This is a genomic window from Borrelia turcica IST7 (assembly GCF_003606285.1).
GTDB lineage: Bacteria > Spirochaetota > Spirochaetia > Borreliales > Borreliaceae > Borrelia > Borrelia turcica.
The window spans coordinates 807,399-922,741 of record NZ_CP028884.1 but is presented as its reverse complement, the minus strand read 5'-3'; the positions used below and the strand labels follow the sequence as shown (position 1 = coordinate 922,741).

The following is a 115,343-nucleotide window of genomic DNA, read 5'->3' as shown; positions in this document are numbered from 1 at the left end:
TGGCACCGCTGGTATGAGAGGAATCATTGGAGCCGGTACTTGTTATATGAATACCTACAATGTTACAAAAGCAAGCCAAGGAATTGCTAATTACATTCTTAAAATAACTAAAAACCCAAAAGTTGCAATAAGCTATGATTCAAGATATTTCTCAAAAGAATTTGCTTACGATACTGCTGAAATTTTTGCATCAAATGGCTTTAAAGTTTATATATATAAACAACTAAGGTCAACTCCTCAATTGTCCTATACAGTGATAAAATTAGCATGCGACATTGGAATAATGATAACAGCAAGTCATAATCCAAAAGAATACAATGGATACAAAGTTTATTGGAAAGGAGGGGCTCAAATAATACCTCCTCATGACTCCCTTATAATATCCGAAATTCAAAAGGTATCCAACATTGCACACCTCATTACAAAAGAAGAAGGAATAAATAATCAATCAATCATAGAACTTAACAATGAGATTGATATTCCATACATAGAAAAAATAAATGAAAAATTTCCCAATTTTAATGAAAAAAGTAAGCAAGCAAAATTAAGAGTAGCGTATACTCCTTTGCATGGAGTAGGAGGAACAATAATAAAAGAACTATTCAAAGGCAGTAAAGTAGAACTATTAACTGAACCAACACAAACAAACCCTGATCCAGAATTTCCTACAGTAAAATACCCTAACCCTGAAGATCATATTGCTATGTCTAGAGTTATAGAATTTGCAAAGACAGAGAATTGTGATATTGCATTTGCAACCGACCCAGATGCCGATAGGATAGGTCTTGCCTTTAATGACGGCACAGAATGGAAAATTTTAAACGGAAATCAAATTGCATGCATTTTAATGCATTACCTATTGTCTAGAGAAAGCAATCCTCAAAATGCATTTACAATAGCTTCTTTTGTTACAACTCCAATGCTGGATAAAATAGCTCACAAATATAATTCAACACTATTTAGAACATATACAGGATTTAAATGGATAGGAAACTTAATCGATGAGATGAAAATCAAAGAACCGAACAAAAAATTTATTTTTGGTTGTGAAGAAAGTCATGGATACTTAATTGGAGATGGAACTAGAGACAAAGATGCATTTTCAGCCATCAAAGGTTTTTGCGATTTAATGCTTACTCTTAAAGAAAATAAAATGACAATAGAGCAATATCTTCAAGGAATGTACAAAGAATTCGGATATTATGAAGAATTTACAATCAATAAAACTCTTAAAGGTGCTGAGGGAGAATATTTAAGAGAAAAACTAATGTCAAAATTCAGAAATGAAAAGCAAAAAGAATTTGCAGGCATTAAGGTGATTAAAAAATTAGATTATCAAACATTGAAAGAAACAGATATTAACGGAAATGTCAATGAAATAGAAGATTACAAATACCCCACTAACGCAATAAAATTATTATTAGAAAATGAAATCGTAATAACCGTTAGACCTTCTGGTACAGAACCAAAAATTAAATTTTATGTATCTATATATTCGAGATACGAACAAAAAAACAATATTTTTGATATAATTAATAGCATAAACATGGAGATAGAAAAATATTAATATAGCAGAAAACCTAGTAAATTTAGTTGAAGTATCCGCAAAAGAAGTTGCTAGAAAAAACAAAAATAGAGAAGTTTCAATTTGGCATCTGTTAATGTCTATTCTTATTCGGCCCAAGAAATCCGAGATAAAAAGTATAGACACCAAAACCTTAAAAAATATTAAACAAGATACATTGTATGAAATCGAAAAATTAGAAAAAATTTTAGTAAGCCCTAATGAAATTATAATTCCAAAAATAAATAGAGAAGTTTTCCTTCTCATTGAAAAAGCAAAAAAAGAATTTAAGCCTAAAACTTCAATAGGGATAAAAGAAATTTTTTATCTAATATTAAAAACAAAAAAATTACTAAAAAAATATAAACTCAATAAATTAAGTTTTGGCTTTAATGAAGAAAATATAATAACAAACATAGATAAAATAAGACTAATTGAAACATATAAAGAATTTGAAGATGAAATAAGACTTGAGAACGACAACTTTGAAATTGGAAAATATGTTAAAAATTTAACAACACTTGCAAAGGAAAATAAGCTTGAACCTTTAATTGGGCGTGAGAAGGAAATCCAAGCACTAATCAACATACTTGAAAGAAGAAATAAAAACAGCACAATCTTAATAGGAGAACCTGGAATTGGAAAAACAGCAATAGTTGAAGGACTCGCAATAAAGATTGCAAATAAAGAAATAAAAAGTAAATTACAAAACAAAGTAATACTTAAAATTGATACTTCTGACTTAGTATCAGGAACAAAATATAGGGGTGAATTCGAAGAGAGACTAAATAATATAATTAAATCCATTAAAAATAATAAAGATACAATAATCTTCATTGACGAAATACATACGCTAATGGGAGCTGGAAATTCTGAAGGTGCTCTTGATGCATCAAATATTTTAAAACCCGCATTGTCTCGCTCTGAAATACAAATTATAGGAGCAACAACTTATGATGAATATAGGAAGCATATTGCTAAAGACAAAGCATTTATCCGAAGATTTCAAACAATATCAATAAAAGAACCCAATGAAAAAGAAACTCTAAATATTCTTAATAACATAATAAAAAATTTTGAAACTTATCATGGTGTCACTTACAAAAAGGAAGCCATTGAAAATGTCATCTACTTATCCTCAAAATATCTAATTAATAAAAGATTTCCTGACAAAGCAATTGATCTAATTGATATTGCTGGAGCTAACAAAAAACAAGAGACAACATGCAAGGTAATCAATGCCGAAGACATTAAAAGAGTAACGGATGCAATGTTAGATATTAAAACAAAATCTAACATTAAAGAAGAAATTGACACACTTAAAGAAGCAGAAATACGAATAAGAGAAAAAATAATTGGCCAAGACCGTGCTATAAATGAGATTCTTAGAGAAATAGTTAAAACAAAACTTGAAATAAATGATAACTGCAAACCTTTAACATCAACACTACTTATAGGCTCAAGCGGAAGTGGAAAGACAATGCTAGCAGACGAAGTATCAAATATCATTATGGAAGATAAAAATTCAATATTAAAGCTAGATATGTCAGAATATAGAGAAGAAAATTCTATTTCAAAATTAATAGGAACAAATCCGGGATATGTAGGATATGCTGATGGAGGATTATTAATTAATAGACTAAAACATTATCCTAAATCCTTTATTATATTTGAAAATATCGAAAATGCTCACAATTCAGTGCTTAATATAATTGAACGAATAATTGAACATGGTGAGCTTATTGACAGCCAAGAAAACAAAATATCTTTTAAAAATGCCATTTTTGTTCTTACTACATCTATTGGCTCTAAAATACTTCTCGGACAAGGAAGTATTGGATTTAGCAAAACAGATAATAATATAAATATTAAAAGCGAAATAAACAATGAACTTAAAAAACGATTTAAATCAACTCTATTAGATAAAATACAAAAAAAAATAATACTTAATACCTTACAAGAAGAAGATGTCAAAATAATCTACAATAATTATTGTAAAGAGCTTATTGAAAAATTTCATTCTAAAAATATTAAAATAGAAATGGATGAAACTCTTAAAAATCATATAATTAAAACTTTTTATGACAAAAACTCTGGCGCAAGAAGTATCTTAAATGCAATAAAAGAAGAAATAGAAGAAAAAATTATTAATAAAATTTTCAAAACCCCCACTATTAATCTAATAAAAATACACTTAGAGAAAAGTAATATAAAAATAGAATAAAAGGAAATTTTATGTTTAAGAATGTAGATAGCAAAGTAGATTTTCCTAAGATAGAAGAGAAAATATTAAAATTTTGGAATGATAATAAAATTTTTGAAAAATCTGTGCAACAGAGAATAGGTTGTGAAGAGTTTACATTTTATGATGGTCCTCCTTTTGCAACAGGACTTCCTCACTTTGGTCATTTTGTTCCAAATACAATTAAAGACATAATTCCAAGATACAAGACAATGAAAGGAAAATATGTTAAGAGAAACTTTGGATGGGATACTCATGGTTTGCCTGTAGAATATGAAGTTGAGAAATCTTTAGGAATTTCTGGAAGACATGAAATAGAACAATATGGAGTTGAAAGATTCAATGAAGAATGCAGAAATATAGTTCTTAAATATACAAAAGAATGGGAAAAGACTATTTCAAGATTAGGTAGATGGGTAGACTTTGAAAAAAATTATAAAACAATGGACACAAGCTTCATGGAATCTGTATGGTGGGTATTTAAGACTCTTTATGATAAAGGTTTAATTTATGAAAGTTATTATGTACTGCCATACTCCCCAAAACTTGCAACTCCGCTCTCAAATTTCGAGGTAAATCTTGGCGAATACAAGGAAGTTAACGATCCATCACTCACTATCAAGTTCAAAATAAAAGACAAGAATGAATACCTACTTGCATGGACAACAACTCCCTGGACATTACCTACAAATCTTGGAATTGCCGTTGGTAGTAATATAGAATATTCTAAAATATTTGATAAAGAAAGAGATGAAACTTTAATAATTGGAACAAACAGATTAAATCACTATTACAAGTGTGAAAAAACATATACAGTACTAGAACAATTTAAAGGCGAGCATATTGTTGGCATAGAATATGAGCCTGTATTTGACTATTTTATAAAACAACGAAACAAAGGAGCTTTTAGAGTTCACACAGCAGAATATGTTACAACTAATGATGGAACGGGTATAGTACACATTGCACCATTTGGAGAAGAAGATTATCAAATACTTAAACGCAACACAAAAGTTGATATAGTAACTCCTATAGATGCCGAATGCAGATTCACAGACGAAGTAAAAGATTTCGAAGGCTTATTTGTTAAAGATGCAGACAAAAAAATAATAGAACAACTAAAATCAATGAATCTCATTTTTAAAAGAGAAAATTTCCTGCACAGATACCCATTTTGCTATAGAACGAATTCACCCTTAATTTACAGACCTGTAAGTTCATGGTTTGTAAATATTGAAGCAATAAAAGAAAAACTTATAAAATCAAATGAAAAGATTAACTGGATGCCTTCTCATTTAAAAAAAGGAAGATTTGGGAAATGGCTGGAAAATGCAAGAGATTGGGCAATAAGCAGAAATAGATTTTGGGGAAATCCAATACCAGTTTGGGTTTGTTCAAAGTCAGGAAATAAAATATGTATAGGTTCTAAAGAAGAACTTGAAAGATATTCTGGACAAAAGATAAGTGACCTACATAAGGACAAAATTGATAAAATAACTTGGCCCAGTGAATATGGTGGCATATACATCCGTACAAGTGAAGTTTTAGACTGCTGGTTTGAATCTGGGTCAATGCCTTATGCAAGTAATCATTATCCATTTACAAATAAAGATAATTTAAATAATATTTTTCCTGCAGACTTTATTGCAGAAGGCCTAGACCAAACAAGAGGATGGTTTTATACACTAACAATATTAGGAACTGCACTTTTTGAAAACACGGCTTTTAAAAATGTAATAGTCAATGGACTTGTATTATCTAGTGATGGGAAAAAAATGTCAAAATCCCTTAGAAATTATACAGATCCAATGGAAGTAATAAACACATTTGGAGCTGACGCTTTAAGACTTTACCTAATAATGAGTCCCGTAGTAAGAGCTGATGATTTAAAGTACAGTGATGATGGGGTTAGAGATGTTCTTAAGAATATCATCATACCTATTTGGAATGCTTATTCTTTTTTTATAACTTATGCAATAATTGATAAATTTGAAGTTAATGGTAGCCTCAATTTATACAAAAATAATATCCTTGATCAATGGATAATTAGTGAAATTGAAAGTTTGAAGAAAATATTAAATGAAGAAATAGATAAATATAATTTAACAAAAGCAATAGACGAACTTCTTGAATTCATTGATAAACTAAACAATTGGTACATAAGAAGATCAAGAAGAAGATTTTGGAAATCTGAGAATGATACTGATAAACAAGATGCTTATGAAACTTTATATTATGCACTAAAAAATTTGATGTTAATGCTTGCACCATTTATTCCTTTTGTAACAGAAAACATTTATCAAAATTTAAAGACAACAGCTGAAAAAGAATCAATTCACCTAAACGAATACCCAAAAGAGATTAAAGAACTTATAAAGCAAGATCTTGAAGACAAAATGAACTTTACAAGAAAAGTAGTATCAATTGCAAGGGCACTTAGAGCCTCTCATGACATCAAAATACGAAAACCCATAAGCACAATCTATGTTGTTACTAAGAACCAAAAAGAACAAGAAATACTACATGAAATGCAAGAAATAATACTTGAAGAAATAAATGCAAAAGAAATAAAAATAAAATCAAATGAAGAAGAACTTGTTACTTATAGGGCAAAAGCCAATTTTAGAGAACTTGGAAGTAAACTTGGTAAAAACATGAAAGCTGTGTCATTAGAAATAATGAAGCTAGAAAACGAGACTATATTACAAATAATAAACGGCAATACACATATTATTCAAATAGAAGAAAATACATATGATATTACAATAAAAGACATAATATTAGAGAGAAAAGAAAAAGAAAATCTAAAAGTAATAAATGAAGACTCTATTACAATTGGATTAGATTCACTAATAACAGAAGAGTTGTATTTAGAAGGATTATCAAGAGAATTTATAAGAAAAGTTCAAAACTTAAGAAAAGAAAATAAATTTAATGTTAGTGACCGAATAATATTATATACAGATAACAATGAAACATTAAGAAAAATAATAAGTAAATTTGAAAGCTATATTAAATCTGAAACACTAACATTAAAAATAGAAGCAAATAAAGAAAAAGCAATAACAAAGGTAGAGCTTGATGATGACATAGAAATAATGATAGGCATTGAAAAATGCTCAAGTTAGTTACTCAAATTTTCACAATCATTTTTTTTGTAGGATGTTCAACCTTAACTTACTACTCACCTAAAAATAAAATATCCTCAATCATGTTGCTAGATCCCTCTTCAGATATATACGCTTACATAGACCTATCTAAGAACAGATTTATCTATGATGACTTAAGCTTTAAGCACAAAATCGGAGTTAATTCCTTTGGCAATCTATATTTAAGTTACACAAAAAATCCAGAAAGCTTTTCTTCAGTAATAACAGGCACTTTTCCCAAAAATATTTTCTGGGGAATGCAAAATAATTCAAACTTTGAACCTAAAGGTAACTTATTGACAAATCCAAAATGGAAGATTAAAAACTCAAATATATATATCACTCCCACTAAAGACAAAATCGGGCTTCTAATAAATCAAAAAGAAATAACACACAAAAACGAAAATATATTAACAACACAAATCGATATACTTGAAAAAAATGAAATGTTCCTTTGGATTAAAGACATTGCTTTATTAATACCAAATAATATAAACAAAAAAAATTTAATTCCCTTCTATAGTGCAACTCTTATTGCAAATAGTGTAAACGACATTGACTATAATTTAAAAGCTTATTTAAAAACTAACAATCCCACAATACTATCCATTTTATCAAAGAAACTAATACCAACTCTCCTAGAAAGTACAACAAAAATAATAATTTCAAGTCCTATAAACTCTAAGATACAAGACAAGCACACTGTAGAACTTGAATTTAAGGTTGAAAAGACAAGCGTTAAAGAATTTGTATCAACTCTACTTTCAAAAAAACAAGAAGAATAAAAAGACTACACTACTAATGCAGTCTTTTCAATTTCCATATATCTTTAACATAATCCTCAATAGTCCTATCTGATGAGAATATAGAACTTTTAGCTATATTAACTAAAGAAGAAGAGAACCAAGAATCTGAGTCTTTATATTTAGATTCAACTAATTTTTGGGCATTAACATAACTTCTAAAATCTTTTAACACAAAGTATCTATCTGGAGAACCTCCATAAGACTCATAAAGTAAACTATCATGTATTTCTTTATAAACTTCATAATGTCCCTTAAAAAGACTTCCATCAACCATACCATTAATAATCTCAGAAAGCTCAGGGTCACTCTGTAAAACAGAACTAGGTATATAAGAATGATTTTTATTATATTTCATAACCTCATCTTTTCTTAAGCCAAATATAAACATATGCTCATCCCCTACCTGCTCATAAATCTCAACATTAGCCCCATCCATAGTTCCTAGAGTCAAAGCTCCATTCATCATAAACTTCATATTACTTGTCCCTGAAGCTTCTTTTCCTGCCAAAGAAATCTGTTCAGAAACATCCGATGCTGAAATAATTTTCTCTGCCCAAGAAACATTATAATTTGGAATAAAAACAACCTTAATCTTGTTATTAACATCAGGATCATTGTTTACTTTATTTGCAATATCATTAATAAACTTAATAATATTTTTAGCCATCCTATAACCTGGTGCAGCCTTTGCTCCAAAAATAAAAGTTCGAGGATAAACATAAAAATTTTTATCTCTTTTTAACTGGTTGTAAAGATATAAAATATGTAAAGCATTTAAAACCTGTCTCTTATATTCATGAAGTCTTTTTATTTGAACATCAAAAATCGAATTAGGATCTATTTTAATTCCCAATTCACGATAAATAAGATTAGAAAAGTCTACCTTATTCTCCTGTTTTACCTTTCTTAAAGAAGAAATCACATCTTTATCGTCTTTAAAGACTAAAAACTTTTCAATATCGTCAAAATTCTTAACCCAAGAATGGCCTATTTTAGAACTTACTAACTTTGACAGTCTAGGATTTGCAAGCAATAGCCATCTTCTCTGCGTTACACCATTAGTTTTGTTATTAAATTTCTCAGGATAAAGAGCATACCAATGTTTAAGTTCATTTTCTGTCAATATTTCTGTGTGTAATTTAGCAACTCCATTAACAGAAAAACATGAATGAATTGCAAGCCATGCCATATTAATTACACCATTATTTATTATTAAATAATCATCATAAACAAAATTAGAGCCCATTCTATTTTTAGCTTCTATTTCTTCAACAAATCTTTTATTTATTTCCTGAATTATCTGATAAATTCGAGGTAAAAGTTCCGAGAACATACGCAAAGGCCACTTCTCAAGTGCCTCTGCTAAAACTGTATGATTAGTATAAGCAAAACATTGCCTTGTAATCTTCCATGCCAATTTCCAATCAAATTTTTCCTTGTCAATCAAAATTCTCATTAATTCAGGAATTGCAACAACAGGATGAGTATCATTAAGCTGAAAAACTACATATTCCGGTAGTCTCTTAAGATCACTACTATAATGCTTCTTAAAATCATGTATTACATCTTGAATTGAAGCACTACAAAAAAAGTACTGTTGTCTAAGCCTTAAAAATTTACCCGCAAGATCCTCATCATTTGGATAAAGTATTTTAGTAATATTTGATACTTCCATTTCCTTTCTAGAAGCATCAAGATATTGCATATCGTTAAACAAGCTTAAATCAAAACCATCCTTCGCATAAGCTTCCCATAATCTTAAAGTATTTATTGTTTTTGAATCATATCCAACTATAGGAGCATCATAAGCTATTGCATTAACAATATACGGATTTTTATGTGTAAAAATTTCATTGCCAGCCAAATCTCGCTCAATTTCAATATGACCTCCAAAACTAATATCATATACTCTACTTACATTTTTAATAATCCAAGGGTACTCATATTCACTCCACTTGTCAGGTTCTTCGACCTGATATCCATCAACAAAACTCTGTTTAAAAATTCCATACCTATACTTTATTCCATATCCCAAAGCAGGATAATCAAGTGTTGAAAGAGACTCTAAAAAACAAGCAGCAAGTCTTCCAAGTCCACCATTACCCAAACCTGCATCAATTTCTATGTTTTCAAGCTCATTAAAATCAATACCAAATTCATCTGCTAATGACTTTACAACATCAAAAGAGCCCATGTTAATTAAAGTATTACTTAAAAATCTACCTACTAAAAACTCAGCAGAAAGATAACACACTTTTTTTTCTCGTTTTTTATCAAAATCTAATTTAGTATCGGCCCACTTTTCCAAAAAGTAATCAATCACTGTTCTTGAAAAACAATTATAAAGCTCAATATCAGATAAATCTTTAACACTGTCAACTTGATAATAACATTTCAAATTTCTATTAAAACTTATTTTAAAATCTTCCTTACTAATATCCATAATTTACTTAACCTCCACCTTAACAATTACAAATTTAAATCACCAACAATCAATTTCCCATGATAAGCTCTAGCGCCTAAAATAGAATCAATGCTATCTATATTTTGCTTAGTCACCTTTCCAGCTACAACAATTTCTAATTTATTTTCCGTCATTAATATTAATTCTTTCAATAAGATAAGAGAATCCTCTGCCCTAAATGCTCCACCTGAAGTCAATATTCTATGCACACCAATGTCCATAAGTTTTGATACAGAAGCCCTAATATCACAAGTATTATCAATTGCCTTATGAAAAGTTACTTTTAAAGGCTTAGATAAACCTAATAGCTCTCTAGTTCTAGCTATATCAATCTCATTCTCATCATCTAAGATCCCAAAAACAACACCCTCTACTCCAAGACTCTTACAAACCTTAATATCTTCCTTCATAGCTTGAAATTCCAAATTAGAATACACAAAATCTCCACATCTCGGTCTAATCATTACAGCAATAGGAATCCTCAGATTTTCCTTTAAAATCTTTATGGTACCATAAGAAGGTGTAGTTCCCCCACAATTTGTATTTTCACAAAGCTCAATCCTATTAGCACCAAGTTTAAAAGAAGTCATAGCTTCATCTATATTAAAAACGCATGCCTCTCTGATCATCTAAATGCCTAAATTACATAACAATTTATTTTCAACAAAATAATGATATAATGCTCCTATTTTACCAGAATCATTATTAAACTTAGTTGTCTCAAGTCTCACAAGCTTCTTTATATCATTATCATAAATACTAGCCAATTCCAAAGACCATAAATTTTCTAATTTTTTATATATATTACTTATCAAATCAGGTCTTGAACTTATTCCGCCTCCAATTAAAATTTTCTCAGGATTTAAAACAAAAGTTAAATTAAAAATTCCAAATGATAAAGTTTCAAAAAATCTATCAACTTCATTCCTAGCATGAACATTACCGGCACTAGCAAGTTCAAAAATATATTCTCCAGAAACTTCATTCAAGTCCTTTTCTAAGCGCTCCGCTACTCTCTTTCTTAAAGCTGCAACAGAGGCTATAGACTCCCACCTGCAGTTAAAAGGAATATTATTTTCAAGTCCCCTAGTAATCATAAACCCGATCTCACCGGACATAAAAGAATATCCTCTTAAAAGTTTTCCATTCATAAATATTCCAGCACCAATGCCTGTTCCAAGAGTCAAAGCAATAAAATCATTAGAATAAATAGCATTACCTTTGTATTTCTCAGCTAAAGCAACACAATTAGCATCATTTTCAAGTTCAACATTAACACCTGTTAAAGCTTTAAGCTTTTCTTTTAAAGGATAATTAATAAATCCCTTAATGGCATTTACTCTAATTACAATTCCTTTAGGGTCAACAAATCCAGGCATGCAAATCGCAGCACCCTTAATATTTTCATCTTTTTTATAAGCGTTAATTATATTAACTAAAATACCAACTTGTTCATCAGGAGTAGTGCCCGACTCAACTTCATGCTTATCAAGAAAATTGCCTCCACTATCTGCTAAAGAATACTTAGTACTAGTACCTCCAACATCAATTGCCAAATAGCGTTCCATATAAACTCCATATTTTTAAAAATTTAAATTAATTATATAATAAAAAATTACAAACTTTCTATAGCAATATTAGATATTTTTGATATCTTACTTATGATTATTTTTGCTTTAATCTCTTCCTTCAAATAAGCAACATGAGAGATTATACCTATCTGACGCCCATCAACGCGTTGAAAATCAGAAATTTTTGGAATAACCATTTTTAAAGTATCCTCATCAAGACTTCCAAAGCCCTCATCAAGAAAAAATGCTTCTATTTTAAGTTCACTATCTCTTATCATATCTGAGAGTGCTAGAGAGAGTGACAAAGAGACAAGAAACTTCTCACCTCCAGAAAGAGTTTTTACACTGCGAGCCATACCTCCATCTCTTCTGCTTTTAACTAAAAAATCAAAATCTTTACTCTCTGTATTAATTTGAAGCTCAAAATCAGGAAGAATAACGTTCAAATATCTTTTATTTGACATGTTTAATATTTCTTCAATTAAAAAACTTTGAACATAATACTTTAAGCTAGGAGAAGTAGTCACAACTTTCTTTAAAATTTCCAGCTTTTCATTTCTTTCGTTTAAACTGCTTAATTCCCTCTGAATATTCTCTAAATTAATGTTTTGTTTATAGAGCTCTTCCTTTAAAGTCTGTAAATTCAAAAAGCTTGACTCATACTGACTAATATCCTTGGATATTATCTCAATTTTAGACATAAAATTAGATTTCAACTTTAAAAAATAATCCAAACTGTCCCTACTAGGTTTCAAAGACTCAAAAGAAAAAATATCCCCTTCATCAAAATTACTTTCCATTGATTCTTTGAAATCTAGCAAATTAGTAGTAAATTCATTTAATTCATCCTTAAGTTCCCCTCTCATTCTTACTATACTTTGATCCATAAGCTCAATTTGACTTTCAAGTCTAAGCTTTGAGTTGTTTATATTACTCAAAATTGAATCTACTTTTAAATACTCATACTCCTTTTTCATTTTATCACTTAAAAATTTTTCAAATTCTTTTTCCAATAAAATAGGATTTTCCATGCTCATACTTAAATTTAGATAAGATAATAAATTTTTTATCTTATCTAAATTTTCTTCCAGTTCTACTTCTTTTAAAGCAATTTTCGAATTTAAATCACTTAAGGTTGATTTTAAAAGTTCAACTTCTCTAAGCTTATCTTCAAAAATCAAAATCTTATTTTTATCATAATAATCTATATATCTATTAAATAGATTGATACCAATCCTTTTTAAAATTTCTGTATTCTTCTTATTAAATTCTGTAATTTGAGTTTCCCATTTGATTTTATTTTCCCTTTCGTGCAATATACCTGCATTAATAGTATCCAATTTAGATTGTAAAATCTGAAGTCTCGTGTTTAGCTCTAAAAGATAACCTAGGCTGCTAGTTCTTAATTGTTCCTTTCCTTGGTACATCTTATATGCATCTTCAAGAAACTTAAGATTCTCTATATCTTTTTCAATAGATTCTCTATTATTACCCAAATCTTTTAAGAATTTTCTATACAAATCTATTTTAATATTGATGTCAACATTTTGTAATGTATCATCATTTGACTCTATAAATAACTCTAACTCATACCTATATTTTAATATCAACTCTTCATTAAAACACCTAAATAATTTTAATGCCTCATAATAAATATACTTATCAAAATCAAATTTTACTTCTTCTAAAGTAATACTTTTAAGCTCTTCATTTTTTCTAGCCTGCTCCGCTAATAGCTCTTCTCTTTTCTCTTCCAATTGGCTTTTTTCTATATTCAATTTCTCATATGCACTCTCGTCAAAATTCACCTCAGAAAAAAGAATATTTTCATAATATAATTCTTTTATATAACTAAAATTAAGACTATCTAAGTTCAAATATTTTAATTCTTCTAAATCTCTTTGAACATCTGCAAGCTTCAATAAAAACCTATTCTTATCATTAAGAAGCTCACTTTGCCTTTTAATAAAATCTTCTAAATCTAAAAATTCACAAGAATTGTAAAATTTAAGACTTTCTTCTACCTTTACTCTGTTGTTTTCATGTAAAGAATATCCATAATTTAAACTCTCTTTACTCTTAATTTTAGAAGATAATTCTAACTCTAAATTATCTATTCTATTCTCTATATCTAAATACTTTTGATTGTTCTTTACTATTTTGTCGCAAATAAATATTAATTTATAAATCTTCTCAAGTCTTCTTTTTAACTTTTTGATATCAACCAAATCCAAAAAATTAGTTAATTCATTTAACTTACTGTTATTGTTCTCTATTCTACTTTTCTCTTCTGATTCTACAAATTCCAATTTCTCTCTATTCAAATTTGTCAATTCAAGTTCTCTCTTCAAAAAAACTTCTATATCATCATACTTTTTTAAATTAAAAATATTATCAATTATTCCTGTCTTACTTTTTGGTTTTGAAGTTAAAAACTCTTGGAAATTACCTTGCGGTAATATAACAGTCTGACAAAACTGCTCAAAATTTAATCTACAAAGATTCCTTATATAAGCTAAAACATCTTCTCTATTTTCAATATAACTACTATCACTAAGGCTCCTTAGTAACATATTTTTAGGAGTCTCTTTTTGCTTTATATTAAGTTCAATGAATGATTCATATATTTTTCCAGAAACAGTAAAAGTAAGTCTAACATAAGCATTATCAAACCCTTTAGAAATTGCATCTGAAATATTCTTATCAAGTCTATATACTCGTGCATAAAGCGCAAGAGTTATGCAGTCAAGAATGGTACTCTTACCAGATCCCGTATTTCCAGAAATCAAAAAAATTCCAGAATTTTTTAAAACAGGGACATCAAAATTTATCTCATATTCTCCTTTATAAGAAGCAATATTTTTAAATATAAGCTTATTTATTCTCATATTCCCCTGCTCTTCCCTTAAGTAATATTTCTTCAAAAAGAGCAATAAGTTCTTCTTCCTTAAATCTGCTCCCCCTTCTAAAACCATTAATAATATCTCTTTTTAATTTTTCTTGGAAAAAATACTTTTCATCCCTACTTAATACCTCGTCCTTACTAATTAATTTTTTACCTTGTTCCGCAGAGTTCTCTTCTAAGTTTAATAACTGATAATAAATATCAAATATTTTAATCAAACTTGATTTTGCTAAACTATAAATCTGTTCTTCAAATTCAGCTTCTATTCTCTCCTTAAGCTCAATTTTTAAGTAGCAAAGACATGAAAGCTTTCTTTTTATCTTATATAATCCACTCACAACCTCATTAAAAGAACCTTGTAAAAAATGCAACTCACCAAACACAGGAAGTAAAACCTTATCTTGCGAAACTAATTTACTGTCATTGAAAAGCAAAATATTAATATATTTTCTTTTATTCTCATCAAATGAATACTGAATAGGTGATCCTGAATAAACAACATTAGCCTTCAATTTCCTAAAATCATGTAGATGGCCAAGTGCAACATAAGAGAAACTATCTCCAAAAACACTAACAGGAAGAATAGAACTATTCCCAATGCTACTAACACTTCTTCTACTACAAAAAAAAGAATGTGCAATCAAAATCTTAGGAACACTATGGTACTTATCATCAAGAGAATTAACAATATTTGCTATTTTATCTCGATAAGCATATTCAAGTTTTCGCAGGAATACATCGCTATTAAGCTCCATGTCCCCATAATCTTGATTTAAAATAAGCCTCTCATTGATATGAGGGATACAGACAATAATAAATTGAACATCACCACCGTCTTTTAAAAAGATTACTTGATCAACAAGCTCATCTTCTGTTATTAAAAAAAAATTAAACCTTGAGAATATCTTTTTATTAATACTAAAATACTCTTTCTTATCATGGTTTCCCGCAATCAATACACACCATTTACAAGAGGTAAAAGATAATTCATAAAAAAAATCATTTATTAACTTTTGTTCTTCAAGTCCTGGCCTCTTTGAATCGTAAATATCACCAGCAATAAGCAAAAGATCAATCTTTTCATTCTTAACAAATTCCAATAAAAAATTTAAAAATTTTTGTTGTTCATCAATTCGAGAAAAATGCCCAATCTTCTTCCCAATATGCCAGTCAGATGTATGCAAAGCCCTATAACTATTCATCAATACACATTATTTTTCTTAAAGATTATAACAATTTATACATTATGTTATATTATAAAAATATAAGGGAATTATGCAACAAGAAAAATTGATAATAGTAGAATCACCTACAAAAGCAATAACAATAAAGAAATACCTTGATAACTCATTTTTAGTAGAAGCGTGTATAGGACACATAAGAGATTTACCAAATAGTGCTAAAGAAATACCTGAAGAGTATAAAAAATTTGAATGGGCTACCTTATCTATAGATTATAAACATGATTTTAAGCCTCTTTATATCATTCCATACAATAAAAGAATAATAATTGAAAAGCTTAAAAACCTCATAAAAGGAAAAAATGAAATATACCTTGCTACTGACCAAGATAGAGAGGGAGAAACAATTGCATTTCATCTAAAAGAAGTTTTAAAACTTAAAAATTACAAAAGAATGGTATTTCATGAAATTACAAAAAGCGCAATCATTGAGTCACTTAAAAATACAAGAAAAATTGATATGGATCTTGTTAATGCCGGAGAAACAAGAAGAATATTAGACAGACTTTATGGGTACACAATATCTCCTTTACTTTGGAAAAAAATTGCTTATGGACTCTCTGCGGGTAGAGTACAATCTGTTGGACTTAAGTTAATCATAGAAAAGGAAACGACAAGAATAAATTTTAAAAAAGCCAATTACTACTCAATTTCACTTGAATGTAGACATAGCAAAAATGATATTCAGATTGAAACAATCATAGACAAGATTGGAAATAAAAATGTAGCTGAAAGCAAAGATTTTATAAATGATACAGGATTTTTACAAGACCCTGATAAAACAATTTTAATAGACAAAACATTAATGGATACACTTGTAAAGGAATTAAAGAAGGCAAAGGAAATAGAAGTAATTTCAATTGAGACAAAAGAGATAAGACAAGCTCCTCCTAGACCATTCATTACATCCTCACTTCAACAAGAAGTAAATAGGCGACTCAAAATAAGCACCAAACAAATTATGAGTTACGCACAAAAGTTATATGAGAGTGGTTACATAACCTATATGAGAACAGACTCCTATAGTATTGCAAAAAGTGCAAGAGAAAAAATCAAAACTATTATAAAAGAAAAATATGGAGAAAAATACGTAGAAGTGAATGATCGAGTATATTCTAAAGCAAAAATGGCTCAAGATGCACATGAAGCCATAAGACCTTCTGAAATGTTTACTCCCCCTCAAAGCATAAAAACAGAAAGCGAAACTGCTAGAGAAATATACAAAATAATATGGGATAGAACTATTGAATCAATGATGACAGATGCCGTAAAAGAAGTTATTAAAATAACATTTAAATATAAAGATTTAACCTTTAAATCAAGTTTTACAAAAATAATTTTTGACGGGTTTCTTAAAAACAGTAGAGAACCTTACGAAAACAGTACTATAGATTTTTCTCTAATTAAAGAAGGCGATAAGTTTGTGATATTAGGCATAAAACCAGAAGAACATGAAACAAAACCTCCATTCAGATATACAGAGGCAACACTTGTACAAAAACTTGAAAAAGAAGGCATAGGACGTCCCTCCACTTATTCAACTATAATCTCAACACTTCTTGAAAGAGAATATGTTTTTAAGCAAAATAATACACTAATACCAACAATAAAAGGAGCTGCTGTTGTAAAGCTTTTAGAAAAATATTTTCCATTATTAATTGAATCAAAATTTACATCCTACATGGAAGAAAACCTAGATAAAATCGCAATAGGGAAATTAGATAAAATAAAATATTTAAGTCAATTCTACAACGGAGAAGAAGGTCTTAAGAATACAGTAGATAAAATAGATCCCATTATTAGTGCCGGAGAATTTAGAACAGTTTATGAATATAAAAATGATAAGGCATTTGGTTATGCAATAAACATTGGAAAATTTGGACCTTATCTAATTTCTAACGGCAATAATTATTCTATTAATATTACAACTCCCTTAGAAAGTTTATATAAAGAAGAAGAAATAAAAAAAATAATAGAAGAAAAAGAAACACAACCTAACATACTAGGAATTGATCCTGAAACAGGACTTAATGTAATATATAAAAACTCAAAATATGGAGGTCTTATCCAACTTGGAGAGGATATTCATGCTCCACAAGAGTTCACAAAGACTGGAAAACTCAAAAAACCTAAAATAATTAAAGCTAAAAAGGTATCAGCTAAACACATAGAATACGAAAATATAAACCTAGATATAGCACTTAAGCTACTTTCACTTCCAAAAGTAATTGGAGAGTATCCAAAAACCAATGAAAAAATAATTGCTACAACTGGAATTTTTGGAGATTACATTAAAACTGAAACTAACAGCATAATATGCCCACTCAAAAAAGATATAAAAGCTTATGAAATAACACTAGAAGAATCTATTAAACTTTTAGATGCAAAATTAGAAAAAAACGGAATTATTGTAAAATCAATACCCTTATCAAAAAATAAAGTTAGCAATAAAATTTACATTTACAAACAAAACGATAAATTCTATGCTAAAATTAAGAGAAAAAAGGTTGATTTACCCACTAACATTGATCTTAATCAAATAGATGCAACTTATGTTTTTGGGTTAATGTAGAGCATGAATGATTTCGAACTTCCTATTTACAAATATAAAGATGAACTCATTCTACTATTAAAATCAAATAATGTTTTAATAGTAGAAAGTCCAACAGGAAGCGGTAAAACCACTCAAATACCAAGAATAATATATGAAGCAGGGTTTGCAAAGCTTGGCAAAATTGGTGTAACACAACCTAGAAGAATAGCCACTGTATCAATAGCAGAATACATTGCAAAACATATTGGAGTAAATGTTGGAGAAGAAGTAGGCTACAAGATAAGATTTCAAGAAATTATAAGCTCTAAAACCAAAATTAAATTAATGACTGATGGTGTACTCTTACAAGAGCTAAAAAAAGACACATTGCTTTATGAATATGATGTAATTATAATAGATGAAGCACATGAGAGAAGTTTAAATATAGACTTCATACTAGGCCTTATTAAGGATATCTTAAAAAAAAGAGACGATTTTAAAGTTATAATTTCATCTGCCACGATAAATACACAAATATTTTCAAAATATTTTAACAACGCACCAATACTTAACATAGAAACAATTACTTATCCTGTACAAATAATATATAATCCTCCTTTACTTAATACATCAAAGGGAATGATACTCAAAATAAAAGAAATAATTAGTAGTATAATTAAAGGTAAACAAGAAGGTGACATCCTTATATTTTTATCTGGCGAGAAGGAAATAAAAGAAACAATAAAAGAAATTCATGAATTAAACTTAAAGAAAGACTTAATCATTTTACCTTTATATGGTCGAATGGCAAAAGAAGCACAAGAACAAATCTTTATGCCAACACCTAAGAATAAAAGGAAAATAATAGTATCAACAAACATTGCAGAAACTTCAATTACAATTGAAAATATTAAAATAGTAATTGATAGCGGAAAAGTAAAAACAAATAGATTCCAGATGAAAACGCATACTTACTCACTCCAAGAGGTCCCAATCTCAAAATCATCAGCAACGCAGAGAGCAGGAAGAGCAGGACGACTTTCAAAGGGAACATGCTACAGGCTATACAGAAGAGATGAATATCAACTAAGAGACGAATATCAAAAGGAAGAAATATATAGAACAGATTTATCTGAAGTAATATTAAGGATGGCAGATATTGGAATTAAAAATTTTACAAAGTTTGAATTTATCTCAAAGCCTTCCATTAAATCTATTCAAACAGCAAGTGAAATACTAAAATCCTTAGATGCAATAAATGACAAAAACGAGCTTACAGAAATTGGGAAGTACATGATCATATTCCCTCTAATACCAATACATTCAAGGGCTTTGGTTGAAGCAATGATTAACTATCAACAAGCAATATACCCAACTACAATTGGTTTGTCGTTCCTTTCTACAAGTGGAGTTTTTTTGCTACCTCAAAACGAAGAAATAGAAGCTAGGCAAGCTCATTTAAAATATAAAAATCCATTAGGAGACTTAATGGGATTTATTAAAATATTTGAAGACTACAAAAAAGCTTTAAACAAAGAAGACTTTGCTAAAGAAAATTATTTAGACTTGCAAGGCCTTGAAGAAATTATTAATGTACAAAAACAACTTGAAAATATTGTAAGTAGATTTAACATCCCAATAGCACACAAACCTGAAATTGACAACGAAGGTTATTTAAAATCTATAATGAGAGGCATGAAAGACTATATTTGCTTTAAAACTTCAAAAAATAAATACAAAACAATAAAAGCCCAAAATGTAGTAATACATCCTGGGTCACTTATTAATATAGACTCTGTAAAATACTTTGTTGCAGGTGAAATAATAGAAACAACTAAAAGATATGCTAGGTCAATTGGAGTACTTAAGAAAGAATGGATAAATGATATTGACTTTGAAGAAAATAAACAAAAAAAACATTCACAAGAAAATAAAAGTTTAAATAAAACTCACAAGAGTACATCAAAAAAAGAAAAAAAACTTTTATTAGAAAATGGAATCACTATTGGTCAAAAGAAATTCAATATTCAAAATGAAAACAACATTCAATTTATAACTCTTACCTTAAAGGAAGCTAAAGAATTATCTTTAAAGGGCTTAACAAATGCAGAAGAACAAGCAACTAAAAAAATTCATATAAAATTAATACATAAAGATTTAGTAATATTTAAAAGTAAAAAATTAATAGAAATTATAAGCATAGTAACTAATATGGGGTCAAATTGGACACTTATAGAAAAATATGAAAATACTAATATAAATATTAATGAAATTAATAAGGTCAAAAACATCTTAGAATGCACCATGCATTTTGTTCAACATCCAAATAAAAAGTCCGTACTCTTTTTATCACTTAGAAGTGATTACTCTGACAATTTTTGGTTAAAACCTCAAAAGAGCTTCATAATAGCAATTGAAGAATCAATGGATAGTATAAAAAGCCTAATTGACAACCAAGCACATATTAATAAACTTGCTGCAATAAAACCCACAATAAATAAAGTTTATAAAAAATTAAATGTTTTTTTCTAAAAGCATAAAAAACCCAGCTCACACAAAACCTTTAAAATCAATCAACATAAAATATTGATATTAAACTAGTATCATATTTAAGGTTAAGTTAAACTTTATCTAACAAAGAATATAAAATTAATGGAGGATATTTGTTATGAATAATGTAATGAAAAATTTACAAAACCTTGGAAAAGCAGTACAAACTCCCGCAGCTGTCTTACCAATTGCAGGGATTTTACTTGGATTTGGATACTTAATAATAGAAGCTACAGATCCCTCTGGAATTTTTAGACAAATTGGGAAATTAATGGAACAATCAGGTGGGGCTATCCTTGGGAATTTACCTATACTATTTGCAATTGGAACTGGAATGGGTTTATCTAAAAATAACAAGGCAGCTGCAGCTCTTGGAGGAGCCGTTGGGTATTTAATTCTAAATGCAGGTCTGGCTACATTTACAATAACAATTAACGGAAAATTAGAACCTGTAAACATGTCTGTATTGGGAGGTATTATTGCAGGTACAACCTCAGCTATGCTTAGCGATAAAGTGGTATACTGGGAAATACCACAATTTTTAGGATTTTTCTCAGGCCAAAGGTTAGTACCAATAATGAATGGATTACTGTCTGCTTTACTAGCAATAGTCTTTGGGTTTCTATGGGCACCCTTACAAATAGCTATTAACCAAGTCGGAAATTGGATGGTAGAAGCTGGTCATTTAGGGTTGTTTGTATTTGGATTCTTAAATAGATTACTAATAATAACAGGGCTACATCAACTCCTTAACACTTTAGTATATTTTGTATTTGGAGAATATACTGCATCCGATGGGAGTATAGTTCAAGGAGAAATTACAAGATATTTAAATGGAGATCCAAATGCTGGAACATTTACAGCAGGAATGTATCCTATGATGTTATTTGGACTACCTGGTGCTGCTCTTGCTATGTACTTAACATCCAAAAAAGAGCGCCGAGGGGAAGTGGGTGGACTTTTACTCTCAGCATCACTTACTGCATTTCTTACAGGAATTACAGAACCAATAGAATATACATTCATGTTAATAGCACCTTTCCTTTATCTAATACACGCTGTCCTAACCGGTTTATCATTAATCATTACTAACATCTTTGGAGTACACATAGCGTTCGCACTCTCAGCAGGTATAATAGACTACTTTTTAATGTTTCCAAAGTCAACAAAAGCTCTATTAATATTTCCAATAGGACTTGGAATTGGAACTGTTTACTTCATTATTTTCATAACACTAATAAAAATCTTTAAAATCAAAACACCTGGACGTGAAGATGATAATGAAGGAGAACTAATATCTCACATTCCCTCCAATATCTCTGACGATGAAATTTTTGATTCAATCATTAAAGCCTTTGGCGGGCTTAACAACATAAAAAATGTTGATTCATGCTTCACAAGACTCCGAGTAGATGTAGAGAATCCTAAATTAGTAAATAAAGATTTAATAAAAAATCTTGGAGCAAGTGGTACAATCATCTCATCCGGAAACCAAGCCCAAGCAATATTCGGAGCTAAATCTGAAAAAATTGCAACTTATATAAAGTCTAAAATTTAAATTTAAAAAAGAAAGAATAAGAAGGACATTTTTTACTCATTCCTTCTTATTCTTACAAAAAAAGTGTATATTATCTACAATAATCAGCATGAATAAAATCTCATTTAACATTTTCCTAGCCTTTTTTTTAATATCTTCTTTTGCTTTACTTTACAGTAAAGACAAAGAAAAACTTGAAAAGCTAAATAAACTATACATGCTGTATGACTTAAATAATAATTTACCAAAAGAACTTGAAACAATAAATGAAATCAAAAATCTTAACCTAGAACTACATTATTTACTCATGTCCAAATACTTACTTAAAATAAAGAAATATGAAGAGGCTAATCATTTTTTAAAAAAAATAAAAGAACCAAAAAATGAAAATACAAAAAATGAAATTCTACTACTAAAACTCAGAATCAATGAAGACAAAATAAATGAAGAAGAAATTAATGATATTTTAAAAAAATATAAAGAACTAAATATAAAAATAATTTACCAATTATATATCATTGCAAGAACAAAAAATAAAGCATTGTTTTTTAAAATTAAAGATATAATTTTAAAAAACTATCCTAAAAGCATTTATTCCTATAAAATAAAAAGAAATGAATAAAAAACTTTCATATTTAACACTATTAATTTTATTACTTGGTTTCTTATCTGCATCAAAATTTCTCAACTCAAAAGAAGATATCTCTAAATACAAAATAATTCAAGGCTCTTTTATGGAAAGCAATTATGTTATTGCCAAGATTAAAAACAAAAATTTAAAGTTCATAATTTCAAAGCCTATTTTCGACAAAAAAACAAATAATTATTACTTTGAAGGTCAGACAACAAGTCAATTTTTAATTTCAAATGAAGTAGACATTGCTATTAATACTAGTCCATATGAGATAAAAAATAGCATGTACTATCCCCGTGGCTTATATATATATGACAAAAAAATAATATCTAATGCAAGACAAAATTATGGAGCAATTGTAATTAAGAACAATCAAATAATATTAAACCCTAAAATAGATGAAATAAAAACTTCTGATTATGGTTTTAGTGGGTTCTTCCCCTTAATCAAAAATGGGAAGTATACTAAAAATTTTAAAGAAAACAAACATCCAAGAACAATAATAGGAACTGACAAAGGAAATAAACACTTATATCTCATAACAATCGAGGGAAGAGGAATTAATAAAAGTAAAGGGATTTCCTTAAATGATGCAATAGACTTATCTTTAAAGTATGGAATTATTAATTCTATTAACCTAGACGGAGGTGGTTCAAGCACACTGGTCGTAAAATCAAATAATTTGCCCCATAAACTTAATGCTACATCCAATCTCTTTGGACAAGAGAGAATAATCCCTTTTCACTTAGGAATAAAACTGCCTAATTAAGAAATTTCCAACCAATATTAATTCCAAGTGTAATTTCAGTTGTCAAAGAAGAAAAATTGCCAGAAGCAGAAGTCGGAGAAACAGAAAGCATCAATAAAGGCCTAACATAAAGTCCTTTAACTTCAGGAATAAAAAGGTCTGTAGCAAGTCCTAAAGACAAAAAAAACAGATTTCGTTTCTCAGAACTTAAATCAACTGCATATTTAATCCCAAGAAGAGGAAATAATACTCTAACATATTCTTTAAAAATAATTGGATAAATCCCACAAAGCCCAATTCCAAAATATCTACCGTTATGTTCAGATATAAAAGCATCTTTATAAGACACATCAAAAATAACATAATTAGCATCAAAAAATAAATTTAAATTTATTCCATTATCTACTCTATTAGAATTTTGTGCAAATTTATTTAAATCGTTTTTGCTAGTATAATTAGTAAATTGATAAGAAAATCCTCCCCCAAAAGATAACGGATATGCAAATAAATTACTCAAACATAAAAATAACAACAAACATACATACTTTTTCATCAATATTCCTTAAACTTTATAAAAAATATTATATTATATATAACTGTATATCAAGTAAGTTATACAAGAAATTATGAAAAGACCATTATTTTACTTAATCTACATATTACTTTTGTCATGTAGTAAAAGACTAGAAATTTCTTTAACAGAAAATTTCAATTTACCAAAAAGTAGTATTTTAGGCTTTTCAAAAAAAGTAGGAATAGTAATAAAAGATTATGCTCTTCTAAATAATGAAATTAAAAAAAACAATACCAATTACGATTACTTAACGATAATTAAAAAAGATGAAATAGTAAAGATTGAAAAAATAATGCAAACAACAGAAAAATACGGACTTAAAGGAAATTGGATACTAGTAAATTATAAAGGGAAAAGAGGCTACATCTTTAGTAAAGATATAAACATAATAGATAATATAATAATTGAATAAAACAAGCTAATTTAAAATGCTAGCTAGATAAACTCATTACTAACTAACATTTTAATATTATTTATTCTTTTTTTTGTGTCTATTCTTTCTTCTTTTTTTCTTTCTTTTATGAGTAGATATTTTCTTTAGTTTTCTTTTTCTTCCACAAGGCACGCCTCACATCTCCTTATTAATCAAAAATTAAACTCAAAATGCTCTCTAAATCATCTTCCGGATGAAACCATAAAACATTAGGAATCTTATTAAAAAAAGTCATTTGTCTTTTTACATATAAAAATGAATTCTTATTTATTAAATTTATTATATCATCTAACATGTAATAAGGTCTACTTTTCCATAATAAAAATTCACGATAACCTATTCCCTTGAAAGCCGGAGTTGTCTCATTATATCCCTTTCCCATTAATCTTTTAATTTCTTCAAGTAACCCACAATTAATCATATTTTTAACTCTATCTGTTATCCTAGACTTAATCTCCTCAATGGGCCTTTTCAATCCAATAAGCAAAACATTTTCAAGCCTCTGCCCCTTTTCCAAAAATTGACTAATTGGAATACCTGTTTGATAGTAAACTTCAAGAGATCTTTTAATTCTATAAATATCATTTTTACTTATTGTTTCATATCTTTCAAAATCCACACTTTTAAGTTTCTCTAATAAAAAATCTTTTCCATTAATCTTTAAAAGATTTTCTACATAAAGTCTTACTTCAGAAGAAATGATTGGGGTACTAGGTAGCCCATAGTATAAATGTTTAAAATAAAAAGCAGATCCACCTACAAATATAGGAAGTTTAAATTGCTCTTTTAAATTTTCTATTATTTTTAATGCCCTTTTATAAAAAATTCCAAGAGTATACTCATTAGTTGGTTCTAAAAAATCTACTAAATGATGCTTTATATGAGCTCTTAACTGCATGCTAGGCTTACAAGAAGCAATATCAAACTCCTTGTACACTTGAATAGAGTCAACATTAATCACTTCAGCTACATTCTGAGGAAAATTGAATAAAATGTCACTTTTACCTACAGCCGTAGGGCCAAATATAAAAACAATTCTATCTCTCTTCAATTGAATATGTAAATTTACCGGTTAAAATATCATTAAAAGCTTGTCCCACTACCTTTTCATCAGAAATAGCATGTTCTGCTAAAGAAATTTCATCAATAATTTGCTCTGTACGCATTATGACCGCCGTAACAAGCTCATAATAATTACCATCAAAATCTTGTATTTTTTTCAAAGGTATCCTCATCCCTTAAAACCTCCTATTCCATTCATTTAACTTAAATTAAATTTCTCTTCTCTATTTCATCTTTTATCAGCTCAAAAACTCTATTTGCTGTCCTATCCGTTGTATCAACTATCAAGTCAGCTACATCTACATAATTGTCAACATCTATATTATATGCAGACAAATATCTCTTTGAATCATTAGAATCCCTATTAAAAGTAGTACTTAAAATATCAGAATACATCCCACCTTCTCTATTGATGATTCTCTCTGCTCTAACTTCTATTTTAGCATAAAGATATATTTTTAAATCAGCATTCTTTGAAAGCCAAATTGCAAGCCTGGAGGCAAGAACTGTATTATCCTCTTTGGAAAATTCCAATAACTTATTATCAAGATATTCATCCCAATAATAATCATTTCTACCAATGATTTCATTCTTATAAAATAAATCAAAAGGTATTTGTTTTTCTCTAGCTATATCATGAAAAGTATAATTAATAAGTTTTAAACCATAATGCTTTGCCAGCATCCCACTAATAGTTGTATTCCCACAACCGCTCTTACTAGAAACAGCTATCCTCATTCAATATTCCTTACCTGCTCTTTTATTTTCTCCAAATTTAATTTCATATTTAAAACTAAATTTCTAATATCAAGATCAATTACTTTATTGCTCATTGTTGTAATTTCTCTATGCATTTCTTGAGCAATAAATTCCAAAACTTTGCCACATATCTCACTTTCAAGGTTTTTATAAAAATTATCTATGTGTGAATATAGCCTCACTATTTCCTCATTAATATCTAGTCGAATTGACATTTTAGCAGCTTCTTCTGCAATATTAACATCACTAAAATCATTCACTAACTTTAATAAATTTTCCTTTAAACTTAAGAAAAGTCTATCATTGATGTTACTCTGAGATTTTTTTAAAAAATCCAAATCATCCTGTATTAAAACAAGAGTTGAAATGATATCTTGTTTTGTATGCTCTCCTTCAAAGATTCTACTCTTGTCATAATTAAGTAAAACTTCTTCCAATACACTCTTAAAAGAACTATAAATCATTCCTTGATTTTCAACACCCTCATCAACAATTAAAGCTCCCTTTAAAGATAAAAAATCACCAAGACTTACTTCATCCTTAATCTTTAAATTACTATGTAACAAGCTATCCCTAAGACGAATCATAGCCTCAATATAGTTAGGGTTTAAAGTAAAATCAATAGTTGGAACTATTTCTTTGTATCCCACAGTTAAGAAAACATTACCCCTACTAACATAGCCTGCAATAAGATTCCTTATCTCATACTCATACGCATATAAAGTCTCAGGCAATCTAAATTTAAACTCTAAAAATTTACCATTATAAGATTTTAAATTAACACTAAACATATAATTTTCAACAATTTTTTCCAAATGAAAAAATCCAGTCATGCTTTTCATCAAAAACTACCTTTATAAAAAATCATGTAAAATAAAATTATTGCCAGCCCCCATCGTAATAAACAAATCATCTTTCTTTAACAAACCCTTTATGAATTCAACAGAATCAACTACCTCTTTAAAAAAATAAACATTTGAATTTAAATCCTGAAGATCCAAAAATAATTTCCTAGAAAGTTCATCGGGATCAAAATCTTCTCTAGCCGAGAGATATATATTATGTAAAATTAATACATCAACACCACTTAAAGCTTTAACAAAATCACTAAAAAGAATTTTTGTTCTTGTAAATGTATGTGGCATAAAATCCAAAATAATACGCCTACCCTTATAAAAACTCTTAATTCCTAAAAGTGTATTTTCAATCTCCTTTGGATGATGTGCATAATCATCAAGATATATCACTCCATTTTTTTCTCTAATAAATTCTATCCTTCTTTTTATTCCCTTATATTCCCTAGCTATTCTCTTTATTTTATCGCCAAAGCTAGAAATTAATTTACCCGTTTCCTCTAAAGTTAACTTTAAAGCCAAAAGGGCAGATGCAAAATTTAAAACATTATGAGACAAGGGAGTTCTTAACCTAATATCAGAAATTCCTAAAAAATCAAATCTTAAAAGATTATCTATTATCTCAACATTTTCAACCCTAAAATCAGATAAAGAATTAATACCAAAACTAAAAATTCTAATATCTTTTCTTGTAATCTTATCTTTAAGTTTAACCAAATTAACCTCATCAGAATTTATAATTAATATTCCATTATGCTTTAAATTATTAATATACCTTAAGAAAACAGTTTCAACTGCTTCATAATTTGCAAAAAAATCAACATGCTCGTAATCAATATTAGTTAAAACAATAATATCCGGATAAAAATGTAAAAAATGATTTCTATATTCACAAGTCTCTGCAATAAATATATTACTCTTACCAACAAGACTAGATTTATCTCCAAAATCTTTAACGCTTGCACCAAGTATTACATTAGGATTAAGACCTAATTCATTAAACAATATGCCTAAGAATGTCGCTGTAGTGGTCTTTCCATGAGATCCTGCAACTCCAATACTATAATACTTTTTTGATATCTCGCCAAGAAACTCAGGATAAGATAAAACAGGAATTTGAAGCTCACAAGCCTCCTGTAAAACACCCAATTGATCCTTATCGTAGGCTGGTGAATATATTAATATGTCATACAATTTATCATGTTTCTTTAATGAAAACTCATAAATATTTTCATAATAAGTTATATTATTATTATCAAGTAGCTCATCCGTATAAAATTTAAAAGGAATATCAACTCCTTCCACTAGACACCCTTTAGACTTTAAAAAGCAAGCAAGAGAACAAAGCCCAGATCCTTTAATTCCCACTAAAAAAAATCTACTTAAATTATCCAAATCAAGCTTCATGCTTTTTTTCTTCCAAATCACCTTTATTGTCATAAAATTTATGTATAATAATATCGATAGTAGACATATTAATTACAGTATATTTTAGTACATTAGCAATAATATAATTCCTAAGCATTTCTGCATTATCAAGTAAATTATTCCCAAGCGGAATATCTAAGAAAAGCTTAAAAGAATAACTCCCTTTGTTTTTCTTAATCTTCAAATCATAAACAATATAATCTTTATTATATTCAGATACACAATGCTCAATAATTTGCCGTACGGCACTCTTAGAAACAGACAAAACCCCTTCTCCATGAAAATGAGGTTTTACAACAGAACGAATATAATTTTTCTTCTTAGAAAAAAACCATTTACTTTTAAAAAAAACTCGAATTGAATCTAATAATAGATTTGGTTTCACAGATGTTATCTCAAAAGCTGCTGCTGGAACAACATGTTCCCCCATTTGCCTTGAAATTCTAGCCTTTTCCATTTCCTGACTAGTAGAAATATCTGTTATATAAATAATCTTAAAAGGATTAGGCAAAAAAAGTCTAGTTATTATTTTATCTATCATTCGAAGACTTGTTCCTAATATCAATATTTTGCTGAAATCTTCCTTACGAAGAGCCTCAACAATTTCATTCCTATGAATATCATTCTCAAAAACAGAACGTCTTATTGCATCAAACACATTATCCTCAAATTTAGCAGAACTACCCGCAATAATCTTCATATTCTTTATTAAAACACCATCATCAATTATTAAAGGAATAGCATATTTATCTGCTATTAAGTGAGATCTAAAACTTTTTCCAGTGCCAGCTGCACCCACTAAAGCATAAACCTTGATCTTCACAAATCTATGCTTAATAGCAACTGAGACATGTTTAATAGTATTTAAAATATTATTAAACATGTATTTATTAAATAAACTCTTTAAACTCATATACACCAAAAATATTATTTATCTGTTGTAAAAAATCTGAACTAGGTTCAACAAAAAATTCATTTTTAAAAAATAATGACTCTCTAAATTTTACCAAAAAAGAATGTAAAAAGTAATTAGCTTTTCTATACTTAGAATGATATTTCTTATCATTAACTAAAGCATGCCTATTAAAAGCGCACTGTGCCCTTATCTGATGTGTAAACCCAGTTTCTATTGAAATTTCAGCAAGAGTAGAAAATTTAGAAATTAAAATTGGCTTAACATGAGTTATAGCATTAACTTTATCCGAATTCTCAAGTACCAAAGTTTTCCTTGCAATTTTATCTCTATACAAAAAATTTCTATAAGTCACAGATGTTCTAATCTCGCCGTCTAGTAAAGCTATATACTTTTTAGTAACAACACCACTACTAAACGCCCTGCTTAAAATCCTTGCAGAATCTATATTTTTCGCAAAAATAACAAGTCCTGAAGTATTTCTATCAAGCCTATGCACAGCTGAGGGTTTAAAACTAAGAGATTTAAGATTTTCATTTAAAAGATAAAAATTAACCAAAGTATCAAGTGAATTATCCCCATGGACCAAAATTCCTCTCTGCTTATTAATTACAAGTAAATCCTCATCCTCATATACTATCCTTTCCCTCACCCCTCTTGTTATCGCATCTTCTTCGATTTCATTCATTCCTAAATTCATACTTATTTGCATCAAAGGTTTATATATATAAATTTCATCACCATGAACAACTCTATGAGAAAAAAGAACCTTTCCTTTATTTAAAAGAATATCTCCATTTCTAATATGTTTCATTATCTTAGATTTAGGAAATTTTAAAAACTTTATTAATACTGAATCTAATCTCTTTCCATCATCATTTTTAAGAACATTAATGATGTTATACTTCCCTACATTTAAAGATGCCATACTATTAAATTTTACTATATTGTCTAAAAGCACCATTAACTATCAAAAATGAAAATACAGAGATAAAAAGTGAAGGAACAACAGGATGACAAGAATAAATATCAATTTCGTAAAAAATTATGATTAAATAACTTAAAAGTCCTAAAAACTGAGAAACAAAAGCTGAGACTTTGCTTACAAATTTAAAATAGAGTCCAAAAATAATAATAGAAAAAAATGCAACTTCCAAAGCTCCAATTGCAAAAATATTTACAAAAAGCAAAAAATCAGGTGGATTTAAAGAAAATAACACTATTATTAAGATAAAACAAACATTAGAAATAATAGTAATTACATTAACCCCAACCTTATGCCCAATATTTTTGTTTAACGCCAATATTGCCTTTACCCAAATTGATGTCACTAAAAGAAATCCTGAATCTATTGTAGACATTATTGCCGATAAAATCCCTATAAAAAACAAAAGAAAGACTCCAGGGCTTAATACTTTTAAGGCTATGCTTACAACCACTTTATCATTTGGTTCAAAATTAGGAAAAATAACAAGAGAGAAAAATCCTATTAAATGCATAATAACAACTAAAAATCCTATTACAAAAGTAGCAATGGGAAGAGACAATCTAATATCTCTCTTATCTTTGAATGCTATAAAATTGTTAACAAATTGTGGAAGCCCTAATGTTCCAACTCCTATCAATATCCAAAAAGAAATTATATATTCAATTTTTAAATCTGAATTTGATGGTAAGAGTAAATTACTATCAAGATTCAAGTTTGCCTCCTTAAAGATATTATCAATCCCACCTCCCAAATCAACTAATCTTAAAAATAAAATCACGGATGCTACAATCATTAACATTCCTTGAACTAAGTCCATATACGCTACCATCTTAAATCCTCCTAGACAAATATATAAAAAAACAAATGAAGAGAAAAAAATAAGAGAATCAAGATAATCAACTTTTAAAAAAACCTCTAAAAGCTTAGCTCCTCCCATAAGTTGAGCTGAGATTAAGAATAAAGAGAAGAAAATTATTACAAAACTACTAACAAGTGCTAAAGAGTTACTAACATACCTATACTTAATATAGTCAATAATATTTATTGCATTAATTTTCTTAGCTTCTGCATTCAATCTCTCTCCAACAATAATAAATGCAATTATACTTGTAGGAATTTGAATAACTGCTAAAAAGATAAAAGACATTCCATACTTATAAACAGCTGAAGGCCCTGAAATAAAACTACTAGCACTAATATAGCTAGATGCAATAACTAGTGCCATTACAAAAAAATTTATACCTTGATTGGCAAGAAAATAATTACGTAGGAATAAAATTCCTTCTTTTTTTCTTTTAGAATAAATACCAAAAACACAATACAGAATTAAAAAGATAAAAAGTAAAAAAAAACCTTTAGTCATCCTTTAAAAAAATACACAAAAATACAAACAAATAACAAACTTAAAATAGGAAATAAGATACATGATAAAAAAAACCAAAGAGGGATATTAAATACCATAATAGAAAAGGCAGAAAAATAAGATGACAAAATCCACCAAAGAAATAGAAATAAATATATTAAATTTGAAAAAAATACTTTATTTCTCACATAAAAATCCTCTTTAAAATATTAGATACAATTATATAATATATGTATGAAGTCAGCATGAATAAAAATAAAAACATACTAATAGGAGTATGTGGTGGCATTGCAGCCTATAAATCAGCTTATATCATCTCAAGTCTAGTAAAGATGGGACATGATGTTAAAGTCATAATGACAGAAAATGCAACTAAATTCATTACTCCACTAACACTAGAAACTGTTTCGAAAAACAGCGTAGTTTGTAACTTATGGAATACAACTCATGATGAAGTAGAACATATCAATCTAGCAAGATGGGCAGATTTAATATTAATTATACCCGCTACTTACAATATTATTTCCAAAATTGCAGCAGGTATTGCCGATGATGCTTTAAGCACAATAATATCTGCAAGTACCGCTCCCACTTATTTTGCAGTAGCAATGAATAACATAATGTATGAAAACCCCATTTTAAAAGAAAATATTCAAAAATTAAAAAAATATAATTATAAATTCATTGAACCTGATGAAGGATATCTAGCTTGCTCTTTAAATGCCATTGGACGGCTTAAGAATGAAAATGACATTTTAAAAATAATATTAAACGAACTAGAAGCAAATTTACCATTAAAGCACAAAAAAATATTAATAACCGCTTCTAGAACCGAAGAAGCATTAGATCCAATTCGTTACTTTTCAAATAAATCAACAGGACAAATGGGATTTAAGCTGGGAATTGAAGCAAAAAATCTCGGTGCTGATGTAACAATAATTACAGGGCCTAGCAATGAAAGAACACCTGATGGAATAAATGTTATGAGAGTAAAGGCAGCAACAGAAATGTATGAACAAGCAACAAAAATATATAAAGATTTTAATGTAATTATTGGAGCTGCTGCTGTTGCCGATTTTAGACCTGAAAAAATTTATGAAAACAAAATTAAAAAAAACGAATTAGAAAACTTTAATATTAAGCTCATAAAAAATCCAGATATCATAAAATATATAGGCAAAAATAAAGTTAAAAACCAAATTATTATTGGCTTTTGTGCTCAAGAATCTGAAACTCTAGTAGATAAAGCTAAAGAAAAACTTAAAACAAAAAATTTAGACTATATTATTGCAAATGACTTAAAATATTTCGGCTCAAACTTAAACAAAATTTATATAATAGACAGCAAAAATAACATTCAAAACCTTCCTGAAATGTCAAAAAAAGAAATAGCAGTAGAGATTTTAAAAATCTTATATTAATAATTTTTTAAGAGCTTTTTTAAATACTCTGAAGTTGTTGTCCTCTTTATCTCTTTAAGCCTACTTGCGAGTGCAGAAGACCTATTATAAACAGCTCCCTTAATTGCAAGATTCCTTAAATCAACATTTTTGCTATTAATAATCTTAGAATAAAAATCATCAAAATTACCCTTTTTAGCTGCAAGAAGCACAGCAACATCTGTTAAAATCTTTGAAGGTTTATTAATGTTTTCCTTTTTCAAAAGTTCTAATGCAACCAAGAATGCAGATCCTACATTTTTATCTAAAAGGTAATTAAACATAGTAAGTTTAAAATTATTTTCAATAGTAGGATCTAGTATTATACTTCTTATCTCTTCATAACCAGACCCCATATCCACTAAAGCCTTACCAGACGCTTCTCTAACCTTAAAAGAAGGATCACTCTTAATCTTATAGACTAAAGCCTCTCTTGCAGAAATATCACCATGTCCCTTAATAGCATTAACGGCTCTAACTCTAAGTGTTTCATCAGAATCTCTCAAAAAATCTTGTAAAACTTCTTTTGATTTCAAAGATATATCTCTTGAAAGTGCCTCAATAATGGCAATCTTAATATTAGAATTATTATTATTATTTTGAAGATACAACTCGGCATTCTCTGTTATTTTTTCAGGTACAAGATATGATAATGCTTTTATTGCAGAAGCTTTAATTGTTGCATTTTCATAAGTATCCATAGAAATCTCATAAATCTTATTCTCATATTCAAAAGCATTAGATTTGCCAAGAGCAATAAGTATTGCAGCTCTAGCTCCATCATTACCAGAATATTTATCATAAATATCCATCATATTCTTTGCATATTCAATAGCAGAAATCTCACCAAGATAATAAGCAGCTGTAGCCACAATATTCCCTTCTTTATTCTCAAGAATATCAATAAGAACTTTCTTTAAATCATCCTTGTTCCCAAGTTCTTTAAGATATAAAATTGCTCCATTAATTAAATTATTAGGATATCTCTTACTCTCATAATTATCAAGAATATAATTAGCAGCATCAACGCCACCTCTGTATTTAAGAGATAAAAACAAATCAAGTATTGCTGCCTTAAGTTCAATATTAAAAGTCTTCTGCAATCTCTTCTCAAGTAAAGAATTATATTCACTATCTCCAGACCTCTTAAGACTCTTGACAATTTCAATCACTTGAGTATCAAGCCCATAAGAAATAGCATTACTTACTTGATTAACATCTAAGTTAATATCTTTAGTATTAGAAACTCTAGTAGAATTATTATCAAAATTATTTTCTGTATCTATAGCATCAAAATCAGGCGGATTAGGAGCTAAAGGCTCTGTTGGCAACACTGGAGCTTTAACAGCAAAAATATCAAACACAATGAAAAACAAAAGCATAAATACTAAATACTTCATACAATCTCCCTATTAACAAATTTAAAAAACTTATTAATCCCAAGCAAATAATAACACACCACTAAAATAACAATACTAATAGTGCCTGCTAAACTTAGTAGATAAAAATTATGAAAACTAAATCCCATATCCCACTTAAAATTTTTAAAAGCCATATAAACTAAATACAAAGGAATAAGAGATAAACACGCCTTCACAAAAGCTACAGAAGACCTAGCAATTTCAAGCTTCATGCCACTCTTTACCCCAACAAAATAAAAAACAAGCACACAAAGGATAAAAGAAATTGATTGTGCAATAGGCAAAATGTCTACCTTAAAAAGACTAATACCAAAAACTGATATAGCGATATCAATAACAGAAAAAAGAAGATTAAAATAAAGAGGTGTTTTTGAATCACGAATAGAAAAATAATATTTCTGAAAAAATCCAAAAATGGAAGAAAATGTTAATCCAACTAAAAAATATTGCAATACACTAACTGTCCTCTGTGTGTCATACATGGAAAATTTACCTCCTGTAAGCAACAAATTTAAAATAGGACCAGCCCATATATACATCAAAAATGATATTGGAACTAAAAGCAAAATCAAAATCTCTATTCCCTGATTTAAAATATCATTTAACTTCTTTCTATTTCCCAAAGAAGCATATTCTGTCATTTTAGGGAAAATAACTGTAGAAATAGAAACATAAAAAATACCAACAGGAAGTTGATAATAAACAATTGCATTACTCAAAACAGAAACACTCCCTACCTCTAGTGTTGATGCTAATGCAAATGAAATTTGCTGAGTAGCTATAGAAAGTAAGGCCGATAAAATCATATGCGACCATCTCTTTAAAAATCTTAAAAATGCAGAATCATTAAAGCTAAACACTGGTACATATGTAAATCCAATAAAAATACAATTTATTAATTGCACTAAAAATTGAAAGATACCACCAACAAGCACTCCAATAACAGCACTATATATTCCATATTGTTCATAAAACAAAAATATACTCAATATAATACTAAGGGAAAACATAACAGGCGAGATGGATGGAATAAAGAACACTTTATATGAATTTAGAACTGACGCAAATATTGACGCCAAACTTATAAGCAATATATAGAGTATTAAGTAATTAAACATATAACTAGATAGCTCTAAATCACCATTCCTATAGGAAGACACAAAATATATAATCTGCCTCGAAAAAATAATCATAATGAAAATAATAAAACTAATGCTTATGATATTAAAAGTAGCAACACTCCTAAAAAAAGAAATAGCATGTTTATTAGACTTATTTCTCTCATGAGTAAATTCGGGCATAAAAGCCGAAGTCATTGCACCTTCTGAAATAATCTTTCTCAAATTATTTGGAATATTGAAAACATAATTAAAAATATCTGCTTCAATATTTGCTCCAAAGTAGTAAGAAAATACTTTTATTTTAACAAAACCCATTATTCTTGATAAAAAAACCGAAATCATAACAACAATTGTTGAGGCAATATCTTTATTCATGAAAATTACCTTCATCATATTTTTTTAAATAAAGTTTCCTAAAATTTGTAAAATCATCATTCATAATTGCATCTCTAGCCTTTTCAATAAGCCTAAACATATAATGTATATTATGTTCACTGGCCAACATTATTCCCAGAGTTTCTTCCGATTTTATTAAATGCCTTAAATATCCTCTTGAATATCTTGTACATAAAGTACAGATACAATTTTTCTCAACAGGAGTGGCATCGTTACTAAATTCAGATCTCTTAATACGCAATATTCCATTATCAGTTAAAAGTGATCCATGTCTAGCAATTCTAGCAGGATTCACACAATCAAAAATATCAATACCATAATATATTGCATCCAATATATAGTGAGGTGTACCAATTCCCATTACATACCTTGGCTTATCTTTAGGTATTAAAGAAGAATTATATTCAAGAATTTCTAAATATTTATCCCTCGGTTCTCCAACAGAAATTCCACCTATTGCAATACCCGGACTATTTAATTCTAAAATTCCTTCTGTACTCCTTTTTCTTAAATCTTTAAAAAAATTACCCTGTGTTATTAAGAATAAAAGACCATCATATCCTTCTTTTCTATTCTCATAAGCACTACATATACGACGCGCCCATAAGGTAGTAATATTTGTATATAAATTTGCCTCATTGTAATCAATGCCATAAGAACTACAAATATCAAGCGCCATAATAATATCACTTTCAAAAGTTTCTTGCATTCTAAATACGCTCTCAGGTGTAAAATAATGCCTAGAGCCATCAATATGAGATTGAAAATGAACTCCCTCAGTCTCAATTTTTCGAAGCTTAGATAAAGAAAAAACTTGAAATCCGCCAGAATCTGTTAAAAAATTCTTATTCCAAGTTGTAAACTTATGTAAACTTCCATATTTTTTGATTGTCTCAATTCCGGGTCTTAAATAAAGATGATAAGTGTTTGCAAGCATTAAATTACATCCCAATTTCTCAAGCACATCATGCTTTAAAGCTTTCATTGCACCCAAAGTTCCAACAGGCATAAAACACGGGGTATTTACCCTCCCATGAGGAAGTTCAAGCACTCCAAGCCGTGCATTAGAACTATTATCATTTTTAATAATATTAAACATAAATTAATAAAACCTACTATTTACGAACAAACTTATAAATAACAAAATTAATAATAAGAAACAACACAGTAGTAAATGAACTTGCAACTGTTATGGGCAAATAACCAAGATCAGCTAAAAAGTTAAAAATCACAATTGAAATAACATATACAACTGCAAATGCAATACTATTTAATAAACTCAGTATAAAAATATTTTTTCTTAAAGCAAGACTTATGAAACCAACAGTAAAACTCAAAAGTATTAATCTAAATGAAAAAAATATCCTATTTAAAAAATCAAATAAAGCCTCAGAATAATCTAAATTTTCTACCTTAAGGGATCCAATCCAACTAATAAGTTTTGAGAAATTCAATGTCTTTGAAGACAACATCACTATTTTAACATATTCAGGTTCTAGATTAACAATCCCCTTTCCATCAAGACTCTCATAAAAATTTTCTACAACCTCTCTCCCAATCTTAGAAAATTCTCTCACACCATAAAGATTCCACTTATTATCAACCCACTCAGCCTTACTCACATCATACCTTTTATTAAAAACATCATTATTATCTCTTAAAATAATTATTAAATTAGAAATAGTATCATTATCGATATTGTAATATCTAATATTGTATATTTCCCTTGCAAAATCTCTAATTATTACAGTTCTATCACTAGAACCTTTTCCCATGCTATTTTTAAGAAAAGCATCTCTTTGAGTAACAGTATCTATGACCAAATAATTATCAAAAAAAAAGAGAATTATTGATATTACAATACTAATTACAATTATTGGCCTTAATATCCTAGAAAGAGAAATTCCACAACTAAAAAGTCCTATTATTTCATTTCTCATAGAAAGATTGCCAATAAGATTAGAAACAGCAAAAAGAAAAGATAAAGCTACTCCATCTGAGAAAGATTTTGGTAGATATAAATAATAAACATAAATAATATCATTAACACTAAGTTTATTCTCAAGATAACTTAAAAGATTTACAAATAAATCCCCAAGCACAATCAAGATCATGAAAAGAAAATTCATAAATAGAAAAGTCAATGTTATATTCTTTACAAAAAGTTTATCTACTCTCATTTCTTTAAAAGTCTCAAAAAAAGTATCACTCCCGCAAAGATTAATAACACATTTGGTAAAACAGCAACAAGAAAAGGATTTGGGGCATTCTGCACAGTATACACTTTACCACCAATAAACATTACCCAATAGACAACACAAATCAAAATTGAAATTACAAGCTCAAGAATAATAGAATATTTTTTATTTGAATACATGCCCATGCCAAAAGCCAAAAAAATAAAAAATAAAACAGATAATGGTAGGCTAATTTTTTGATAAAGCTCCAGGGAAAAAAGAGCATAATTTCTCTTAGCTGACATATCCTCATAAGGACTATAATTTAAATTTAAATTATACATGTAGTCCACATTTTCAAGAACAGACATCTCGTCTAATATCTTACTCTTATCATACAAATAACTTAAATAACTATTTGAAAAATTCAAATTCAAAAAATCTTCTTCTAAATCATTTTGTATATCTAAATCTTCAATTAATTTAGTTTGATTATCAACAAGTTTAATAACATCTCTTATGCTCATCTGAGAAGGAGTTACATAATTTAATAAAAACCCATCGCTAAATGTAACTTGATCAATTGAATATTTCATTCGATCCGCATAAAAATAGTCATAAAATCCACTCTCATCATCTGTTAAAGCAATTGACAATACATCATTTAAAATGAAATATACCTGATAATTTTCTTTTTGGATATTAAGATTTTTAGCCATAAATACCCTATCATAACCCTTAAGTCTAGTATTATCAAAAAAAGTAACATTCTTATATCCCGTCTCTGATTTTTCCCCGGATACAAATATTAAATCTCCATATTGTTTACTTGAATAAGGCTTTAATACCAAATGAGGGACTTCTTCTTTTATTTCATTAAAAATCTTTAACCTACCAATAGAACCAAGAGGAAGTAAAAAATCATTTGAAATAAACGAAATAAATGCAATAATTACCCCCAACTTAAAAAAAGGAACTAATAAATCTAAAATAGATATTCCAATTGATCTGAAAGCTAATATTTCATTATTAAGCTTAAACCTATGAACAGTAAGTACCACTGAGATTAAAGCTGCAAAAGGAGGAGAGAGCGCAATTACCATAGGAAGAGAATATATGACAAAAATAAAAGCCTTAAAGAAGGGGACATAATTTTGAAGAAGTATTCTCATAAAAAAAAGTATTTGATTTATAAAAAATACAAAGAAAAAAAATAAAAAAGTAATTAAAAAATACTTAAAAAATTCAGTAATTATATAAGATTCATAATTGTTTTTTAATACTTTCATCTACAAAAACCAAGCCATTATTGAGAGTACCAAGTATTATATAGTTATTAAAACTTAAAACTTTGACTAAATTTAAATCGAGAAGACCATCACGAGGCCCTAGATAATCCCAACTATTATTTATAGTATCGTAAATTACTAAACCATGCTCAAAAGTCGCAAACAATAATTTATCCCCTCTAACCTCCATGTCAAGGAAATATTCAATACTAAAATTATTGCCCACCTCATGCTTTACATATGTCTTATCTTCTAAATTTAATCTAAAAAGTCCACCTCCATAAGTCCCTACATAATAATATCCATTATAGCTCTTTATAAAATTGATATTTCTTTCACTTTCTTTATTACTAAAAAAGTTCAAATGTTTAATGTCCCTAAAGTCAACAAGGCTAATGGTATAAATGCTATTATCCATTGTTCCTACAAACAATATATTTTTACTCTTATCTAAGTAAATTGATGAGATTCTATTAGATTCAAGCTTTACCTGAGTCCATTCACCTAAATCAGAATAAAACCATAATCCAGATTCCAAAGTACCAACAAATATTCCATCTCTAACACTCATTAAAACCTGTATATTATTTAATTTAACTCCTAAAGGTACATTAACTTGCTTAACAGAACCTCCAAAATCGTCAATATAATAAAGAACATTATCCCCTCCAATGTATATGACACCCTTATGTTCCGCAAACCCTCTAAGTCCATTTAAAACAATACTCTTCTTGTCTTTAATATAAACCCTATAATCATTATTTTTAATATCATATCTTAAAAGACCGCCAAATATATTTGAAACAAAAACATTATTTTGCAAAATAAACATATCAAAAATACTATTGTCTATAAACCCTAAATTCTCTAAATTTAAATAATTTATTCCAAACTTATTATTTAAGAAATTATAAATTCCCTTATCATAATCCAACATAATAGAAGATTCATCAACATCTCTTAATGCAGAGATTGCTCCCATTCTATCTTTAGCAAAATATTTTAATTCAGAAACTCTAAGGCTAGCATGAGAATATTTATAATATTTCAAGAAATAATCAAAATTATGTTCAGAAAGACTGTATGCACCTTTATGATAATTTACATAGCCAAAAAACAAATTGGCTTTAGAAAGTAATTCCCTACTATAACTCTTCTCATCAGTTAATATTTTATTCAAAAAAAAACTAGTCATTCCAAAATCTTTTTGTGCATAACTTTCTCTAGCACTACTAAAATAAGAATTATCTTCTTTTAAAAAAGCATCACTTAAAAAAAAAGACTCATTATCCTGAAGTCCCAATAAATAGTCTCTTCTCTTAATCCCCAGCTCTTCCGCATCTCCCTTTTTCTCATCTTTATCAAAGACAAAAGATAAACTAACACTCTCTTCAGTAGTACGGCATGAGAACAATAGAAATAAACTTAAAAAAATAAGCTTATTTCTATTAACAATATTTGATATAAATCTCATAATGTCTATTAATCTCTAACGAATTCAAGCTCAATCTTGCCAAATTTATCTATATCGGTTATCTTAACCTTAACTCTTTGCCCTTCCTCTAATCTTGGAGGACGAACACCTATCCCTCGTTTGTTATCGCCATACCTAGAATTCCTACTATCGCCATACCTAGAACTTCTACTACTACCATATCTATCATCTCTAAGTCTTGTTCTGGTACTTAAAAACCCTTCCTTTGTAGGAGTAAGCTCAATGAAAGCTCCAAAGCTGTTAATCTTTTTAACAATTCCTTCATAGATTTCCCCAACCTTAGGTTCCCTAACAATGCTCTCTATTCTCTCTTTTGCTTTTTGCATCTTTAAACCATCAGCCCCAAAAAGAGTAATCCTTCCATCCTGTTCAATTTGCACTCTAACTTCAAATTCATCTGTAATGGCTTTAACTGTCTTACCAGTAGACCCAATAACAAGAGAAATTTTATCAATATCAATTTGTAATTGAAGAATCTTAGGGGCATTAACAGATATATCCACTCTTGATTTTGAAATTACAGAATCCATAATAGATAAAATATGCATTCTTCCTACCCTAGCCTGCTCAAGAGCATCCTTCATTAACTGCCTTGTAACATTTAAAATCTTAATGTCCATCTGAAACCCAGTAATCCCGTTTTTAGTTCCTGCCACCTTAAAGTCCATATCACCCAAGTGATCCTCTTCCCCCAAAATATCACTCAAAACAACATATTTATCACCATCGCTAATAAGTCCCATAGCAATTCCTGCAACCTGCTCCTTAACAGGAACCCCAGCAGCCATTAAAGACATACTACCAGAACATACTGTAGCCATTGAAGAAGACCCATTTGATTCCAACACTTCAGATACTACCCTAATAGTATATGGAAAGTCATCCTTCTTAGGCAACATAGCCTCCAAAGATCTTTGAGCCAAATGGCCATGTCCAATCTCACGCCTTCCTGTCATAAGCCTTCCTGTCTCTCCAACAGAAAAAGGAGGAAAATTATAGTGAAGCATAAAATTAAGACGCTTGTCCCCATCAATATCATCCATTATCTGTTCATCAATACTTGTTCCCAAAGTAGTTACAGCTAAAGCCTGAGTCTCACCCCTTGTAAAAAGAGCAGAACCATGTGTTCTATTTAAAAGATCAACTTCTGCAAAAATATTTCTTATATCTTTAGGAGTACGACCATCTGTCCTAAGATTATTTTCAAGAATTGATTTCCTAACAATTTCTTGTTCAAAATCATCAAAAGCTTTTACAAAAAGCCTTTCATTCTCATCATTTATCTTATCAAGAGAAGAAAAATGTTCATGAGCCTTTTTCTTTACTAATTTTATAGCTTCATCTCTATTAAGTTTGCCTGAAACAAAACAAGCTTCCTTAAGCTCAGAATAAATTAAATCTTTAAGTTCATCCTTAAACTCAAATACTCTCTCCTCATAAGCAAGTGGTAACTTTTCCCTATGCCCAACAATAGATACAAATTCCTTTTGCATATCACATATTTGCTTAATATATTCATATGCTTTATCTATTGCAACAAGCAATATCTCCTCACTAACCTCATTAGCACCACCCTCAACCATAGTAATCCCATCTAGACTACCTGCAACAACAATATCAAGTAAAGATTCCTGAATCTCTTCAAAGGAAGGATTAACTATAAACTCATTATTTAAATACGCTATCCTAACAGCCGCAATTGGGCCATTAAATGGAATATTCGATAAAAAAACTGCCGTAAAAGCAGCATTCATACCAACAATATCAGGAGGATTCATTTGATCCGTAGATAGAGTTGTTGGCACAACTTGAATGTCTCTTCCAAACCTCTTATCAAAAAGAGGTCTCATAGGTCTGTCTATTAACCTAGAAACAAGCACTTCCTTATCCTTAGGCTTACTTTCTCTTTTAATAAATCCCCCAGGAATTTTTCCAGCAGCATAATATTTTTCATTATATTCAACCGAAAGAGGTACAAAATCCAAGTCTTCACGTACTGAATCTGAACAACAAACTGTAGCAAGCACAGTAGAGCCCCCATAAGTGGCAAGAACTGAACCATTTGCTTGCTTAGCCAATAAGCCTGTTTCTAAAATCAATTCTTCTCTTCCTATTTTCAACTTCAAAACTTTTTTCAAAATTAACCCCTTATTACTTTCTAAGTCCAAGTTTAGCTATTAAAGTTCTGTAAGCTTCCAAATTTTTACTCTGATAATATCTTAATAAACTTCTTCTCTGTCCAACCAACTTCAATAAACCTCTTTTTGAGCTATAATCTTTCTTATTTATTTTTAAATGTTCTGTTAAATATTTTATTCTATCCGTTATTAAAGCTACCTGAACTTCAACAGAACCTGTATCATTTGCATTCTTTCCAAATTCTGAAACTATTTTTTGCTTCTGTTCCTTACTGATCATACTTGACTCCTATTACCATCATAGCAAAGTCCAAATAAACCACTTGCTATAATTACAATCTTCACACTAAATTATAATATTTTTTCATCAAAATAACAAAAATAAACTAAGAACCTCTCTTATACAATAAATAATGTCTAATAAATTATTAGAACATGATAACATACTTATATTTATTTAAAGCAATGCCACATACAACTGCTAATATCTCCTCATCTCTATTCTTAAATATCTTAAACTCACCCAAATTAATAACAATATTAATATAAACACCATTCTTAACAGATTTAATCATGCTAGATTCAATATAAATTACTTCAAAAAGACCTAAAGATTCTAAACTTATCAAAGAATCGTTATTTAAATTTTCATAAAAGCAAGCATTATCCAATCTAAAATCTCCAACCTTAATTCTTGTAAGACTCTTCACATAAGCACATGAGCCCAAAGATAAGGCCAAATCTCTTGCTATACTTCTAATATAGGTTCCCTTAGAACAATTGATTTTTAGTTTTAAAATATGAGAAGTAGCGTTGTAGCTTAAGACTTGTATATCATACACATTAACTTTTCTAGGTTGAAGTTCAAAAGACTCTCCTTTAAGAGCCAGTTTATAAGCTCTCTTTCCCTTAATATGCACTGAAGAAAATTTAGGAGGAACTTGATAAATCTCACCCTTAAAAGACTTAAGTCCAAGATTTAATTCCTCTATACTTGGGATGTAATCTCTTTTATTTACTATATTACCATTAGGGTCAAGAGTATCAGTTTCAATTCCGAATTCAAACTCTGCTATATATTCTTTATCCAAAGATGTAATATAACTTGAAAGACTAGTATATTTCCCAATAAGAACAACCAAAAGTCCACTAGCAAACTTATCAAGAGTCCCTGTATGTCCAACGCGACTTCTAGCAAAATATTTTTTTAAAGGAAATAGAGACTCACAAGAAGTGACTCCATTTCTTTTATTTAATAAAACAATTCCATTCATTTAAATATGTTATTCTTTATTAATATTTAAATTTTCAATTATTTTATTAACATAAAAAGCCTTAGAAATAGTATCATCCCTTAAAAAATTTAATTTTGGAGTATTTCTAACCTTAATCCTCTTTACAATCTCTCCCTGAATAAAGCCCTTAGCATTATTCAAGGCTTTAATAGCATTGTCAAGAGAAGCACCTTCCTTAATAGACCCAATAAAAACTTTAGCATTTATTAAATCATTTGAGACTTCAACTCTAACAACAGTCAAAAATTCATGAACCCTAGGATCCTTAATACCCTTTGTTACTATTAAATTGCCAATCTCTTGAACCAATAAACTCTCAAGCTTTGTCTTTCTGATTTCTTTTTCCATATCCAAAAACACGAAGCAAATATTTAAGATCCAAGGCGTCTTTTTACCTTCTTAACCTCAAATGCTTCAATGATATCTCCTTCCTTAATATTAAAATAATTATCAATCATAATTCCACACTCATACTGTGCACTAACTTCCTTGACATCATCTTTAAATCTCTTTAGCGAAGAAATCTTTCCAGAATGTATCTGAAACCCTTCTCTCATAACATTAGTTATAGCATCTCTTTTTATCAATCCTTGTGAAACATAGCATCCAGCCACTACTCCAACCTTAGGAACGCTAATAACAGCACGAACTTCAGCAAATCCAATAAATTTTTGTTCAATATCCGGCTCAAGCATTCCTTCAAGTACTGACTTAATATCATTTATTGCATCATAAATTATATTATATTTTCTAATTTCAACTTTTTCTTGATCAGCTAACATCTGTGCCTTTGCTGTAGGTCTTACATGAAACCCAATAATAATAGCCTCACTTGCAGCTGCAAAACTAATATCTGTCTCTGTTATTGCCCCAGCTGATGAATGAATAACCTTTACCCTAAGTTCATTGTTGGTCAACTTTTCAAGAGAATGCTTTAAAGCCTCAACAGATCCTTGTACATCTGCCTTTAAAATTATCTTAAGTTCCCTTAGTTCTCCTTCTTTAATTGAATCATAAAGATTTGATATAGTAATTTTCTTAACATTCCTAGCATTTTCATACTTCTTAAGATCTTGCCTCTTAGAGCTAATTAACTTAGCTTCTTTTTCCGTCTTTGTTACCTGAAACGGATCCCCAGCCTGAGGAATAGAAGAAAAACCTAAAACACTAATAGCTTTTGCAGGTCCAACACTCTTAACAGACACTCCTCTCTCATTTATCAATGCCCTAACTTTACCATGATATATTCCACCAACAAAAGAATCTCCTACAGAAAGAGTCCCATCTTCAATGATTACAGAACAAATTACTCCACGTCCCAAATCAACTCTAGCATCAAGTATCCTACCAGTAGCTCTCTTATTTGGATTTGCCTTCAATGCCATTACTTCAGATTGCAAAATAATCATATCAAGAAGTTTTGAAATACCAATATTCTTAAGTGCCGAAATTGAAACAAAAATTGTATTTCCTCCCCAATCTTCAGGTACAAGTTCATACTCCGAGAGCTGATGTTTAACCCTATCCAAATTCGAGTCTGGTAAATCTATTTTATTAATCGCAACTATAATTGGAACTTTTGCATCCTTAGCATGATTAATAGCCTCAATAGTCTGAGGCATAACACCATCCACCGCTGAGACAACAAGCACTACAATGTCTGTAACCCGAGCTCCACGGCTCCTCATCATTGTAAAAGCCTCATGCCCTGGTGTATCTAAGAATGTTATTTCATGTTTATTGTAACTAATAGTATAAGCTCCAATATGTTGAGTAATCCCCCCTGTTTCTGTTTGATTTATGTCAATATTTTGCAAAACCGACAGAAGTCTAGTCTTACCGTGATCAACATGTCCCATTATGGTAATAACAGGAGGTTTTTCAACTCTCTGACTTTCATCTTCTTTCTCTGCCTCTATAATTGTTTCATCATAAATTGACACCACATTAACCTTAGATCCATATTCTTCAACTAAAATAGTAGCAGTGTCAGAGTCAATCTTCTCATTAATAGTTGCCATTACACCTAAAGACATTAATTTAGTAATTAAATCTGAAGATTTTAAATTCATCTTCTTTGCAAGCTCTGCTACAGTAATAGTTCCCATAATATCAATTGATTTAGGAATTGAACTTGCCAAATTTTCTTTCTTTTTTTTCTGAAGCTGTTCAAAGACTTTTTGCTCTATTGTCTTAATCTCAGTTTCTTCCTTTTTTCGCTTATAACTTTTTTGACTTTCCTGTTGTTGTTTCTTTTTCTCTCCAAGCTTCCTATTAATTCCCTTGTTATCAGAATCAACAGGCGCTGGTACAACATTAGATACAACCTTAGCTCTTATTACTCGTCTAAAAGTCTGAGGTTGAGTTCCACTATTAGAATCTCTATTATGTCCATAATTCCTACCAGAATATCCTCCCCTATTTCCCTGTTGCTGATTCCCTGTATTATCCCTACTAAATGTTCCTCGCACATTAGATGGTCTCTCTCCGCTCCTATTACCATTACCATAAGAATGACCACCACTAAATTCCCTATTATGTCCATAATTCCTGCCAGAATATCCTCCCCTATTCCCTTGTTGCTGATTCCCTGTATTATCCCTACTAAATGTTCCTCGCGCATTAGAAGTTCTATCACCACTCCTATTACCATTACCATAAGAATGACCACCACTAAATTCCCTATTATGTCCATAATTCCTGCCAGGTTCTTGTTTTTTATATGAATTTGAAGGACTTGCAAAATCACTCCTAGATTCATTTGCATCTATCTTCCTATCTGGGCGAGTTACAACCTTTACTACCTTCTTACGTAACTTTACTACTTTAATTTTTTTATCATCTTCATTTCTATCATCAATATTCTCTGACAAACCATTACTCCTCTTCAAACTCAAAGCTGAGTCCTATTTTACAACCTGGACAAAAAGTCATATTTTCATTAATAACAGTCCCACACTCAGGACAAAGTAATTCTTCTTCCTCTTTTATTCTCTCAATGGACTCATCATCGTTAGAAATTATTACCATTCCTTCCTTTAATATCTTATTTATTTCATCTTGTTTTTCATAGCTTACCCCAAGACTCAAAAGCTTTTCCTCACTAGCCTCCAAAAAGTCATCAATCCCATTAAGACCTGCTTCAATTACTCTATCAATAACATCGTCACTAAGAATCTTAAGTTCACTAATTTTATTTATTTCCTCAAATTCATCTTCCTGGACAGTCTCTTGAATAATTTTATCAAACATCTCGAAAGTCTCTTTTTTAAACTCTCCGCTTGCCTTCATTTCTGCAAACTGTTTACTAGTCTTAACATCAATTGCCCAATCAAGTAACCTATTTGCAAGTCTAACATTCTGCCCCATTTTACCTATTGCAAGTGACAGCTGTTCATCACTAACAACTACTAAAGCTTTATGCAAATCTTCATCAAGGAGATACACATGATCTACCTTTGCAGGAGTCAAAGCATCTCTAATAAACTCTTTAACATCTTTAGAATAAGGGATAACATCTATTTTCTCACCCTCAAGTTCCTTAATGACAGATTGAATCCTAACTCCCTTTTGTCCAATACAAGGACCTACAGGATCAATTTCTTCCTTATCAGTATAAACAGCAATCTTAGTTCTATAACCCGGATCCCTAACTATCTTATGTATCTTAATAATACCCTCTTCAATCTCAGGTATTTCAAGAGTAAGAAGCTCCTCAATAAATTTAGGATGAGTTCTTGATAAAACCACCTCTATTCCATTCCTACCCTTCTTTACGCCATGAACAAGAACTCGAATTTTCTCATTAAGTCCATAAACTTCCCTCGGAGATTGATACTTCTTAGGCATAACACCGTCCGTGCTCCCAAGATTAACATAAAGATCTCCATTCCTATTCTGCTGAACATAGCCAATAATAATCTTATTTAACTTATTCTTAAACTCTAAATAAAGTTCATTATCTTCAATTCCCTGCAGATCACTTTTAGTTCTCTGCTTAGCAACTTGAATTGAAAGTCTGTCAAAAATCTTAGGATCAATCTCAACATAAGCATACCCATCTTCTATTACTTTAAATTCCCTAGCATCATCTTCCAATATTTCAAGTACATCATCCTTAACTTCTTCTACAATCTTTTTTTTTGAATAAACTACTAAATCTCCAGTGTCCTCATCAAATTTAATTAAAGCATTTTCGCTCGTTCCAAAATACTTCTTATAAGCTATTACTATAGATTCCTTAACTGTCTTCCGAATAGCATCTACACTCATCCCTCGCTCATTCGCAATATTGAATATCATTTGGCCAGTGCCCTTTATCATTTGCAAGACTCCTTCATAATAATCTAGCCTTCTTTACATCACTATAGAGAACTTTTATCTCTTCATTGCCTTTAAAAACAAAACCATCTTCCTCGGCTTTTAAAATCAATCCTTCCTCAAAATCATTATCTAGCATCAACTTAATCTTTTTACCCTCAAAAATTTTAAACTCCCTCTTACTCTTAAATTTTCTATTTACTCCAGGCGTAGAAATTTCTAAGCTAAAATTATATTTAAGAACCGATTCTAAGCTCAATAAAATCATTTTATGTAAATCACAAAGCTTATCAACTCCAAAATCATCTCGCCTATAAAGAACTATCTGTATCCTACCTTGATCTCTTTTCCTAAAAGTATTAATTTCTAAAATTTCAATCCCTAATCGATCTGTTAGATTCTTTATTAAATTGTAAATTTCATTCTCTTCAAAACTTTTATTCAATCACATCCCTAAAAATAATAAGGTTCTCTTTAAAAGAACCTTATTAAATAAAATAACTCATCCAATACCAAACTAACATTAATGACAATAAATGTCAACACTAAAGCTTTCAAACTAAAAAACTTTAGAAATTGATAACTTTACCACTCTACAAGCTCCATTTTTTATTAAAATATCTTCACAAAAAGACATAGATGTTCCCGTTGTAACAATGTCATCAATGAGCACTATTCTTTTACACTTAATATCCTTATTTTTCAACCTCAATTTAATTTTATTCTCTAAATTATTAAGCCTTAATCTCCCACGCAAAAGCTTCTGACTCTTACTCCATCCTCGTTTTAAGATATTAACATAATTTATTCCATTCTTAGCTAATAAATTTCCAATATATTCCATGTGATCAAATCCATAAAAAAGTTTTCTCTTCATACTGCAAGGAACACTAACCACCATATCAAAATCAATGTCAACTAAAAATTTTAAAATTCCATTTGCAAAAAATCGACCAAGTGCTTTTTGTCCATCTTTCTTATACGAAAGAACCATTTTTTTATATTCATCTCTATATTCAAAAAAATATAAAATGTCATCACTAGATTTAATCTTAAAATTTAAAAATTCAATGCAACGCTTACAAAGCGCATTAGAATAAACATAATTCCTATGACAACAAGAACAAAAGGGAAGAAATATACTTTTAAAAACACCCATTCCATATGCCATTTGCTTAAACCTTAGTTTTTAAAATGATTTGATTGAGTAAATCTATTGCCTGATAAGGTGTAGTATTATTGATATCTACTTTAGAAATTAACTCCTTAATCTCCAAATAAGCATTAACCTCAGCTTCATAGCTTAAATCTGCTTCCGCTTCCTCTCCCTCATTTACAGAAGAACCTAAAGATAGAAGTTCTGATATACAGAGTCCTTCTCTACTTGTTAAACTTTTAAGAATAACATTCGCCCGCTCTATAACTTTTAAAGGTATGCCAGCTATTCGAGCAACATAAATTCCATAAGAATTAAGTGATGGCTTTTCCTCAACTTCTCTTAAAAAAATAAGATCATTCCCTTGCCTTTCTATCTTCATTGAAAGATTAACAAAAGAATCATGTTTAATAGCTGAAAGTTCATGAAAATGAGTTGCAAACAAACTTCTAGATTTAATATATCCTAAAATGTATTCAACAATGGAATATGCAATAGCAAGTCCATCATTAGTGCTAGTACCTCTCCCCACTTCATCCATTATTATTAAACTATTAGGAGTTGCGTTTCTTAAAATATTAGCAGTTTCATTCATCTCTACCAAAAAAGTAGACTCTCCTCTAGAAATATTATCACTTGCCCCAATTCTACAAAAAATCTTATCTGTGATTCCTATTATAGCTTTAGAAGCAGGTACAAAAGAACCAATATGACCCATTAGAACAACTAAAGCAGTTTGACGTAAATAAGTTGATTTGCCAGCCATATTAGGTCCAGTAATTAGACAAAAATATTTTTCATTATTAATCCTTACGGAATTCTTAGTAAAAGCCTCCACTCCCTTCATATAATACTCAACAACAGGATGTCTTGCGCCCTCAAGAATAATTTCTTTATCATTAGTTAACGTAGGTCTTATATATTCATTTTTTCTAGCTAAATAAGCAAAATTAGAAACTACATCACTGTATGCACAAAACTCAGAAACTTTCTTAATTACTACATTATGTTTAGCTATTTTTAAAGCTATCTCATCAAATATTTCTTGTTCAAGCGCTGATAAATTATCTTCAGCATCATTAATATCTCTTTCAAGCTCAATAAGTTTGCTGGTTTTATATCTTTTTGCAGAATTTAAAGCTTGACTTTCGATAAAATGAGAAGGCACCTGGCCATAATAACTCTTTGTAACTTCAAAAAATAAACCTCTGACATTAGTCTTCCTTATTTTAAGACTATTAATTTTACTAAAATTTCTCTCGAAATTAAGATAATCCTCAACATATTTACTTGCATTATTTTTTATCTCTCTTAATCTATCAATTTTAGGATTATAACCTTGCTTAATAATCTCATCTTGTTCTCTTGAAATTGAACCATTTATTAAAGAATAAATACCTCTTATTTTATCTTCATCATCAGTATCAAATATCCAATATCCAAAAGAATGTTCGTTAAATAATCTCTTTATTAAAAAGAACGCTATTAAAGCTTCTCTTATAAACAAAAAATCTTTTTTCGCATATTTTCTCATTTGAAGTCTTGAAATTATCCTCTCAATATCCCAAACATTACTAAGAATATCTCTTAATTTCATGGTCAAATTAACATTATTGTTTAAAAACTCTACATGTGCCAATCTACCATTAATTTCAGAAATATCTAGAAGCGGATTTAATATATATTCTCTTAAAAGCCTCTTGCCCATCGGAGTTTTGCAATCATTTAAAACTGAATAAAGAGAGTAACTAGAAGTTAAATCATTATTATTTTTAACAAGTTCAAGATTGACCTGAGTAACATCATCAAGAAACATATAAGCGGAATCATTATTAATATGAATTGTGTTAATATTACTCAATAAATTCTTTAAATTGTTTTTTATATAATCTATTATCAAAAAAGATGAAATATAATAAGGTTCCTCTTCTTTAAAGCCAAGAGCACTCAAGCTCACCATATTAAAATGCTCTTTTAATGCCTTTATTGCAATTTCCTTATCCAAATGCCAATTAGGGACTTTATTTACTAAAAACTTATCAAGAACAAGCTTTTCCAAATATTTATAATAAAAACTTTCTGATACTATTATTTCTTTTGGGGAATATTTTTCAATATCCCGTCTTAACTTTTCTAAAAAACTATCCTCATAAAGAATTATCCCAAGTCTAGATGTTGATAAGTCTATATATGAAAATGAATAATGTCCTTTATAATCACTAATAGCAACTAAGTAATTATTAGCATCATCTTCTAAAAAATCTTCATCAATAACAACTCCAGGGCTTATAACCTCAACAACTTCTCTCTCTAAAGGCCCTTTAGCATCCGCTTGTAATCCTTGCTCACAGATTGCAACTTTTTTATCTAATAAAATTAATTTTTTTACATACTCCTTACTTGCATGACAAGGCACTCCACACATGGGAATACCTTCTCGTTTAGTTAAAGTTAACCCTAAAAGTTTACTTCCCTCAAGCGCATCATTGAAGAACATCTCATAAAAACTTCCTACCCTAAAGAATACAATAGCATCTTTATAGTTATTCTTAATTTTTAAATATTGCTTCATCATTGGTGTAACATTTTTTTCCATAAAACGATATTGAATTATAATTGATATTATTAAAACTTTACAATATACTTATTGGTAAAAAAGAATACAATATGAAAGAAAGTATTCCTAAAAGTAATGTTTTTTATTTATTCAGAGATGTTTATATTTTTATAAAATTAATTAATAGATTTACTGCATTACAGGCTGTTAGTTTTAAGGCATTCATTAAAGATATCTTAATAAATAATGACAACATCCACGCTCTCTACCTTGATTTATCGGAAACACAATATTTAGATTCAACGTTTATGGGGACACTAGTATACATTAATAACAAGAGCAATGAATACAAAAAACCCTTTAAAGTCATAAATCCTAGTAAAGAAGCTTTAGAAAATTTAAAATCTCTTGGTCTTGAAAAGATATTAAAAATAGAGAAGAGAGAAGAGATCTTTAAAAAAAGCGAGATGAAAGAATTTTTTTGTTACAGTGAACAAAAAAATAAAATATTTAAATCAATATTAAAATCACACATTTTACTCTCAAATATTAATAAAGATAATAAAAAAGAATTTTGTAGTTTGATTAAAAGATTAAAACAAGAAAACCATAACTAAAGATAAATCTTCATCACTACTACCAATTTACTGCTTATTTAAATGTTTAATAACATCATCTGTTATATCAACAGTACTATTATAATAAAGGATATAAGGATTATCCTTTTTCATAACCAAAGAAATACCATTAGTCTCTGCTATATACTGAACTCCATTAAGTATTTTGCTCCAAAGTGCACCATCACTATTAATGCTGTTTATATTAATCTGCTTTTGTTGGTCAAGATTACTTTTTGCTAAAGTTGTAAGCTTCTTAAGCTCATCTATCTTCAAATTATACTGATTACCATAAGACCTTGCATTATCTAAATCATGAACACCAACAGCCTCATCATACATTCTTCTCAAATCTTTAATCTCAGTATTCAAAGCATCTATTTTTTCTTGATAATGCTTCTTCAACTGCTCAAGATTAGATTTTAACTGTGGATTCAAAAATTCAATTACAACTTTTTCAAAATCCACAATACCTACCTTTGTAACATCTATTGCAAAAATATTTAATGGCAATAAAAACACTAACAAAAATACCAAAGGCATACTTTTCTCCTTATAAAGACAAAACAATTATATCAATATCTCATATCAATTGCTAAGAAAAATTTAAACCCTGAATAGTAATCATAATGTTTATTAACACCCCTATTATCAAAATAAAATGGATAAGCTATAACTAAAGATAAAGGCAACTGAGGCAATAAACTTCTAACCCCAAATCCCCAACTAAACATAAAACTACTAAATGGAACAAATAAAGCATTTTCCTTCTCTTCCAAAGAATATGCAGCTATATCCAAAAACAAAGCATCCCAAACTAAAATATTCTTAATCACAGGCATTGATAACTGAATAGTATTAACAAATGAACTATAAATATTTTTTAAAGTCCCCCATCCTCTTGCTATCATAAAGTTTTCACTAATAGTTATAAAGTGGTGTGGTTGTATTTCTGTTTCAAAACCATTCCCAAGAGGTGGTAAAATATTTGTATAAACACTTCTTAGAGTCAATATTAAGTCAAAATAGGGAGTAAAAATATCTTGATATCCTAAAAGAGAGAAATACCTTTCAAATGTTGTCGTGGATTTTGTAAAGTGGCTCTGCCCAAATAAAAACCCACCAAAAAAATCAAATTGCTGTTTAAGCAAAAACCCATCATTAGATAAAGATTGAGAATTTCTTGTATCCCACGCAATACCAAGTCCAAGAGAATTTTCAAACCTAATAGTATTATAATTGTCCCTTAAGTAATAGCTTGAAGGCCTATTAACACTATTATCATAATATACATATTTTAAAGCAGATTGCACAGTACCAGTAAATGTTTGCTTGCCAAGGTAATTAGAAAAAGTGTATCCAGTAACTAAAGCTAAGCTCAATTTTACCAAAGAATAATTCATAATATTAAAATCTGAAAAATTCTTTGCATTATGATACTCTTCCCAACTCTCAAAAGGATCTGGTACTTCCTTTTTACCCGTAAAAATAGGTCCATTAATATCTTGGTAGGCCGTATTTATAGAATGTGAAAAATCAAGAAATCCTCCAAAAGTCCATCTAGTCTGCATAAACCAATAATCTTCAAATGATAATCTAAAACTTTGTTCTGAGAATGCAAGATTAAGTCTTGCCGATAAAGAATATCCTTCACCTAAAAAATTAGATTGCTCCCACTGCCCAAACAATGAAAATGGAAACCAAGAGTTACTAAACCCACCAAAATTCATACCAAACCTGAAGCTTGCTGTTTCCCTCTCCTCAACGGAAAAATTTATTTTCATCAAACCATCAATATTACTCTGTGCAATATCAGGGACAACATTTCCAAAATAACCAAGTCTTTGTAAATTAAGCATTCCCATTCTAAATTTTTCCAAACTAAAAACATCTCCCTCCATTAGAGGTATTTCTCTAAGTATTACATGAGAAGCTGTTTTCTTATTCCCCGAAATATTAATAGATTCAATATGAGCTTTATCTTTTTCTACTATCTTAATTAAATAATCTACAAATTCTCCCCTCATTGTTCTAGAAGGCAAAATCTCTGTAAATATGTATCCATCTGAATAATACTTTTCCCTAACTTTAGCAAAGTCCTGCTCAAATTTTGCATCATTAAAAATATCTCCTTCCCTTAGGGTAATTAAAGACTGTAACTCCTCTAAACTAAAAACCAAATTACCAGAAATTTCAAGCTTACCAAATTTAAAAACATTGCCTTCTGAAATAAAATATTTCAAAAAAACTTCTTTTTCCATTTTACCAGGATCACTAGGTTCTCGTATATCCACAGTATTATCTACAACCTTAACATTAATATATCCATTATTCTTATAAAAAGACTCAAGTTGAACCTTATCTTTATCAATATTTGACTTTAAATATTTTCCATCAGAAAATAAAGAAGCTGTTCTTGATGCTAAATATTTCCTAAGAGTACTACTCTTAAAGTTCAAATTTCCCTCAAAATCGACCTCTTTAACAACATACTTAGCACCAGCATTTATTTCAAATACAATATCTACTAAATTATTTTCTTCCTTTGTCTCATATTTAACAGAAACATCAAGATATCCAGCTTCTCTGTACATCTCTTCAAACTTAACAACACTTCTCTTAACATTTGCAAGATTTAAAGACTCATTTACCTTGACATTTGACTTATCACGAAGCTCACTATTCCAAAAAACTTTACTATTATCAACAAAAGAAACAGTCTTTACTAAAGACTTTTCCTTTACAAAGAATGTAATAAAAAGTTTATCATCATCTACCTTAAACTCAGGTCTAATAAGTCCATCAAAATAATCAAGAGCATAAAGATCAACCTGTAACTTATCAAAAACTTCATTAGAATAAATTTGCCCCAAATAAGGATTTAAAATAGAGGCAAGATCCCTTTCTTTTATATTTTTAAGTCCATTAAAATCAATACTTTTTATAATCTTACCCTCATATTTAGTCTGAGAATAAACTAAACTAATAGGAAATAAGAAAAAAAATATAAAAATAAAAATCTTAAAAGACTTCATCTAAAACCCCTTAGCACTCAATACTTAAATCTCCAAGAAATAGATATCTTATTTCCTATGCCATGCAAACCATTTTTCATGAAATCATAATCAAAAATATAATCAACAAAGAAAAATGGCGAATCAAGTTCAATACCAAAATTGACGCTAAAATTTAAATTCTGAGAAAATGGCGTTACTTGCTCTTTTAAAAAACCAAACCCTGCCTTACCAAAAACACCATTAGCAAAATATTTACCCACCTCAACACTTGTATTGTCAAGAAAACTTGCAAAAGTTGGGTTCCCCAAGATACCAATAGCATTCCTTAATATATCTGTCTTTATACTCAACAGGTCTAATTTTAATACAGAACGCACATAATCTTCAATAGGCTGTACTACCAAATCCACAAGAATATCATTAGCTAATCCAATTGCAATCTCAGCCGTATTGGTACCTGCAGACTGCAATCCATGTTCACCTCCAATTATTGCACTTGACAAAAGATATTTTATCTCTTGTTCCGTTCGAACAGGATAAGATACAAATTTAAGATTCCATAAGCTCAAAGGACCATCCATACTCATAGTTACAAGCAATTTTTCACTACCATCTTTAATTGTATTTGTTGCTTCAATTCCTACCCATGGATCAAATTTAATCTTATTTTCATTAAAAGATATATATGAACCACCTTTGAATACAAATTTCTTATTATTGTAATTAACAGAACCACTTGCTATATTTAAATCTCCCTTAAGCATAAAATCATCTGTTTTAGTATCAGACTTAATTATCAAATTATTGTCTTTAGCAACAGTAACACTTAAAAATGAAATCTTATTATCTGGCCAATGAAAAGTAACATTACTATCAAAATTTATTTCAAGATCTGTAACAATATCAAAATCTTTAGAATTAACGTCCGTAGTTCTAGCACCCTTTGTTCTTTTAAAAGGATCCATTAAAAAATCAAAAATCGAATTTTCAAGCAAGTAAACCCAAGAATTTGAAATATTTAGATTTCCCCTAAACACAATCTCTTCAGAATTACCCTCAATAAAAAAGTTACCCGATGCATAACCAATAAAATTTATAGTTACCTTATCAAATTTAATAGGCACTCCAGAGCCACTAGGCACATCAATATCTATCTTATAATAATCAACAATAGTATCACTTAAAAAATTCAGATTAAGACTAGCAGATACATTAACATCCGAATAATAGCTTAAATTAAAGCTATTATCTAAGATTAGCTTATTATCTTGAACCAAAATTGGTACATTAACTAACTCTAAAATTCTACTCTTTCCATGCTGTCTAGAAGATTTCAGATATTCAGTACTAATTGAACCATTTACTACATTAAGCTCCCCATTAAGATTTGGATTGTATAAATCACCATCAATACTCAATTCACCACTTAAATTAATATCATAAAGAATAAAATGCTCATTAATATTAAAAAGAGATGCCGAATTTAAGAAATCTTTTGTAATCAACTCTGAATCAAATTTAATATCTTGGATATTCCCATTAATTTTATTCTGTAAAATTTTACCCGATGCTTCAAAGCTAAGAGGCAAATAATCACCAAGCCTAACATTAAAATTGCCATCAATATATTCATATAAAACATTAATAAGGTCATATTCAATTGATGCTGCACTAAATTTCTCAAGGTTGTTTTTAAATTCAATTGTAAGATTAGAAAGATTATTATCTTTATATTTTACGTCTCTAAAAGAAATTTCCCCTTCCGTTTCTCTCTTTAAAATACCAAGTTCTTCCTCCTCCTTATTTTCAAATTTTTGAAAACTTGCTTCTACTCTTGAAGAAAAAAGATCACTATCAATATTTAAATTAGAAACTCCAATAGAATTTTTAATATCATATCTAAAACTACCTGTAAGAATTTCTCTTTTATTTTGTCTTGCTTTTATGTTATAAACATTAAGATTATTGTCAACTAAACCCAATTTCAAAGAAAAATATGTAGGAATACCTATTAAAGACAGTCCATCTGTTTCAAGATATGCATTAAGAGAATAATTAAATAAATCATTATCCTTAAAATTAAGGATAAAATTACCATTAGCTTTTCCATTTAAGAACGACAAAAATTTAAAATTATCAAAATCCAATCCCTGAAACCTACCCAAAACATAATTGCCATCCTCATTAGAATTAACACCCAAAAAATAACGTTCCGAACTCAAATTCGAAAATAAGTTTATCTCACCACTAAGCTTATCATTTAAATCAAAATGCCCCTGTCCTTGTAAACTTGAATACTTATTTACAAATCTAATATTTAAAAGATTAATTTCTTTATTCTTATATAAACCCTCAAAACTAAAATTAAGATTATAAGCCGGAGTATCTGAAATCTTATCCACTCTAAATTTATTGATTGTAACACTTAAATCATTACTAATTCTCTCGTAATTTCCATAAGAATTAATATTTAATAAAATATCAGAATCTTTATTATGAAACCGAAAATCATCAACATTTAAAGAATAAACTATCATTGAATTAGCATAATTTAAACTAGCTTTTGCCTTAGGAGAAAATTCAAGATTAACATGCTTATCTTTGAAATTAAACTCAAGATAAAAAGGATAATTCTTATTTAAATAACTAAAATCCGTAGTGATCTTTAATCTATCATTAAACAAATGTATTAAAAAAATAGAATTTACATTATAATCGCCACTCTTATAATTAAAGTTCTTCACCTTATAAATATCTTTTTCCCCACTAGCATCAAACATTAAATTAAAATCATCTAATTTTGAAGCAATAGAAAAATTAAGGCTATTTAACTTAGTCTTAGCATAATCCAGAGTATTTAAATAAAAATCCGAAGTTAAATTTAAATACTTACCCGACAATAAATGCTCAGGAATAAAATTAGTAATCATAGATTCTGGAAGAAGATCATTTACGAAAAACAAAGGGAATTCTTTAACACCCAAATTAAATCTAAAATTTTCCTTATCAAAATCCCCTTTTAATAGAATTTTAGAACTATTATTTTTAAAATTTATCAAATAATTAATATAAGTTTTATCTTGAGAGAAATGTGTTTTAAGATTTAAATTTTGAATTTTAAGATTACCAATTCTAAAATTATCAGATTTTACCAAAAAATCTTTCTGTTCTTCACTAAAATCTAAATGCCCATTAATATCTCTAAAATTTAGTATTCTTGCAGACCTAAAATCAAGCCTTCCTATTGGCACGAAATCCTCTAAAGAGTAGTAACCCTTATAATTAATAAAACCCCTCTTAAGTTTTAAAAAAGCATTCTGTATATTTACAATTCTCTCATTACCTTTAAGTTGTATTCTTACTCCCTGAATCTCTTTATTTATCGTGCTGTCTTGTGAGGATGAATTTAATAAAAATGCATATCTTAAATCTTCATCTTTAAAATCATAGGAAAATGCTAATTGACCATTCAAATTTATATCAAAATAATCTCTATAAACATTAAAACTTTCATTAAGTCTTATCCAGTTCAAAAGATTGATATCAAAAAATAAAGCATCTAGCCTTAAAAATTTTTTATTAGCATTATAACTTAAATTAAAATCCAAATTTTCTCTTCTAAGATTAAATACTTCAAGATTTCCCTTTGAATAATTTATTTGGAAACCCTGGTCAAGTAAAGAAAAAGAACTTGTATTAAATTCCAAAAAACTGATATTAACATATCCATCTTCAAGATCCTTTTTAAACTTACCTTCAAAATAAAATGTCGAGCTCAAAGAACTCTCATTAATAACATCTTCTTTTAAATCCGAAAAAGAACTAAAATCAACAATAGAACTATATAAAAAATCATCATCAATTGTTTTTAATGCAAAACTCTTAACTTGAAATTTTAAGAATTTATCTGAACTTAATTTGAGATTAATATTGATGTCTTCCATATTAATATGGAGCTTATCCAGATAATCAGAGATTTTACCGATAATTGCATGGCTATTGAATTTATCATCATTTAGTTCAAACTCACCAGAACCTGAACTTGAAGACTTCAAAAGCTTCAAATCATTTAAATCAAAATTTAGAGTACTACCTTCTACAAAAACATCTAAAATAATATTTTTATCTCCTAGTATCAGTTTAAATAAGTCCAAATTTATCTTAACCGTACTCATTAATATTTTGTCTTGGTCATTTAAACTCAATTCTAGATTATCTATCTTTATTGAAGAGAAAAAATAAGGCGCAATTTGATCATATTTTATTTTAAACCCAGATTTCAATTCAAGATAACTTATGACCAAAAATCTTGCAGAATAAACCTGAACTTGTATAAATAAAATAAAAATTACAAGAATTGATATAAAAGTTAAAACTGAGCAAAAAAATGCTAAAGAAACCTTACTTCTCACAAAAAATAAATTCATATATTTATATGTATATTATATAATAATTCACTAGCATCTAATTGCTTTAAAATATCTAAGGAGACTAATTTTTGTGAATAAGGTTCTAAAAAATTTCTATTGTATAGAAGGCATAGATGGTAGTGGAAAAACAACTATAATCCAAAGATTACAAGAACTTTGTGATAACAATTTAAAATACTATTTTACAAAAGAACCCTCAGAAGGAGTAATCGGAGAACTTATAAGAAAACAATTAACTAATTTCAAAAATCCTCTACAAGAAGTATCATTAGCACACCTATATACAGCAGACAGACACGAACATCTCTATCATCCAAAAAATGGAATAATAGAGATATTGAATAAATCTAAAATAAAAGTAATAACTGATAGATATTTATTCTCTTCTATAGCATATCAAGGAGAATTGGGACTTAAGTTAAATAAAGATTTTCCACTTCCTGAAAAACTTTTCTTCATAAAAATAGATCCTATCATTGCCTACAAACGAATTCAAAAAAATAGAACACAACTTGACCTTCTTGAACTTGAAGCAAAAAAGCTTAAAAACATCTACTCCAGATACATAGAAGTGCTAAAAAATTTTGAAGATTTACTTGATATAGTTTACATTGAAAATTCAAATGAAGAGGACTTAGAAATAAGTACAAAAAAAATCTTTAATTTAATAAAATTTTAATATAATTAAAATAAAAGGATACAAAAATGCATCACAAAAGTTTTTTTACCTTAAATTTATTTATACTTTCAATATTCTTGACAATCAATGCAAATGCATCATCAAAATTTTTCTATGCTGAACAATGGTATGTCATTTTTAATACACAAATGAAAAGAAAACCTCAAAATTTTAAAAGGAACATCTTTTTTTTAAAAAATGCATTAAAGTTTCCTTTTGGAAATCCAAAGTATTCTCTAGCAAAAGTAGAAACAAGAGAAGAATGGGACAAATATAAACTCCTATTTAAAATGCATGTAAACCTACTTCTTGTTAAGCAACATCTATATTTAGGCGATTTATTTGACACAAGATATGTATATTTTTACAAAACTCCAAAAAGGGATGGAATTCTTGAAAACTTAAATAAAGCTACAAATTTTTACAAAATAGCTGCCGATTATTATACAGAAGCTTTAACATACCACAAGAAACTAAAAAAATATAAATCTACCACAATACAAAGTGATGGAATAACGAACTGGAAAGACGAGTATTACAGAATTGAAACTAAAGAACTTGACTACTATAATATAATTGAAAAAGAATTAATGCGTATTGAAAAAACAAAGGACTTTTTTAATAAAAGACCAAATCACTTTTAAGATATTTCAAAATTTCCCTTATGCTCCTTTAAAACAAGTATCTTTTGTATGTATTCTTTACTAAGAGAAAATTTATTAACAAGTTCTTTAAAATCATCCTTGTTAAGGATATTATATTCAGATGAAAGCGTAATCAAAGCTCTTTCTGCCAAAAAAGGCAATTCTAATAAATTCTTTAAAACTTCAATTTCACATTTCCCTTTAGATTCAATTAAAAGAGATTTTTCAAAATTTGAATTGCATTTACCACCACTTAAACACAATATTTCTCTCTCAAGTAATTCTTTATCTCCTTGAGAATATAGCAGTGCAAAAGGCTTAAGAACAGTGAAAAAATACTCCCTACCTACAAGATAATGATGTCTAGCACACCTTGTAGCGTAATTCGGATAAATAGCAGACTCAACAGTTTCATCGCCTCCAACAATTAACAAAGGATCAAAGTAAGGTGCTGCTATTTCTTGTCCTCTGTAAAAATAATATCTATATGTTAAAAAAGATTCATCCATACAATTAGCATGCTCACAATAAGCACCAAGACGACAAATTTTATCTGAATATTCTATTAAAAATTTAGCAGTATTATTAAAAATTTCTTTTCTAAAATTATAAAGCAAGGTAGGTAATACAAACAAAATGTTTGAATCTAAGGCAAGCTTATTTAAAACAAAAACCAAGCGTTCATCATAAAAACAAGTTTCATCAATAATAAAAGTTCCATAACAAGGATTGTCTTCTATTATTTTTTCAACATCAAAAGAATTACCCGCAAACCCAACTCCGCTAATTCTATCACTTCCGCCTCCTCTATAAGGAATAACATTCTCCGGATAATCTTTAAATCTTTTCCTATCAAGCACATTTCTAATAAAAAATACATTAGCTCTATTCCTACTCCCCTTAGTTATAGAATCTAAAATTTTTAAAGACTTATTCTTAATGATAAGAGAATCCTTATAAATCTTAGCCGCATATTCTGTCTTTCCGCTACCCATGGGGCCAATTACAAGAATTAAATTTAAATTATTTTTAAAATCAAAATGACTAATAGATACCATATCATCCAGCTTGGACTCCTTCTTTCCATTAGCAAAATTTAAATAAAAACTCATAATAATATACCAACTGCTTTAAAAGATTTTTATACAAAAGCAAGAGAATCAAATGGAATAATAAGTTGCAAAGGAGCTCCTAAATATCCTGAAAATAGTTTTTTAGTATAAAGCAACAAGACAAACACTCTTTTATTTTTAAGATATTTAAAATCATAAATAAAAATCTCATCATTTACCTTAAAATTAAGTTCGCTCCCAATTCTATTGGAAAACACTTTAGTAACCCTATACTCTCTACCAGAAACTAAATTTAAATTTAACCCCAAAAAAGCTCCCATTAAATTCTTTAAAGAATCTACCTTTAAAATACTTTCAATAATATTTCCCGGTCTCTCTTGTGGATAAAGATAACTTTCATAGTTTTTATTATCCCTTTTATACGAAATTTTTACCATAGATTTTCTTTGCAAGATATAATATTGAAGGTCTCTTAGGCTTTCAAATTTTAAAGAATCAACACTAAGAATAGAATCTCCACTCCTCATTCCACCAATATCTGCAGGAGAATTAGGAGCCACATATGATACTTCTAATTTTCCTAAACTTTCAGAGAATATAAATCCCAACCACCGATTTTTTAAATCTCCACCTTCATACATAAAGGGTAATACTTTTAAAACCCATTTTGAAGGTATAACGAAATTAAGACCCTGAGAATTTAAAATTCCAGCAAATGTAAGCCCAATAAATTCTCCAGCTTCATTTATCACAGGTCCACCAGAATTTCCCTGATTAATAGCAGCATCTATTTGATAAGAATCACCCACAGGTAATAATTCCCTATTTTCTCCAGATATTATCCCTGAAGTAATAGTTTTCTCAAGCCCCATAGGAGAACCCATTGCATAAATCCTATCTCCAATATTAATATTTGAAGAATAATTTAGTTCAAACTGATTTTCTACTCTAAAAGCAACCTTAATTAAAGCAAGATCCATTTCCTGCGAATAAGAAATTACTTTTGCAGGAAGTTTTTCGCCCTTACCCCTTGGAAGTCTGACATAAAGACTTGAAATTCCCTTATAATCTTTATCGACTTGAGAACTGATCACATGATAATTAGTTAAAGCATAACCCTTAAGTTTATCAATAACAAAAGCTGTTCCTAAGGCAATATTTGGCGTTCTATTTCCATTTAACAATTTAGTACCCATATTGACCCAAACTGTTAAAACAGATGTATCAAGTAATACATTTCTTGAGGGAGATTTTTCATTAATAATAAAATTCTTTAAAGAACTAAAAGTATTATCAAACGAATAATACTTTGCAAAAAAACTTGCAAGCATTGGATCTTTGTCTTTCAAGCTCTCAAGGTGCTTTAAGATTAATTGCTCCTTGTCTTCATGAAGTATAATCCCAAATAAATTTAAAGTTTCAAGCTTAGAAAGTGCCTTATCATACTCTTTTTTTTGATAAAGATTCAAATATTGACTTTCAATTCCAGACAAAGCTTTATCCCTCAAGTCTATTTGAACTTGACCAATTTCAAAGCCATTATTTTTCAAATTATAGAAACTCGAAAGAGCAATTTCAAAATTCTTATTTTCAATATGACTGTCTATACTTTTAGACGGAATATAATAAATTTGCTTGTCGTCTATTTCCTTTATTGTTTTGCATGAAAAAATTAATACAATAATAAGAAAAAATTTTTTATGCATCAATAATACTTAAAAGCTAATTAATATCATAATATACATCATAACTATCATCTAGGATAACTCTTTTAGCTTTTATAACTCCCCTATCGTAAATTTCAACATAGTTAAACTTCCTAGACCCGTTGACTTTTCTATAAATCGAAATCAAATTTCCAACGCCATAATTTCTAACCTCAATAACCTCAGCTTTATTCAATATTTGTTTCTCTATTAAATTTTCTTTAAAATTTAATAGAGAAATTCTTTTAAGATTCAAATTCAAAATACTAGGTAGAAAAATTTCTAAAATATCAGCCATCAAAAAATCATTAATTCCTACATAATCCACATTATAGATAAAATTATTAAAAATTTCATACTTAAAGGAATTTAAAGCAAAAGTATATATCTCTTTTTTATCGGAATACTCAAACTCAATCATGCTTACATAAGGATAAATAGAATAGGTAACCTTATAACCAAACAAACTATTTTCATAATAGACAGGGGCTTTATTTTTAAAATAAACTTTATTAAAATATTCCTCTTCCTTATTCAATTTTGAAGAATAATCCACTATTTTTGAAAAAAAACCAACCAAAACACCATTATTAAACACTGCAGCACTATTTTTATCGTCCATAAAATACATACCAGATAAATTTTGATAATAACTCAAAAATTCTTTTTTTATCTCAGGATCTGCTAAAAGATCATAAAACATTTTATATTCACCTATAGTCTTTGGAGGATTTTCCGTGAAAAACATATAAGCTTCATCAGGAGTCAAGAGTTTATATTTCAATAAATAAATACTCTGAACACCATTCACTCTTTTACTTCTACTCTTTAAAAGAGAAAATAAAGCAACAGAATTAGGTTCATTTAACGCTACATTCTTACAAATATAATCAATATTATCACTATCAAAAAAAGAATCTTCTCTTAATTTAAGTTTACTAAAAAGGCTTGGAAAAAATTTATTCTCCTTTAAAAACCATTTAAAAAACCTAAAATCATCACTATATACTGCAAAAGAATGTGCTAAAATTCTATCAAAATTCTCATCAAAATCTCCAAGCCTATTTGAAGCTTCAAGTCTCATATAAATCAAGTCTCTGTCATTCTTTAAATCATTATCTAATCTATCATACAAAACAATAATTTCTCTATTTTTAGAAATATCCTCATTTTGCCTTAAAATCAAAGAAAAATATTGGTAATACAAATCTCTAATTTTCACAGATTCAAATTTATTAATATCCATTGCAGATTTTAATAAATAAATTCTATCTAACAATGGAATATCATTCCTTAATGAAAGTTCATAAAGAGCATCTGAATTACTTAGATTAAAATCAAGTGAACCATACACCATATCAATTCCTCTTTGAGTACCTGCAAAATTTTTAGCCTCATTAAGAAGAATTTCTGATATATCCCTATCTCCCTTACTTAAAGTAGCGTTTAAGTTTACTACAAACAAAAGAAGAAGAATCTTCAAGAAACTCATATGACTCCTTAAAAATCTTATTTACCCATTTACTATCTCAAGTTTAGTCTCTTCTATGCTTTTTTCATATTCATATTCATCTTCAATGATATCAAATCCCAAAAGCTCTCTTACTTCCCTATCTGTCAAAGTTTCCCTTAAAATCAAAGCTTCTGCAAGTTTAACTAACTGATCCTTATGTTTAATTAAAATATCTGAAGCCTCTTTTAGACACTCCTCTAAAATTCTCTTAACTTCTCTGTCTACCCTATCCGCAGTATTCTCAGAATATGCCTTTGATTTAGAAAATTCTTTTGGAAGAAAAATAGGTGCATCATCATCCACTAAAAATATCGGACCCACATCTTCTCCCATTCCCCATTCTGTAACCATTTTTTTTGCCAAATTAGTAGCTTGCATTAAGTCGTTCTGCACACCAGCCGTAGTAAACCCTAAATTAATCTGTTCACTTGCATAACCACCATAACATATCTTAATCTTGTCAAGAATTTGATGCTTATTTATTGAAAGCCTATCCTCTTTAGGAAGAGAAAAAGCTACCCCAAGTGCTCTACCTCTAGGTATAATAGTAACCTTATGCAGAGGATCCGCATGTTCAAGATAATAATGAAGCAACGCATGTCCTGCTTCATGATAAGCAGTTTCAAGCTTCTGCCTATCAGTAATAGTCATAGATTTTTTGGCAACACCCATTAATATTTTATCTCTAGCTTCTTCTAAATCCTTCATGAAAATCTCAGATTGATTATTCCTTGCAGCAATTAAAGCTCCCTCATTAATCAAATTTGCAAGATCAGCACCACTAGCACCAGGAGTAGCTCTTGCTATTACATGTAAATTAATATTTTTTGAAAGCTTCGTTTTTTGTGCATGAATATTTAATATTGCTTCTCTCTCTTTAATATCCGGAAGAGTAACCGTTACCTGCCTGTCAAATCTTCCAGGCCTAAGAAGAGCAGAGTCAAGCACATCAGGCCTATTTGTTGCCGCCATCACAATTACATTAGTGTATGTTCCAAATCCATCCATCTCTACTAATAACTGATTAAGAGTTTGTTCTCTCTCATCATGTCCACCGCCAAGTCCAGCACCACGACTCCTTCCAACAGCATCAAGCTCATCAATAAACACAATGCAAGGAGAATTCTTTCTAGCATTATCAAATAAATCTCTAACACGACTTGCTCCAACCCCTACAAACATTTCGACAAAATCAGACCCTGACATATGGAAAAAATTTACACCAGCCTCGCCAGCAACAGCCTTAGCAAGCAAAGTCTTTCCCGTTCCAGGAGATCCAACCAAAAGAACACCCTTCGGTATTCTTGCACCTATCTTTTCAAACTTTTTAGGATTCTTAAGAAATTCTACCACTTCATTAAGTTCCTGTTTAGCTTCTTCTTGACCAGCCACATCCTTAAATGTAACCTTATTCTTGCCTGCCTCATATTTTTGAGCATTGCTTTTCCCAAATGAAAAAACCTTGCCTCCTCCTCCTTGAGTTTGACGAAATATAAAGAAGAAAAAGACAAAAAATAATATCCATGGCAAAGTTTGAAGAAGAACACTAATTAAAGATGCCTGACTCTTCCCAGAACTTACTTCAACTCTCTTACTCTTAAGTTCGGCAAGTAAATTGATATCTAGATAAGGAATGCTAGTTGAAAAATAAGATTTTCCCAAGTTTGAATTCTTGACAATAAACTGAATGTGACTCTTATCAATTATTACAACTGACTCAATTAAACCACTATCTAAATAAGTCTGGAATGTACTATAAGGAACATTCTTATATGTCTCTCCTCCTCTCATAAAATAAGACATGAATATTGCTAAAATTAAAAAGACTATAACAAGACCTAAAATCCAATTTTTATTTTTCTTTTTATTATTAGATTTACCATTATTCAAATTATTATTGTTAATATTCATTCCTTTAAAAATCCTCCAATCAAAGATATATTAATTTTTTTAAGAATGCTCTCATCACTCCACACTAAGTTTAAAGTATTTAAATCAATAATGCCAATTAACTTATTTTTTAACACCAATAACATTAAAAAGAGCGGATTATATCTTACAAATTTAGAAAAGAATCTCTTCGCTTTTAGCCTATTTTTAAAAAATCTATGTTTAAATTCATAAGAACAACATCTCAATTCTAATACAGAACTATCTTCACACTCTAAACATTTTAACAAAATCTTACCTAAAGATAAACTATAATACTCATTAAGTTTCAAGATAAAATCAAACGGTTCATATAAATCTTCAAATCGTTTCAATATAAGATTGATCTTATCTCTACGCTTTTCCAAAACAAAATAATTAGTTCTTAATAAAACTACACTCTTTTTTTTAACATGACCTACTCTAAAAATCTCTCCAAGAGCTCCATATGATATATTTGCTACAATTCCTTCTAAACTTAAAATCTTAAAAACGGTTCTAAAAACTAAATACTTCGGCAACTCAAAAAACACAATAGCATCAAAAGAATAATAATACTTACCCTTATTAAAGGGCAAAAAATTATTTTTGTCAAAATAATCTACAAATTCACTCGAAAATTCAGATATCCTTTTTAAACTCCTTTCATACCCTTTAAAAATTTCACCAATAACAGGTATTAGATTGTTTCTAATCTTATTCCTTAAATATAAGTCTTTATCATTGGTGCTATCAACAGAATAAATAATGTTATTTAAAGAAAGAAATTCTTCAATTTCTTTTCTGGATACCTCAAGTAAAGGTCTAATAATATTTCCATTAATGATTGGAATACCAGAAAGTCCATCCAAAAAAGAGCCTTGAAAAAATCTCATAATTAGAGTTTCAAATTGATCTCCCTTATTATGCGCAAGTGCAATATAACTAGCTTCATTTTCTCTAAAAGATTCTAACAAAGCATCATATCGATATTTTCTAGCTAGCTCTTCAACTGACATACGAAGTTTACTAGCCTCCTTATTTATATCAACACTACAATGCTTTATTTGAAAAGGAATATTATAAAGATTACAAAACTTTTCTATGTGTTCTATTTCCTTATTTTGTTCATAATCTGGCCTTATATAATGTGCAAAATAGAGCGCAACAATATTATTATTCAAATACTCCCTCAAGCTAAGCAACAAGGCAGTAGAATCTGCACCTCCTGAAAAAGCAACAATTACTTTTCCTTTAGTTAGCGCATTTTTTTCATAAAAATCTTCTATCTTTCCTTTTATATTGTTCCAAAACATCAAAAACTACTAGAATTAATCCTTCCAACTTTATCTTCAAAATTAAATTCATTAATGCTTAATATCTCTTCACTTAAAAAATCAAAAACATTCTCAATACATGCTAATTCATTATTGCTAAATTTTGAAAGTACAAAATCTCTAATATTACCTTTATCATTATTGCCAACACCAATATATAGCCTGCTATATTTTGTACTTCCAAGACTCTCAGAAATAGATTTAAGCCCATTATGTGTGGAAGTTCCGCCTACTTTCCTAAGCCTACATTTTCCTAAACGCAAATCAATATTATCAACTATAACCAATAGATTAGATATCTTCATATAAAATTTAGAAAAAACAGAAGGGAAAATATTACCACTCAAATTCATATAAGTTAAAGGCTTAATCAAAACTATTCTTCTGCCTTCAACATTAAAATCAGAATATTCATAATTCTTAGCCTTACTCAAAGAAAGACCATTCTTTAAAATCAACTTATCTATAAGAGTGAAACCAACATTGTGTCTAGTATGAAAAAAATTAGACCCAGGATTCCCTAGGCCAACTATTAATAAATTCATAATTCTCTATTTTACAAGTAAAACAACTAAATTATCGTCCTCTTCAGAAAGCTTAACATTATCAGGAAGTACAACATCCCTAAAAGTTATCTGATCTCCTCTCTTAACGGGAGACAAATCTACTTCAATAAACTCAGGTAATTCTAAAGGTAAAGATTTAACTTTAATCTTAGTCTTAAGCACACTTAAAACTCCACCTTCCTTAACACCAATAGAAGCTCCAACAAATTTAATCTCAACATCCCTTTCAATATCGCGTTCTTGATCAACTTCATAAAAATCAATATGATAAATAAATTTCTTAGTAAGATTCTCATCAACATCTTTAATAAAAACACATTTATCTACATTTCCATCTCTTAAAATTAAAACAGTGTTATTAGTAAATTTTCCAAACTTTTTATTAAATTCATTACTCTTAACCTTTATATGAAGAACATCACGCCCCATCCCATAAACAACAGCCGGTATCTCAGACTTCATTCTTATCCTACGAGCACAAGAAGAACCAAAACCCAAACGATTCTCGTAACTTAAAACCCTACTATCCACAACAAAAACTCCTAAACAAAAATACTGGGACGGAAGGATTCGAACCCTCGAATGACTGGACCAAAACCAGTTGACTTACCACTTGTCGACGTCCCAAATACTTAAATTATCTACAAGTCAAAAGCATACAAAATACAATACTCTTTGTCAATAATATTATATTAACTCAATTCAAGCTCAAGATTTGAAGGATTTTCCTTCACATATTCTCTAAAAATAGAAGTTTGTAAAATTTCTCTAAAATTTTGATTAATAGGATGTACAATATCCTTATATTCTCCTACCTTAGTTCTTCTATTAGGCATGACAATAAAAACACCTTTCTGTCCCTTAATAACTCTAATATTGTGAAGAACTAAACAATCATCAAAAGTAACTGTAACATACGCCAATAACTTAGAACCGGGATTTTTATTATCAACTCTCCTAATTCTTATATCTGTGATATTCACTTCAAAGCCTCCCTAAAATACATGTTTTAAATCTAGAATATTTTTAATTTTTTGTAAATAATTTTTATGATATTTTTATTTTTTTTAATTAAATATCTTTATGAGGATATTATCTCCCCTCTGCTCCATAGCTTTTCAAGCTCATAGTACGCTCTAGCCTTATCACTCATTAAATGTATAATTAAATTCTCACATGAAACAATTGTCCAATCATAAATAAAACCCTTACCCTGAACACAATAATTAAAATGTCTTTCATTAAAAAACTTAACTAATTTCTCAGAATGCAAAGCCTCCATATGCTTAAATGATGAACATGTTACAATAATAAAAAAATCTGCCCAATTACAAACAGAACTAACATCAATACCTAAAACATCAATTCCATCAAAATCAGATATTATTCTGCACAATTCCTTAACATCATCTGTGTTTAACATACCTTCCATCAAAATCATCTCCCAAAATGACTATTACATCAGGACTTATATCAGATCCATCAAGCCCTAATATATCTGCATGAAATTCAGATATTGGCTTAACATTTCTTGCTCTAATGACATCCCCTACTTTCATAGCCATTTCCAAATTATCTGAATTATTTATCACTAAAGTATTAGAATAATTATCCCTATCTGCATTTGCAAATTTTATAATCTTAAATCCCAAAGACTTAAAAATATTAGTCGCATTTCTCGCAAGTCCAGAAGTCTTAGTGCCGTTTAAAATAATAACTTTTACTACCTCTTCATCTTTATTCTCACTTATCAAATCCTTATTTAATTTCTCTATTGATTCTTTAAGAACTGCTCCTCCATAATAAGGAAAAACAACCTTTATTGCACTATTATCACTACTCTTAAATGTTTCTTCTTGTCCTTTAATATTAACAAAAATAAGTTTCTCATTATTTATTTTATAATTGGTAAAAATATATTTAAACACAGTCTCAGAAAGATTTGTATCTAACATAAAATACATCCTTGAAAAATCTTCATGACTCTCATCCAAGTCTTCAAATTGTGCTAAAATCTTTTTAAAAAATTCCTTGAAAAACTCAAATCTCTCATCAAAATAACTAATATCTTTAAAATAATTCAAATAATCATAAGCCTTATCACCATCAAACACAGAGTTACCAGAAGGTATTAAAATAGGATTTATAACACTATATACTTTAACCGGTCTTTGAACAAGAAGTCGCACCCCACCAAGATAATCAATAAATTTGACAAAATTATCCTTTTTAAAGCGAATATAATAATCGGGTTCATGATTTAACTGCCTACATACTTTAGACAAAAATTCATTAAAACTATGTCTCTCATATAAATCTTCAAACCAAGATACATTCCCCTTCAAATCCTCATAACCCGTATAAATAGGAATATCTAAAAATCCAATATTTCCTGTCTTTATATTAATAAAAATTTCTTGCATACTCAAAAGATTGCCAATATCGTCTTCTACTAAAAAGAAAAAACTAATATTACTCTTAGTATTTAATTCAAAATATACTTGTTCTTTTTTTGAACTATCGATAAAAAAAATTACAACACCAAGAACTATCAAAACTATTAAAACTAAAAAAAATAACTCTTTTTTCAATTATTTACCTTAAGCATATAAGTTATTATCTTTAATATATCTTAAAACATCAAAGGGAAGCAAATAATCAACAGGAAAACAATTCTCAATTCTATTTCTAATCTCTGAGGAAGAAATAGGAAAAATTTTATTGTCAATATAAATATGTTTAAAATGACTCACAATCTTTTCTTTATAAATCCTGTGAACTACTACAAGATTCACAGACTGAACTATTTCTTCTGGATTCTTCCATAAAGCAAAATTTTCAAAAAGATCATCTCCAATAACCAAATAAATTTCATCTTGAATATATTTTTTTTTAATGCAAGTAATAGTATCAATGGTATAAGTTATCCCCCCCTTTACTATGTCACATTCATCTATAAACATATTGCTCTCATTTTTTATTGCCAACTTAAGCATTTCAATTCTATCTCTAACGCTAACATTCCCTGCAACAATTTTATGCACAGGCTTATGAGTAGGGATAAATACTACTTTATCAACATTTAGGAAATATTCTATCTCCTTTGCTAAAAACATATGTCCAATGTGTACAGGATTATAAGTACCACCCAATACTGCTATTTTCATAAATCTCCAATTAAATAATATACATTAATCCAACTTCGAAAAAGGCTAATACCAAATTTTTAAAGTAAATAAAAATTAATTTTCTTTACTTCCTACCAAAATAAAAAATTCTCTAACAAGTTCTTCGATTCCTTTATTTTCATAAATAGAAATTCCTAAAACTTTTTCACCCTCTAAACTCTTCTTCATCTGTTCAAAATTTTCATCTGCACCTTCTAAATCAAGTTTATTAGCAACAATTATTCGCCGTTTTTCTAAAAGTCCAGTTCCATATGCACCAAGCTCATTAATAAGAATATTATATGCACTCAAAAAGCTATCATCAGAAACATCAATCAAAAAAACCAAACCAGCGGTTTTTGAAATATGTCTTAAAAATTCAAAACCAAGCCCCACACCTCGACTTGCGCCCTCAATTATCCCAGGAATATCAGCAATCACTAAATCATAATAAAAATTTCTAAGAACACCAAGATGTGGTATTTTAGTAGTAAAAGGATAATCTGCAACCTTTGACCTTGAAGAAGTTATTCTAGAAATGAGTGAAGATTTACCCGAATTAGGTAGCCCAACAAGTCCAATATCAGCTATTAAAAATAATTCCAAGCGAAGACTTAATGTAGAACCTATTTCTCCAGGCTGTGCATATCTTGGGGTTCTTCTTGTAGCACTTTTAAAATTTGAATTTCCAAGTCCGCCTCTACCACCCTTCAGTACAATAAATTCATCATCAAAATTCCGTAGCTCAAATAAAATAGAATTTGTAACAGAATCATAGACACAAGTATTTGGAGGAACACAAAGAATTAAATCCTCTCCATTAGCCCCTTTTTTTTGACATCCCATCCCAGGTTTACCATTATTAGCAGAAAACTTTTGTCCATTCTTATAAAGAGATAAATTTCTAAGATTGTCCTTAACCCTAAAAACTACATTACCTCCCCTTCCTCCATCTCCGCCATCGGGACCTCCCTTCGCCTTAAATCTTTCACGCAAAAAAGAAACACAACCAGCTCCTCCATCACCTGAAGACACAGTTATGCTTATAACATCCTTAAATGTATGCAAATTAACCTCAAATTACACTAAATATTAAACAATATTTACATATTTTCGGCCTCTAGAAGTTTTAAACTCTACCACGCCATCCTTTAATGCAAAGATTGTATAATCTCTACCCAGACCAGAATTCTTCCCCTTATGAAATTTAGTGCCTCGCTGTCTCACAATTATTTCTCCAGCCCTAACAAATTGTCCACCACTTCTCTTAACACCAAGTCTCTTAGATATAGAATCTCTTCCATTCTTAGAACTACCACCACTTTTACTTGTTGCCATTCACTTCCTCCAAAATTAATTTAATATCACAAGGATATTCAAAACACAAATCTTTTATTCCTCTTATTAAAAAATTACTATAATAACAAAGGCTTTTCTTGTTTAAATCCTTAAAAGAAGCCTTAAATTCCAAATAACCCCGTAAAGTATTATCAACATCAAAACTCTCTTCTTCGCAATCAAGGATACTTAAAAAAGTTCTTAAAATAAAAGAAAAAGAAGAGCATACTACATTAAAACAATCATTCCCCTTAGCATGCCCATAAGCTAAAATGTAGATAACGGTGTCATTATGAGTCTTTATTGAAACATTAATCACTAACAAACAATATCATTAACCAACACATAAGAATAAGTTTGTCGATGTCCTACCTTTCGCTCACTTGACTTTCTTCTTCTATATCTATAAGAAATAACTTTTTTATCTTTCTTGTCCTCTAAATAAGTGCATCTCACACAAGACCCCAAAACATAAGGTCTACCTATCTTTACATCTCCATCCTTATTTACAAGCATTACACTATCAAATTCTATTTTCTCTCCCTCACTGGAATCAATCTTATCTATTTTCAAAATTTCTCCCATAATAGCCTTGTACTGCTTTCCCTTTATTTCTAACAATGCATACATCACAATTACCTCTCAATATTCAGGTAAGTATTATAAAGTTAATAAAAGCTAAAGTCAATTATTTAAAGAATTAATAATGTGGATAAATTTCTGTTATTAAAAAAATTAAGAATATCTAACAAGAGAATTAAAATTATATTCCCCTAAAGCATCTCTCCCATTAATCCCTAAAAGCTCAATGAAACAAAATATATCAGATACTACCCCGCCCGCTTTTTCAAGCAACATAGCCGCTGCTTTTAAAGTACCTCCAGTGGCCAAAATATCATCTACCAACAAAATATTTGAATGTTTCTTAACATCGTCCTTATGTATCTCAAGACTACTAAACCCATATTCAAGCTCATACTCTTCTCTTAAAACTTGTCTTGGTAGCTTACCCTCTTTTCTAATCAACAAAAGAGGTAATTTCATTTTCAAAGCCAAAGGAGAACCAATAAGATATCCTCTTGACTCAATAGCCGCAATACAATCAATTTTTTTTAATGAATAAAAAGCATATGCATCCTCTATTAAAGACTCATATGCTTCTGTCTTTAATAAAATATTGGTAATATCATAAAAAAGTATACCTTTCTTTGGGAAGTCAGGTACCCTTAAAATAAATTTATCGTAATATTCAGTTTTATCTTTCATTTAAATTTTCCATAAAGATTAAATTAACAACACAATATTTATTCTTCCGCTACAGGAGGGCTTGGAACTAAATTATCTACATTTAATCTTGGTATTTCATCTTCCTTAGCTCTTGTCCACATCTTAGTTCTGCCAAAAACCCATACCTTACCCTTAGTAATAAGGTTTCCCGTCTTAGGATCTACTCTCATTTCAGAAGTATAAATTTTGCCATTTTTAGGATCAATAATTTTACCTTGATCCCATTTATCATAATCAGGGAAATATTTAAGTCCCCACATAAAATCAAGACCTTCAATCCCCAATTGCTCAAACCCTACAACCCTAGACCCCGAAGGATTATTAACATCATAAATCTTTCCTTCTCTTATCACATTCAATATTCTACCATACACTTTGTCATTGTATTTATAAACATATACTACAGAGTTTTTAACATTTGTAGAATCATCATACCCAACCCAATACCCTAAAACTTCGCTACCATCTTTTGCATTCTCAGTATCACTAGATTCTGCGTATACAAAAGAAGGGAAAAAAGATAAAAACATAATCATTAAAGCCTTTTTAATCATAAACCAACCTCAAATCAAATAAACATTTATAAAAATTATACATTTGTTTTACATTTTTTCAAAAGTGATAATATAAACAATAAAAACTAATAATTCAACCTTTAATAAGTATATAGAATTAAAAATGAAATTGATATATAACTGTTTTGGTGATAAGATTAATGATACAAATAAAAGTAATAAGGATTTAATGTGGTAAGAGGAATTTATACTGCTGCTAGTGGGATGATGGCACAAAGGCACAGGTTGGATGTTATTGCTAACAACTTAGCAAATGTTGATCTTACAGGATATAAAAAAGATTTATCTGTCCAGAAAGCCTTTCCCGAAATGCTCATTAGAAGACTAAATGATGATGGCCTTTACAAATTTCCTACAGGTTACCTTGAGACAGCACCCGTTGTTGGTAAACTTGGCACGGGAGTTGAAGAAAATGAAATACATACTTCCTTTGAACAGGGACCACTAAAAATAACAGGAAATCCTCTTGATATGGCACTAACAGGTGAAGGTTTTTTTGTTGTTCAAACCCCAGAGGGAGAGAGATATACAAGAAATGGTTCATTTACACTTGGAAAAGAAGGTATACTTGTTACAAAAGATGGTTATCCTGTTATTGGAGAGAAAGGATATATTCATTTAAAAGACAATAACTTTAAAATAACAGATCAAGGACAAATATTTCATAATGCAACGTTTGAAAACAATCCCAAAAGGCTTGTGAGCGAATATGAAAACTCTTGGGAAAATTATGAACTTCTTGACAATCTAAAGATTGTGAATTTTGAAAAAACAAGATTTTTAAAAAAACAAGGCAACTCTCTTTGGAATAGCACAGAAATATCTGGGGAAGCTAAAGATATTGCTCTGGGATTAAGGCCCAAAATTGAAGTTAGTGCTTTAGAAGGGTCTAATGTAAATGCTATCAACGAAATGGTATCTATAATTGAAGTTAATAGAGCTTACGAGGCAAATCAAAAAACAATACAAACCGAGGATTCACTTCTTGGTAAATTAATTAATGAAATTGGAAAGTTTTAAGGGAGTTATTTTATGATGAGAGCACTCTGGACAGCAGCCAGTGGAATGAAAGCACAACAATATAATGTAGATACAATTGCTAATAATCTTTCAAATGTAAACACTACAGGATTTAAAAAAATAAGAGCCGAATTTGAAGATTTAATATACCAAACACAAAGAAGAGCAGGTACTCCTGCAACTGAAGACACGGTAAGGCCTCTTGGAAATCAAGTTGGACATGGAACAAAGGTATCAGCAACACATAGAATTTTTGAGCAAGGAAAATTCAAAGCTACCAATTTAAATACTGATATTGCTATTGAAGGAGACGGTTTTTATAAAATGCTCCTACCCGATGGTACTTACGGGTATACTAGAGACGGTTCATTTAAGATAGATGCAAATGGAGACCTTGTAACAAGTCAAGGCTATAAATTATTACCCGAAATATCTTTCCCTGAAGAATATATAAAAGACTCTCTTGCAATATCACAAGAAGGAATAATATCTGTAAAAATTGATGGTGATTATGACCCAATTGAACTGGGACAAATAGAAATTTCAAGATTCGTGAACCCAGCAGGTCTTATTGCAATTGGAAGCAATGTATTTAAAGAAACAATTGGTTCTGGAGAAGAAATATCAGGAACTCCTGGCAGTGATGGAATGGGTAGACTAAGGCAAGGAATTCTTGAAATGTCAAATGTATCCATTGCAGAAGAGATGGTAACAATGATTGTTGCACAAAGAGCTTATGAGATAAACTCAAAAGCAATTCAAACCTCAGACAACATGCTAGGAATTGCTAACAACTTAAAAAGATAGTGAGAAGATATTTAAATAAACTTATATTTATCTATCTTTTTACAATAAACTTAACACAAGCAGTTTCTTATGATACATGTTTTAAAATATCCCCAAACAAGGTATATTTTTTCTCAAAAGAATATTCAAAAATATGTAATGATAATAATTTATCACAAATCTATATAGGTCCTTATTTTAAGCAAAAACAAATAATATTTGAAATGATTAGTTATATCACAAAAAATCTAACAAATAAAAACATTTACATACTTCAATTCAGTTTTGATGAATCAGAAATTCATATAGAAAACAAATTCTCTAATAATATAAAATTTAAAGCAATAAAAAGCACATCCTATAAAAACATACCCATTCAAAAAACTTTAGTTTATTATGCAAAAAAATTTGAAGATTATAAGAAACATAACAAGGTAAATTTATATATTGACATAATAGAACCAATTGTACTTGCAAAAGCACATTTAAAGACTGGACAACACCTAAATGAACATAATGTTTACTTTAAATACAAAATCAATACAGCTAAACCCAATGAATTTTTAAGCTTAAATGAACTAAATAAAGCCAACTATATAGTTTTATATGAAACAAACAAGCACGATGAAATAAAACTAGATAAAATACAAAAACAAAAATAAACTTTAAAAAAATTCAACTAATCCCAACTACCCTAAGAAAAAGTGAAAAACTATGAAGAATTGCAATAATATTAAAATAAAGGTAGACTATATTTCCTATATGAGAGGAACTAAAGCATGGTAAAGTTGATAGTATTCATTATATTAAGCTTAAGCACAGTTTTCAGTTCATTTTCACAAGAAAACCAACCTGTTAAAGATTTACCAAATGTGAATAACATTTTAAAACAACCAAGTGAAACAATAAAACTAAAAGAACTTGCAGAAATACAACCTACAAATTCATCTGTATTAACAGGAATCGGTATCGTAGCAGGACTTACTGGAAAAGGAGATTCTTTAAAGAAGGGCAAGGAGATTCTAAGTAAGCTCTTTACTCAAACTGGAACTAATGAAATTGAAATAGATGTAGCCAACATAGAGAGCAAAAATATCGCATTAGTAAGTGTAGCTCTCAAAATAAATGGAAATATGATTAAAGGAACAAACCTAAATGTACATGTAGCTTCCATATTGGATTCAAAAGATTTAACAAATGGCATTTTATTAAGTACAGAATTGAAAGACAATGCAGGGAAGGTAATAGCAACAGCAGCAGGTCCTATAACTACTCACGAAAAATCAAAAGGTTCAGGATACATTTTAAAAGGAGCTACAGTACATGAGAATAAAGATTATTCTCAATACAATATCATCCTAAAAAAGACAGATTATACTATAGCAGATGCAATAAGTAAAAAACTTAGACAAAAAAATATTAAAAATAATATAAAATCTGGGGACATAATAGAAATAGAGATAGAAGAAATTGGATTATTAAGCGAGATTGAACAAATAGAAATAGAAACTACTCCTAAGATTTTAATAAATGAGACAAATAAAATCATCTTAGCAAGCAAAGATGCAGAAATAGGACCTCTGGTTCTCTTAATTGAAAGAAATGATAACCTTGACAATAAAAATAGTCACAAAGTAAAAGTAGAAATACAAAAAATGAATCTAAATGAATTTATATCAAAAAATTCAGAAACACTCACCAGTGAAGAGCTAATAACAATAATTAAGAAATCTAAAAAAATCAATAAGTTAAATGGAGAACTAATTTTGGAGGAATAAAAATGATAGATAAGATTAAATTACAATATTTGGAAACAAAAAGTCAAATAAATCAGATAAAAAATTTAAAAGATAAAGCAGAACAAATGAATAAACACAAACATGATCTTTATAATGCCTCTTTAGAATTTGAGGCAATTTTTATAAATCAAATGCTTAAGAGTATGAGAAGTTCTTTAAAAAAAGAAAATAACATAATAAGCGGAGGACAAACAGAAGAAATTTTTGAAGATATGCTTTATTTAGAAAGGGCAAAGCAAATAGCAAAATCCAAAAGCTTTGGTCTTGCTAATTTAATCTACAATCAAATAGCAGAAATAAATAATTAATTCTTTTTATTTGTTATATTGGCATATTTTTTGCTTTACATTTTAAATGGGGAGGGATTGTACTAGTTATAAATTTAAAAGATAGGGAGAAATATTGTGAATATATTCAGTAACGAAGATTTAAACATCTATTTAAAATCAGTGAGAGAACACAGATTAATAACTCATGAAGAAGAAATTGAACTTGCCGCTCAAATTAGACGTGGAGACTTGAAAGCCAAAAATAAAATGATTAATGCTAATCTACGTCTTGTTTTAAAAATCATTAAAAGATATGCTGGGAAGGGTTTAAAAATTGAAGACTTGATTCAAGAAGGGAATTTAGGTCTAATCAGAGCTGCTGAGAAATACGATCCAAGTAAAAACACCAAGTTTTCAACCTATGCTTCATTTTGGATTAAACAATCTCTTCAAAGAGCATTAAATACTAAAACAAGGCTTGTAAAAGTCCCTTATAGAAAAGAGAACTTAATATTACAGATAAACAAGTATCTCATGGAAGAAGAAAAATATCCTAAAAAAGAAGATATAATGGAAAAATTTAACTTAACTCCTGCTCAATACATTAAAATCATTCCATATCTTGAAAAAGAATATTCTCTTGATAAAGAGATTGAAGGATCGGAAAATTCTACACTTTTAAATCTTTACGAAGACAATTCTTTTAATCCCGAAAGTACTCTTGAACAAAGCTCTACACTAAAACACCTAAATCATATATTGGATACCAAACTAAACTATAAAGAGAGATATATCATAAGAAAAAGATACAACTTAGATAATAATGATAAAAAAAGCACTCTAAAAGATATTTCTAATGAACTTGGAATATCTTCAGAAACCGTAAGACAGATTGAAAAAAGAGTACTCAAAAAGCTTAGAGAAGAACTTTATCAATAAACATTGACATTAATGTTGGGTTTTGTTCTACTTAATCATCAGGCATGTATATTAAGAATGTTTCTATTTTAATAAAGAACAACAAAACAAAAGTTACAATATTATTCATTATAGTTACCATCATTAGTGCAGTAATCTTACTCTTCTCTAGTCTCTTGTACATTAAAAAAAATGCAAAAACTTTTAACTTAAATTTCAAGGAAAAATTGGAAAAAATTAAAAAAGAAGATTTAATGAAAGAGAAAAAAAAATTCAAATCTCAATCTTTAAAACCTGAATTTTATCTCATAATTGATGATGTTGGATACGATGAATCTATGTTAGAAGAATTTATAAAAATTAACCTAAAAATCAACTTTGCAATTATCCCTTTTCTACCCAAATCAATGCATGCTTATAATAAACTAACAAGTAAAAATAAAATTACAATGATTCACTTTCCAATGCAATCAAAGCATAAAAATTCAATAGAAAAATTTCACATCAACATCAATGACAATGAGCGTACAATACGAACAAAAATTGAAAAAACATTTAAAGAATATCCTAATGCAAGGATAATGAATAATCACATGGGAAGTCTCATTACCTCAAACGAAGATATAATGAAAGCTATCTTAACTAAACTTAAAGAAGAAAATAGATATTTCTTTGACAGCTTTACTACCAAAGAAAGCATATCAATAAAAGTTGGAGAAAAAATTGGAATCAGAGTAGAGAAAAGAGATATCTTCCTGGACAATAAAGATACTGAAGAGGATGTCATTGAATCACTTGAGAAGGCAAAACAAATAGCAAGAATAAAAGGAGTTGTCAAAGTAATAGGACATATTTGGTCAAAAAATACCCTTAAAGTACTCAAACAAGAATCAGAAAACTTAAACAAGGAATTTGAATTTAAAAACTTATTAAACCTTTATGAGAAAGAGGAAAATAATGAAAGTGCTTGGAATAGAAAGCTCCTGTGACGATTGTTGTGCAGCCATAGTAGAAGATGGAATTAAAATTTTAAGCAATATTAAACTTAGCCAAGACGAACACAAAAAATACTATGGCGTAGTTCCAGAGATTGCCTCAAGGTTGCATACAGAATTTATTATGTCTGTCTGCAAAAAAGCTCTAACAGGTGCCCAAATGAATGCATCAGATATTGATTTAATAGCAGTCACATCTAAACCAGGCCTTATCGGTTCTTTAATTGTCGGAGTAAATTTTGCCAAAGGATTATCAATCGCCCTTAACAAACCATTAATTTGCATTGATCATATTTTAGGGCATCTCTACTCTCCTTTAATGACTGAAAAGTTAGAATATCCATTTTTATCTCTCATCTTAAGTGGGGGACATACAATACTTGCAAAACAAAATAATTTTGATGATATCCAAATACTTGGCCGTACCCTTGATGATGCTTGTGGAGAAGCTTTTGACAAAATAGCTAAGCACTACGATATGGGATTTCCAGGAGGACCTAATATAGAAAAATTAGCTAAAAGTGGAAATGAATATGCATTTAATTTCCCAGTCACAATTTTTGAAAAAAAAGAAAACTGGTACGATTTTTCATACTCTGGACTTAAAACAGCATGCATACATCAAATTGAAAAATTTAAAAACAAATATGAAAACATAACAGAAAATAACATCGCTGCAAGTTTTCAAAGAGTAGCTTTTGAAACATTACTAAATCCAATTAAAAGAGCCATAAAGTCTACTAATATAAAAAAATTAATAATATCTGGAGGAGTTGCCAGCAATCTTTACTTAAGAGAAAAAATCAAAAATCTTGCAATAGAAGCTTATTATCCCCCAATAGACCTTTGCACAGATAATGGAGCAATGATTGCAGGAATTGGATACCATATGTACTTAAAATACGGAGCAAGTCCAATTGAAACCGATGCAAGCTCAAGAATAGAAACATATAAATACAGAAAGGAAGGCAAATTATGAAAAGAGTATTAGCCATGCATGACATTTCAACCATAGGACGCACATCACTTACAATGTGCATACCAGTTATATCATCATTTAATATGCAAGTATGTCCATTTGTAACTTCTGTTCTCTCAGCAACAACAGCTTATAAAGAATTTGAAATAATAGATTTAACAAATGAATTAGAAAAATTTATTTTGTCTTGGAAAAATCAAAATGAAAGTTTTAACATATTCTACAGCGGATTTCTTGGGAGTCATAATCAACAAAATATAATAAAGAATATGTTCAAGCTATTAAAGTTTGAAAAAATCATAATTGATCCTGTGTTTGCAGACAATGGGCTACTCTACCCTATTTTTGACCAAAAAATCGTAAGTGGTTTCCGAAGCCTCATAAAGCATGCAGACATTATAACACCTAATATTACAGAACTTAAAATGCTTACTAACATTGAAGAGATAAACAATAAAGATGAAATGATTAAGGCTATAATAAGCCTTGAAATAAATGGAACAACCGTGGTCACCAGTGTAGAAAAAGATAATCTTATTGGAACGGTTGCCTATAATCCACGAACAAAGAAATATTCAGAAATTTTCTTAGAAAAATTGGAACAAAATTTCAGCGGGACAGGAGACTTATTTGCTAGCTTGTTAATAGGATATCTGGAAAAATTAGAGATAGAACAGGCCTTAGAAAAAGCAACACGAGTAATTCAATCAATAATAAAACACTCTATTGCACTTAATACTCCCAAAAAAGAAGGTATTCAAATTGAACAATTCCTAAAAAATAATTTCAATACCACTCAAAATGATTTTTAAGCTTAATTTAAGTAGTATTCTAGAATGGAAAACCTCGCTCAGTAAAAAAATATTCAATATTTGCATTAAAATGTACTATTAATTTAAAATATGAATATAATCCAAATTATATTGCTAAAAACTTAATCAATGAATAAAAGAGGCATATGAAAAATAAAAAAATGATATTTTTTACGGGAGGAGGTACCGGAGGGCATATTTTCCCAGGGATAGCAATAATTGAAAGCTTAAGAGAATTAGACAAGAATATTGAATTCTTCTGGCTAGGGCAAAAAGAATCAATGGAATCTAAAATCATAAGAGAATATTCTCATATTAAATTTATTGAAATTCCATCTGGAAAACTTAGGAGATATTTCTCACTACAAAATTTCACTGATTTTTTAAAAGTTATATTTGGAATAATCAAAAGCTTTTTTATTATAAAAAAACATAAACCCCAAATTATATACGCAACTGGCGGTTTTGTATCAAGTCCTCCTATTATTGCAGCAAGTCTTCTTAAAGTAAAAAAAATAACCCATGAAATGGATCTTGATCCTGGGCTTGCAACGAAAATCAACTCAAAATTTGCAGACACAATACACATTAGCTTTAAAGAAAGTAAAAAGTACTTTAAAAACAAAAATGTCATATATACGGGCTCACCAATAAGATCAGAATTTACAAATCCAAATCCAAACATTATAAAAACTCTGTCTTGCAATACAGAAAAACCTATTATTAGCTTACTAGGAGGTTCTCTTGGAGCAGAAATTTTAAATCAACTAGCCACTAATATCAAAAACAAAATTGACGCCTATTTCATACACCAATGTGGCAAAAGTATAGACGGAACTAGAGAAAATAATTATCTAAGACGTCCATTTTTTAATGCAGAAGAAATGTCAAGCATAATTAAATTTTCAAATATAATAATCAGCAGAGCTGGAGCTGGAGCTATTAAAGAATTTGCTAATGCTGGCGCTTGTGTAATACTTATTCCATTCGAAAAAGGTTCAAGAGGCGACCAGGTTAGAAATGCAAACCTACTAGAAGAGCATAATGCATGCTTAAAAATAGAAGAAAAAAATTTAAATGAAAGTGTTATCATAAATGCTATACAAGAAATACTGGAAAACAAAGAAAAATCTGATACATTAAGGCATAATATCAATAAATTTCATAAACAAGATTCATCAAATCTAATATCTAATATATTATTAAAACAGTTTGAGGCAATGGAATGCTAGAACACGATCCCGTTAAAATAACTGGCATAGCTGACATACTAATAATAATAATTTTTATCTCACTGGGTTTTAGAGGATTTTTAAGGGGTTTTATTAAAGAAATTGGTGGCTTTGTTGAAGTCTTTGCTTTAATATTTTTACTTTACAATAAAACGCATAATTTTCAAGCATTTATATCTCCCATGCTTGAATTATCCTACATTCAAGCATTACTAGTATTTTTTTTATTAATACATATAGGATTTCTAATATTACAATCACTAATTGAATCAATCATAAGCCACCTTCAACTGCTATTCTTTAATAGAATACTTGGGCTAATACTTGGTTTATTTGAAGCCTTTGGCATCATTGCAATTGTAGTTTATTTAATTCACTCACAACAAATCTTTAAACCCTCATACTTTTTAGAAGGAAGTACATTACTTGAATATCTTAATCCTGGAATAAATTATTTTTTCAAATTATCAAAAACACAGTAAAGAGAAGCAAAAATATGGAAATACTACCCAAAATCACTAAAGAAATACTTAATGAATATGAAAAAGGCAGTCTCCCAAATGCAATACTTTTTTGGGGAGAGAGATTTTCCTCCAAAAGAATAAGTGCTTTTGTACTTGCAAAAAAAATATTAAACTCACAAACTTCATCAAATCCCAATCTACTAGTCTTCTCAAGTCTTAATACAATAGAAGCAAAGGCATATCTTAATGTAGATTCAAATGAGGTCATAAATAAATACCTAAAATACGTTAAGAATATCATTTTCACTAAATACAACTTCAGTAGTGATAAAAACTTAAAAAAAATAGAAAAGAATGTTAATTTTATTAACGAAATTTATTATAAAAACGATTATAGCAACACTGTAAAAAAAGAACTTATTAAAAAAATTGAAGAGATAATTAAAGACATAAATTTCAACCTTACCATTAATGACATTAGAAAGGTTAGATCTTGGGCATTCTCGGAGAAAAATAAGACAAAGGTAATCTATATCAATGAAATTGAAAATTTATCCTTTAATGTTTACAATGCGCTTCTTAAAATATTAGAAGAACCTCCTTTAAATATTTATTTTATATTAACCACAAGAAATAAAAATAAAATTCCAAAAACAATATTATCAAGACTGAGATGCTACAGATTCCAAAAAGAAAATAGAGATTTTGAGGTTAAAAAATTTAAAGCAATCTTTAATAAAAATGACACACTCACAACCGAAGAATATTTTAATTCATTTTACAGCGAAGAAAGTGAAAAATTAAAAGAAGAAGTAAAGAGAACTTTGAACATAATAAAAGAAAAGCAAGGATTATTTAACCTTGACACATTTAATTTTTTAAAAGATGAGGTTACATTTACATCATTCTTAAAAGAACTTGCAACTCAACTTAGACACGACTTTTTAAACCAAAATTTAGATATTAATACTTATCTAAAGAGGTTAGAATATCTAAAACATATTTTAAAACACACACCCTATAATCAGAATAAAAAGCTAATTGCAGAAAACCTAATGCTAATTTATGAGGATTAATGAGTAAATTCTTTAAAAAAGCCTTATCTAAGCTAAATAAACTATCAAGCGAGCAAAAACTTAAGTTTATTCAAGATCTCTATAAAAAAATAGAAATATATGACGGAATTTTTGCATCTATTAATGAAGGAATTCTTGTACTTGATAAGTTTAATAACATAATTTATTCAAACAAAATGTTATTTCAAATACTAACTCTCAATTCTGAGTCCAAACTAGAAACCCTTTATGATATTCAAATTCCAACCCTAACAAATTTAATAGAAGAACTAGCCATAAATGAAGACAAAATAATAGGATATGAATTTCAAATTTCAACAAATATGTTCATTAAAATATCATTTATGCCATATGTTAAAGATCAAAAGCTCGAAGGAAATATTATTTTAATTGAAGATATTAAAGATAAAAAACATAAAGAAGAACTTTTCAGAAGAGCAGAAGCTTTAGCTGCCTTTACAAGACATGCAAGAAATATTGCACATGAGATTAAAAACCCATTAGGAGCAATTGACATAAACCTACAGCTACTCAAGAAAGAAATAGATAGACAAGATATTAAAAGCACTAAAGCAGATAATTACTTTAAAATAATAAAAGAAGAAATAAATAGAATGGATAAAACTGTAACAGACTTCCTATTAACAGTAAGACCTATCAAGATAATGGCTGAAAAAAGAGATATCACTGATATCATAAAAAGTGTATATAATTTACTAAATCCAGAATTAGAAAATAAAGATATTAAACTTCTACTCAATCTTAAAAAAGTAAGTCCTGCTTTAATTGACGAAAAACTTTTAAGACAAGTAATAATCAACATAATAAAAAACGCAGAAGAAGCTCTACTTGAATCAAATAAAAGAATAAAAAAAATAGATATTTCTATTAACGAGAGCAAAGATAACATATATATCAACATAAAAGATAACGGAGATGGAATGAAGGATGAAACAAAGGATGAAATATTTAAGCCACAATTTAGCACAAAAGAGAAAGGAAGTGGAATAGGACTCACTATTTCTTATAAAATAATAAAAGAACACGGAGGAGAAATTTTTGTGGAGAGTAAAGAGATGAAGGGCACTACTTTTACAATTACTCTTCCAAAATTAAACACAGACAAAATTTTAATTGAAGGATATTTAGAAAATGAGTAAGGTACTTGTAGCAGACGATGAGAAAAACATACGAGAAGGGATAGCAACCTATCTTGAAGAGGAGGGATTTTTTGTATTTACCGCTAGCGATGGAGAAGAAGCTATTGAAACAATTGAAAATGAAAAGATTGATGTTATAATATCTGACCTTAGAATGCCTCAATTATCAGGAGAACAATTATTAAAAATCGTAAAAGATAAAAATCCAAACATGCCTTTTATTATTCTAACAGCGCATGGAACCGTTGATTCAGCGGTTGATGCTATGCGGGAAGGTGCTTATGATTTTTTAACAAAACCAGTTGATCTTGAAAGACTATTACTCATAATAAAGAGAGCCTTAAATAGGCAAAATGATAAAATTCATAAAAGTATTTCAGAAAATATTATCATCAGAAAAGATTTAAACTATTATGAACATATCCTTGGAAAATCTCTTGTTATGCAAAAAACTTTGGAACTCGTCAAAAAAATTGCTAAATCAAAAGCATCCGTACTAATAACTGGAGAAAGCGGGGTTGGAAAAGAAGTAATAGCAGATGCTATTTTTGACTTATCAAATAGGAATGACAAACCTTTTATTAAAGTAAACTGTGCAGCACTCTCTGAAAGCATACTTGAAAGCGAACTTTTTGGACATGAAAAAGGAGCATTCACAGGCGCGATATCTCAAAAAAAAGGTAGATTTGAACTTGCCGATAAGGGAACAATATTTTTAGATGAAATAGTAGAAGTATCACCTGAAGTTCAAGTAAAACTACTAAGAGTTCTTCAAAATAAAACATTCGAGCGAGTAGGTGGAGAATCCACTATGCAAGTTGACATTAGGTTATTAACAGCAACAAATAAAAATATTGAAGAAGAAATCAAGAAGGGAAGATTTAGGGAAGACTTATTTTACAGACTAAATATAATAAACATTAATATCCCGCCTTTAAGAGAAAGAAAAGATGACATACAAAATCTAACAAACATACTAATTAAAAGCGTTGCTAGCGAAAACAATAGAGAAGAAAAAAGCCTTTCTAATGATGCACTCAAAGCTCTTTATGCTTATGATTGGCCAGGAAATATTAGAGAATTAAAAAATGTACTTGAAAGCGCCCTAATACTGTCTAAGGGAAAGCAAATCGTAAAAGATGACCTGCCACCAAAAATTAAAAATAACACAAATCAAATAGTCAAAATAACATTACCAATAGGCATAAGCTTAAAAGAAGCAGAAAGAGAAATCATTAAACAAACACTTCTATATTCTAAGCACAACAAAAGCAAATGTGCCGAGATACTCAAAATAGGAAGAAAAACCCTTCACAATAAAATAACAGAATACGATATCGATTAAATAAGCTTATCTATTTTCAAAATAAAACCGTGTTATTAATTAATAATTAGTATAAAAATATATAGTAATTTCTTACATTGTATATTTTTGATACTAAAAATCCCGTGAAATGAAAATAAATATATCAAGTTGGTACAGTATTAAGTAAAAATTTTAATCAAAGTGTATCATAAAATTATCCTATTATGTCTTATCTATTTAAGGATTATTAAATTAGAATCAAAATAATTTAGTAATACATTTTTATACTGTTTTAAAAATTACTTATCTACTTTAAAATTTTAACAGGATTAATGGGCGTATCTTTTTTTAATATTTCAAAATGTAGATGAGGTCCTGTTGAGCGTCCTGTTTGACCTACTCTACCAATAACATCTCCTGTTTTTAAAACATCTCCCTTACGAACAATATAAGAATTAAGATGACCATAAAGCGACTTAATGTTGTTTTTATGTTCAACAACAACAAAATTTCCATAAATATCATTATAGCCAACTATCACTACAACACCATAAGATGAACAAAAGACTAGGGTATCCATTGGAGCTGCAAGATCTATACCCGTATGAAAACTATTTCTACCAGTAAAAGGATCTGCTCTAAATCCAAAATCAGAAGTAACAATAAACTTCTTTAAAGGAAAAATAAAATCAGAATTTAGGAAAAAAAGCATTTCCGTATTTGAGAAAAAACTTAAATCTGGTTGCTTAACAGAATCAAAAAAATAAAACTCATATATCTTATTATCTCTTTTAACCTTTATCTTCTCTGCCTTTGTTAAGTCTCTTGTAGCTAAAAGTAAATTATTAAATCTATGCTTCTTATTATCAAGTACGAAAAGACCTTTCTTACTAGGAATTAAAATATCTTGTCCCGTACTTAAAAAAGGAGAGTCCAGCAAATTAACCGTAGCAATACTAGCCTGCCATCCATTTACTTTGTTTGCAATCTTAAAAAAAGTATCACTCTTTTTTACTTTATACGAATAAATAAATAAAGGAACATTTTCCCTTTTATTGTATTTAGAAATTTTTACTCTAAGGTCAGAGAAAATAGGATCTTTATTCGAGAAATTTTTTATCTCAGGATAAGAATAAATATAATTAAACTGCAGGCAGAAAAAAACAACTCTTAATACAAAAATAACCTTATTCACATATAAAACTCCAATAATACATTGAGCTTAATATAATAAAATTTTTAAAAAAAAGATATAATAGATAAACTTGTAAATAATAGAAAACTGTATTAAACTGGTTTTAATTATGGAATTAAACGAATACCAAAAGCAGGCAAAAAAAACGGCTAAGTATAAAAATAAAAAGGAAGAACTAATTTTAACAACACTCGGTCTTGCGGGAGAGACAGGCGAAGTTATAGAAAAAATAAAAAAATTGGGTCGTGATAAAGACTATGTACTTGATGACGAGTATTTATTATCTATTAAGAAAGAGCTTGGCGATGTTTTATGGTATATTTCAAACTTAAGTAATAATCTTGGAATAACGCTTGAAGATGTTGCTATTACTAATTTAGAGAAACTAAAAAAAAGACATGAAGATGGAACTATTAATGGTGAAGGAGACGAGCGATAAATAGCTAACTAATGCTAACCAAATTAAGTACAAAAAGATCATGCTCAGTGTTTATATAAAAGGCTTATTAATTGGCATTGCCAACATTATACCTGGAGTCTCAGGTGGAACATTAGCATTAATACTAGGAATTTACTATAAAATAATATATTCGTGTTCGAGTCTCATAAAAGTAAGGGATAGCAAAAATATAACTTTTCTTGCCACACTTTCCCTTGGAATACTAACCTCAATAATAATACTTTCAAAAGTACTTAAAAGCTATATATTAGATGGAGGAATAAGAGAAGCATGCTTAACCATGTTTTTCATAGGATTAATTATAGGAAGCATATTTAACATAAAAAAAGAAATTAAAATAAAAGAAATAACTAATAAAGATAACAACACTATGAAATATTACTTATTCCTAATCGGATTTCTTTCTATACTCTCTCTTTTGTTCATAAGAAGCTACAACTTATCGTTTGATATATCCAAGTATCAAGACACAAAATCAATAGAGTACTACCTATTAATTACTAGCTCAGGGCTAATAAGCGGATCTGCTATGATTCTACCAGGAATATCAGGTTCACTACTATTGCTAAGCCTTGGGACTTACAAAGAAATCATAAGTATTGTATCTCATCTTGACATAAAGCTATGTATAATATTCGGTATATCCACAATAATAGGAACAGGAATTACAATACTGATAATTAAAAAAACCATAGATAAACACCTAGTTAAATTTCTTTATTTATCTAGTGGCTTAATTTCAGGTTCAATTCTACAAATGTTATTTAGTATAACAAATCTTAACTTAAAACCATCTCTAATATTCCTAATAGGCTCATTCATTCTATTCATCGCAGGATTACAAATAAGTAAAATGCTTGAGAACATAAAAGGCAATTAAAAAGTTCTTTATACCGAAGACCGGACTTGAACCGGTACGGAGTTTCCTCCTCAGGATTTTAAGTCCTGTGTGTCTACCACTTCCACCACTTCGGCATTGTTAGTAATAATATAATAATCAAATTATGATGTCAATAACTAAATATTTGAAAAGTTTACTTAATAACAATGTTTTTCGGAAAATTGTCCAAATAAAATTCATCATTTAAATAGCTTAAAAGAACATATAATAAAGAATGAAGAGATATTTGAGCTATAAAATTAGAATAAATTCTATAATTAACATTGTTAATTATACTCATTGGATTAATTGAATCTTGAAGCAAAATAAAAAACCCTTTTCTAACGATTACATTCAAAATAATAAGTTCTGCTTTATCCAAGATAAAAATCAAATTTTCATATTGAGAATTTAAATATGCTACCTGGTCATCAACAATAGAAATATCTAAATTATTACTTATTTCATCATTAAAATTAAAAATAACAATTCCATAATGGCTCCCTTTAAACTTAAAATCAATAACAATACCTAGTCTTTGCTCATAGAACCCTTCAACAAAGCTTAAAATCTTAATCTTAACCGATTCTTTAGCAAGAACACCAATGGAATAGTTCTTGTTTTGACCAATAAAATATGAATTCTTAAAACTCCCAAATGAAACCCTATTATTAACTAAATCCAACTCCTCTTGACTATTTAAGTTCTTAATAATCACCAAATCAAAATCTGACAAAAAAACATTGTAAGCCACATCTAATAATGAATTTAGAGAAGCAAAATTTTGATTTAAATTACCAACACTAAACTCTAAAATGCTAAACTCTGTTTTTGGTGAACTACAAGATAGAATTAAAAGACTAAGAAATAAATTTTTCAAGCTCAAGTCTAGTTTCAACAATCTTAAAGACAAGGCCATATTTCATTGCATCTTTACTATTTAACCAAAAATCTCTATCCGTGTCCTTTTCTACCTTAGAAAGCTTCTGCCCTGTTTCTTTTGCAATAATATTATTAAGTTCTCTCTTAATTTTATTAAGTTCATTTGTATAAATCTCAATATCAGTAGCAACTCCCTTAAAACCACTTAAAGGTTGATGTAATAGATATCTTGCACGAGGCAAAGAAAATCTACTCTTTGAATCTGCTGCTAAGAATATCAAAGCACCCGCACTAGCCACAAGTCCAACTCCAATTGTAAAAACCTTAGGTTTCACAAATCGTATCATATTAAAAATAGCAAACCCAGCATCAATATCACCACCCTCCGAATCAATATAAACAAGTATAGGTTTCGTATCATCTGACGCTTCCAAAAATAATATCTTTTCCTGAAATAACTTTGAAGTATCCTTATTAATCTCCCCTGTAATAACTATTGCTCTACTTTTTAATGCAAACTCCAATGATTGATTTATTTCTGTTTGCTTTATATCTTTACAGTCCATATTTTTACCTTTTCAACAAATATAATGATACATATTATAATTAAAAACAAAAGGTTTTTAAATGCCCAAAACATCAAAAAATTATTCAAAAACTATACTAATCACGATAGTAAGAGCAATAAATTTTTTAATCAAGTCAAAATTTATTATAGGAGAAGTAATCTTAATTGACGGAGGTCAACGATTAAAAAGGGGTATTATTAATGGAATTTGAATTTGCAGTCATTGGAGGCGGTATTGCTGGAAGTACTTTAACTTATGAGCTACTTAAGAGAAAAAAAAGCGTGATTTTATTTGATAATGAAGATGAAAAGGCGACAACTGTAGCAGGAGGTCTTATCAATCCTATTATGGGAAGAAAAATGAACCTTGCTTGGAGAGAACCTGAAATTTTCAAGTTCGCAATTCAATACTATAAAGACATTGAAAAAAATATTAACTGTAGTTTTTTAGAAGAAAAGCCTATTTTTAGGCCATTTACTACAAAAACACAGAAAGAAGAACTTATTTTAAAAATAAAAAAGGACAAAACTATACAAAACTTCATATTATCAATTATCAATGAAAAAATTCACGATTGTTCCATTGATAATGATGGAGGCATGCTAATCAAGGGAGCCGTCATTAATACAAATTTGTATATAGAAATCCTTAGAAAATACTTCATAAAAAACAATGCATATATCAAAGCAGAAATCAATGAAGAGGCAATTCAAATAAATGACCAATCATTTCAAATCAATGCATTTAAATTTAAAAAATTAATATTTACAAGAGGGTATAAAGAAACAACTACAAATCTCTTCTCATATCTCCCATTCAAACCAGCAAAAGGAGAAATTCTTATATTAGAGATCAAAGGATTAAATCTTAGAGAAGTTTACAACAGACATGTCTCATTAATACCCTTACAAGATAATAAATTCTATCTTGGTGGAACTTATGAATGGGAAAATTTAGACACAAGTACAAATGAATGGGCAAAAGAGGAACTTATACACAAACTTAAAAAAATTACAAACCTAAGTTACAAAATCATCCAACACAAAGCGCACATAAGACCCTCTACTCTTGATAGAGAACCTTTCCTTGGAGAACATCCAAAATACAAAAATATATTCATATTAAATGGACTAGGAACAAGAGGTATATCAATGACACCATATTTATCTCAAAGTATTTTAAATTATATTGAAAGGAAAATTAGTCTTCCAAGTTATTATGACATTAGCAGATACTCAAGATTCTATCAAGAAACAAATAATTTTATTTGCAATATATCTAAATTTAGAAAAAAATAATATAATGTGTAAATGCAAAATAGTGTCTGCTTATGTTTTAATGAGATAAATATTTTCACTAAAATATCAAGGAGCATTTACTATTAAAATCAAAAATAGAAAGGAAATCCAAAATACCAATGTAGTTTACTCGTTTATTCTTAAAATAAAACTTCACTCTTATTTTTATTCATTAAAGACAAAAAAAAAGAATTGGGAGAGTATTTTTGAGTTTTAATATTAATATTCTTGGTACAGGGGGTACAAGACCACTACATAACAGATATTTAACTTCTGTTTTAGTAGAATACTATGGAGACAATTTTCTCTTTGATTGTGGAGAGGCTACTCAAATGTCTCTTAGGAAACAAAAAATATCATGGCAAAAAATCAAAGTCATATGCATCACACACTTACACGCCGACCACATTACAGGTTTACTTGGGATAGTAATGCTTATGGCACAAAGTGGAGAAACAAGAAAAGAGCCCCTCACTATCATAGGGCCCATTGGAATTAAAAGGTATTTAGAAACAAATATTGAACTTTTGAAAGTACATAAAAATTACGAAATAATCTATAAAGAAATAATAATTAATAAAACAGATGAGATTTTATATGAAGATAAAAGAAAAAGAATTGAATATAGAAAACTAAGACATTCTGTAGATTGTGTCGGATATCTATTTATAGAAAAAGATAAGCCTGGGAAATTTGATAACCAAAAAGCAGAAATTCTTAATATCCCAAAAGAACATATTAGAAAAAAACTACAAGATGGCCATGAGGTAATCCTTAATGAAAGGAAAATATTACCCTCCGAGGTTTTAGGGGAACCTCAAAAGGGATTAAAATTTGCATACATTACAGATACAGGCTATTTTGAAGATTTAATCACACATATTAAAAACTTTAATTTAATTATAATTGAGAGTACATTTAAAAATGAATTAAAAAAGGAAGCTGAAAAGAAATTGCATTTAACGGCACAATCAGCAGCATTGATTGCAAAAAGAGCAGGGGTTAGTCAAACAGGCCTCATTCATTTTAGTGAAAGATACACGCTAAATAAAGACTTGTGTGAATTACTAAATGAAGCAAAGCAAGAATATCCAAATGGAGAAATATTTTTAACAAAAGACGGAATGAGGCTTGAGGCAGATAAAAATAAATTTATTATAAAATATTAGTATCTAAGGAGAAGTATATGATAAATGTAAAAAATGTCACTAAAACATATGGTTCATTTACAGCTCTCTTTAATGTTAGCTTTAAAGTTAACGAAGGAGAAGTACTTGGCATACTTGGTCCAAATGGAGCAGGAAAATCTACATTAATCAAAATTTTAACATCATTTCACTACCCCAACAAGGGGAATGTAAAAATTTTTGAAAAAGATATCACAGAAAATCCAACAGAAATACTGCAAAATGTAGGATACTTACCTGAAAAACTAGCTCTTTATCCTGAATTATCTGTCAATGAATATTTAAATTTTATCTCAGAAATAAAAGGCGTTCAAAATCCCAAAAAAGAAATAGACAAAGCAATAAGTATTTTTAAACTCGAAAGCGTGAAGAATAAATTAATATCTAATTTATCAAAAGGATTCAAACAAAGAGTAGGAATAGCTGGAGCTTTATTAAATAATCCCAAGCTTGTAATCCTTGATGAACCCACAAATGGACTTGACCCAAATCAAATTATAGAATTCAAAGAATTCTTAAAAGAACTGGAAAAAACTAGCACAATACTCTTCTCTTCTCATATTTTAAGCGAAGTCGAGTCAATTTGTAAGAGAATAATCATTATTAACAATGGAGAGATTATTGCTGACGATACTAAGGAAAATATAGCTAAAAACAGACTTAAAGAAACTGAGCTAGATCTAATTGTCTACAAAGATCCTGGAATAAATAAAGAACATTTTATCAATAATGATATATTTACATTAGTAAAAACAGAAGAAAATGAAAACGAAATCAATATTTCATTAAAACTTGCAGCTGATAAAACGGAAAAAGAACTCTTTAATTATGTTGTAAGTAAAGGTATAGTATTAAAAGCAATGATACCAAAACATGAAAGTTTAGAAAAAATATTTAGTAAACTAACAAAGGAGAGAAAATAATGAAAATAAACTTAAGGCAATCTCTAGCTTTGTCAAAAAAAGAATTAAAAGTTTTATTCGGTACACCAACAGCATATGTTGTAATCTTATTTTTTCTATTGTTTGTAAACTTTTCTTTCATTTTTTTCTCCGGATTTTTCATTAAAGATAATGCCTCATTAATGTCTTATTTCTCATCAATGCCAATTGTTTTAATGTTCGTCTTACCAGCACTTAGTATGGGAGTTTTTTCAGAAGAACACAAAACAGGAAGCATTGAATTACTCTATGCACTGCCAATAAGTCCACAAGAAATAGTAGTTGGAAAATTCATTACACTTAAAATATTTACATTAATACTTTTCGCTCTCACATTACCTCTTACAATAATGACAATTTTTATGGGCGAATTTGACCTTGGAATAGTATTTCTTCAATATTTAGGAATAATTCTTTATTCTTATTCCGTTCTTAGTATGGGAGTATTCATATCTTCTATTACTAAAAGTCAAATAGTATCCTACATATTAACCGTGTTCATTCTAATATTAATAATATTTTCAGGAAAACTAATAATGATATTTGGAAAAGAAAACATACTTGGAGAAATACTCAACTTTATCTCAATTGCTAACCACTTTAGTTACTTTAATATGGGAATACTAAACCTATCTGATCTTATTTACTTCATTACATTTTCAGTTACATTCCTCATATTAAGTTCATATAGCATAAGATTAAAAAAATGGAGATAATTATTTATGAGAAGCAAACATAACGAGATTCTAAATTTAATTTTAAACCTTGCAATAATATTGCTAATTCTTTGTAACATATCTATTTTCGTTTTCAAAATAGATTTTACTAAAAATAAAGCTTTCACAATTTCTTCAGTTACAAAAGATTTATTTTCAAATGCAAATGAAAAAATATATATTACTTACTATAACTCTTCAAGTCTTGGCAATTATTTTGCATTTCCAGAACAAATAAAAAATTTCCTAACAAGTTTTTCTGATGCCTCAAATGGACAAGTAATTTACAGAGAAATAGATGCTGATAAAGTATCTTCTCCCCTAGAACAAATTGGAATTCCATCTCAACAAATTGACCTTAGAGACATCAATCAACTCTCCATACTTAAAATCTATTCAGGAATTGAAATAATTTATGAAGGAAAACGAGAGGTACTTCCTATCGTAACTGAGATTGGAAATTTAGAATATGAACTTGCAAGTAGTCTAGATAAATTAATCAACAATACAAAAAAGGTCTTAGGACTTGTTTTTGGGGACGAAACATTAAAAGAAACACATAAAAGCTTCATAGAAATAATGAAGAAAGCTTTCAAAACCGATATTAAAGAAATAAACATCAACAAGGAACCATTAGAAGACATCAATGGTTTATTTATAATTGGTGCTAAAGAAATTAACAATGACTCACTTAAAAAAATTGATGAATTTATTGTAAACAACGGAAAAGTATTATTTGCTACAAGTAAAATAGATTATAATCCTCAAAATCCATACGCAACAGCTCCACTTAAATCTCCACTCTTTAATCTAATTGAAAGTTATGGAATTAAATATAATGAAAATATTATCCTTGATAAAAGAGCTCCAAATCTTTTCTTAGGAGGATACTTCCAAATTTATCACCCATGGATATTAATTGACAAAAGTAGCCTTATCGATCCAAAAAATCCTTTATTTAAAAATTTCTATGACGCTTTAATTCCTTGGAGTAATTCACTAGAACTTATAGAAAACAAAGAGAGTGAAATAAACTACTTACCTTTATTTGCAAGCTCTAAAGAATCTTGGCAAGTTAGCGATGAAAATATTTCAAGTATAGCGATGCACTCATTTGATGTTCCAAAAACCTTTGACAAAGAAGATACACAAAAAATTCTAGGATATTATGTGGAAGGACAAATTAAAAGTTTATATAATGACAAAAAATCCGAAAATTCAAAAATAATTTTTCTAGGTTCAAGTATGATATTTAGTGATTATATGTACAATGGATCACCTTCAAATTTTGAACTTGCTGGACGAATTTCAGATTATTTAATGCAAAAGGAAGCATTTTTTAGCATTAAATCAAGAGAAGTACGCTCTAAGCTAAAATTTGTAAATTCTTCACAAGAAATGCTAAATGCAAAATTTTTATTAATACTCATAAATTTAATCTTATTGCCAATAGCAATAATAATATTTGGACTTATCAGATTTACCCAAAAAAGAAGAATCAACTAATAAAGGAGATTTTATGGAGAATAAAGGCATATTGTTAGAAAAAAAAGAATACATAAAAATAATAATAATTGTTATGTTACTTACCACATTTTTATTAGGGATAATATTTTCAAATAAAAATCAAACTATAAGGCTTTTGGAAGAAAAATTATTTGAACTTGATTTTACTCAAATTGCAAAAATTGAGACAGAGCTTGAGGGAACTCTTACAAAAACAGAAAAAGGATGGGAGCTTAATTATAATGATATAAATATTCCAATTGATGAGAGAAGAGTAACTTCTATGATTAAAGCTCTAGAAAATTTGCAAAAAAATAAACTTGTAAGCAGAGACTCCAAAAAGCACAAAGAACTAGGGATCAAAGAAAAACCAGATTTTAAACTTTTTGACGATAAAAATAATTTGATAACAGAAATATTTATTGGAAATCCAGGAGAAGGAGATTCAAGATTATCTTATATAAAAAGAAGTGACGATAATGTGTATTTAACCAATAATATTTTCTTATCATACAAAGGCAATTCTTACAATACCTTTGCAAATACTAAACTTTTCAGAGAAAAAAACATAAATCTAGAAAGATTATCGCTAAAAGTACTTAGTAAGCCAAACAAAGATGAAGAAGATGCAATACAAAATAATTACAATATAACTAGAAAAGACGGTCTTTATTTTTTCAACGAAGAGCTTTTAAAACAAGAAAAACCCTTGCAAATTATCAAAGAATTCACAACAGATGGATTTGAAATAAATAAAACTAAAATCAACGAATATAAGCTTCAATACAATATTGAAGTCATATGGAATAATAAAAGTGTAAACAACATTGATGTTTACTTTAGCAAAAATGAAAAAGATAGAGATATTCTACTTAAAAAAGATAAAGAAGACTATTACTACATCACTAACAAATGGGCTTTCTTTGATGTATTTAATTTAGAAAAAAATATAAAAATAAACGATACTCACTCTAGTGAAGATCATGCACACGAGGCACATGATCATCCTCACCCACATCATCACGATGATCATGACCATCACCATTAGTATTTCGATGTATGCAATATAAGACAAAAATAGAAAAATGCAGATAAAAAAGAGACATTAAAACAAGATAAGAATTTAAAACATATAATATCCTGTTCTTTGGCAGGATATTATAATACACAACTAAACTAATTACATCATTGCTCAATTCAAAATTAACCTTAAATTTCTTTATAAAAACACTACTCTTTAAAAGAACTGGATCTAATCTATCTGAGAATTTATAAATCAAATCATCTTTTGTTTTATAAACTAAAATCCCATTAACTGATGAGAGTAAATAATAAGAGCTAACTAAATCATGTTCTCCTAAAGTTTTATCGAAATATTGTTCTAAATCTAAATCCTCAAAAAATTTTATATTATATGCTCTAACATTATCTATTAAATAAGTAAGGTCAAAATCAATCTGGCTTATAAACTTGCTAATAAAATAAAAAAAAGTTAAAAACAAAAATAAAACTGCAGTAATAAAAAATAAAAAATAGTACTTTATTAAACAAATAATTCTACTCTCTTACTAATAAACGCTTAATCTTCTGCAAAATCTCATACTCTCGCCTACTCTTAAAACTACTGCCCTTAGTACTAAATGCAAGGTCGCCTTCCAGTTTATCAATAAACTTAATTAAAACAGACCTCTCCTCATTACTCAATTCAATTTTACTCAAATACTCATTATCATCAAACTTATTTATCACCCTCTCAACTTCAGTAAAACTAAAACTAGATAAATCATCCCCCCCTAAACTGTCTTCCGTTTTTGTTTTAGAATGTAAATTCAATTCTTCACTATGCTCCAATCTCTCCTCTAAATTCTCTACTTGATTATTATACTCTAAGTTCTCTACTTGATTATTATAAAGGTTTTCTTCTTCAAAATCGTCAATACAATTCTGTAAATCTGAACAATTTAAATCCGTCTTTAAAACATCTTCAAAATCGTCAAGCTCTTTAAAATTAGAAGAAGCATCATCAATTTCCTGTTTTTGATCATAAACAGTTTCATCTTCTTTATTCAAAAATAAATCATAATCATTTATATCGTTATCAATTTCACCGGCAGAAACCTCATCAAAGTTAGCCAACTCCTGTTCTCTTCCTTCCTGCTCTTCTTTATTTAAAAGATTCAAACTTTCATCAGAAAATTCTACTTCATTAAAACTCTCATTTAAATAATAAGCAAGATTATCCAAATCACATTCCTCTTGTTTCTCAACAGCGTCCTCATGTGCAATTTTATTAGAAGAATCTCCTCCAAAACCAACACTATCAGAAGAAACAACCTTGCTATCTATATCCATACTAGAATTAAAATCACTCTCAGCAACATTAGATAACCCAAAAGAAGAAGTTTCGTCTATTAAATTCTCTTCTTTTTCAAAATCAAAATTAGTACCTAAGGATTCGCTATCTTCTGTGTCCTTTAGAGGAACTGTACTCCTATTATTACCTTCCTCTAAAGGTTCGTTATAAATGGTTTTATTATCTGACGCATTAAGCTCCATATTAGAAAGTTCTTCAACAAAGCTATCTTTATTCAAGCCATCATCTAAATCATTATCATATAAAGTTTCTTTACCATCCTTTGAAATGTCATTCAATCCTTCAAGTAAAGCATCCAACTCTTCCTGATCAATTGCAATATTTGGCAAACTATTTTCTTTTCTTAAAGAGAATTCACCAAACTCATTCTCCAATTTAGTATTAGCATGATTGAAAGAAGGTATATTTTCAGAAGTTCTTAAATTAGGTTTATCAAGTTCCTGAGAAGAATCCAAACTATGACGTATCCCCTCCTCAACTCTTGAAATACGATCATCAACCTCTCTTAAATAATTAACTAACTCACCATGTCTTTTTTTTAAAGAATCATCTAATTTTAATAATTTTTCATCTAAAAGCTCTTTAATCTCATCAGAATGTAGCCCAACACTACTGCCAGAAACCGAAGAATGTAAAAATATACGGTCCATATCAAAATCAACTTCTCTAGGACCTTCCTTGATAAAAAAAGTACTCTTATAATCTGACATATTTAAATCTATTCTCCAAACCTAATTAACAAAGATTAGGCTTACTTAAAAGTCTATACACTTGTAAATATAATATATTAAGAATATAATTACAAGGCAATATGTTTTTGATAAAAAAAATTATATTGTCAATTTATGTAGGTCTAATAAGTTATTTCATAATCACTCCAATATTTGGAGAGAGAGGTATTGTTAACTACAAAGAATTGCATAATAATTTAATCTTAATGAAAAATCATATCGAAACATTAAAAGAAACACAGAAAACGTTAAAAACAAGGTACATTAATCTACAAATATCTAAACCTGCAATCTTAAGAGAAGCAAGTAAAATTGGATACTATCCTAAAAATTCCATAATAATAAAAAATCCAGATGATAATGAAAACTACAACCAAGGAAAGATTCTACATTTACAAAACACATCCAAAAATAACAACATAGATAAAAATTTTTACTTAATCTCAATAGTGATATCTCTAATTTTTTATTTTGTATTAAGTTATTTGGAGACACTTAAAATTCTTAACAAAGGAAGGTAAGTTTTATAGCTACATTTATTTTAAAAAATATATTCCTTACATTAATAAACATTATTATATCAACATTTTTTTGTGCATCATTGTTAAACACATTCTCAAATAACAATTCCAATATTCCATTTATTCAAAAAAATGTATTTAAAGAATACCTAGAATACATTGGATTACTTAAAAGTATTGAAAGTTATAAACTAGTATATGATTTTGACCCTAATATGCCTCTAAGTAAAAATTATTTTGCTAAACACATTGCAGGCAATTCATACATAGTATACAAAATAAAGTATAAGGGATTAATATGGGGAACGCCTTCCTACTCACCACTCACAAAAGGAAAGTCAACAATGACAGTAATTTTCAATAAAATAAAAAATACATTGAAAATATCAGTCCCAGGTATCATACTTGCTTACGTAATTTCAATCTCTTTTATTATCGCTTGGACTTTATTTGTAAAAAATAAAAGCATAGATAACACTCTAGATTATATAATGTTGTTTCTAAACTCACTACCAAGAAATCTTACTGTAATGTTACTAATTTCTTCTCTCTATTATCTTAACATAAATCCAAAAAATTCAATAATAGGTGGGTTTGGATGGTTTTTTTCATTTTTCCTATTTAATGCCGTCATTTTCAAACAAGCCCTACACAAAAATCTGTCCGCTTGTTACATAACAACTGCAAAATCAAAAGGACTTAAAAGAATAAAGATAATACTAGGTCATGCATTAACGCCCTCATTAATCCCAATAATTACAAATCTTAGATCTACTCTTGCAACAGCTTTCTTTGGTACATCTATAATTGAAAAAATGTTTGGAATTGATGGAATAGGCTCTTTAACAATCAATGCCATCAAAAATAATGATTATATTATTTATAAAGACTTAATATTCGTTGGTGTTTTGATTATGCTTATAGCAAACTTAATAAGTGACATATTAATATATAAAATTAACCCTTATAAAGGAGTCCTATAATAATGGAAAAATTTAAAAAATTATACCTTATATTACTAGGAATCTTCATTTTAATCTTAATAACACTCCCCTTTTTAATTAACGAAACTTCAAAATTTGCAATATACAGAAAAGATCCAAATAAAATATACACTGAATCAACAAATAAACTTCCTCAACTACCTACTGTTAACAATCCTCTAGGGACGGATAAAATGGGAAGAGATATAATGGCAAGACTAATACTTGCAACTAGAAACTCTATTTTACTTTCATTTAGCTACGCAACAATTTCTGCATTAATTGGAATTTTTATAGGAATAATAATTGGAAGCTTTAAATTTAAAACTTGCATGTTAATATCTAAATTAATAGAATCACTACAAACATTACCATTTTCTTACATATTAATCTTAATTTTCTACTATTTTTCAAAACAAAAAAATTATAATATCTTAGAAGTCGCAATCACTCTAGCTCTAATACACGGATGGATTCCATTCTCATTTGCAACAAGGAATAGCACCTTAATAATAAAAAACCTTGATTATGTTAAAGCAAGTCAAACCATGGGCTCAAGTAAGCTTAGACTAACAATATACCACATATTCCCAGAAATTTTTTCATCAATATCATCAATAATTCCTCTACAAATATCAAAAAGCCTAACCACATTTGAGGTAGTAAACTATTTACAACAAGAAGATAGAAGATTTTATCCAAGCCTTGGAGAACTTTTAAGCTACATGGAAATGGGAAGAGAATATTTTTGGGTATGGGGAAAACCTCTGTTCATATTAATATCAATTAATATAATACTAGCTTCAATAAGCTTAAAACTTAAAAAACACATTAAATATTTTATTTCATCTTAAAATTAAATAAGCCTTGGTGCAAATTTTTCTAAGAAACAATTCTTGCAATCTTTACTACGAGATGTACAAATGTCTCTACCGTGCCTGTTGATAGCCATAGAAAACCTATATTGTTTCTCAGAAGGTATTTTGTTCTTTAAATCTAACTCAATTTTCAAAGGCGTTTTCTCCAGGGTAATTCCATGTCTAATGACAACCCTGCTAAAATGAGTATCTACAATTATCGCAGGCTTATTATAAACAACGCCAAGAATAACATTAGCTGTCTTTCTACCTACTCCTGGAAGAGATATAAGATCTAAAATATTATCCGGAATAATACCTTTGAAATTTTTTAAAAGCATACGTGCACAGTTTATGATATTCTTAGATTTATTTGCATAAAACCCCAATCTATAAATCAATTTCTGCACCTCAATTAAATTTGCACTAGCTAAACTTTCAAAATCCCCATACCTTTTAAAAAGATTAGGTGCAATTTTATTAACCATATTATCAGTTGTTCTTGCGCTCAAAATCACCATTATTAAAAGTTCATAATTATTTTTAAAATTTAAAAAAGGCTTAACATCCGGATATCTAGATAAAGCTTCATTTACAATTAAATCAATATCAAGCATAAGAAAATTATAAAACATACAAAATATTAAGCAATAAATATTTTATTGACAAGGTTTTTTTAACATGATATACTCAATTTTAGTTCTAAAAGCGCTAATAGCTCAATTGGATAGAGCAACAGACTTCTAATCTGTAGGTTTTAGGTTCGAGTCCTAATTGGCGCGTATTATCGGGACGTGGCCTAGTGGCTAAGGCACCTGCTTTGGGAGCAGGGGATCGTGAGTTCGAATCCCACCGTCCCGATTTTCATATAAATCAAGTGAGTGATTATTAGTTCTTCTCCATTTTTATTTTAAAAATAAAAATATATAAAGCTTAAGATACCTTTTTTAAAGTTTTTAAATCTAGAGTAATAACCTTTTTAGATGCATCTTGTAAATAAACATACTCGTCACTAACAGTAAAGCTTGTAAATGGCAAAACTTCATCCTCTGAGAGAATAAAATCACTCAAATCTTTTGAAGAAAATTTTGCTAATTTCCAAACATTATTATCTTTAACGACTACTAAAATCATTTTTGCATCAACAAAAAGAGAAGAATCTCTACTTAATTCAAACTGTGATTCAGATTCAACTTTTAAATTTTCTACTTTATTAAGTAGTTGAAGCTTTGCAATCCCTGAACAGAGTTTTATGGCCACCAAGTCATCTGCCCTCTCATAAACACCATATCGTCTAATTCCATATTGAGAAGTCTCTTCCAATTTATTTCCATCGGAATCAATAAACTGCAACACTCCCAAATTAGTACTTGGATTAAGAACTTCTAAAAAAACAGATTTACTCTTACTACTCTCAACAGATGCTTTATCTCCTGCAGCCTGTTCTCCAGGCTGCATTTTAGAATTTAGTGTTTGTGTATCCGATACTGAAACATCAGTATTATCATCTTTTTTACTATTATCCAAATTAAGTTTTTTCTCAACATCATCCCCTGCTTTCCCAATCTGTTCATCCAACTCTTTCTTCTCATCTACTTTATCTGAACTTATTTCCCCTGGTTTTGGTAAATTCTTATCCTTATTCTCTTCATCAACATTTTCTTGTAATTTCTCCTTTACCATATCCCTTTGTGTACCTAACTTATCTTGAGAATCCTTAAGTTCATTTCCCTTCTTCTCCAAAACATCTCTCTCACTTCTCTTTTCTTCTATCTGCTTCTGTATCTCCCCCTTCTCTTCCTCATTAGTAGATTTCTCTAACTGCTCCCTTAAATCCTCTATAGTTTCATTCAACTCTTCCTTCTCATCTACTTTAGGTGAACTTATCTCCCCTGGTTTTGGTAAATTCTTATCCTTATTCTCTTCATCAATATTTTCTTGTAATTTCTCCTTTACCATATCCCTTTGTGTATCTAACTTATCTTGACTTTTATCTAATTTCTCCTGAGAATCCTTAAGTTCATTTCCCTTCTTCTCCAAAACATCTCTCTCACTTCTCTTTTCTTCTATCTGCTTCTGTATCTCCCCCTTCTCTTCCTCATTAGTAGATTTCTCTAACTGCTCCCTTAAATCCTCTATAGTTTCATCCAACTCTTCCTCAATACTCTTTAAAGTATCGGTCTCAGCATCAACCTTCTCTTGATCTATATCATGAACTTCATCCTGAACATCCGTAATATCTCTTGCAAAATCCGTCCCACCACTTTCATTCTCATTTAAAAGAGATGCTATTACCTTGTCTGTGACTATCCTATCAAGATCAACATCTGATTCAATACTTCCTGATAAAATATCTCTCCTAAGAGGAATAAAAATACGAGTCTTTCCAGCCCACTGACTATAAACTCTTGAAAGTCCAATATTATCTTTAGTTGCATCTTTAAGCGCAGGCTGAATATAGCTCTCACTGTAATAGTCCAAATCTCCTCGATAAACAGCATTGTATATCGTAATAGCTTTAGCTAGTAATTCTGCACTATCTCGACTGTAACTAAAAACTCCCATCAAATATCCCATAAGTATTCTTCTAAGGTTTAAAATACTATCAAGAGCAGACCTATCACCAATAAGAAAAACATCAGAACTGCTCTTCTCGTCTTTCTCGTCAACATACCTATTAACATAATATTTGTTGTAATAATTAGATTTATTATTAGTTAAATTTCTAGCTAAAAATTCACCAATCCCTACTATCTGTTCATATGTATTCGTACTATCATAAGAACCCCGATAATTCACAAATTCAAGGTCCATATCAACAAAATCTTTTAATCTCTGCTTATCAATTTCTCTAGCATGAAGAGTAAAAAAATTTAAGAAAATAAAGAAAGAAATAAATATCACCCATATTCTATTCATAACAAAAATTCTCCTATAGTTAATTATATTCCTATTATTAACTAAATAAGAATAAATTTAAACCTAAATTTTAACATAACAAGTACTATTTAAAATCAAAACTTCAAACTTATCAAAAAATAGTTTAAAGAACAGCAATAATTTCATTAATATGTTTATTAATTTTCTCAGAAAAATTTTGCCTTTTTATAAACTTCAATAAAGTCAAACATTTATCCCTATATACTTTAAGTGTGTCTTCTGTAGAGTTTAAAATTATTTTTCGCAAATTTAAAAGAACAGCATATGCTATGTCTAAATTTCCTTGATAATTTAATATGACATACTGCATATAACTATACACAAGACCATCCTGCCCATGATAATACTCAAACTTAGCAACATTTTTAACTAATTCAATTATATTACTGATATCCTTTTCTTTAATTGCCATATTTATAAAACTCTTAATTGAAGATTCATCATTAACATACATAAAATACTTATAAAGCTCTCCCCTTTGTGCTATTCTATCAACTCCATCCTTAGGGGAAAGCCAATTATTAAAAGCTTTTTTATATAAATCTAAATATTTCTTTGGGAGATTGCCATACCTGATAGCCAGAGAATCTAGCGTATTTATAAATTTATTATAAGCACTCCTACTATATTCAGCATTTAACATTTCATCAAGAGACAAATAAATTTCCTCATAATCTACTAAAGACCTTTCCCTGTAATCTATTCTATTTTGATGATATCTATTACCTAATGGATGATTCCAAATTTTAACATCAAGTTCATCTTTATATTCATAATAATAAGTAGTTACTATCCAATTAAGCCCACCTGTAGCAATTACTCCAAAATTAGCACTAAGCCCAGATACTTCTTTCATATTATCATATCTATCAACTGGCTCGAAATATTCATTAAGAGATAAAGCCCCATTAGGTTTTATCGCAATAAAAAGATTTTGATTATTATAAAGGATAGCCTCTTTTACATTAAATCCTAAATGCTTAGTGAATCTAATCTCAAGATTTCTACTTAAATTAAATAAAACTCCAACATTAGATACTGCAACATACTCCCCGTTAAATTTTTCAAACAAAAAATTAATAGGATGATCTAGAGTAAGAGCGCCTAAAACCTCCCCTGCATCACTATCATAAATAACAATATCACCAGATTGATGTCCTACAATAATCTCACTATTAGTATTTATCATAAATACATTGGGATAAGATATAAGAGGAACACTCCATAGGCTTTTCCCTAAAGAACTGAAAGAAAACATTGTACAATTTTCATTTGCAATATAAAAATTACCATTCTCAAGAACAACAGCAGAAGTTGCTGCTTTTCCTTCTATATTTACCTCAAAAATTTTATGACCATCACTAAGTCTTAGTGCAACAACTCTTGAATCACTCTGAGGAATTAAAATATAGCCATTACCTATTGAGGGAGCTTTTATAGGAGAAGAGCTTAGTCTATATTTCCAAGCAAGTCGCCCCCTTCTAATCTTTTGAACTTCATTACGAACTGTAATAACATAATATCCATTATCAAAATCCTTTAAGAGAAAGGGATAAGGAGTTCTATCTATTCTATAAGAATACTTTTTCTCCAAAGACATATTATAAGTTAAAAGCCACTTATCTTTGGTCAATACTGTAATCGTATTACGCCTTTCATCTAAAATAGGACTGCCTATTATTTTTCCTGTTAAAGCTCTCTGAAAATAAAGATCAACGTCTGCTGAAAGAGAAAAATAAGAAATAAAAAACACAAAGACATAAAAATTCTTAATCAAAATTATAAATATCCTAAAACAATCAACCCCTATTAAAGTGTTAAACTAGACTGCCCCCCATAAAGCTCATTTCTCATCTCTCTAACTTTAAAGTCATCAACATATTCTGAAAAAGTCATGTAACGATCAATGATCCCATTTGGTGTAAATTCAATAATTCTATTAGCAATAGTGTCAATAAACTGATGGTCATGAGATGTAAACAAAACAACTCCTTTAAATTCCTGAAGTCCCGTGTTTAGGGATGTAATAGCTTCAAGATCTAAATGATTGGTTGGCTGGTCTAACAATAATACATTAGCTCCACTAAGCATTATCTTTGAAAGCATACACCTAACCTTCTCGCCCCCTGAGAGAACACTAACTTTCTTTAAAGCTTCATCTTGACTAAAAAGCATTCTTCCTAAAAATCCTCTAATATAAGTTTCATCTTGCTCCTTTGAATACTGTCTTAACCAATCTACCAAACTTAAATCTAAATTAAAATATTTTTCATTGTCTCTATTAAAATAGGCAAACTTAACCGTAGAACCCCACTCATAATGTCCTTTATAATTTCTATCTTCATTAGTAATTATGTCAAAAAGAAAACTTGCTGAAATTGGACTACCTAAAAACACAACCTTTTGACCAGGCTCCACTACAATGCTAAACTTATTTAGAATATGCTGTCCTTCAAATTCTCTAGTTAAATTCTTAACTGTAAGAACATTTTTCCCAAGCTCTCTTTCGCTCTTAAAGTTAACATAAGGAAATTTTCTAGAAGAAGGCTTTAAATCTTCAATTTTAATCTTATCAATTAACTTTTTTCTTGAAGTCGCTTGCCTAGACTTTGACGCGTTACTTGAAAACCTTTGAATAAAAGTTTTAAGTTCTGCAATTTTTTCTTCAGATCTTTTCTTAGCATCTTTTAATTGCTTATTCAAAATTTGACTAGTTTCATACCAAAAATCATAATTACCAAGATAAACTTGAATTTTTCCATAATCAATATCAACAATATGAGTACAAACTTGATTTAAAAAGTGTCTATCATGCGATACAACAATAACAGTATTTTCAAAGTCAATCAAAAATTCTTCCAACCACTTAATTGACTGAATATCAAGATTGTTAGTAGGCTCATCAAGAAGTAATATGTCAGGATCACCAAAAAGAGCTTGTGCTAATAAGACCCTTACTTTTAAAGCCCCCTCAATATCTCTCATTAAGCTACCATGGATTGATTCTTCTATCCCTAGTCCCTTAAGAAGCACTGCAGCCTCAGATTCAGCCTCATAACCTCCAAGTTCAGCAAATTCGGCCTCAAGCTCTCCAGCTCTAATGCCATCCTCATCACTAAAATCAGGCTTCTCGTAAATTTCATCCTTTTCCTTTTGAACAGCATAAAGCTTCTTATGCCCCATTATAACAGTATCAATTACCTTAAAATTATCATAAGCAAATTGATTTTGCTCAAGTACGGCCATTCTTTGATTTTTAGGAATAAAAACATCACCTTTACTAGCCTCAATAGTTCCTCCTAAAACTTTTAAAAAAGTACTCTTTCCTGCCCCATTAGCCCCAATGATTCCGTAACAATTTCCAGGAGCAAATTTAATATTAACATCTTTAAATAAAATTCTCTCTCCAAATGCAACTTCTAAATTACTTACTGTTATCAACCTATTTCCCCACCTAAACTTGTATTTTATTAAAAGAATTATCTTTAAAATTAGAATAAGTTTCAAGCATACTCTAAACATATTGACTTAATACTTCACTTTTTCGTAATATTATATTATCAAATCAAGGAGATGTTTTAAATGAAAAATATTAAACCTTTAGCTGATAGAGTTTTAATAAAGATAAAAGAAGCTGAGAGTAAAACAATCTCAGGATTATATATACCAGAGAATGCAAAAGAGAAAACAAATATTGGAACAGTTATAGCTATTGGCTCTAATAAGGAAGAAATTACTGTTAAGGTTGGGGATACTGTGCTTTATGAAAAGTATGCTGGAGCTGCTGTTAAGATTGAGGATAAGGAACACCTTATTTTAAAGGCAAAAGAGATTATAGCTATTATAGAAGAATAAACTGAGAAACTAAGTTTTTATCTTAGTTTCTCTTAAGACAAAATTTTAAGGCTTATTCAAAAAGCTATTGGTTAATTCATATTATTCTAATCAAACAATTCAAATTTAGGTATGATATTCTATTATATTATTCTTAAAAATGAAAATCTTTCACTTGGGATTTCTTTTAAATCCAAAATATTAGCTAATGAATAAATTAGTATTTAAAGATAAGACTCTATATTCAAATAAATTTGATGATATTTATTATCATCCACAATACGGACTCGAAGAAAGCACTTATGTATTCATTAAGGGTTGTGATCTAGACAAAGAGCTTTTACATTTAGAAACTGTAAATATTGCAGAATTGGGCTTTGGAACTGGACTTAACTTCATAGCACTTTTAAAACACTTAAAAGAAAACGATATTAAAACAAAGATTAATTACTATTCAATTGAAAAGTTTCCAGTAAGAAAAGAGAAAATAAAAGAAATATCAAAGTTTTTTAGCCAAGAATTAAATTATTTTCGGTCACTACTCAAAAATTACCCAAGTCTACCCAAAAAAAACATAAAGCTAAAAATAACAGACAAAGTTAATTTAAAAATATTAGTTGGAGACGCTAAGGAAAAAATTAAAGAGATTCCCAAGTATATAGACTATTGGTTCCTAGATGGATTTAATCCTAGCAAAAATCCCAGAATGTGGAGTAAGGAAATATTTACTTTAATTTCGCAAAAGAGCAAAGTAGGCACAAAACTTGCAACATTTTCTTCGTCCAAAATTGTAAAAGAAGGATTAAAACTTGCAAATTTTAATTATTCTAAAGTAAAAGGATTTAAGAATAAAAGACATATGATAAAATCGCAAAAGGATTAATTAATGAATTACCTAAATAAAAAATTTATTCAAAAAAAGGAAAACAATAAAGAACAAATTGAACTATTTCCATGCCTAGAGTGGAACACAAGCCCCTTAATAACAAGCTTTCAACAAAAATTCATGGAACCTACAGAATCTAGTCGTATATTTACTCAATATCATAGTCTATTAAGAGAACCTGAGCCCATCCCATTTAAATCTATAAGTAAACAATCCATTAGAAGGAAAGAAAGCAATAGATTACAATACAATCTATTGCCAAATCTAGAGTGGCAACTATGTCCTTTATGGCAACGCCTTTCTTCTTCAAGGAGAAATTCCTATTATCAAAAAGATTTTATAACAGAACCTAATCATGTACTTACTAAACATAATGGCATCCTATTAAAACAAGTTGAATCAAATTTAATTAGAGATGTAAAATCTAATCTTTTTAAAGATATATCAGAAACATCTTATTTTTATTACAATCAAGCGAAGAAAATTGCTGAAATTTACATAAGAAGTGGAATACAGATTCTTAGATTGTGGCTTGAATATATAATAATAAGATATTCTAAAATATTAAATCCAGAAATAAAACTTAATAAAAGCCTTTATAGCAACATAGAAATATTCCTATTTGAAATCAAACCTTACTTAACTACTGAAAATATAGATACTTTAAGAAATAGCATGCACTACATAAGAGATATAGGAAACGAGGCGTGTCATGTCAAGAATTGGCATGAAGAAGAATTTAATAGATATATATTTTCATCTTTATTAAATGAATGCGACAAAATAATGACAATAATATTTAACCATTTATCATATTCACCTAACAAATCCAAAACTATTCTCTTAAATTATTAATGTAATTACTAATTTTTAATATAAAAGAATCAAACTCTTCCAATTTCGATTTCTCTAGCTCAACAATCTCGTTAGGTGCATTTGACAAGAAATTTTGATTTTTAAGCTTCTCTAAAGTTGAAGATTTAAGTCTTTCATACTTCTCTAATTGCTTAGAAAGCCTTGATAGTTCTTTATCAGTATCTATTAAACCCTTAATGTCTGCAAAACTTTCAAAACCAACATTAGGTACGCCTATCATATTTTCATATTTCTCATTGTAAAATACGCAATCAAAGTTAATAAGTTTCTTTGCAATATGTTCATGATCCTTAAAATATCTCTCATATTTAAAAGAATTATCAAACTTTAAGGTAACATTCATCCGAATATTTGGTACTATATTAAATTCACTTCTAAGAGTTCTAATAGATATAATAAAATCTTTAAACGAATTAAAACTTTCAAATTCTTCCCTAAACTCTCCCATATTTGTAGTCTCAGGATAACTTTTCAAAGCTAATATACCATTTGAAGATGGAAGTTTGGAATAAATCTCTTCAGTAATAAAAGGTAGAAAAGGATGCATTAAAAGTAAAGATTTTTCAAGGAAAAAAATCAACTTACAAATAGTCATATTTTGAATATTATTATCTTTACTGTTCAAATTAATTTTACTAATTTCAATATACCAATCACAAAAATCATTCCAAAAGAATTCATATACTGCTTTTGTAGCCTCATTATACTTATAATTTTTAAACGCCCATTCTAGAGAAACAATAGTAGAATTTAAACTTGCAAGTAACCACTTATCAATATCGTCTAAATCTAATCTGTCTGACATAACCCTGCCATCTAAATTTGATAAAATGAATTTAGATGCATTAAATACTTTATTTACAAACTTAGCGCCAAACATAAAATCTTTAGTATCAATATTTAAATCCTGTCCCTGTACAGATAAAAACGAAACAGTAAAACGCAAAGCATCACTTCCGTATTCATTGATAATTTTAAGAGGATCTATTCCATTACCTAAAGATTTTGACATCTTTCTACCCTGTTTGTCTCTTAAAAGAGGTGTTATGTATATATCCCTAAACGGAACCTGACCTGTAAATTCAAGCCCTGCCATAACCATCCTTGCTACCCAAAAAAATATTATGTCATACGCAGTAATTAAAGTATTTGTAGGATAATAATTCTTAAAATCAAGGGTAGCCTCTGGCCATCCAAGCGAAGAAAATGGCCATAACCAAGAAGAAAACCAAGTATCAAGTACATCAGGATCTCTAGTAAAATGCCTATCTTTATACTTCTCACTTAATGAAGGGTCATGCTCACTAACAACAACATCTCCCGTCTTGATATCATACCAAGCAGGAATTCTGTGTCCCCAAACCAACTGTCTAGATATACACCAATCCCTAATATTTAATAACCAATGCTTATACGTATTCTCCCACTTTTTAGGATAAAATCTAATCTCATCATTTTCTAAAGCCTTTAAAGCATTACAAGCCAAAGGTTTCATTCTCACAAACCACTGATTTGACAAATAAGGTTCAATAACCTCTCCAGACCTATGACAATGCCCAACTTGATGTTTATGACTCTTAACATCTATTAATAACCCTTTATTCTTTAAATCTTTTTCTATCTTAGCTCTTGCATCTCTTACACTTAATCCCTGATATTCAACGGGAACATTTTCATTAAGTTTTGCATTCTTATTTAAGATATTTATTTTAGGGATATCATGCCTTTTTGAAATTTCAAAATCATTAGGATCATGTGCAGGCGTTATTTTTAAGGCACCACTACCAAATTCCATATCAACATAGCTATCCCCTATTATCTTAACCTTTCTATTTGCAATAGGAACTATAACCTCTCTACCAATCAGAGACTTATACCTATCATCAATAGGATTAACAGCAACAGCTACATC

At 29.0% G+C, this 115,343-nt stretch carries 101 protein-coding genes, 4 tRNA genes and 1 pseudogene (2 of these 106 cut by a window edge); 44 read left to right on the top strand and 62 right to left on the bottom strand.

Features of this window, described 5'->3' with window-relative positions:
• From DB313_RS04385 to DB313_RS04370, 4 genes are all read left to right on the top strand, one after another.
• Positions 1-1,567: the 3' portion of a phospho-sugar mutase gene (locus DB313_RS04385; RefSeq protein WP_120104601.1), read on the top strand. The gene continues 143 nt to the left of window position 1, outside the view; only the last 1,567 of its 1,710 coding nucleotides appear in the window; its start codon lies beyond the left edge, outside the window; its stop codon occupies positions 1,565-1,567.
• 94 nt (positions 1,568-1,661) lie between these two features.
• Positions 1,662-3,788: an AAA family ATPase gene (locus DB313_RS04380; protein ID WP_238614522.1), complete on the top strand. Its 2,127-nt coding sequence runs from the start codon at positions 1,662-1,664 to the stop codon at positions 3,786-3,788.
• A gap of 11 nt (positions 3,789-3,799) precedes the next feature.
• Positions 3,800-6,934, top strand: a complete 3,135-nt coding sequence (gene ileS / locus DB313_RS04375) for an isoleucine--tRNA ligase (protein ID WP_120104599.1) — start codon at positions 3,800-3,802, stop codon at positions 6,932-6,934.
• Complete coding sequence (locus tag DB313_RS04370; protein ID WP_120104598.1) at positions 6,922-7,740, top strand: hypothetical protein; 819 nt, start codon at positions 6,922-6,924, stop codon at positions 7,738-7,740. The genes ileS and DB313_RS04370 overlap by 13 nt, the downstream gene beginning before the upstream one ends.
• Positions 7,741-7,753: 13 nt before the next feature.
• On the opposite strand, the gene DB313_RS04365 is transcribed toward DB313_RS04370, so the two are convergent.
• The 5 genes from DB313_RS04365 to sbcD are packed head-to-tail and all read right to left on the bottom strand — an operon-like array spanning position 7,754 to position 15,903.
• On the bottom strand, positions 7,754-10,204 hold the full coding sequence (locus DB313_RS04365) for a glycogen/starch/alpha-glucan phosphorylase (RefSeq protein ID WP_120104597.1): 2,451 nt from the start codon (positions 10,202-10,204) through the stop codon (positions 7,754-7,756).
• 26 nt (positions 10,205-10,230) lie between these two features.
• The gene (locus DB313_RS04360) at positions 10,231-10,854 is read right to left on the bottom strand and encodes a copper homeostasis protein CutC (RefSeq protein WP_120104596.1); all 624 of its coding nucleotides are present in this window, start codon (positions 10,852-10,854) and stop codon (positions 10,231-10,233) included.
• Positions 10,855-11,793 carry an ROK family protein gene (locus DB313_RS04355; RefSeq protein WP_120104595.1) on the bottom strand — a complete coding sequence of 313 codons (939 nt, stop codon included), beginning with the start codon at positions 11,791-11,793 and terminating at the stop codon, positions 10,855-10,857.
• A gap of 47 nt (positions 11,794-11,840) precedes the next feature.
• Positions 11,841-14,684, bottom strand: a complete 2,844-nt coding sequence (locus tag DB313_RS04350; RefSeq protein WP_120104687.1) for an AAA family ATPase — start codon at positions 14,682-14,684, stop codon at positions 11,841-11,843.
• On the bottom strand, positions 14,671-15,903 hold the full coding sequence (gene sbcD, locus DB313_RS04345; protein ID WP_120104594.1) for an exonuclease subunit SbcD: 1,233 nt from the start codon (positions 15,901-15,903) through the stop codon (positions 14,671-14,673). Before sbcD ends, DB313_RS04350 begins: the two co-directional genes overlap by 14 nt.
• 73 nt (positions 15,904-15,976) lie before the next feature.
• Here sbcD and topA point away from each other — a divergent pair, with 73 nt between their 5' ends.
• The 5 genes from topA (at position 15,977) to DB313_RS04320 (ending at position 23,965) form a co-directional block, all read left to right on the top strand.
• Positions 15,977-18,514, top strand: coding sequence for a type I DNA topoisomerase (gene topA / locus DB313_RS04340; RefSeq protein ID WP_120104593.1), 2,538 nt, complete (start codon positions 15,977-15,979; stop codon positions 18,512-18,514).
• Between the two features lie 3 nt (positions 18,515-18,517).
• Complete coding sequence (locus tag DB313_RS04335; RefSeq protein WP_120104592.1) at positions 18,518-21,007, top strand: ATP-dependent RNA helicase; 2,490 nt, start codon at positions 18,518-18,520, stop codon at positions 21,005-21,007.
• Positions 21,008-21,143: 136 nt separating this feature from the next.
• Entirely contained in the window at positions 21,144-22,583 is a 1,440-nt protein-coding gene (locus DB313_RS04330; RefSeq protein WP_120104591.1) for a PTS transporter subunit EIIC, read from the top strand.
• An 88-nt stretch (positions 22,584-22,671) separates the two neighbouring features.
• Complete coding sequence (locus DB313_RS04325) at positions 22,672-23,184, top strand: hypothetical protein (protein WP_120104590.1); 513 nt, start codon at positions 22,672-22,674, stop codon at positions 23,182-23,184.
• Positions 23,177-23,965, top strand: a complete 789-nt coding sequence (locus DB313_RS04320; protein WP_120104589.1) for a phosphodiester glycosidase family protein — start codon at positions 23,177-23,179, stop codon at positions 23,963-23,965. Before DB313_RS04325 ends, DB313_RS04320 begins: the two co-directional genes overlap by 8 nt.
• Here the strand turns inward: DB313_RS04320 and DB313_RS04315 are convergent.
• A complete protein-coding gene (locus DB313_RS04315; protein WP_120104588.1) occupies positions 23,958-24,497 on the bottom strand; it encodes a hypothetical protein in 540 nt (179 codons plus the stop codon). The two genes, DB313_RS04320 and DB313_RS04315, sit on opposite strands and share 8 nt — an antisense overlap.
• Positions 24,498-24,570: 73 nt before the next feature.
• Here DB313_RS04315 and DB313_RS04310 point away from each other — a divergent pair, with 73 nt between their 5' ends.
• The gene (locus DB313_RS04310; RefSeq protein WP_120104587.1) at positions 24,571-24,930 is read left to right on the top strand and encodes a hypothetical protein; all 360 of its coding nucleotides are present in this window, start codon (positions 24,571-24,573) and stop codon (positions 24,928-24,930) included.
• A 169-nt stretch (positions 24,931-25,099) separates the two neighbouring features.
• Here the strand turns inward: DB313_RS04310 and miaA are convergent, their stop codons facing one another.
• From miaA to DB313_RS04265, 9 genes are read right to left on the bottom strand one after another with little or no spacing between them, the layout of a single operon-like run.
• The gene (gene miaA / locus DB313_RS04305) at positions 25,100-26,002 is read right to left on the bottom strand and encodes a tRNA (adenosine(37)-N6)-dimethylallyltransferase MiaA (protein ID WP_120104586.1); all 903 of its coding nucleotides are present in this window, start codon (positions 26,000-26,002) and stop codon (positions 25,100-25,102) included.
• Positions 25,989-26,186 (bottom strand): DNA-directed RNA polymerase subunit omega, encoded by a 198-nt coding sequence (locus DB313_RS04300; protein WP_120104585.1) that lies wholly within the window; start codon positions 26,184-26,186, stop codon positions 25,989-25,991. Before DB313_RS04300 ends, miaA begins: the two co-directional genes overlap by 14 nt.
• Before the next feature lie 31 nt (positions 26,187-26,217).
• Positions 26,218-26,751 (bottom strand): (d)CMP kinase, encoded by a 534-nt coding sequence (cmk, locus tag DB313_RS04295; RefSeq protein ID WP_120104584.1) that lies wholly within the window; start codon positions 26,749-26,751, stop codon positions 26,218-26,220.
• Positions 26,748-27,614, bottom strand: coding sequence for a YicC/YloC family endoribonuclease (locus DB313_RS04290; RefSeq protein ID WP_120104583.1), 867 nt, complete (start codon positions 27,612-27,614; stop codon positions 26,748-26,750). Before DB313_RS04290 ends, cmk begins: the two co-directional genes overlap by 4 nt.
• Positions 27,615-27,626: 12 nt before the next feature.
• Complete coding sequence (gene murC / locus DB313_RS04285) at positions 27,627-29,033, bottom strand: UDP-N-acetylmuramate--L-alanine ligase (RefSeq protein WP_120104582.1); 1,407 nt, start codon at positions 29,031-29,033, stop codon at positions 27,627-27,629.
• Positions 29,023-29,937, bottom strand: coding sequence for a hypothetical protein (locus DB313_RS04280; RefSeq protein WP_420808995.1), 915 nt, complete (start codon positions 29,935-29,937; stop codon positions 29,023-29,025). Before DB313_RS04280 ends, murC begins: the two co-directional genes overlap by 11 nt.
• A gap of 7 nt (positions 29,938-29,944) precedes the next feature.
• A complete protein-coding gene (locus DB313_RS04275) occupies positions 29,945-30,895 on the bottom strand; it encodes a pseudouridine synthase family protein (RefSeq protein WP_120104686.1) in 951 nt (316 codons plus the stop codon).
• A 4-nt stretch (positions 30,896-30,899) separates the two neighbouring features.
• On the bottom strand, positions 30,900-32,318 hold the full coding sequence (panF, locus tag DB313_RS04270) for a sodium/pantothenate symporter (protein ID WP_120104580.1): 1,419 nt from the start codon (positions 32,316-32,318) through the stop codon (positions 30,900-30,902).
• Positions 32,315-32,506, bottom strand: coding sequence for a DUF997 family protein (locus DB313_RS04265; RefSeq protein WP_120104579.1), 192 nt, complete (start codon positions 32,504-32,506; stop codon positions 32,315-32,317). Before DB313_RS04265 ends, panF begins: the two co-directional genes overlap by 4 nt.
• 57 nt (positions 32,507-32,563) lie before the next feature.
• On the opposite strand from DB313_RS04265, the gene coaBC reads away from it, so the two are divergent.
• Entirely contained in the window at positions 32,564-33,739 is a 1,176-nt protein-coding gene (coaBC, locus tag DB313_RS04260) for a bifunctional phosphopantothenoylcysteine decarboxylase/phosphopantothenate--cysteine ligase CoaBC (RefSeq protein ID WP_120104578.1), read from the top strand.
• On the opposite strand, the gene DB313_RS04255 is transcribed toward coaBC, so the two are convergent.
• The 15 genes from DB313_RS04255 to mutS form a co-directional block, all read right to left on the bottom strand.
• Entirely contained in the window at positions 33,736-35,157 is a 1,422-nt protein-coding gene (locus DB313_RS04255; RefSeq protein ID WP_120104577.1) for a HEAT repeat domain-containing protein, read from the bottom strand. The genes coaBC and DB313_RS04255 overlap by 4 nt on opposite strands.
• Complete coding sequence (murJ, locus tag DB313_RS04250) at positions 35,154-36,674, bottom strand: murein biosynthesis integral membrane protein MurJ (protein WP_120104576.1); 1,521 nt, start codon at positions 36,672-36,674, stop codon at positions 35,154-35,156. The genes DB313_RS04255 and murJ overlap by 4 nt, the downstream gene beginning before the upstream one ends.
• Positions 36,667-37,794 (bottom strand): tRNA guanosine(34) transglycosylase Tgt, encoded by a 1,128-nt coding sequence (gene tgt / locus DB313_RS04245; protein WP_120104575.1) that lies wholly within the window; start codon positions 37,792-37,794, stop codon positions 36,667-36,669. The genes murJ and tgt overlap by 8 nt, the downstream gene beginning before the upstream one ends.
• 16 nt (positions 37,795-37,810) lie before the next feature.
• Positions 37,811-38,875 (bottom strand): LptF/LptG family permease, encoded by a 1,065-nt coding sequence (locus DB313_RS04240; protein ID WP_120104574.1) that lies wholly within the window; start codon positions 38,873-38,875, stop codon positions 37,811-37,813.
• On the bottom strand, positions 38,872-40,161 hold the full coding sequence (locus DB313_RS04235; protein WP_120104573.1) for an LptF/LptG family permease: 1,290 nt from the start codon (positions 40,159-40,161) through the stop codon (positions 38,872-38,874). The genes DB313_RS04240 and DB313_RS04235 overlap by 4 nt, the downstream gene beginning before the upstream one ends.
• Positions 40,136-41,635, bottom strand: a complete 1,500-nt coding sequence (locus DB313_RS04230) for a ligand-binding sensor domain-containing protein (protein WP_120104572.1) — start codon at positions 41,633-41,635, stop codon at positions 40,136-40,138. Before DB313_RS04230 ends, DB313_RS04235 begins: the two co-directional genes overlap by 26 nt.
• An 8-nt stretch (positions 41,636-41,643) precedes the next feature.
• On the bottom strand, positions 41,644-43,794 hold the full coding sequence (gene pnp, locus DB313_RS04225) for a polyribonucleotide nucleotidyltransferase (RefSeq protein ID WP_174220855.1): 2,151 nt from the start codon (positions 43,792-43,794) through the stop codon (positions 41,644-41,646).
• Between the two features lie 13 nt (positions 43,795-43,807).
• Positions 43,808-44,074, bottom strand: coding sequence for a 30S ribosomal protein S15 (gene rpsO / locus DB313_RS04220; protein ID WP_120104571.1), 267 nt, complete (start codon positions 44,072-44,074; stop codon positions 43,808-43,810).
• A 148-nt stretch (positions 44,075-44,222) separates the two neighbouring features.
• Positions 44,223-45,068: a tRNA pseudouridine(55) synthase TruB gene (gene truB, locus DB313_RS04215; RefSeq protein WP_120104570.1), complete on the bottom strand. Its 846-nt coding sequence runs from the start codon at positions 45,066-45,068 to the stop codon at positions 44,223-44,225.
• Positions 45,069-45,077: 9 nt separating this feature from the next.
• Positions 45,078-45,437, bottom strand: coding sequence for a 30S ribosome-binding factor RbfA (gene rbfA / locus DB313_RS04210; RefSeq protein WP_120104684.1), 360 nt, complete (start codon positions 45,435-45,437; stop codon positions 45,078-45,080).
• A gap of 23 nt (positions 45,438-45,460) precedes the next feature.
• Positions 45,461-47,962, bottom strand: coding sequence for a translation initiation factor IF-2 (gene infB, locus DB313_RS04205; protein WP_120104569.1), 2,502 nt, complete (start codon positions 47,960-47,962; stop codon positions 45,461-45,463).
• 4 nt (positions 47,963-47,966) lie between these two features.
• Positions 47,967-49,412 (bottom strand): transcription termination factor NusA, encoded by a 1,446-nt coding sequence (nusA, locus tag DB313_RS04200; protein WP_120104568.1) that lies wholly within the window; start codon positions 49,410-49,412, stop codon positions 47,967-47,969.
• Between the two features lie 13 nt (positions 49,413-49,425).
• On the bottom strand, positions 49,426-49,854 hold the full coding sequence (gene rimP, locus DB313_RS04195; RefSeq protein ID WP_120104567.1) for a ribosome maturation factor RimP: 429 nt from the start codon (positions 49,852-49,854) through the stop codon (positions 49,426-49,428).
• Between the two features lie 114 nt (positions 49,855-49,968).
• Positions 49,969-50,580, bottom strand: coding sequence for a type I phosphoribosyltransferase (locus DB313_RS04190; protein WP_120104566.1), 612 nt, complete (start codon positions 50,578-50,580; stop codon positions 49,969-49,971).
• 4 nt (positions 50,581-50,584) lie between these two features.
• Positions 50,585-53,161: a DNA mismatch repair protein MutS gene (mutS, locus tag DB313_RS04185; RefSeq protein WP_174220854.1), complete on the bottom strand. Its 2,577-nt coding sequence runs from the start codon at positions 53,159-53,161 to the stop codon at positions 50,585-50,587.
• Between the two features lie 71 nt (positions 53,162-53,232).
• On the opposite strand from mutS, the gene DB313_RS04180 reads away from it, so the two are divergent.
• Positions 53,233-53,739 carry an STAS domain-containing protein gene (locus DB313_RS04180; protein WP_120104564.1) on the top strand — a complete coding sequence of 169 codons (507 nt, stop codon included), beginning with the start codon at positions 53,233-53,235 and terminating at the stop codon, positions 53,737-53,739.
• Between the two features lie 27 nt (positions 53,740-53,766).
• Here DB313_RS04180 and DB313_RS04175 read toward each other — a convergent pair whose 3' ends face one another.
• From DB313_RS04175 to DB313_RS04165, 3 genes are read right to left on the bottom strand one after another with little or no spacing between them, the layout of a single operon-like run.
• Positions 53,767-54,282 carry an OmpH/Skp family outer membrane protein gene (locus DB313_RS04175; RefSeq protein WP_120104563.1) on the bottom strand — a complete coding sequence of 172 codons (516 nt, stop codon included), beginning with the start codon at positions 54,280-54,282 and terminating at the stop codon, positions 53,767-53,769.
• Positions 54,283-54,314: 32 nt separating this feature from the next.
• Positions 54,315-56,774, bottom strand: a complete 2,460-nt coding sequence (bamA, locus tag DB313_RS04170; RefSeq protein WP_120104562.1) for an outer membrane protein assembly factor BamA — start codon at positions 56,772-56,774, stop codon at positions 54,315-54,317.
• A 17-nt stretch (positions 56,775-56,791) separates the two neighbouring features.
• Positions 56,792-61,183, bottom strand: coding sequence for a translocation/assembly module TamB domain-containing protein (locus DB313_RS04165; protein ID WP_120104561.1), 4,392 nt, complete (start codon positions 61,181-61,183; stop codon positions 56,792-56,794).
• Positions 61,184-61,256: 73 nt separating this feature from the next.
• Between DB313_RS04165 and tmk the strand changes: the two genes are divergently transcribed.
• Both tmk and DB313_RS04155 read left to right on the top strand, forming a co-directional pair.
• Positions 61,257-61,865, top strand: a complete 609-nt coding sequence (gene tmk, locus DB313_RS04160; RefSeq protein WP_120104560.1) for a dTMP kinase — start codon at positions 61,257-61,259, stop codon at positions 61,863-61,865.
• Between the two features lie 26 nt (positions 61,866-61,891).
• Positions 61,892-62,509: a hypothetical protein gene (locus tag DB313_RS04155; protein ID WP_120104559.1), complete on the top strand. Its 618-nt coding sequence runs from the start codon at positions 61,892-61,894 to the stop codon at positions 62,507-62,509.
• On the opposite strand, the gene DB313_RS04150 is transcribed toward DB313_RS04155, so the two are convergent.
• The 18 genes from DB313_RS04150 to DB313_RS04065 form a co-directional block, all read right to left on the bottom strand.
• Positions 62,506-63,621, bottom strand: a complete 1,116-nt coding sequence (locus DB313_RS04150) for a thymidine kinase (protein ID WP_120104558.1) — start codon at positions 63,619-63,621, stop codon at positions 62,506-62,508. The genes DB313_RS04155 and DB313_RS04150 overlap by 4 nt on opposite strands.
• Before the next feature lie 29 nt (positions 63,622-63,650).
• On the bottom strand, positions 63,651-65,288 hold the full coding sequence (locus tag DB313_RS04145; protein WP_238614521.1) for a S1C family serine protease: 1,638 nt from the start codon (positions 65,286-65,288) through the stop codon (positions 63,651-63,653).
• A gap of 16 nt (positions 65,289-65,304) precedes the next feature.
• Complete coding sequence (locus tag DB313_RS04140; protein ID WP_120104556.1) at positions 65,305-66,780, bottom strand: hypothetical protein; 1,476 nt, start codon at positions 66,778-66,780, stop codon at positions 65,305-65,307.
• A gap of 21 nt (positions 66,781-66,801) precedes the next feature.
• Positions 66,802-68,712 (bottom strand): ATP-dependent zinc metalloprotease FtsH, encoded by a 1,911-nt coding sequence (gene ftsH, locus DB313_RS04135; RefSeq protein WP_120104555.1) that lies wholly within the window; start codon positions 68,710-68,712, stop codon positions 66,802-66,804.
• On the bottom strand, positions 68,709-70,025 hold the full coding sequence (tilS, locus tag DB313_RS04130; RefSeq protein WP_174220853.1) for a tRNA lysidine(34) synthetase TilS: 1,317 nt from the start codon (positions 70,023-70,025) through the stop codon (positions 68,709-68,711). Before tilS ends, ftsH begins: the two co-directional genes overlap by 4 nt.
• Positions 70,025-70,591 (bottom strand): aminoacyl-tRNA hydrolase, encoded by a 567-nt coding sequence (gene pth / locus DB313_RS04125; RefSeq protein ID WP_120104553.1) that lies wholly within the window; start codon positions 70,589-70,591, stop codon positions 70,025-70,027. Before pth ends, tilS begins: the two co-directional genes overlap by 1 nt.
• A 6-nt stretch (positions 70,592-70,597) precedes the next feature.
• On the bottom strand, positions 70,598-71,143 hold the full coding sequence (locus DB313_RS04120) for a 50S ribosomal protein L25/general stress protein Ctc (RefSeq protein WP_420808980.1): 546 nt from the start codon (positions 71,141-71,143) through the stop codon (positions 70,598-70,600).
• Between the two features lie 24 nt (positions 71,144-71,167).
• Positions 71,168-71,239, bottom strand: a tRNA-Gln gene (locus DB313_RS04115).
• Between the two features lie 65 nt (positions 71,240-71,304).
• Complete coding sequence (gene spoVG, locus DB313_RS04110) at positions 71,305-71,595, bottom strand: septation regulator SpoVG (RefSeq protein ID WP_120104551.1); 291 nt, start codon at positions 71,593-71,595, stop codon at positions 71,305-71,307.
• A 98-nt stretch (positions 71,596-71,693) separates the two neighbouring features.
• Positions 71,694-72,044: a ribosome silencing factor gene (gene rsfS, locus DB313_RS04105; protein WP_174220871.1), complete on the bottom strand. Its 351-nt coding sequence runs from the start codon at positions 72,042-72,044 to the stop codon at positions 71,694-71,696.
• Positions 72,019-73,203: an LCP family protein gene (locus DB313_RS04100; protein ID WP_120104549.1), complete on the bottom strand. Its 1,185-nt coding sequence runs from the start codon at positions 73,201-73,203 to the stop codon at positions 72,019-72,021. Before DB313_RS04100 ends, rsfS begins: the two co-directional genes overlap by 26 nt.
• 9 nt (positions 73,204-73,212) lie before the next feature.
• Entirely contained in the window at positions 73,213-73,779 is a 567-nt protein-coding gene (nadD, locus tag DB313_RS04095) for a nicotinate (nicotinamide) nucleotide adenylyltransferase (protein WP_120104548.1), read from the bottom strand.
• Positions 73,780-73,854: 75 nt separating this feature from the next.
• Positions 73,855-74,847: a GTPase ObgE gene (gene obgE / locus DB313_RS04090; RefSeq protein ID WP_120104547.1), complete on the bottom strand. Its 993-nt coding sequence runs from the start codon at positions 74,845-74,847 to the stop codon at positions 73,855-73,857.
• A 24-nt stretch (positions 74,848-74,871) separates the two neighbouring features.
• On the bottom strand, positions 74,872-75,117 hold the full coding sequence (gene rpmA / locus DB313_RS04085; RefSeq protein WP_120104546.1) for a 50S ribosomal protein L27: 246 nt from the start codon (positions 75,115-75,117) through the stop codon (positions 74,872-74,874).
• Positions 75,104-75,436 carry a ribosomal-processing cysteine protease Prp gene (locus DB313_RS04080; protein ID WP_120104683.1) on the bottom strand — a complete coding sequence of 111 codons (333 nt, stop codon included), beginning with the start codon at positions 75,434-75,436 and terminating at the stop codon, positions 75,104-75,106. Before DB313_RS04080 ends, rpmA begins: the two co-directional genes overlap by 14 nt.
• Positions 75,436-75,747 carry a 50S ribosomal protein L21 gene (gene rplU, locus DB313_RS04075; RefSeq protein WP_120104545.1) on the bottom strand — a complete coding sequence of 104 codons (312 nt, stop codon included), beginning with the start codon at positions 75,745-75,747 and terminating at the stop codon, positions 75,436-75,438. Before rplU ends, DB313_RS04080 begins: the two co-directional genes overlap by 1 nt.
• Positions 75,748-75,852: 105 nt before the next feature.
• Positions 75,853-76,383 carry an adenine phosphoribosyltransferase gene (locus tag DB313_RS04070; RefSeq protein ID WP_120104544.1) on the bottom strand — a complete coding sequence of 177 codons (531 nt, stop codon included), beginning with the start codon at positions 76,381-76,383 and terminating at the stop codon, positions 75,853-75,855.
• A gap of 38 nt (positions 76,384-76,421) precedes the next feature.
• Positions 76,422-76,955, bottom strand: a complete 534-nt coding sequence (locus tag DB313_RS04065; RefSeq protein WP_420808994.1) for a DUF2147 domain-containing protein — start codon at positions 76,953-76,955, stop codon at positions 76,422-76,424.
• A 195-nt stretch (positions 76,956-77,150) separates the two neighbouring features.
• Between DB313_RS04065 and flgF the strand changes: the two genes are divergently transcribed.
• The 14 genes and pseudogenes from flgF to DB313_RS03995 all read left to right on the top strand — a co-directional run bounded on the left by flgF (position 77,151) and on the right by DB313_RS03995 (position 89,834).
• The gene (gene flgF / locus DB313_RS04060) at positions 77,151-77,999 is read left to right on the top strand and encodes a flagellar basal-body rod protein FlgF (protein ID WP_120104542.1); all 849 of its coding nucleotides are present in this window, start codon (positions 77,151-77,153) and stop codon (positions 77,997-77,999) included.
• 12 nt (positions 78,000-78,011) lie between these two features.
• Positions 78,012-78,806 carry a flagellar basal-body rod protein FlgG gene (gene flgG / locus DB313_RS04055; RefSeq protein WP_120104541.1) on the top strand — a complete coding sequence of 265 codons (795 nt, stop codon included), beginning with the start codon at positions 78,012-78,014 and terminating at the stop codon, positions 78,804-78,806.
• Positions 78,806-79,447, top strand: coding sequence for a hypothetical protein (locus tag DB313_RS04050; protein ID WP_120104540.1), 642 nt, complete (start codon positions 78,806-78,808; stop codon positions 79,445-79,447). The genes flgG and DB313_RS04050 overlap by 1 nt, the downstream gene beginning before the upstream one ends.
• 117 nt (positions 79,448-79,564) lie before the next feature.
• Complete coding sequence (locus tag DB313_RS04045) at positions 79,565-80,563, top strand: flagellar basal body P-ring protein FlgI (protein ID WP_120104539.1); 999 nt, start codon at positions 79,565-79,567, stop codon at positions 80,561-80,563.
• Between the two features lie 2 nt (positions 80,564-80,565).
• On the top strand, positions 80,566-80,892 hold the full coding sequence (locus DB313_RS04040; protein ID WP_120104538.1) for a rod-binding protein: 327 nt from the start codon (positions 80,566-80,568) through the stop codon (positions 80,890-80,892).
• Between the two features lie 96 nt (positions 80,893-80,988).
• The gene (locus DB313_RS04035; RefSeq protein ID WP_120104537.1) at positions 80,989-81,792 is read left to right on the top strand and encodes a sigma-70 family RNA polymerase sigma factor; all 804 of its coding nucleotides are present in this window, start codon (positions 80,989-80,991) and stop codon (positions 81,790-81,792) included.
• Between the two features lie 44 nt (positions 81,793-81,836).
• On the top strand, positions 81,837-82,760 hold the full coding sequence (locus DB313_RS04030) for a divergent polysaccharide deacetylase family protein (protein WP_120104536.1): 924 nt from the start codon (positions 81,837-81,839) through the stop codon (positions 82,758-82,760).
• A pseudogene (gene tsaD, locus DB313_RS04025) lies at positions 82,729-83,767 on the top strand (tRNA (adenosine(37)-N6)-threonylcarbamoyltransferase complex transferase subunit TsaD). Before DB313_RS04030 ends, tsaD begins: the two are co-directional and overlap by 32 nt.
• Positions 83,742-84,557 carry a pyridoxamine kinase gene (locus DB313_RS04020; protein ID WP_120104534.1) on the top strand — a complete coding sequence of 272 codons (816 nt, stop codon included), beginning with the start codon at positions 83,742-83,744 and terminating at the stop codon, positions 84,555-84,557. Before tsaD ends, DB313_RS04020 begins: the two are co-directional and overlap by 26 nt.
• A gap of 146 nt (positions 84,558-84,703) precedes the next feature.
• A complete protein-coding gene (murG, locus tag DB313_RS04015; RefSeq protein ID WP_120104533.1) occupies positions 84,704-85,789 on the top strand; it encodes an undecaprenyldiphospho-muramoylpentapeptide beta-N-acetylglucosaminyltransferase in 1,086 nt (361 codons plus the stop codon).
• Positions 85,783-86,271 carry a CvpA family protein gene (locus tag DB313_RS04010; RefSeq protein WP_120104532.1) on the top strand — a complete coding sequence of 163 codons (489 nt, stop codon included), beginning with the start codon at positions 85,783-85,785 and terminating at the stop codon, positions 86,269-86,271. The genes murG and DB313_RS04010 overlap by 7 nt, the downstream gene beginning before the upstream one ends.
• Before the next feature lie 14 nt (positions 86,272-86,285).
• Complete coding sequence (locus DB313_RS04005) at positions 86,286-87,329, top strand: hypothetical protein (RefSeq protein ID WP_120104531.1); 1,044 nt, start codon at positions 86,286-86,288, stop codon at positions 87,327-87,329.
• The gene (locus DB313_RS04000; RefSeq protein WP_120104530.1) at positions 87,329-88,489 is read left to right on the top strand and encodes a two-component system sensor histidine kinase NtrB; all 1,161 of its coding nucleotides are present in this window, start codon (positions 87,329-87,331) and stop codon (positions 88,487-88,489) included. Before DB313_RS04005 ends, DB313_RS04000 begins: the two co-directional genes overlap by 1 nt.
• A complete protein-coding gene (locus DB313_RS03995; RefSeq protein ID WP_120104529.1) occupies positions 88,482-89,834 on the top strand; it encodes a sigma-54-dependent transcriptional regulator in 1,353 nt (450 codons plus the stop codon). Before DB313_RS04000 ends, DB313_RS03995 begins: the two co-directional genes overlap by 8 nt.
• A 268-nt stretch (positions 89,835-90,102) precedes the next feature.
• Here the strand turns inward: DB313_RS03995 and DB313_RS03990 are convergent, their stop codons facing one another.
• Complete coding sequence (locus DB313_RS03990; protein ID WP_120104528.1) at positions 90,103-90,990, bottom strand: LysM peptidoglycan-binding domain-containing M23 family metallopeptidase; 888 nt, start codon at positions 90,988-90,990, stop codon at positions 90,103-90,105.
• 109 nt (positions 90,991-91,099) lie between these two features.
• On the opposite strand from DB313_RS03990, the gene DB313_RS03985 reads away from it, so the two are divergent.
• Together DB313_RS03985 and DB313_RS03980 are read left to right on the top strand one after the other, a co-directional pair.
• Positions 91,100-91,429 carry a nucleoside triphosphate pyrophosphohydrolase family protein gene (locus tag DB313_RS03985; protein ID WP_120104527.1) on the top strand — a complete coding sequence of 110 codons (330 nt, stop codon included), beginning with the start codon at positions 91,100-91,102 and terminating at the stop codon, positions 91,427-91,429.
• A 40-nt stretch (positions 91,430-91,469) separates the two neighbouring features.
• The gene (locus DB313_RS03980) at positions 91,470-92,330 is read left to right on the top strand and encodes an undecaprenyl phosphate translocase family protein (RefSeq protein ID WP_120104526.1); all 861 of its coding nucleotides are present in this window, start codon (positions 91,470-91,472) and stop codon (positions 92,328-92,330) included.
• A gap of 11 nt (positions 92,331-92,341) precedes the next feature.
• Here the strand turns inward: DB313_RS03980 and DB313_RS03975 are convergent.
• The 3 genes from DB313_RS03975 to DB313_RS03965 all read right to left on the bottom strand — a co-directional run bounded on the left by DB313_RS03975 (position 92,342) and on the right by DB313_RS03965 (position 93,778).
• Positions 92,342-92,425 (bottom strand) — tRNA-Leu (locus tag DB313_RS03975).
• Positions 92,426-92,484: 59 nt separating this feature from the next.
• A complete protein-coding gene (locus tag DB313_RS03970; RefSeq protein WP_238614520.1) occupies positions 92,485-93,210 on the bottom strand; it encodes a hypothetical protein in 726 nt (241 codons plus the stop codon).
• The gene (locus tag DB313_RS03965; RefSeq protein ID WP_120104524.1) at positions 93,191-93,778 is read right to left on the bottom strand and encodes an ATP-dependent Clp protease proteolytic subunit; all 588 of its coding nucleotides are present in this window, start codon (positions 93,776-93,778) and stop codon (positions 93,191-93,193) included. The genes DB313_RS03970 and DB313_RS03965 overlap by 20 nt, the downstream gene beginning before the upstream one ends.
• Before the next feature lie 203 nt (positions 93,779-93,981).
• Here DB313_RS03965 and DB313_RS03960 point away from each other — a divergent pair, with 203 nt between their 5' ends.
• The 6 genes from DB313_RS03960 to DB313_RS03935 all read left to right on the top strand — a co-directional run bounded on the left by DB313_RS03960 (position 93,982) and on the right by DB313_RS03935 (position 100,477).
• Entirely contained in the window at positions 93,982-95,079 is a 1,098-nt protein-coding gene (locus DB313_RS03960; protein ID WP_120104523.1) for an NAD(P)/FAD-dependent oxidoreductase, read from the top strand.
• A gap of 206 nt (positions 95,080-95,285) precedes the next feature.
• Positions 95,286-96,248 (top strand): ribonuclease Z, encoded by a 963-nt coding sequence (locus tag DB313_RS03955; protein WP_120104522.1) that lies wholly within the window; start codon positions 95,286-95,288, stop codon positions 96,246-96,248.
• 17 nt (positions 96,249-96,265) lie between these two features.
• Complete coding sequence (locus DB313_RS03950) at positions 96,266-97,189, top strand: ABC transporter ATP-binding protein (RefSeq protein ID WP_120104521.1); 924 nt, start codon at positions 96,266-96,268, stop codon at positions 97,187-97,189.
• On the top strand, positions 97,189-97,923 hold the full coding sequence (locus DB313_RS03945; protein WP_120104520.1) for an ABC transporter permease: 735 nt from the start codon (positions 97,189-97,191) through the stop codon (positions 97,921-97,923). The genes DB313_RS03950 and DB313_RS03945 overlap by 1 nt, the downstream gene beginning before the upstream one ends.
• 6 nt (positions 97,924-97,929) lie before the next feature.
• On the top strand, positions 97,930-99,429 hold the full coding sequence (locus tag DB313_RS03940) for a Gldg family protein (RefSeq protein WP_120104519.1): 1,500 nt from the start codon (positions 97,930-97,932) through the stop codon (positions 99,427-99,429).
• 13 nt (positions 99,430-99,442) lie between these two features.
• Entirely contained in the window at positions 99,443-100,477 is a 1,035-nt protein-coding gene (locus DB313_RS03935; protein WP_120104518.1) for a DUF4340 domain-containing protein, read from the top strand.
• Here the strand turns inward: DB313_RS03935 and DB313_RS03930 are convergent.
• Positions 100,401-100,931 (bottom strand): hypothetical protein, encoded by a 531-nt coding sequence (locus DB313_RS03930; RefSeq protein WP_120104517.1) that lies wholly within the window; start codon positions 100,929-100,931, stop codon positions 100,401-100,403. The two genes, DB313_RS03935 and DB313_RS03930, sit on opposite strands and share 77 nt — an antisense overlap.
• 55 nt (positions 100,932-100,986) lie before the next feature.
• Entirely contained in the window at positions 100,987-102,513 is a 1,527-nt protein-coding gene (locus DB313_RS03925; RefSeq protein ID WP_120104516.1) for a membrane-attack complex/perforin family protein, read from the bottom strand.
• A 101-nt stretch (positions 102,514-102,614) separates the two neighbouring features.
• On the opposite strand from DB313_RS03925, the gene DB313_RS03920 reads away from it, so the two are divergent.
• From DB313_RS03920 to DB313_RS03910, 3 genes are read left to right on the top strand one after another with little or no spacing between them, the layout of a single operon-like run.
• Complete coding sequence (locus DB313_RS03920; RefSeq protein ID WP_120104515.1) at positions 102,615-103,055, top strand: septum formation initiator family protein; 441 nt, start codon at positions 102,615-102,617, stop codon at positions 103,053-103,055.
• A gap of 5 nt (positions 103,056-103,060) precedes the next feature.
• Complete coding sequence (locus DB313_RS03915; protein ID WP_120104514.1) at positions 103,061-104,038, top strand: ABC transporter permease subunit; 978 nt, start codon at positions 103,061-103,063, stop codon at positions 104,036-104,038.
• Between the two features lie 2 nt (positions 104,039-104,040).
• On the top strand, positions 104,041-104,892 hold the full coding sequence (locus DB313_RS03910) for an ABC transporter permease subunit (RefSeq protein WP_120104513.1): 852 nt from the start codon (positions 104,041-104,043) through the stop codon (positions 104,890-104,892).
• Positions 104,893-104,894: 2 nt separating this feature from the next.
• Here DB313_RS03910 and DB313_RS03905 read toward each other — a convergent pair whose 3' ends face one another.
• Positions 104,895-105,530: an endonuclease III domain-containing protein gene (locus DB313_RS03905; RefSeq protein ID WP_174220852.1), complete on the bottom strand. Its 636-nt coding sequence runs from the start codon at positions 105,528-105,530 to the stop codon at positions 104,895-104,897.
• 73 nt (positions 105,531-105,603) lie between these two features.
• Between DB313_RS03905 and DB313_RS03900 the strand changes: the two genes are divergently transcribed.
• Together DB313_RS03900 and DB313_RS03895 are read left to right on the top strand one after the other, a co-directional pair.
• A tRNA-Arg gene (locus tag DB313_RS03900) sits at positions 105,604-105,677 on the top strand.
• Between the two features lie 6 nt (positions 105,678-105,683).
• Positions 105,684-105,756, top strand: a tRNA-Pro gene (locus tag DB313_RS03895).
• 72 nt (positions 105,757-105,828) lie between these two features.
• On the opposite strand, the gene DB313_RS03890 is transcribed toward DB313_RS03895, so the two are convergent.
• From DB313_RS03890 to DB313_RS03880, 3 genes are all read right to left on the bottom strand, one after another.
• Positions 105,829-107,814, bottom strand: coding sequence for a P83/100 family protein (locus DB313_RS03890; RefSeq protein ID WP_120104512.1), 1,986 nt, complete (start codon positions 107,812-107,814; stop codon positions 105,829-105,831).
• Positions 107,815-107,938: 124 nt separating this feature from the next.
• The gene (locus DB313_RS03885) at positions 107,939-109,618 is read right to left on the bottom strand and encodes a PQQ-binding-like beta-propeller repeat protein (protein WP_238614534.1); all 1,680 of its coding nucleotides are present in this window, start codon (positions 109,616-109,618) and stop codon (positions 107,939-107,941) included.
• A 26-nt stretch (positions 109,619-109,644) separates the two neighbouring features.
• Positions 109,645-111,276, bottom strand: a complete 1,632-nt coding sequence (locus DB313_RS03880; RefSeq protein WP_120104681.1) for an ABC-F family ATP-binding cassette domain-containing protein — start codon at positions 111,274-111,276, stop codon at positions 109,645-109,647.
• Positions 111,277-111,417: 141 nt separating this feature from the next.
• Between DB313_RS03880 and groES the strand changes: the two genes are divergently transcribed.
• The 3 genes from groES to DB313_RS03865 all read left to right on the top strand — a co-directional run bounded on the left by groES (position 111,418) and on the right by DB313_RS03865 (position 113,410).
• Complete coding sequence (gene groES / locus DB313_RS03875; RefSeq protein WP_120104510.1) at positions 111,418-111,690, top strand: co-chaperone GroES; 273 nt, start codon at positions 111,418-111,420, stop codon at positions 111,688-111,690.
• Positions 111,691-111,877: 187 nt separating this feature from the next.
• Positions 111,878-112,552, top strand: a complete 675-nt coding sequence (gene mnmC2, locus DB313_RS03870) for a tRNA (5-methylaminomethyl-2-thiouridine)(34)-methyltransferase MnmC2 (protein ID WP_120104509.1) — start codon at positions 111,878-111,880, stop codon at positions 112,550-112,552.
• A gap of 3 nt (positions 112,553-112,555) precedes the next feature.
• Positions 112,556-113,410: a DUF4145 domain-containing protein gene (locus DB313_RS03865; protein WP_120104508.1), complete on the top strand. Its 855-nt coding sequence runs from the start codon at positions 112,556-112,558 to the stop codon at positions 113,408-113,410.
• On the opposite strand, the gene valS is transcribed toward DB313_RS03865, so the two are convergent.
• Positions 113,391-115,343 carry the 3' portion of a valine--tRNA ligase gene (valS, locus tag DB313_RS03860; RefSeq protein WP_120104507.1) on the bottom strand. It continues 672 nt past the right edge of the window, so the window shows 1,953 of its 2,625 coding nt (coding positions 673-2,625); the start codon falls outside the window, past its right edge — the gene reads right to left on this strand; its stop codon occupies positions 113,391-113,393. The genes DB313_RS03865 and valS overlap by 20 nt on opposite strands.

Coding starts and splice junctions, on each gene's coding strand:
- DB313_RS04380 (WP_238614522.1), top strand. CDS start 1,662: ATGTCTATTCTTATTCGGCCCAAGAAATCCGAGATAAAAAGTATAGAC.
- ileS (WP_120104599.1), top strand. CDS start 3,800: ATGTTTAAGAATGTAGATAGCAAAGTAGATTTTCCTAAGATAGAAGAG.
- DB313_RS04370 (WP_120104598.1), top strand. CDS start 6,922: ATGCTCAAGTTAGTTACTCAAATTTTCACAATCATTTTTTTTGTAGGA.
- DB313_RS04365 (WP_120104597.1), bottom strand. CDS start 10,204: ATGGATATTAGTAAGGAAGATTTTAAAATAAGTTTTAATAGAAATTTG.
- DB313_RS04360 (WP_120104596.1), bottom strand. CDS start 10,854: ATGATCAGAGAGGCATGCGTTTTTAATATAGATGAAGCTATGACTTCT.
- DB313_RS04355 (WP_120104595.1), bottom strand. CDS start 11,793: ATGGAACGCTATTTGGCAATTGATGTTGGAGGTACTAGTACTAAGTAT.
- DB313_RS04350 (WP_120104687.1), bottom strand. CDS start 14,684: ATGAGAATAAATAAGCTTATATTTAAAAATATTGCTTCTTATAAAGGA.
- sbcD (WP_120104594.1), bottom strand. CDS start 15,903: ATGAATAGTTATAGGGCTTTGCATACATCTGACTGGCATATTGGGAAG.
- topA (WP_120104593.1), top strand. CDS start 15,977: ATGCAACAAGAAAAATTGATAATAGTAGAATCACCTACAAAAGCAATA.
- DB313_RS04335 (WP_120104592.1), top strand. CDS start 18,518: ATGAATGATTTCGAACTTCCTATTTACAAATATAAAGATGAACTCATT.
- DB313_RS04330 (WP_120104591.1), top strand. CDS start 21,144: ATGAATAATGTAATGAAAAATTTACAAAACCTTGGAAAAGCAGTACAA.
- DB313_RS04325 (WP_120104590.1), top strand. CDS start 22,672: ATGAATAAAATCTCATTTAACATTTTCCTAGCCTTTTTTTTAATATCT.
- DB313_RS04320 (WP_120104589.1), top strand. CDS start 23,177: ATGAATAAAAAACTTTCATATTTAACACTATTAATTTTATTACTTGGT.
- DB313_RS04315 (WP_120104588.1), bottom strand. CDS start 24,497: ATGAAAAAGTATGTATGTTTGTTGTTATTTTTATGTTTGAGTAATTTA.
- DB313_RS04310 (WP_120104587.1), top strand. CDS start 24,571: ATGAAAAGACCATTATTTTACTTAATCTACATATTACTTTTGTCATGT.
- DB313_RS04300 (WP_120104585.1), bottom strand. CDS start 26,186: ATGAGGATACCTTTGAAAAAAATACAAGATTTTGATGGTAATTATTAT.
- cmk (WP_120104584.1), bottom strand. CDS start 26,751: ATGAGGATAGCTGTTTCTAGTAAGAGCGGTTGTGGGAATACAACTATT.
- DB313_RS04290 (WP_120104583.1), bottom strand. CDS start 27,614: ATGAAAAGCATGACTGGATTTTTTCATTTGGAAAAAATTGTTGAAAAT.
- murC (WP_120104582.1), bottom strand. CDS start 29,033: ATGAAGCTTGATTTGGATAATTTAAGTAGATTTTTTTTAGTGGGAATT.
- DB313_RS04280 (WP_420808995.1), bottom strand. CDS start 29,937: ATGTTTAATAATATTTTAAATACTATTAAACATGTCTCAGTTGCTATT.
- DB313_RS04275 (WP_120104686.1), bottom strand. CDS start 30,895: ATGGCATCTTTAAATGTAGGGAAGTATAACATCATTAATGTTCTTAAA.
- panF (WP_120104580.1), bottom strand. CDS start 32,318: ATGACTAAAGGTTTTTTTTTACTTTTTATCTTTTTAATTCTGTATTGT.
- coaBC (WP_120104578.1), top strand. CDS start 32,564: ATGAATAAAAATAAAAACATACTAATAGGAGTATGTGGTGGCATTGCA.
- DB313_RS04255 (WP_120104577.1), bottom strand. CDS start 35,157: ATGAAGTATTTAGTATTTATGCTTTTGTTTTTCATTGTGTTTGATATT.
- murJ (WP_120104576.1), bottom strand. CDS start 36,674: ATGAATAAAGATATTGCCTCAACAATTGTTGTTATGATTTCGGTTTTT.
- tgt (WP_120104575.1), bottom strand. CDS start 37,794: ATGTTTAATATTATTAAAAATGATAATAGTTCTAATGCACGGCTTGGA.
- DB313_RS04240 (WP_120104574.1), bottom strand. CDS start 38,875: ATGAGAGTAGATAAACTTTTTGTAAAGAATATAACATTGACTTTTCTA.
- DB313_RS04235 (WP_120104573.1), bottom strand. CDS start 40,161: ATGAAAGTATTAAAAAACAATTATGAATCTTATATAATTACTGAATTT.
- DB313_RS04230 (WP_120104572.1), bottom strand. CDS start 41,635: ATGAGATTTATATCAAATATTGTTAATAGAAATAAGCTTATTTTTTTA.
- rpsO (WP_120104571.1), bottom strand. CDS start 44,074: ATGATCAGTAAGGAACAGAAGCAAAAAATAGTTTCAGAATTTGGAAAG.
- truB (WP_120104570.1), bottom strand. CDS start 45,068: ATGAATGGAATTGTTTTATTAAATAAAAGAAATGGAGTCACTTCTTGT.
- rbfA (WP_120104684.1), bottom strand. CDS start 45,437: ATGGAAAAAGAAATCAGAAAGACAAAGCTTGAGAGTTTATTGGTTCAA.
- nusA (WP_120104568.1), bottom strand. CDS start 49,412: ATGATAAAGGGCACTGGCCAAATGATATTCAATATTGCGAATGAGCGA.
- DB313_RS04190 (WP_120104566.1), bottom strand. CDS start 50,580: ATGGCATATGGAATGGGTGTTTTTAAAAGTATATTTCTTCCCTTTTGT.
- mutS (WP_174220854.1), bottom strand. CDS start 53,161: ATGGAAAAAAATGTTACACCAATGATGAAGCAATATTTAAAAATTAAG.
- DB313_RS04180 (WP_120104564.1), top strand. CDS start 53,233: ATGAAAGAAAGTATTCCTAAAAGTAATGTTTTTTATTTATTCAGAGAT.
- DB313_RS04175 (WP_120104563.1), bottom strand. CDS start 54,282: ATGCCTTTGGTATTTTTGTTAGTGTTTTTATTGCCATTAAATATTTTT.
- bamA (WP_120104562.1), bottom strand. CDS start 56,774: ATGAAGTCTTTTAAGATTTTTATTTTTATATTTTTTTTCTTATTTCCT.
- DB313_RS04165 (WP_120104561.1), bottom strand. CDS start 61,183: ATGAATTTATTTTTTGTGAGAAGTAAGGTTTCTTTAGCATTTTTTTGC.
- DB313_RS04155 (WP_120104559.1), top strand. CDS start 61,892: ATGCATCACAAAAGTTTTTTTACCTTAAATTTATTTATACTTTCAATA.
- DB313_RS04150 (WP_120104558.1), bottom strand. CDS start 63,621: ATGAGTTTTTATTTAAATTTTGCTAATGGAAAGAAGGAGTCCAAGCTG.
- DB313_RS04145 (WP_238614521.1), bottom strand. CDS start 65,288: ATGCATAAAAAATTTTTTCTTATTATTGTATTAATTTTTTCATGCAAA.
- DB313_RS04140 (WP_120104556.1), bottom strand. CDS start 66,780: ATGAGTTTCTTGAAGATTCTTCTTCTTTTGTTTGTAGTAAACTTAAAC.
- ftsH (WP_120104555.1), bottom strand. CDS start 68,712: ATGAATATTAACAATAATAATTTGAATAATGGTAAATCTAATAATAAA.
- tilS (WP_174220853.1), bottom strand. CDS start 70,025: ATGTTTTGGAACAATATAAAAGGAAAGATAGAAGATTTTTATGAAAAA.
- pth (WP_120104553.1), bottom strand. CDS start 70,591: ATGAATTTATTAATAGTTGGCCTAGGGAATCCTGGGTCTAATTTTTTT.
- rsfS (WP_174220871.1), bottom strand. CDS start 72,044: ATGGAAGGTATGTTAAACACAGATGATGTTAAGGAATTGTGCAGAATA.
- nadD (WP_120104548.1), bottom strand. CDS start 73,779: ATGAAAATAGCAGTATTGGGTGGTACTTATAATCCTGTACACATTGGA.
- rpmA (WP_120104546.1), bottom strand. CDS start 75,117: ATGGCAACAAGTAAAAGTGGTGGTAGTTCTAAGAATGGAAGAGATTCT.
- rplU (WP_120104545.1), bottom strand. CDS start 75,747: ATGTATGCATTGTTAGAAATAAAGGGAAAGCAGTACAAGGCTATTATG.
- DB313_RS04070 (WP_120104544.1), bottom strand. CDS start 76,383: ATGAAAGATAAAACTGAATATTACGATAAATTTATTTTAAGGGTACCT.
- flgG (WP_120104541.1), top strand. CDS start 78,012: ATGATGAGAGCACTCTGGACAGCAGCCAGTGGAATGAAAGCACAACAA.
- DB313_RS04045 (WP_120104539.1), top strand. CDS start 79,565: ATGGTAAAGTTGATAGTATTCATTATATTAAGCTTAAGCACAGTTTTC.
- DB313_RS04040 (WP_120104538.1), top strand. CDS start 80,566: ATGATAGATAAGATTAAATTACAATATTTGGAAACAAAAAGTCAAATA.
- DB313_RS04030 (WP_120104536.1), top strand. CDS start 81,837: ATGTATATTAAGAATGTTTCTATTTTAATAAAGAACAACAAAACAAAA.
- DB313_RS04020 (WP_120104534.1), top strand. CDS start 83,742: ATGAAAAGAGTATTAGCCATGCATGACATTTCAACCATAGGACGCACA.
- murG (WP_120104533.1), top strand. CDS start 84,704: ATGAAAAATAAAAAAATGATATTTTTTACGGGAGGAGGTACCGGAGGG.
- DB313_RS04010 (WP_120104532.1), top strand. CDS start 85,783: ATGCTAGAACACGATCCCGTTAAAATAACTGGCATAGCTGACATACTA.
- DB313_RS04005 (WP_120104531.1), top strand. CDS start 86,286: ATGGAAATACTACCCAAAATCACTAAAGAAATACTTAATGAATATGAA.
- DB313_RS04000 (WP_120104530.1), top strand. CDS start 87,329: ATGAGTAAATTCTTTAAAAAAGCCTTATCTAAGCTAAATAAACTATCA.
- DB313_RS03995 (WP_120104529.1), top strand. CDS start 88,482: ATGAGTAAGGTACTTGTAGCAGACGATGAGAAAAACATACGAGAAGGG.
- DB313_RS03985 (WP_120104527.1), top strand. CDS start 91,100: ATGGAATTAAACGAATACCAAAAGCAGGCAAAAAAAACGGCTAAGTAT.
- DB313_RS03980 (WP_120104526.1), top strand. CDS start 91,470: ATGCTCAGTGTTTATATAAAAGGCTTATTAATTGGCATTGCCAACATT.
- DB313_RS03965 (WP_120104524.1), bottom strand. CDS start 93,778: ATGGACTGTAAAGATATAAAGCAAACAGAAATAAATCAATCATTGGAG.
- DB313_RS03960 (WP_120104523.1), top strand. CDS start 93,982: ATGGAATTTGAATTTGCAGTCATTGGAGGCGGTATTGCTGGAAGTACT.
- DB313_RS03950 (WP_120104521.1), top strand. CDS start 96,266: ATGATAAATGTAAAAAATGTCACTAAAACATATGGTTCATTTACAGCT.
- DB313_RS03945 (WP_120104520.1), top strand. CDS start 97,189: ATGAAAATAAACTTAAGGCAATCTCTAGCTTTGTCAAAAAAAGAATTA.
- DB313_RS03940 (WP_120104519.1), top strand. CDS start 97,930: ATGAGAAGCAAACATAACGAGATTCTAAATTTAATTTTAAACCTTGCA.
- DB313_RS03935 (WP_120104518.1), top strand. CDS start 99,443: ATGGAGAATAAAGGCATATTGTTAGAAAAAAAAGAATACATAAAAATA.
- DB313_RS03925 (WP_120104516.1), bottom strand. CDS start 102,513: ATGTCAGATTATAAGAGTACTTTTTTTATCAAGGAAGGTCCTAGAGAA.
- DB313_RS03920 (WP_120104515.1), top strand. CDS start 102,615: ATGTTTTTGATAAAAAAAATTATATTGTCAATTTATGTAGGTCTAATA.
- DB313_RS03910 (WP_120104513.1), top strand. CDS start 104,041: ATGGAAAAATTTAAAAAATTATACCTTATATTACTAGGAATCTTCATT.
- DB313_RS03905 (WP_174220852.1), bottom strand. CDS start 105,530: ATGTTTTATAATTTTCTTATGCTTGATATTGATTTAATTGTAAATGAA.
- DB313_RS03890 (WP_120104512.1), bottom strand. CDS start 107,814: ATGAATAGAATATGGGTGATATTTATTTCTTTCTTTATTTTCTTAAAT.
- groES (WP_120104510.1), top strand. CDS start 111,418: ATGAAAAATATTAAACCTTTAGCTGATAGAGTTTTAATAAAGATAAAA.
- mnmC2 (WP_120104509.1), top strand. CDS start 111,878: ATGAATAAATTAGTATTTAAAGATAAGACTCTATATTCAAATAAATTT.
- DB313_RS03865 (WP_120104508.1), top strand. CDS start 112,556: ATGAATTACCTAAATAAAAAATTTATTCAAAAAAAGGAAAACAATAAA.